Origin of the sequence: Fictibacillus sp. S7, from assembly GCF_004127935.1 — a bacterium.
Classification (GTDB): domain Bacteria; phylum Bacillota; class Bacilli; order Bacillales; family Fictibacillaceae; genus Fictibacillus_C; species Fictibacillus_C enclensis.
The window spans coordinates 3,792,567-3,907,909 of record NZ_QJKL01000001.1 but is presented as its reverse complement, the minus strand read 5'-3'; the positions used below and the strand labels follow the sequence as shown (position 1 = coordinate 3,907,909).

Here is a 115,343-nt window from a genome sequence, read left to right as displayed (position 1 = left end):
GCAACCGATCCAAGGTGCATTTTCATTACGATCTGGAGGAAGCCGCAGCAGCTTATTTTTCAAAACTTCTCGCAAAAAACCAGATTGCAGAAGCAGCGGAGTTTATTAAACGTCCCCTTATGCCGGAACATCTCGCTCAAAAACTGCAGATGCAAATGCAGAACAACTTTGGCCTTCAGGTGAAGCAAACCGTATCCAGTTCCGTGGATTTGCTTAAAATCCCGATGAGGCGGCCTCTCGCTGCCCTGGATCCTGCCTTTTCCTACACAGCAGCCGAAGCCCACTTTGTCCGTCAGATCTTTGATACACTGATCAACTACAATTCGGTCACCGAAACTTTCGAACCTCACCTTGCCCATCACTGGGAAGTAAATTCAGAATATACGGAGTGGACGTTCTTCTTGCGAAAAAGCGTGAGGTTTCACCATGGCAGAAACCTCAACTCACAGGATGTCAAATACTCACTGGAACGATTAAAGGACCCGGATGTTCAATCACCGTTTCGCCACCTTTTTTCCGAGCTTCAATCGATTGAAGCTTTTCATGAATACGGAATTAAGATGAGATTAAAACGGCCAAATGCGTTCTTTCTTCATTATCTCAGTTCCTTCAACGCGGCCATCCTTCCTCAAGACGTCCCTATCATGACAGGGAGAGAACTGATTGGAACAGGCCCATTTAATGTGACCGAATATAACGATCGCGTATTTGTACTTGAAGCCTTTGATAACCATTTTAATGGCCGGCCGCTCCTAGATCGTGTTGAGCTTTGGTTTGTGGAACTTAATCCTGACCGGATTATCGATTATGAACTGCCTGGAAGTGGAACAACCAAGAACCGGCATATGAAAGTAAACAATACGGGCTCTCGCTACCTCGTCTTTAACTTCCAAAGGGAAGGACCGCATCATGACCTTTATTTCCGCCAGGCAATTGCTGAGCTGATTGACCCCAACCAGCTCATTTCTGAACTCGGCGGACGACGGGGGTGTCCGGCCAGCAGCTTCTGGCCAGAACGCAGCGAGCGATCATCATTTCCCCCCTCCTCAATCACGCGCGCCCGTTCGCTATTGAAGAAAAGCTCATACAATGGAGAAGTGCTTACGTTTAAGTATTTGGATTACACGAGTGAAGGACTTCGAGAGGCGGAGTGGATTCAAAATCGGTTTCGCGAGGTTGGAATTTACCTTAATCTGTCCCCCTATTCGCTCTTGGATACCGAGCAGCATGATGGAGAAATGATCTCCAAGGGGGAAGTGCTCGAACGGGATGCCCAATATGGCTTTCTTTCCTTTTTGAAAGGGGAACGAAGCATGCGGTCCCTCTTAACTCAGCAGCAAATCGAGGTGCTTGATCGCTACTTGGGGGAGTTTTTACAAGAAGAGGACTATGAAAAACGGGAAGAGATCATCGACAGCATTGAAACGTATTTTTATGAACAAAAGATACTTCTTCACCTGTATCATATCGCAAAAGAATGGAACTATCCTGCTTTGCTGAAGGGTGTCCGGCTGAACGACTTCGGCTGGACCGATTTCAGAAAGCTGTGGGTGAAGCCTGAGATTAGCAAAACAAAATGAAAAAAAGACCAACCTCTCCTGGTTGGTCTTTTGTAATCCATTTAGTGTTCAGCCGAAACAGAAGAAACCGTCTTCTTCTGGCGTGGTTTAATGAAGGGATAAATGATAAAACCGGCAAGGAACAAGCCAAGGCCAAGGCCAAATGTTCTCAAGTCTGCGGTCCCGGTTTTGATGATCCAGATGGAATAGACAAGAGCAATAATGGCAATTAATCCATCCTTCCACCGGCTGACTTTCATGCCCTCCAATGCTTCCCCTTTGAGTGTAAGCTTGAGGAAGAACGCCGCTGAAACAAGATATGGAATCAAATAGGCGAGCGTAGCGGCAGTTGTTAAGAACGTATAGGCTTGACTGATGGTTCCTGAGATGGTTGAAAAAATTAATAGTTGTGACATGGCATTCGTTACAGTCAAGGAACGGACAGGGCTCCCTTTTCTATTAACTTTTGCAAAATAGGAAGGAAACACCCCTTTTCTCGCTGCCTGAAAGGGAACTTCAGAACTCATTAGGATCCATCCGATCGTTGCACCGAACAAGGAAACAAGCGCGAGCAGTGCCATGATGTTTGCACCTGCGCTTCCAATCAAGGCGGAAAGAGCATCAACGAACGGTTTGTCTGATGCCTTCAGCACATCTTGCGGCAAAATACCCATCATGAGAAGTGTGATCGCCATATAGATCACAAGAGCCACGATCAGCCCAAAGATTGTTGCACGGCTTACATCCCGCTGGGACTTGGCACGGCCGGACAAAACAACCGCCGATTCGATCCCGATAAACGCCCAGAGCGTGGAAATCGCGGCCATTTGGACCTGGCTGAACAATCCGTGTGAAGCACCGGCATTGTCAGTGACCGGCGTGTAAAACTGACCAAAATTTGAGGATTGAAACGCAAAAACAGCTGCGACAATAAAGAGCGCAAATCCGGCGACCTTGGATGCTGTCGCAATAAAGTTCAACTTTCCGGCCCCATTCATACTGCTTACTAAAATAAGGTGAATGCCCCAAAGTAAAACCGTACAAACCACAAATGTAATCAGATGTCCCAGAGAAATTTTCTGTGAACCGATGGAGAAAACCGTGTTCCCTGCTTTCATGATCGGCAAAAACGTGGAAAGGTAGCCGGCGAAGCTTGTTACCATTGCCACATTACTGATCCAGTTGGCAACCCAATAGCCCCATACCATGCTGAAGCTGGCTATGTTTCCAGCCTTTTCTGATTGAAACAAAGCTTTCGCGTAGCTTTGCGGACCCGCTGTTAAATCGGGACGACGGATCGACAGTTTGCTGAAGATTAGAGCGATCATCATGACGCAAAAGCCCGTAACAAGCCATGCAATCGTTACTCCCAGCGGACTTGCAGTCTGGGCCAGGGTGCTCGGCAGCATAAAAATCCCCGATCCTACCATATTTCCGATAACGAAGGCGGCCAACAGCCAAAATCCCCATTTTTTCGTTGTATCCATTAAACATTTCCTTCCGTATATATGAGAACGCAAAAAAACGCAAGGTTTTTCACCACCGCGCCTCTTGAGAAACCATTTTTGATAGTTTATTGCTTTACCATGGTAGAATATCAGATAACTAAAGATACGTCAATCATATTGAAGATAATACACGGTCTTCTTTCCTTTACCCGTACTCGGTAAATTCATTTATTGAAGCCAACTTTGTCGAATTTCCGGGCGACTTTCCCACTTTTCCGGGCAATTGCCCGCCTTTCATCCCCACACCACCACAAAAAAACAACCCGCCACATCCCTAGTGGCGGGTTTCAACAAACTGAAAGTTATTTCTTCGTCCTCCGATGGTGATGAATGAATGCGTCAGCATAGAGCCATCTGCTTTTTTACGAACACCGTTCAGCAGGATGCCATCTGTGATGCCTGTCGCGACAAAAAAACACCGGTCACTTCTCACCAGATCATCCATCCGTAAAATACAATCTGGATCGCTCAACCCCATTCCAACACAGCGATTGAACTCCTCCTCATTCTGGCAAACGAGCTGAGCCTGAAAATCTCCACCAAGACTTCGCAAAGCAGTTGCAGCGATGACACCCTCTGGCGCCCCGCCTGTACCTACAAGCAGATCGACACCAATGTCCTCAATTCCAGTGGCGATTGCCCCTGTAACGTCACCGTCCGAAAAGAGTTTTACCTTAGCTCCTGCCTCAAACACCTCTTGGATCAGGGATTGATGACGGCTCCGGTCTTGAATCATGACCGTAACCTCACTGACGTCTTTTCCAAGGGAACGAGCGACCGAGCGAATATTCTCCGTTAATGGTGCCTCAATATCTATCTTTCCTTTCGCTTTCGGACCAACTGCTATTTTTCTCATATACATATCCGGCGCATGGAGCAAATGCTCTTTTTCGGCAACGGCAATCACCGTCAAAGCATTATCCTGTCCTTTTGACATTAAGGTTGTTCCTTCCACCGGATCGACCGCGATGTCTACCTTAGGGCCACTGCCTGTTCCCACACGTTCACCGATGTACAGCATCGGTGCCTCGTCCAATTCTCCTTCGCCAATCACAACGGTCCCGTCCATCGCAATAGATCCCATTCTTGTACGCATGGCTTCAGTTCCCGCGCCGTCCGCTTCATTTTTCTTTCCTTTGCCGACCCAGGGATACGAGGCGATGGCAGCTTCCTGTGCAACCGCGAGAAAATCCATAGCCAATTGCTGAATATCCTCTTTATTATCCAATTTCATGCTCATGCTATCCTTCCCCACCTTTTTATGGACATAGAAAAAGAGGGCGGCCTCCTGACGGTTTTTCAGTTCAGCTGCCCTCATGCTTTTTACGTATTAAGCCGTCTGGACGGATGTCATTACCGATTCAAATGCTTTTAAAATAAGGTACGAAGAAGTGGCGCCAGGGTCCTGATTGCCGAGTGAACGCTCTCCCAAACGGCTGGACCTTCCTTTTTTCGATAAAAGATCTTTCGTCGATTCCATGCCTTCCTTTCCAGATGCTACCGCTTTTGAAAACGCCTCTGCAAAAATGCCGGAACGCGCATATTCCTGTTTTAGCGTATCCAGTGCAGGCTGCAGCGTGTCGATCATCGTTTTATCTCCCACTTCCGCCTGTCCTCTTTCCTTGATACCTTCTATAAAAGCGGTCCAGAAGTTGTTAAGATCTTCTCCGGTAAGTTCACTTTTCCCCTGGACTTCCTTTCCTCCACGCAGAAACCCTGTCGCATAAAGAGGACCTACCGTTGATCCGACCGCACTCAGGAAGGTACGGCCAGCGGAGATGCTGATTTTTCCGCAATCATTTTCATCTTTCCATTCATTATCCAATTTTTCCTGAACGGCCTGCCAGCCTATGGACATGGTCACACCATGGTCACCATCACCAAGCTTACGGTCGAGCTCGGACAAGTAGTCTTTATTTTCCTCAATCGTTTCAACCACACTCTGTAAAAAGGCTTTTAATTCTTTTGCTGAAAAAGACATGTGATCTCCTCCTTATCGTTGAACATACATCGGACAATCCGCCGCTGCATCTACAAATTCTGTTAGTTCATCATCAAGCTTAATCAAGGTAACGGAACATCCACCCATTTCAAGTGAAGTACTGTAATCACCCACAAAAGAACGATGTATGGTGATGCCCTTTTCGTTTAAGATTAGTTCAACTCTTCGGTAAACAATATAAAGTTCCATTTTGGTGGTCGATCCTAAGCCGTTTACAAGAACAGCGACTTTTTCTCCTTCGCCGATTGGCATATCAGCCAGAATATCCTGAACGAGGCGATCCGCCACCTGGTCTGCAGGCTGGAGATCTCCCTTTTCCACTCCTGGTTCGCCATGATGCCCCAGGCCGATTTCCATCTCGTTTTCTTCCAATTCAAAGCTCGGTTTTCCCGTTTGCGGAAGTGAACAAGGTGAAAGTCCGACTCCCATCGTACGGGTATGATCATTTGCCTTATTGGCTGCCCGAACCACTTCTTCCAGACTGTATCCCTTTTCAGAGGCGGCTCCTGCCACCTTTGTGACAAAAAATTCTCCGGCAATGCCGCGGCGCTTTTCCTTTTCTTCTTTCGGAGCTGAAGCAACGTCATCCGTTACAATGACTTTTCCGACCTGGATGTCCGCTTCAAGCTCAGCCAGTTCAGCCGCCATGCCAAAGTTCATGAGGTCTCCTGCATAATTTCCATATACGTAGATGACGCCCGCTCCTTTATCAATCGCCTTTGTCGCTTCAAGAATCGGATCCGGCGGTGGTGAAGCGAAAATATTTCCAACCGCAACACCGTCTGCCATCCCGGTACCGACATAGCCCATAAAAGCTGGTTCGTGTCCGGATCCACCCCCGATTAAAACACCGACCTTTCCTTCTTTTGTTTCCTTGGCGGTTACAATCGAGCGTCCGTTTTCCTCCAGTACCCGGACATGATGCGGGTGAGCTTTAGCATAGCCTTCAATCATTTCTTCAACGACTCGGTTTGGATTATTTATAAGTTTTTTCATGCGGTGCATTCTCCCCTTTTAAAAACTCTTGCTCCTTGTCTGTGATCTGCTGTACCTTTCTTCCAGAATTGCCCCCGGAGAAGTGAGATTCAAGATACACTTTCACCACCTGTTTGGCGACTTCGACACCGATGACTTTTGCTCCCATCGTTAAAATCTGGGCGTTGTTGCTTAACTGTGCCCGTTCTGCTGAATACGTATCATGGCAAAGGGCTGCCCGGATGCCGGGTACTTTTCCTGCAGCGATGGCTACACCAATCCCGGTGCCGCAGCATAAAATTCCACGGTCCAGCTTGTTCTTCATAATGTCCTGGCCGACTTCAAAAGCCACTTCCGGATAATCCACCTCAGAGCATGAATGGCAGCCATAATCAATGACTTCGTGCCCCAATTCTTTTATATAGCTTTTTACGCTTTCTTTCATATCAAAGGCATTATGGTCAGAACCCAATCCTATCCTCATTATGCAACTCCCTTTCTCTCTATTTTTGATGTATCAATACTACGCTTTTTGTACGTTTTGAAATTCCTCCTGGGAGACTCTTTCCGCTTCTTCTGCTTCTTTCTTGGAAAGGGTGACAAATTTCATCAGCACGGCACTGATCAAATAAAGGCCTGTGTAAATCCAGATCACACCCACTGTATCCACCAATCCGATAAAGGCCCCAACAATTGCAGGTCCTACAAAGGTACTCAATCCTGCACCAAGATTAAGGATGGACATCGCTGCGCCGCGGTTTTCCGGAGCAAGTGACGGAATGAGTGCGGATAATGGAACGAAGCCGGCAAGACAAGCGCCATAGCATGCGGCAACGGCGGTAGCTACAAAATAGTTCGGACCAGCCGCCAGCGGAACATAATAGAATGCTGCTGTGAAAACGGCGCATCCCACACCGCCAAACCACATGACCGTGTTTCTCCAGCCCAGCTTGTCACCTACAATACCGAATATCAGGTTAAAAATGATGTTGCTCGTCCACAGTGAACCATAGATCTGCAGCCATTCGGAACGCGTAAAGCCCAAGTCCATCATGAATGCAGGCATAAAGACCACAAATCCATAAGCTGCTGATGTGTTGATGGTTCGAACGATTCCGCCCATACCGATTTTCGGATTTTCAAAAGCAATGGTTACGCCTTTTAAAAGATACTTGATGGCTTCACTTTTATTTTCAAATTTCTTACTGTGGTTTTTGTCCTTGTTCAGGAAAATCGCAACAGTCGCACCAAGCAGAACGAAGATGAGTGCACTCCAAAGGGTTTTCATTTCTCCCAAAACCGGAAGCGCAAAGCTAGAATAGTAGGCTCCAAGGACGTTCAATCCGCCGCTGAATGCGAACCAGAACCAGCCCACCGCTGTTCCAAGCTTATCGGATGGTGCATAGTACGTTACCCATACGAGGAACGAATAGGCGAAAAGCGGATAGCCGAGCCCCCGTAATGCATAGGTTGGTAGAATGATGGCCAGGTTCATACTGGTGATTCCGAACGTAAGGAAAACCAGTGTTCCGGCTACAAACAGGGAAAGCCCAAGCATCATCGCTTTTCTCGGACCGAGCACTTCCGCAAGAACCCCGGAAAGCCAGGCCGCTACCGCTACCGCAAAGCCATATACACTAAAGACCAGCGCGGACTGCTGCACGGATAACCCATGATCTGTAAAGTAAGAAGATAGCCATCCCAGTTCAAGGCCGTCTCCCATCATAAAAATCAATACGCCGAAATAACCTAAAGCCATTTTCCGGTCCATGCCCAATTTACCTAATAGCCCGTCCATTTTGTTTCCTCCCCTGCTCATTTTTATAAAGAAGCGGCTGCCTCTTCTACAGCCGCCCGATGGTTACAGATTTGGGTTAAGCACAACTTTCAAAGATTTTGCTCCGTTTTTCACCAACTGGAATCCTTCCTCAAAATCCTCCAAAGGAAGCGTGTGGGTGACAACACCTTCTGTTGGTAAATCTCCATTGGAAATGCCTGTAATGACATGTTCATAGCAGTATGGTCCTAGGTGGGATCCAAGCACATCAAGCTCTTTCCGGTCGCTGATGATGCTCCAGTCTACCGTCACAGGCTCCTTGAATACGCTGAACTCCACAAAACGGCCGAGCTTGCGGATCATCGTTAACCCTTGTTCTACCGATTTTTGTGCTCCTGTGGCCTCAATATAAATGTCACAGCCATAGCCGTCGGTCAGTTCTTTTATAATTGCATTCACATCATCCTTAGCCGGATTGAGTACCATGTCCGCTCCAAACTTTTTAGCCAGCTCCAGCCTCTCTTCAAAAAGATCCAGAACAATCAATTTTCCTGGTCCTGACTTCTTGATTGCGCCAATCATACCAAGCCCGAGTGTACCGGCACCCGCCAGCACGACGACATCACCGAGCTGAATCTGTGCACGCTGTACAGCGTGGAAGGAACATGCATACGGTTCAATCAGAATGGCTTTTTCGATCGGAAGTTCATCAGGCACCTTGTAGTTAATCGCTTCCTTCGTGAATTTCATGTATTCCGCCATGGCACCGTTTACATTATTCTGAAAGCCGTATAAATCATGCTTCTCGCACATCCAGTATTGTCCTCGGTTACAGAAGCGGCAACCCCAGCAAGGAACGATTTGTTCTGAAATGACGCGTTCCCCTACTTCAAATTCGGTAACTCCTTCGCCAAGCTCCACCACATGGCCGATAAATTCATGACCCGGAATCATAGGCGCTTTAATATAAGCCGGCTGCTTTTCATCACCCCAGAAGCTTGGTGCCCCGTCAAATGCTTTCAAGTCTCCTGCGCAAATCCCGCAAGCTTCGACTTTTACCAGGATTTCACCTTCCCCAACCTCGGGAACCGGAACCGTTTCAAAGCGGTAATCCCCCGGTGAATAAGCGACTACAGCCTTCATGGTTTTAGGAATACTTGTATTCTTTGCTTCTTGATCCGCTACGGTTTTCATATTCATGACAATCTCTCCCTTAAATAGATTTTTAAAAGCCCCTTTATAGATAACGCTTTCATTTCTCTTAGAATAAATCCCTTTCCTCCTCTTTTTTGTTATTGTATTTTTTCTTTTTCTATCGTTTGTTTTCGATATTGCGGTGTATTGGGTCTATTATAATCACCATTTGTTTAAATAGTCAATTAATTTTTGATTATTTTATAATTTATTTTCGCTTTGTTTTGTTTTATTATTGATTTACAATGTTTATGAAAGATGGTGTAATAGAATAATAAAGGTAAAACGATTACAAAAATAAATTTTACTAATTGATTTGTAGGTGATCTTAGTGGGAAAAATGTTTGTACCTGAACGCCGGAGAGTCATTCTTAATAGATTGAATGAAAGCCAGCGAGTATCCATTAAAGAACTCGCTAAGGAAATTCAAGTATCGGAAGCGACCCTGCGTACCGATTTAACAAAAATGGAAGAAGAGGGATTGCTCAAGCGCACACATGGAGGTGCGGTGCTCGCCGATTCTTCCGATAATGAAACAAGCTTCTCCATCCGTGAAAAGAAAAACAAAATCGAAAAATCCGCCATCGCCAAGGAAGCAGCAGCCATGCTGGAAAACGGACAATGTATCATGCTTGATGCAAGTTCTACGGCTCTTGAGCTGGCCCGAATCCTGAAAGATAAGCCCATCCGCCTGATCGTTGTAACCAGTGGCATCAATACCGCTCTTGAACTGAACGAGCACCCGGACATCACTGTAATTTTACTCGGCGGCATTGTAAAACGAGGCTCTCACTCTTTAGAAGGAACCCTTGGCGTAAACATTTTGAACCAGATCAACATCGACCTTCTGTTTACGTCGGCCAACGGCTTTTCACTCGAGTCCGGGTTGACCGATTTTAGCGTATACGAAGTTGAACTGAAAAAAGCCATGGTGAAGGCAAGCAAAAAAGTTGTAGCTCTTCTCGACCACTCCAAATTTTTCAAAAACTCGATTGCGTCCTTTGCCTCTCTCGACGATATCGACATCATCATTACGGACAGCATTGAGGCAAACAGCCAAAAACCCGTTTTGGCGGAACATGGAGTGGAACTGATTACGATAGAAACGGAATAAAGAAAAGCAGCCGCACTAATGTGAACTGCACCCCTTTTGTTAGACACATCTAACAATAGGAGGTGCAGTTTTTTCATGACCAAGTATTCTTTGGAAACTAAATTAGCTGCTGTTCATGCTTATCTTCAGGGGGGAGATTCCTTTAAAGAAACCGCTTATAAACACAGTGTGACTTCATCAATGTTAAAAGAATGGGTGGCCAAGTTTCGAAAACACGGAGAAATGGCTTTTCAAGAATCATATACAAATCATTCTATCGAGTTTAAAATGGACGTACTTCACTATATAAACGAAACGGGAGTATCTATCTCAGAAGCTGCCGCCCATTTCAACGTGGCTTCTCCCAGCACCGTTTGGAATTGGTATCAACTTTTTGAAACGCAAGGGATTGAGGCTCTTCGATCAAAGATAAAGGGGCGTTCATCCATGAAAAAAGATTCAAAAAGAAAGCAGCCATCAGAAGGATCCGTCGAAGCTCTACGAGCTGAAAATGAGAGATTACGTATGGAGAATGCATACTTAAAAAAGTTACAAGCCTTAATTCAAGAAGAGGAAAAATCACAGAACAAGTCAAAGCGGAAGTGATTGATGAGTTAAGGCATGAATATAAAGTCATTGACCTCGTTGAGGTCGCAGGCATTCCACGAAGCACGTATTATTACTGGATGAAACAAAAGAATCGTGCAGATAAATATCATGAAGTGAAAGCTGTTATTCAACAGATTTTTAATGAGCACCAAGGTCGATATGGCTATCGTCGGATCCGATGGGAATTACAAAATCAAGGCTATTCACTTAATCATAAAACTGTCCGTCGCTTAATGAATAAAATGAAGATCAAGTCTCTGGTGAAGGTGAAGAAATATCGCTCCTATCGTGGAAATGTTGGAAAAATCGCTCCAAATGTTATAGCACGTAAATTCCAAGCAGCGAAACCGAATGAAAAGTGGGTAACCGATGTGACGGAAATTCAATTACATGGTGAAAAGCTATATTTATCGCCAGTTCTTGACCTATATAATGGAGAAATCGTTGCCTATCAGATGGAACACCGTCCGGTTTACTCTTTGGTTTCAAAGATGCTGGATAAGGCATTCAAACAATTGAAAGAGAACGATGCCCCCATCCTTCACTCTGATCAGGGATGGCATTATCAAATGAAACGGTACCAGCATGCATTGAAAGAAAAAAATATAACACAAAGCATGTCCCGTAAGGGCAACTGTCTTGATAACGCCGCCATGGAGAGTTTCTTTGGCTTATTGAAAAGTGAATTGCTTTATCTCAAAGAATTTGAAAGTATGGAACACTTTAAAAAAGAATTGGAACAGTATATCGATTACTACAATAAAAAACGGATAAAAGCAAAATTAAAAGGCATGAGCCCGGTTCAATACCGGACTCATGCCGAAGTAGCTGCTTAAAATTTCGTGTCTAACTTTTTGGGTTCAGATCAATGATTAGTGAGCTGCTTTTTTCGTTTTTTACCAGATGGTATATCCGCCATCCACAAGAAAGGTAGAACCGGTGGCAAATGTGGAAGCATCGGATGCCAGATAGATGGCCAATCCGCCGAGTTCATGAGGTTCACCGAGCCGTTTCATCGGCACCAAGTCCAGGACGTGTGCCAGTTCACCGCCAGGAGCAAAAATGGGTTTTGTCATTTCCGTTTTCATATATCCAGGGGCAATGGCATTAACCCTGATGTTATAAGGTGCCCATTCAGATGCCAGACACTTGGTCATCATGGCTGCAGCCGCTTTTGATGCATTGTACGCACATTGCGCTTCGGTGTTGGCAATGAAGCTTGACATGGAAGCCACATTAATGACAGAGCCGCCACCCTGATCCTTCATCACTTTTCCCACATATTTGGATAAAAGGAAAACCCCATTCACGTTTACATCCATCGTTTTCTTCCAATCTTCCAGACTCTGCTCTTCAACCGTGATCTTCTGACAAATGCCGGCGTTATTGACGAGAATATCAATCTTACCAAAACCGCTTACAATTTCATCAATACAGCCTTTTACTTCTTCCTCCTGCGTGACGTCCAATTGAAGTCCAAGTGTTTTCACCCCATGAGCGGTAAGCTCTTCAGCACTCTGCTTCGCCGTGTCACGATCCATATCCGCGATGACAACGTTGGAACCCGCCTGGGCCAGGGCATCGGCCATTGCTTTTCCAAGTCCTCGTCCTCCCCCAGTGACAAGAGCTGTCTTCCCCTTCAAGCTAAAAAGCTGCTGATAGTCCATACATATCCTCCTCAATTCAAAGTTATGTAGAATTCTATCATTTGTTTTCACTTTGTCAATTTTATTTTTGTATTATTTCGTTTAAAACAAAAAACATCCTGCGATAAAACAGGATGCCTACACTTACTTCTTCAATTTCTTTAACCCATGCATCAGCGACTTTTTTTCCTGTCCGAAAAAATTATGAACCTCCAGATAGTAACTGTATAATTCCTCGTAAATCTTCACATGTTCAGGAATCGGCTTGTATGTCTCTTCCTTCACGCGAGCCATATGTTGGGCCGCATCAAAAATGGAATCATAGCCCCCTGCCTTGCTTCCGGCCGCTACCGCCCCGTACATGGCAGCACCAAGTGCTGTCGTCTGGCTGGAGTCAGCGACCTTGATTTCGCGGTTGGTCACATCTGCATAAATTTGCATCAAAAGGCGGTTTCGTTCAGGCAGGCCCCCTACCGCAAAGATTTCATCCACCGCCACTCCGCCATGAACAAAGCTTTCAATAATCTTTTTGGTGCCAAAGGCGGTGGACTCGATCAACGCCCTGTAGATTTCTTCGGGTTTGGTGGCCAGGGTTAACCCGATGATTGCTCCTGATAACTGGGAGTCGACCAATACCGAGCGGTTTCCGTTCCACCAATCCAGCGCGATCAGCCCGGTCTGTCCCGGTTGATACGCAGCCGCTTTTCTTTCAAGCAGCTGATGCCCATTCAGTCCCGCTTCCTCCGCCTCTTTTTTTACATAACCGGGAACAGCCTGATCCACATACCACGCAAATGAATCACCGACGGCAACTTGTCCTGTCTCAAAGCTGATGTATCCGGGAATGATGCCATCCTCCACACTTCCGCAGACTCCTGTGATCGGTTGATCTTTGTCTGTGATCAACATGTGGCAGGTGGAGGTGCCCATTGCCATAACCATCTGTCCCGGCCGGACAGCGCCCGCTGCAGGAACACCTGCATGAGCATCTATAATCCCTACCGCTATAGCTATACCTGGTTTCAGTCCCAACACTTGAGCCATTTCTCCGGTCAGTTCGCCTGCTTTTTCACCAATGGAAAGCACGTCTCCGCGCATCTTCGTTTCCAAAATATCTTCAAGACGGGAGTCCACCGCAGTGAAAAATTCAGATGAAGGATAGCCTTCTTTTTTGTTCCAGAATGCTTTGTATCCGGTGGTGTTGCTGCTTCGGTGCAAACTCCCGGTCAGTCTGCTTGTCAGCCAGTCGCACGCTTCCATAAACAGATCCGCTTCCTCAAACACTTTAGGTGCCTCCCGCAGAATCTGCAATATCTTCGGAAACATCCACTCCGATGATATCTTCCCGCCATACCGTTTGAGAAAGGTTTCTCCTCTTTCTTCAGCCACTTCCGTAAAATCATCCGCTTCCGGCTGTGCCGCATGGTGCTTCCACAGCTTTACATAGCTGTGCGGTTCATTCTCCCATTTTTCCTGAAAACAAAGCGGCTCTCTTTTACGGTCGAGTGGCAGAATGGTAGATGCGGTAAAATCAATTCCTAAACCAATGACATCATCTGAAGACACATCTGCCTTTTCAAGAACGGCAGGCACGGACTCGGAGAGCACATCCAGATAATCTCCGGGATGCTGCAGCGCCCAGTCCGCATCAAGTGGTGTTCCTCCTGGCAAGGTTTCGTCCATCACACCATGTTTGTAAGCGGTCACATTTGTGGCTACTTCTTTTCCCGAACCGACTTCAACAAGTAATACACGGCCTGACTCGGTTCCATAGTCAACGCCAATCACGTATTTTTTACCCATAACAGCTTCCCCCTCTGATCCATTTTCTCTTTTGTAGAATACTACTATATTTTTTGATCAACGCAAAGAAACAACCTCAATTTGCTTTTATCGCTTTAAAAAATACCACCATAGCCTTTGTCCGAAACGCGGTATCCTGCGTGACCAGCGTGAAGGGGCGTCGTATGGGAAAACCTGGAATATAAAAGACCTTCAGCCTTACTAATTCCAGCTCCTTGCGGATTGCCGATGTCGAGAGAAAAGATATTCCGAGTCCTTCCTCAACGGATTCTTTAATGATCTGTGTGCTTCCAAACTCCATTATGGTTTCCGGAATGAGCTTATGGTCTGCAAACATTTGCTCCGTCGCCTCGCGGGTTCCAGATCCTTGTTCCCTTACAATCCATATTTCTTCATCAAGGTCAGAAAAAGAAACAGATTCCTTCCCCGCCAGATCATGTTCAGCTTGCCGTGAAAATTTGGTGAATTGAAACTTATTTTAAAGCAGCGTTCCCAGGACTTTTGCCCAGTGTAAATATGCCTTCAAATGTTCTTCACATTCTCGTGTAAACAATACGATTCGTCCTTTTTTACGTTTCCCATTTGGAATATGAATTTCTTTTTTCATCGCAGCAAATTCCCCCATACGGATTCCGGTGGAAAATAATACTTCGATTACCGCTCTTTCCTGAACATTGCCTTCAACTAGCTCCCTTAATTGGTGTAACTGATTAAGTTGCAAATAACGAGGAACGGTCTCCGCAACTGCTGCAGGCTCAACCAGTGCTCCCTGTTCATAGGAAAGACCCCTCGGGCATTTTATGGACCATGTTCTCATCAACCATTGTATACTCTGAGAAACCTCCGCCGCCCCCGGACAAACCATGAAAACTAATAAATCACAAAGGTTATATTTCCCTAGCTTACAGGCGTCACATTCTCCACATCTAAGTATCGGCTCCACTACTACTGGATCATCTACTTTTACTTTTGTAACACCATCACCGCAACGAACTTTGTCGATCTCACAAAACAAAAAAGCACCGCTGGTTTCTCAGCAGTGCTTTCATTTGCCCGGCAACGTCCTACTCTAACAGGGGGAAGCCCCCAACTACCATCGGCGCAAAAGAGCTTAACTTCCGTGTTCGGTATGGGAACGGGTGTGACCTCTTCGCTATTGCCACCAGACATCTGTCGGTTTGTGATCAACGGCGATTTTTTTCGTCAGCTTCACTCCTCCTCTTACTCATGTACGGTAAAGTACACTCCGGAGAGTCGTCGTTTTGCTTCCTCGAATCTCTTGTCGCTGACAAACCTTTTGTTTTTGAGGCATATTCCCTCAAAACTAGATAACTTCATCCAAACGTGCTGATAACGTCCAGCTTCATGAACCCTATCCTCGAGGTCGTTTCGCCCCTTCCGACGAACACCAAAACCGTGTTCTTGTCAGGGTCTCCAACGCTTGTCGGATATAAGCGGTTCATTCCGCTTTTGTTATTAAGGATAAGCCCTCGACCGATTAGTATCTGTCAGCTCCACGTGTCACCACGCTTCCACACCAGACCTATCAACCTCATCATCTCTAAGGGGTCTTACTCACTTGACGTGATGGGAAATCTCATCTTGAGGGGGGCTTCATGCTTAGATGCTTTCAGCACTTATCCCGTCCACACGTAGCTACCCAGCTATGCCCCTGGCGGAACAACTGGTACACCAGCGGTGTGTCCATCCCGGTCCTCTCGTACTAAGGACAGCTCCTCTCAAATTTCCTGCGCCCGCGACGGATAGGGACCGAACTGTCTCACGACGTTCTGAACCCAGCTCGCGTACCGCTTTAATGGGCGAACAGCCCAACCCTTGGGACCTACTTCAGCCCCAGGATGCGATGAGCCGACATCGAGGTGCCAAACCTCCCCGTCGATGTGGACTCTTGGGGGAGATAAGCCTGTTATCCCCAGGGTAGCTTTTATCCGTTGAGCGATGGCCCTTCCATGCGGAACCACCGGATCACTAAGCCCGACTTTCGTCCCTGCTCGACTTGTAGGTCTCGCAGTCAAGCTCCCTTGTGCCTTTACACTCTGCGAATGATTTCCAACCATTCTGAGGGAACCTTTGGGCGCCTCCGTTACGATTTAGGAGGCGACCGCCCCAGTCAAACTGCCCACCTGACACTGTCTCCGAACCGGATCACGGTTCCAGGTTAGAATTTCAATACAGTCAGGGTAGTATCCCACCGACGCCTCCATCGAAGCTGGCGCTCCGACTTCTCAGGCTCCTACCTATCCTGTACAAACTGTACCAAAATCCAATATCAAGCTGCAGTAAAGCTCCATGGGGTCTTTCCGTCCTGTCGCGGGTAACCTGCATCTTCACAGGTACTATAATTTCACCGGGTCTCTCGTTGAGACAGTATCCAAATCGTTACACCTTTCGTGCGGGTCGGAACTTACCCGACAAGGAATTTCGCTACCTTAGGACCGTTATAGTTACGGCCGCCGTTTACTGGGGCTTCAATTCAGAGCTTCTCCCCTAAGGGATAACCCCTCCTCTTAACCTTCCAGCACCGGGCAGGTGTCAGCCCCTATACTTCGCCTTGCGGCTTCGCAGAGACCTGTGTTTTTGCTAAACAGTCGCTTGGATCTATTCACTGCGGCTCTCTCGGGCGATAAACCCTACCAGAGCACCCCTTCTCCCGAAGTTACGGGGTCATTTTGCCGAGTTCCTTAACGAGAGTTCTCCCGATCATCTTAGGATTCTCTCCTCGCCTACCTGTGTCGGTTTGCGGTACGGGCACCTCTTTCCTCACTAGAGGCTTTTCTTGGCAGTGTAGGATCAGGGACTTCGGTACTGTAATTTCCCTCGCCGTCACAGCTCAGCCTTCACGATTGCGGGATTTGCCTCACAATCAGCCTAACTGCTTAGACGCGCATTTCCATTCGCGCGCTCTCCCTACCTTCCTGCGTCCCCCCGTCGTTCAAACGGAAAGGAGGTGGTACAGGAATTTCAACCTGTTGGCCATCGCCTACGCCTTTCGGCCTCGGCTTAGGTCCCGACTAACCCTGAGCGGACGAGCCTTCCTCAGGAAACCTTAGGCTTTCGATGGACAAGATTCTCACTTGTCTTTCGCTACTCATACCGGCATTCTCACTTCAAAGCGCTCCACCAGTCCTTCCGGTCTGACTTCACCGCACTTCGAACGCTCCCCTACCACTGTACCTGACGGTACAATCCATAGCTTCGGTGATACGTTTAGCCCCGGTACATTTTCGGCGCAGAGTCACTCGACCAGTGAGCTATTACGCACTCTTTAAATGGTGGCTGCTTCTAAGCCAACATCCTGGTTGTCTGGGCAACTCCACATCCTTTCCCACTTAACGTATACTTTGGGACCTTAGCTGATGGTCTGGGCTGTTTCCCTCTTGACTACGGATCTTATCACTCGCAGTCTGACTCCCGCGGATAAGTCTCTGGCATTCGGAGTTTGACTGAATTCGGTAACCCTGTGGGGGCCCCTAGTCCAATCAGTGCTCTACCTCCAGGACTCTAGCCGCGAGGCTAGCCCTAAAGCTATTTCGGGGAGAACCAGCTATCTCCGTGTTCGATTGGCATTTCACCCCTACCCACACCTCATCCCCGCACTTTTCAACGTGCGTGGGTTCGGGCCTCCATTCAGTGTTACCTGAACTTCACCCTGGACATGGGTAGATCACACGGTTTCGGGTCTACGACAACGTACTATGGCGCCCTATTCAGACTCGCTTTCGCTGCGGCTCCGCCTTCTCGGCTTAACCTTGCACGTTATCGTAACTCGCCGGTTCATTCTACAAAAGGCACGCTGTCACCCGTTAATGGGCTCCAACTACTTGTAGGCACACGGTTTCAGGATCTCTTTCACTCCCCTTCCGGGGTGCTTTTCACCTTTCCCTCACGGTACTGGTTCACTATCGGTCACTAGGGAGTATTTAGCCTTGGGAGATGGTCCTCCCGGATTCCGACGGGGTTTCACGTGTCCCGCCGTACTCAGGATCCACTCAGGAGGGAACGAAGTTTCAACTACAGGGCTGTTACCTTCTTTGGCCGGCCTTTCCAGACCGCTTCATCTACCCCGTTCCTTTGTAACTCCATGTAGAGTGTCCTACAACCCCAGAGGGCAAGCCCTCTGGTTTGGGCTGTTTCCGTTTCGCTCGCCGCTACTCAGGAAATCGCATTTGCTTTCTCTTCCTCCGGGTACTTAGATGTTTCAGTTCCCCGGGTCTGCCTTCTCATATCCTATGTATTCAGATATGGATACCATCCCATTATGGATGGTGGGTTCCCCCATTCGGAAATCCCCGGATCAACGCTTACTTACAGCTCCCCGAGGCATATCGGTGTTCGTCCCGTCCTTCTTCGGCTCCTAGTGCCAAGGCATCCACCGTGCGCCCTTTCTAGCTTAACCTTTAAACACGATCGTAAGATCGTAAAAAAATCACTAAATCAGCGCACAACTAATGAATTAGTTGGCTTGTTTGGATGTTTCGTTATCTAGTTTTCAAGGAACATGGCCACAACAAATGTGCAACCTTTATGAATTGAAAGAAACAATGTTCTTTCAAAACCAAACAAAAGCTCAGAGTAAGATTCATGAGGCACCTGAGTGCTCATGTCTCCATAGAAAGGAGGTGATCCAGCCGCACCTTCCGATACGGCTACCTTGTTACGACTTCACCCCAATCATCTGTCCCACCTTCGGCGGCTGGCTCCAAAAGGTTACCCCACCGACTTCGGGTGTTACAAACTCTCGTGGTGTGACGGGCGGTGTGTACAAGGCCCGGGAACGTATTCACCGCGACATGCTGATCCGCGATTACTAACAATTCCGGCTTCATGTAGGCGAGTTGCAGCCTACAATCCGAACTAAGAGTGGCCTTTTGGGATTGGCTCGGCCTCGCGGCTTCGCAACCCTTTGTACCACCCATTGTAGCACGTGTGTAGCCCAGGTCATAAGGGGCATGATGTTTTGACGTCATCCCCACCTTCCTCCGGTTTGTCACCGGCAGTCACCTTAGAGTGCCCAACTGAATGCTGGCAACTAAGGTCAAGGGTTGCGCTCGTTGCGGGACATAACCCAACATCTCACGACACGAGCTGACGACAACCATGCACCACCTGTCACTCTGTCCCCCGAAGGGGAAAGCTTGATCTCTCAAGTGATCAGAGGATGTCAAGACCTGGTAAGGTTCTTCGCGTTGCTTCGAATTAAACCACATGCTCCACTGCTTGTGCGGGCCCCCGTCAAAGCCTTTGAGTTTCAGCCTCGCGGCCGTACTCCCCAGGCGGAGTGCTGAATGTGTTAACGTCAGCACTGAGGGTGGAACCGCCCAACACCTAGCACTCATCGTTTACGGCGTGGACTACCAGGGTATCTACTCCTGTGTGCTCCCCACGCTTTCGCGCCTCAGCGTTAGTTACAGGCCAAAAAGCCGCCTTCGCCACCGGTGTTCCTCCACATCTCTACGCATTTCACCGCTACACGTGGAATTCCACTTTTCTCTCCTGCACTCAAGTCTCCCAGTTTCCAATGACCCTCCACGGTTGAGCCGTGGGCTTTCACATCAGACTTAAGAAACGGCCTGCGCGCGCTTTACGCCCAATAATTCCGGATAACGCTTGCCACCTACGTATGACCGCGGCTGCTGGCACGTAGTTAGCCGTGGCTTTCTGGTCAGGTACCGTCAAGGTACCGGCAGTTACTCCGGTACTTGTTCTTCTCTGACAACAGAGCTTTACGACCCGAAGGCCTTCATCGCTCACGCGGCGTTGCTCGGTCAGACTTTCGTCCATTGCCGAAGATTCCCTACTGCTGCCTCCCGTAGGAGTCTGGGCCGTGTCTCAGTCCCAGTGTGGCCGATCACCCTCTCAGGTCGGCTACGCATCGTCGCCTTGGTGAGCCGTTACCTCAGCAACTAGCTAATGCGCCGCGGGTCCATCTGTAAGCGTCAGCCGAAACCGACTGTCAAAAAAGAAGCAGGCGCTTCTCGTTATCATCCGGTATTAGCTCCGGTTTCCCGGAGTTATCCCCGTCTTACAGGCAGGTTACCCACGTGTTACTCACCCGTCCGCCGCTAAATCAGCGGAGCAAGCTCCTCGTCATTCGCTCGACTTGCATGTATTAGGCACGCCGCCAGCCTTCATCCTGAGCCAGGATCAAACTCTCCAATAAAGTGTTTGATATAGCTCTTAATGTTTAAAAATAAGAAATTGATGGGATTGTAAAATCCCTGACTTACTCTGGCTTTTGTTTGGTTTTCAAAGAACATTTGTTTGCGTCGTCGTTTTGGCGACTTTAATAGAATACCTCGTTATTACTGCCCCGTCAATAATTTTTTTAAAAAAATTCTATATACTTAATATTTCCAGCTAAAGAAGTAGCTCTACTGAAACAGTTCGGGCAACATTTCTTTTTGAATTACAACGATGACACACTTCTCGGCGTCGTCAGATGGATTTATTTTAACTAATACATAAAAGTATACAGAGTCAAAACAATTAAAGAAAGTAATCAATCAGGCTCGGTAATGGAGCGTTTCGATGACGTAGGTCCTCGTTTCTGTAATAAAGCTCACCTAAGTGAAAGGCATCAATCGCATCGGTTTTGACTTTTCTTAAACCCGGCATTGAATTTTCTGCAAAAAAACTGCTGCGATTTGCCATTATTTTATATGGATTAAAACTGAACATTGACGCTGTTTTTCATCAAGGACTGCCGCTCTTGCTCCGCGGTATTGGAACGGTTGCTTTCTCCATTCTTGTGAGGTATGTCCTCGCTAAATGGCTCAAAGCAGACGCCCCCATATCTCTTTTGCTTGGAATAGGCACAGGAGTTTGCGGTGCAGCCGCAATTGCTGCTGTTTCACCCATTCTTAAATCAAAGGAAGAAGATACAGCGATTAGTATTGGAATTATTGCTTTAATGGGGACACTATTCTCCATCCTTTATACCGTCATTCATCCGCTGCTTCCTCTTTCGGACAGTACGTACGGCGCATTGGCCGGACTTACATTGCATGAGATCGCTCATGTGGCATTGACTGCCGCGCCCGCGGGCCAGGACACTTTGGCGATGGCCTTGCTTGCCAAGCTGTGTCGTGTTTTCTTGCTTGTACCGCTTAGCTTTTTCTTCATGTTTTGGATGAAAAAACGCGCTCCGAGAAACCAAAAACACCAAACACAGATTGAATTTCCCTGGTTTCTTATTGGATTTATCATGACAAGCCTGTTGGGCAGTTATGTACTTGGAGACATCATTCCAGCGCGTGTTTCAGAAATCATCTCAAATTTCAATACCTTTATCCTTACGATGGCAATGGTTGGTCTCGGCTTGAACGTCAATTTAGGTGCCTTAAAAAACCGTGCATTGCGCCCTCTTATCGCCATGACCATCACCTCTACTCTTTTATCAGTGCTGACCTTTTTCACCTTGTAAACCTTTTTGAATCCCCCATTCAAGAAGGTTTCTTTATGCATTTAAACTACTTATTTGCTATATTTAACAATGTGAAATAATTAACATATTGATTTTAGTTAAGGAGATAACTGCTATGAAAAACAACTGGATTCGGCCGGTTACTGTTGTAGTGCTTGTGTGGATGACGTATATGTTTTCGTTTGTGGACAGACTGTCGTGGCCACCTGTCATCCCGCTCGCCTCCAAGGATATGGGCTTGTCAGCCGCAAATGCCGGCAGCTACATGACCGCTTTTTACATCGGGTATGTGATTACACAATTTCCGGGTGGTCTGTTGACTGACCGGTTCGGCTATCGAAAAGTTTTGCTGGGCTCATATTTAACAATGGGGGTTTTTACGCTGAGCATGTCTTTGGTCCATACGTTTGAACAAGGATTCGCTTTCCGGCTCTTGGCCGGCCTTGGCTCTGGTGCCATCTTCTCTGCCTCAATGGCCGCAATCTTTGACCATGTATCAGCGAAAAGAAGAGGCATTGCCATCGGTCTTTTCATGACAGCAACCTCACTTGGGGTCACCGTCGTTAACTTGTTTGTTCCCACTGTGGCACAAAACCATGGTTGGCGCTCCGCCTTTTTGATCGCAGGATTGCTGCCGATCGCCGGTATTATCCTGAACTTCTTTTTTCTGAAAGAAAGCAATACCTATCATGGAACAAAAACAAAAGGCGTCTCCGTAAAGGAGATGTTCGAGGTATTAAAGAATAAAAATCTGCTGCTGGCTGGAGCCGCCGGTTTTGGTGGTTTATGGGCGACATGGGGAACCGCCACCTGGGCCAATACCTATTTGAACCACAATCTTCATCTCTCATTGGTGGAAGCGGGGAAAATGATGGCGGTCTATGGTATGGCTGGCCTGTTGTGCAAGCCGCTCATCGGTTTTATTTCAGACTATTTTAACAAAAAAACCATTGCCTTTTGGGCACTGTTTTTATTTGCTCCCGTTTTGGTTTGGTTCGGTATCAACACGCATACAGGCATTCTTGTGCCATTGACCGCCATTCTCGGGATCACTGCGTTTATCTACAGCCCTGTCATGACCGCTATTATTGGCGAACTGGTGGATGAAAAGCAAATCGGAACCGCCATGGGGCTGGTGAATGCTATCTGGCAGCTCGGCTCTCTCATCTCTCCGCTCGTTGTAGGAGTAGTAGTAGATACTACTTCAAGCTTCCTGCTCGGTTTTATGGTTCTAGCCGCAGGCCCGCTACTCGGTGCTATCATGATGCTGTTTGTAAGACTTAAAGCGAAACAAGCAAGAAAATGGGATGCTGCTTAAACGGCGAAAGTGGTATCAAAAAATACCCCTATTTTCGGAACGGATAGACACTCCGTTTCTTGGAGGCGGGTTTACGGGTATATTAGATTCACGTGCCATTTTTAATTTTTACGAACAGGGAGGAACATCAATGAAATTGACTGGTAATACTATCCTGGTTACAGGCGGGGCCTCAGGCATCGGACTGGCTTTTGCCGAACGTTTTTTAAAAGAAGGCAACAAGGTAATCATCGTTGGACGACGTCAGGAAAAGCTGGACGAAGCAAAAGAGAAATTCCCGGAACTTCATACAAAAGTTTGTGATGTTTCAAATGAAGAGGAGCGCATCAGTCTCGTGGAATGGGCAACCAAGGAATTCCCGGATTTGAATGTTCTGGTAAATAATGCCGGCATTCAGCAGCGGGTCAACCTGTTAAATACTACAAAAGACTGGAAGTACTATCAAAATGAATTGGCTATTAATGTGGAAGGTCCGATGCATTTGACCATGCTTCTTATCCCTCATTTCGTTAAACAGGAGCGGGCCGCCATCATGAACGTTACCTCCGGTTTGGCCATTCAGCCAGGGGTATGGGTTCCAATCTACAGTGCAACAAAGGCAGCTATGCATTCCTTTACGGTGACCCTGCGCCACCAGCTCGCAGAAACCGGTGTCGAGGTTGTGGAAATCCTCCCTCCAGCCGTCAATACCGATCTGGGCGGTGTTGGACTTCATACCTTTGGTGCTCCACTTGATGATTTTGCGGATACCATTTTTAATGGACTGAGAGATGAAAAATTAGAAGTGGGCTATGGAGGAACCGAAGAACGCCTCCATGCGCCAAGGGAAGAAATTGAAGAAGGTGTCTTGAATGCCTGGCTTGGCTTTCAGAAGAACAATCCTGACTTTCGAAAATAAAAAATGACTCCCCTTTCATCAAGGAAAGGGGAGTTTTTTATTGCCGCTGATGTACCTCATCACTTGGCTTGGGCTGTGTAAAGAAAAAAATGAAGATAATAAGAGGAAGCGCAAGCAAAAATACTCCGGCCTTCGCCGGCCTGACAGTTGGAATATCGGTTAATGACAAAGCCAATCTTATCATTCCTTTTTGCTATAGATGTTGTTATCACTATATTTCAGGGACGTGTATCCTGTACCTATGGATGACAAAAAAATGTTTTGAAGTTGTCTTGCATTCCCGTTCCCGGCAGTGAGGAATAAGATACAACTGTGGGGGGAGGCAAATGGTGAAAGCAGCAGATCAGACAGAAAAAGAACTTCATATCATTGGAGCGATTCAGCGGGGACTTGATTTGGCCACGGCGGCTTTACTTCTCAGCGGACAAATAACCATAATAGGTGTCTTTGTGACTCCCCGGGGTTTTCGGGTTTCTTTGGGCGGCCCGCTGACAGGAGAAGACCGTCTGGAAGGAATTGGAGGAAACCAGGCGGCAACAACGCTTGTGGATGTAATTGATATTGGTCTGGCCATCCTTTTGATCAGCGACCAGATTCGTGTGACCGGTAGCTTCATTGCCCCAGGCCGGTTTACCATTAATGTCAGCGGACCGATTTTTGGCGTTCCCTTAACCGTTCCAAGCCTTCCCCAGTTGAAACGGGAATCTGCCTTTTTTCAAAAAATCGTCTCCAGGCATTTTGATGTGGATCCGCATTTTTTCAAACCAGATCAACAGTATTAAAATGCCTTATAAAGCATTCCAATAGTTTTTATTATTGATGTTTTCCACACACCATTGATAATGACCATCTGAGCAATCCCCGGAATAAAAATTCGCCGTAATGAAGCTATAGACCAGAACATAAAAATACAGTTCTTTTCTGACGCCCTCACCTAACGTTGAAAGTATGATATTCAGGTATCTTTCACGGATATTTGAATGAAATTCATCGTACATATCAAAACATACCCACCCGATGGCAATATCGAATAACGGATCGCCATACATGGTCATCAACCCAAAATCAATTAAACCCCTAACCTGGCTACTTGTATTTATTAATAAATTCCCAGGAAAAAAATCTCCGTGGATTAATGAATACTCCCCTTTGTACTCCTTGGATAAGATCTTCATCAGATCATTTAACTTTCTCTCATACTCCACAATATCTCTTTTAAAATAGCGCATTAATTCCGGTGTCTTCTGACGTATTTTTTCTTTCAATACATCATACCAGTTGTCGATTTTTATGGAGGATATGCCCGGTCCATCAAATAAAACAAACCCTTTGATCGTAGATTTTCCTTTAATCTGCTGCAGATCCAGATGCGCTTTCAGGTAGATTTTCATCATTTTGCTTTGTTCATTAAAGCTCATGTCTGAGAGCAGACTTCGCATATTGCTGCCCTCAATCCGTTTTTCGGTAGTAACTAAAATCCCATTTTCCAGAAACACATCATAAATATACGGAAGCTCATAGCCCAAACCATCAGAATTGATCCCGGCATAAAATTCTTTTAAGCTCCATTGTTTATTAAGATCAGACATGTGATTATAAACTTTCAGTACCTTATGGTCGGATAAAGCATACACCCCGGCTTCCATTCCCGAACCTAAAAAATTCGACTGTGTAATGTTAAATCTATCCAAAATGGCTGATTTAGCATGGTTATTCATCATTTCATCATTCCTGACACTTCTCTTCTTATAACTCCGTACGAAGATCCCACAGTTCCGGGAAAAACCGCTGTTCCAGCACTTTTTTCAAGTACCCAACCCCGGAAGAACCGCCCGTTCCCCGCTTGAAACCTATTACTCTCTCAACGGTTTTCATATGGCGGAAGCGCCATTGCTGGAGCCAGTCCTCAATATCCACCAATTTTTCTGCAAGCTCGTAGAGATCCCAGTATCGCTGCGGATTTTTATAGACCGTGATCCAGGCTTTGCGGACAGACTCGTTCTCCTGATACGTCCGCGTGACATCGCGGTTCAGGACCTCTTCATCAATTGAAATTCCCGCCTTATTCAGCGCCTGGATGGCCATGTCATAGAGTCCTGGTGCTTCATATGCCTGTCTCAGTTCTTTTAGTAGCTTTGGATCTTTTTCATAGATTTTCAGAACATGAGGTGTCTTGTAGCCAAGAGCGAACTCGATCATCCGGTATTGGTAAGACTGGAAGCCGGACGCCTGGCCGAGTGAATCCCGGAATTCCATGTATTCAGATGGTGTCATGGTGGACAGCACATCCCAAGCCTGGATGATTTGTGACTGTGTTTTTGACACACGTGCCAGTTTTTTGAACGCACTGGACAGGTCGTCTTTCTTAATGCAGTCGATGGCGGCATGCATCTCATGCAGTATCAGCTTCATCCACAGCTCGCTGACCTGGTGAATCACAATAAATAACACCTCGTCATGATGTCCGGATAATCTGCGCTGTGCCGATAAAATTTTGTCCAGCTGCAAATATTCCCCGTATGTCATATTATTTTTAAAATCCGTATGGATGCTGGTTTCTGAACTTGTGGCATTGACCTCCTGCCGGTTTTGGTTATCCTTCATGATAACATCCCCCTTTTTGATACCGCTTACAATCATTCCTATCATACCTTATTTTCACAGTACAATTAAATAGGTGTACGGTATAATGAAAAGAACGAGCAAAGATGAAAGGAGCCGCAAAATGAATGAATTTAGCGCACGCCATGCACAAGAACATATTGACAATGAGATGGTAATCATAGAAGTGAACCTGGATGACTGCAGCGGAGAAACGCTGTCGTACACGATGGACAGGCTCTTTGCGGCCGGTGCCAACGATGTGTACTACACTTCCATCTATATGAAAAAGAACCGTCCCGCCTATAAGCTATCCATACTTTCGGACAAAGCAAAGCAGCCATTGCTTGAAGAAATCATCTTTCGTGAAACCTCAAGCTTTGGTTTGCGATATTATCCCGTCTCCTGTCACCGCCTCGGCAGGGAGTTTTACAGGGCCGAGACTGCATACGGTGAAGTATCTGTGAAAATCGGAATCTATCAAGAGGCACCGATTAAATTTTCTCCGGAATATGAGGATTGTAAAAAAGCCGCGGAACAACACAATGTTCCCCTCCAAAACGTGTACGATGATGCAAAATTGGTGGCGATGAAGCATTATAAGGCTTGATTGCCCTCAACATGGGAGCTTGCCGAGGCTTATTGGGAGCTCAATCCGCTTCCATTATTTAACTTGCTCTCAAATTTGCCGTGTTTATTCTCAAAAAACTGGATTTATTCTCAAATCACGCCACTTTATTCTCAAAACCAATCATTTTATTCTCAAACGGTTTAAGCCATGTGAATTTCGACAAAAATTGACTCATCCATTTGCAATAACCGAGCAAGATAAAACCCTGTTTCATCAAGAGATGAACAGGGTTTTATACAAATAATAGACGCCAAAGCAGACGCTCAGCACGCCTGTAAAACGCGTCAGCAGAAGGTTGATTTTTTTATGGTCCGATGACCACGAATACGGCAGCCCGATCAGCAGGGTGGCGAGCACCATACTGATCAATGTTCCTGCACCAAAGACAAGCAGATAAATCACTCCTAAATATTTGTCTTGGATGGTGCTTAAAAACAAGTAAGCGACTCCCGTGCTCCCCGCCAGCCCATGCAGCAGGCCAACGATCAACGGTCTGAGCATCCACTTGCCGCTACTTCCTGAAACGGCATGTTCATGCTTGTGGGAAACACGCAAGGTATAAAAAGCTTTCACACCAAGATAGATGATCATGACGCCAACAACACCTTCCAGCAGCATTTCCACTGAATGGGAGACGAAAAGATTGAAGTAGATAATGGCGCTTCCCACAACCAGAATCGTGGTCATGTGGCCGACCCCCCACCAAGCACCGACCAGTGCGGAAAAACGGGCTTTTTTCTTTTCACTGACAATCGTGGTGACAGCCACAAGATGATCCGGATCGAGCGCATGCTTTAAGCCGAGCAGCATGGCCATCAATAAAATCGTGAGTAGTTCCATATGTAAGCTCCTGTTTTGTTTTTTCTCTATTTTCTCATAATTGTGGTCAGTTTTCCAAGCCCTTCTACCTCTACGGTTATTTCATCCCCATCTTTAAGCCAGTTTCTTTCTCCTTCCGGTTCTCCCATGATGACGCCTTCTGGTGTACCAGTCAAAATGAGATCCCCCGGTTGCAGCGTCATATGTTCTGATGCATAGCTGATAATTTCCTGACAGTTAAACACCAAATCTGCAGTATTCGAGTTTTGGCGAACATTTCCGTTGACCTCGGTCTTTAACGACAGAGCGTTTGGATCTTTCACTTCTTCCGCACTAACCAGATAAGGACCCACCGGGCAGAAGCCATCACACGTTTTTCCAAGCAGCCATTGTCCGGTTTTAAACTGCAGATCACGTGCCGACAAATCGTTTGCTGTGCAATAGCCGTATACATAATTGAGAGCATCTTCTTCACTGACCTTGCTGGCGGTTTTTCCGATCACAATGGCCAATTCCACTTCATAATCCACCTGCAATGAGCGCGCCGGCAATTTGACTTCCTGCTGGTGACCGGCCAGAGCATTATTGAACTTGCTGAAAAGGATAGGAGATTCAGGAAGCGGCATGTTTGATTCTTCGGCATGCTTTTTGTAGTTTAATCCAACACATATAATTTTCTGTGGTTCTGTAACACATGGACCAATCTTCAAAGAATCCTCGGTGTAAAGAAATTCTTCCCTGGCCGCCATCTCTGAATCTGCAAATTGCTGCAGAGCAGCCTTCCCCTGTTCTCCTTTCGCAATCAATTCAGAGACAGTTTGCGGTACCGCATCTGAACCAAGTGAGCGGGCAGCACCCCCAACATCCAAAATGCCGCGCTCCGTTTTTATTCCCAATACCCATTGTCCATCTTTTTCAAAGGTAACCGTAATCATGTTCATCTTCTCCTTTTCACATAAAATAGGAGGGTTAATCAGCGGAACCCTGTCCGCCGATCACCCTCATATAAGCCTTAATTGCCTTTGACAAATACCGTTTTGATGGATGTGTAAAATTCAATGGCAGCCTGCCCCTGTTCTCTTGAGTGGGAGCTCGATTGCTTCATGCCGCCAAATGGAGCCTGAAGCTCTACACCCGCTGTTTCGGCATTAATACGTACAAGCCCGGCGTCCATATCGTTAATAAAGGAAAGCATATGGCTGATGTTGGTCGTATAAATGGAGGCACTCAATCCAAACTCCACATCGTTGGCCATCTCAATCGCTTCCTCAATTGTTCCCACCTTGATTAACGCAAGAACCGGGCCGAAGATTTCCTCCTGCGAAATGGCCATGCCGCTTTCCACATTTTCAAAAACAGCCGGCTCGACATAAAAGCCATCCTTCGTTTCAGGTGCCTCGAGGCGCTGTCCGCCATAAAGAAGGGTTGCTCCCTCTTCTTGTCCCTTTTCAATATAGGAGAGAACCGTCTCCAGCTGTTTTTCACTGGAGCACGGCCCCATCCAAGTTTCACCATCAAGTCCAGGGCCAACCTTTAGCTCGCGGACTTTGGCAAGCAATTTTTCTTTGAACGCGTCATACACATCTTCATGAACGATCACACGGCTTGTTGCCGTACATTTTTGCCCGGTTGAGCGAAGACCGCCGCTGATGGTCCCGTCTACCGCAAGATCAAGATCAGCATCAGCCGCAATGATCACCGGGTTCTTTCCGCCCATTTCGAGCTGGTATTTTGCTCCGCGCGCCAATGCGGCCTGGCCTATCGCTTTTCCTGTCTGGTTGGAACCGGTAAACGTAATACCGTTGACTTGCGGATGATCGACGATGGCCTGTCCGACCTGTGAACCGGTACCTGTCACCATGTTCACTACTCCTGCTGGAATTCCTGCTTCGTCCAGACACTCGATCACTTTTACTGCTGTTACGGCCGCTTCCTGTGCCGGTTTAATGACGATGGTATTTCCGTAAATGAGACCAGGTGCCATTTTCCAAACCGGGATCGCCACTGGAAAGTTCCATGGAGAAATAACGCCAACAACGCCAAGCGGAACACGTGTTGTAAACATTAATGCCTCACTGTCGCTGGATGGAATGACATCGCCTGTCTTGCGCATGCCCTCTCCCGCATAATAGCGAAGAATGGCCACGCCTCTGAGCGTTTCACCCTTGGCTTCACCTAAAGTTTTTCCCATCTCTTTTGTCATTGTTTCAGCAATTTCATCGGCACGGCTTTCCAGGATATTGGCTGCCTTATAAAGGAATTCTCCTCTTGCTGCACCGGACAGCTTTTTCCATGAGGCGAGAGCGTTGTGTGCTGCAGCAACCGCCTGGTCCACATCTTCTTTTCCAGATTTTTGTACATTGCCCACCACATCGTGTTTGTTTGCCGGATTGATGCAGGAGATGGTTTCATTCGTTGAGGCTTCCACCCATTCTCCGTTTACGTAATTCAAATATGTTTTCACCTGTGTTTGTACTGCCATTGATCATCGCTCCCTTTCTTTTTTTAAAATGTAGGTCCAATTCTCCATATGCCAAAATCGTGCTGCTTCAGAATTTCCGACTTGGTCAGTTTGCCTGAAGAAACCTCTTTGATCTCTTCAAAAATCCGCTGTCCGACTTCCCCAATCGTTTCTTCTCCTTCAATAATCGTACCGGCATTCAAATCCATGTTATCGCTCATGTTTTCAAACATGGCGGTATTCGTTGAAATCTTGATCACCGGGGCAATCGGTGAGCCGGTTGGTGTTCCGCGTCCGCTTGTAAACAGAACCACTTGTGCACCGCCTGCGACCATTCCGGTCAGCTGTTCGATATCATGCCCCGGGGTGTCCATCCAGACCAGACCCTTTTGCGAGGGCGGCTCCGCATAATTGATCAATTCCTGAAGAGGCGTTGTTCCTGATTTGTTGGATGCACCGAGTGACTTTTCCTCCAGCGAGCTCAAGCCTCCTTCAATATTGCCCGGGCTCGGGTTGCCTGTACGAATATCCACACCCATCAGGATGGCGCGGTTTTCCATCTGTTCAATGACTTCATACACCCGTTTAGCCACTTGATCATTGACCGCCCGTTTGGCCAGCAGGTGCTCCGCTCCGATCAGTTCTGTCGTTTCAGCCAAAATCGCGGTACCGCCTGCCTCCACGACCAGGTCGCTCACCACGCCAACTGCCGGATTGGCAGAAAGGCCTGAGCAGGCATCGGATCCGCCGCACTCTGTTCCAACGATCAGCTCGCTGAAGTCAAAGGGCTCGCGGCGCTGTGCCGAGGCATCCTGCACCATTTTGGCTGCCACCTTTGCGCCCTGGGCAATCGTCATCAAGGTACCGCCGTTATCCTGTATGGAAACGACCTCGACGGGTTTTCCGCTTTTGGCGATTTCACCCGCCACACTGCGTGCCTGATGGGTTTCGCAACCCAATCCTAGAACAACCACACCATAAACATTGGGATTCAGTCCCATTCCGACATAGGTTCGAAACGTCTGGTCATAGTCCTCTCCCACCTGGGCGCATCCGTGCTGGTGAATGAAGCTGACGGTTCCCTGTACGAGCTCCGTGATCTGCTTGGCGGCCTGGGTGGCGCACGTAATCGTCGGCAGGATCAGCACGTGGTTGCGGACACCTACCTTCCCGTCAGGGCGCCGGTATCCGAGCAATTGATTACTGTACTCGAGATTCAACTTTATCTCCCCTTCCTCTGATGCCTTCGAGATTATGTACATGAACGTGTTCGCCCATGCTGATTTCAGAGGATGCCCGGCCAATGATTTCCCCGTATTTCAAAATCTCCGCTCCCGCTTCAATCGGCTTGACCGCGAATTTATGGCCAAAGCGGATATCCTGAACCAATTGCACTTCCTGTTGATGCCCTTCACAAACAACTGGAACAACAGCTCCCTTCGGCAGATCCATCAGCGCAATGGCCACGTTGTCCGAAGGCTTCATCATTACCGTTTTATACTGGACTCCCATGAAACGATCCTCCTCCCGAATAACTGTTTCAACATTCCCATCATACCTAATTTTCAGTCTTTTTGCTGGTTAGCGGGCCGCTGAAATTTTACTTTTTTGCGTTTTTACCGGATTGTTCAACGTGCCGATGGAAGAAATTTCGATCTCGATCCGGTCTCCGTCCTGCAGTGTGAATTCATTTGGAGGTACGATGCAGGTTCCCGTTAATAATACGGTTCCGTCAAAAAGATCATTGTCTTTTGCCAGGTAATCCACAAGTTCATCTAACCGTCTCTTTAATTGTTTCGTATTGGCCGTGCCTTCCACCACTTTTTCTTCCCCACGGTAAATGCGGCAGGCAAAATCAAAGTCATATGGATCTTCAACTGCATCTGCGAGTAAGATCACTGGACCGATCGCGCAGGAATTTTTCCATACTTTTGCCTGCGGCAGATACAACGGATTCTCTCCTTCAATGTCCCGGCAGCTCATGTCATTTCCAGCCGTGTATCCCAGTACCTTTCCGTTCTTGTCAAGTACCAGCCCAAGCTCCGGCTCAGGAATTTGCCAGTTGGAGTCACTTCGAAGGTAAACCGGCTGATCCGGTCCGACCGTGCGGGCCGCTGTGGATTTAAAAAAGATTTCGGGACGTTTTGCATCATACACTTTATCGTAAAATGTTTCGGCATCGAGCTTCCCGTCAGTCGCTTCATAGTTTCGTGCCTCTTTGCTCTTTTCATACGTTACACCCGCTGCCCAGACCTCAGGAGCCAAAATAGGAACCCCGAGCTCCAGCTCACCAAACGTTGCGTTTTGCGGCTCCTGCCCCGCAATCAATTCCTGGACATGTTTCAATGGGGTGGTTTCTGCTTTTTCTGCTTCTGAAACCAGTTCCAAAAAATCGGCATAAGGCAAATCATACACTCTTTCATCGTTTGCTAAAGCAGCCAGACTGAAATTACCTTCATTGTTTTTATATCGTAAAATGCGCATCTCGTATTCTCCTTTTGTTTGGTTTTATATTATAAAACTGCGTTCTCATTAAAGGATACACTCCTGGCATAAGGAGCGCTTGTTTTAAATGGACGAGGCTTTTACCCCAAATCCAAGTTCCCGTGAAATGTTTTCTGCTGTTTCCTTCAGCATCTCGGCAATCTCTTTGATCGCTTTTTTATTAATGCGGTGTACCGGCTGCGACATGCTGATGGCTGCAATCACATGTTCCGAGTGGTCTCTGATCGGAACCGAAATACATGAAACGCCAGGTTCGTTTTCTTGATTATCCATGGCGAAGCCTTCATTTCTTACATTGTCGAGTTCAGTCAAGAAATCCTTTTCATTGGTAATGGTTTTAGGCGTCTGGCTGATGTAATCATAATCCTTGAGAATGGCGGCCAGTTCTTCCTGGTCTTTAAAGGCCACAAGCGCCTTTCCTACCGCACTGCAGTGCACCGGTATTCTGCGCCCGATCCTGGAATAAAGGATGGTAGCTGCAGATCCTTCGACCTTGTCGATGTAAACGCCTTCCTTTCCATCCAAAATAACAAGATGGATGGTGTTCCCCGTTTTCATGGACAGCTCCATGAGATGTTTTTTCGCTACAGACCGGATATCCAGGTTATGGATCACAAAGTTCCCGCGCTCGAAAAGTTTCATTCCCAGCTTGTATTTTCCGTTTTCAGGATTTTGCTCAATATAGTTGTAATGCTGTAGTGTTTTAAGCAAAGAATGGACTGTACTTTTGTGTAAATTCATTCTTGAGCTGATGTCGGTTATTTTTAATTCCGATTCATATTCGTCAAAAAGGTCCAGAATACGAAGCGCCCGGTCTACGGATTGAATAATTGGCATGTCTCATTCACCCTTTGATAAAGTTTGATGGCTTGTCTTTTCCCTTATGGTACCACACCACAAGGGGGATACAACCGGATTTGCCTTGCAGGACATGCCAAAATCTGTAAGCGCTCTATAGCCTTGGATCAAGGCGCTGCTACTTTTCCGCCTGGCAAAGGAACGGCGATTCCCTCGGCCCCTTTTTCTGAAACCTTGAGATCCGGAGCATAACGCTTAATCATCTCGAGGCCAAGCTTTGCTCGTCTCACACGCTCTTTTGAGAGTGCAATTGAGGTCGGCTCAAGATGGGTTCCTGAAGGGTAAATGTTAGGAGCATTGCGCAAACCGAATTTAATATATACCGGCGCCGCTACCCGGATGATTTCTGGTATTTCATAATGGCGGATAAAGCCGCCGACATCATCAGGCACTTCCACATAAATATCGATCGGAACGTCAACCGCCTGGCGGATCGCTGCGAGCCTTGAAAGCGTAAGGTCGGTGGGCACGTTGTACGTTCCGGCACCAATCTGCTCCATCAGACGGATTGAAATTGGATTCGCCTGTGCCACCTGCACCGAAACTTTAACCACCAGGTCAGCAGGAAGTTCCCCCGTCTTTTTCAATTCATTAACGAGCCACAATAATCCTTCATCCGCCACTAAAATCCCCCGGATTCCGGCGTTGCAGGCGCGCTTGATATCCTCGATGGAATAGATGAGCTGATCCATTCCCTGTACACGAAGGCCGGCAATTTTTCCGGCACTTGCCCATTGCATGGCCGATACATCCCAGCTGCCACGCGGGCCAACAAACAAGCTGACTTCAAGGTTTTCTCTTCTGCCGATAGCTGCCATCTGCTCAAGCTCGTCGTCGGTCAAAAGCATAATTCCACTACCCTGTGAAATTCGGTGAATGCCAACGTCATATTGCTCGCAGGCCTCAATGACCGCTTCAAATGATGCCGGGCCTTCCACACTTGGGATTTCAACACGGTACTGCGCTCCATCAGGAAATGTTTTTTCCGAAGACGGGAGGTCATGACAATCTCCGGGAGGGAAACCCAATTTCTCAATAGCTCTTTTCGTTTCTTCCATTAGATATCTTCCTTTCGATTAATGTTGGGCAAGATTAAGTGAAACAACATCTTTTTGATAGTCCAAATCTGCTTCCTCAAACACTTGAAGCGGAACCACACCATGAGCTGCATCTGTATGGCTGGTCATCCTGTTGCTTGCAGCTACCTGGCGCTGGCGTTTGGAGATGGCCTTCATGCGGGAAGCTGCCAATTCTTTTCTTTGCTGGCGAATATGCTCAAATTTAAATACCTGTTGTCCACGCTGGAACGCCGTTTCGTCCATGAACTGAATGGTGCGCTCACGGAAATCAAGAAACAGTATATCCCCCGTTTGGAGATAAAGGATTCCGCCGTCTCCCTTGGCTTCTGGGGTCATATGGCCTACCGCGGCTCCGTAGGTAACGCCTGAATAGCGCCCGTCACTGATCAGGGTTGCCATCCTTTTCAGCTTACGGTTTGCGTTGATGTGCTGCATCGGCGTAAACATTTCCGGCATGCCGAATGCGACAGGTCCCTGGCCGGATACCACAACCGCGAGTTTCAGGATCCCCTCTTCCACCATGGCATCGAATAACACATCATAAGAATGGGTTTTCAAGACTTCATATCGGTCCGGCGCATTTTGGTTTACAGCAGCAAGAAGATTTTCATGGGTGAATGCTTTCGTATTTCTTAGCTTGTCAACCAGCTCGGCGTCAAGAAGTCCATGGTTGGCGTCCTCTTCGTTGTCATAATAAAGAACAAACGCCGCCTTTTTATCGAACTCATCAAGCTGCAGGGTCGTCATCCCGCTGATTTTAACCACAGCGCTTTCAAAAAAGTTACCGCTGAGTACGTCAACACCGCTGTATGGCCGTCTTGGCTTATCAAGAATGACCGGATTTTCAGCAATCTTTTCAATGGACACCTTATGTTCTTTTTCCAGCCGCTCGCGCCAGCTCGTGCCGGTTACGGTTGGAGCATCTACATCCATCGGCACCCCATTTTGAAGCAGTTCATAAAATAATGATTCCATGCCGCGGCTGTTTCCTGAGCAGCATTGCATCGCCAGTGCAAAAATGTCCCTGCCCTGGGTGAGACTGTAGTCAAACAAATCAGGCACCGGCACCTCGTGATGAATGCGGTCCATTTCATGCAGGCTGAACTTGAATCCGCCATAAAGCATCCCGGCCACGATGTGCATCATCAAATTGGTGGAACCGCCGGATGCGCTGTGGATGCGGACGGCATTTTTAATGTTAGAAGCCATAATATTGGAAGCCCCGAAGGCTTGCTGGTTAATCATGCCTGCCAACGGATCAAGCGCCGCATTGATCTGTTCCTGTGTCGGAGGATCGGTCAGCAGCTCCAGCTCAGGGTGAACAAGCCCCATACCGGCAACCAGGTGCCGCGAGCTGTTTCCGGTTCCGTTAAACGCACAAACCCCGCCAAGCCCGTCGCACGTATTGACCGCCAGACGCTTTTCGTAATCATCGTGTTCCGCCTGGGAGATGAATCCTTTTTCCTTTGCCCGCTGAAGAACACCCTGGAACGCGGTGTTGGATGAACATTGAAGAATGTAAGCCATCGCATCACGAAGATCATAAGCGATGTCATCCGCTCCGTTTTGCTCCGCTTTTTGGGCAACCGCTTCAAGCTCTTCAAAAAGGCCTTCTGGAATGGTTCCTCCCTGTAAAACATGGGCAGGAGCAAATGTGGCAAAGAACGGCGCTTCCCCGCGATAGTTCCGGATGCGGTCGAGATGGGCCATGGCACTTACCACTCCAAGCGGCTGTTTGTCACAGCCCTGGATCACAAAGGCGCCATGATAGCTGTGCGCCTCGATCTGGTTGACAACCATTTCCGCAACCGCATTTCTGCTTTGCAGGGAATAACTCATCCCCTGGTTGCTTTGCGCGGTTCCGTCACACATGACCGGTGTTGAAAAATAAAAAGGAACCCCTCCGTTTTGCCAGATGCGCAGCGCAGCCCTGGACGATGTCTGAAAGTCCATAATATGGGCTGGATGGTCGGGAGATCCCCCGATAATGGCAATACGCGGCGCATTTTCATGAAGCCGGTTATAAATTTCCTCCAGGGTCCAGTCCGGCGCATCGCCTTCATAGGTTGGCCCGAGAATCTGTTTTGCCCGGTCCAAAAGGCCGGCAACACAAATGGGTTCATTGGCCTTACCCTGAACATTGTCACGATATGGATTATAGGAATTTTCGATATATGGATACAACACAATAGTTCGCCACCTTTTAAACTAGTAAACTGTTACAGCATCAGAAGCGCAATCATTGTCCCCATACTGCTGTAGAGAAATGCAAACCCGATGTTCCAGAACGAAACACGGTATGGATTCTGATGCAGAAGACTGCCTGTTAAAGACACCGTAATGTTGTAAGGGCCGGCCATGACAGTGGACAGTCCAGATGAAATAAGAACAACGGCAAAGCTTAAGGGGTTGATCTCTCCCAAAAGAGGCTGTATGACCTCCCCCAGAATGCTGATGGTCACAAGCGGATGAAATCCGATCATCGCCAGACCGAGAAAAAGAACCTGAATCAGCAGAAAGAGCAACACGGGCCAATGCTCCACGGCTCCAAACGGCTGCTGCAGCCATTTTAAAAACGGTGAAACTTTAAGTGTACTAATTAAAAAACCTGCGGAGAGAAACAAAACCATAAAGTTTTGCTGGGACGATGCCCTGTTCTTCCAGACTCGCAAACTATAAACCAGATAGGATCTGATTCTTTTTACGAGAAGAGCCCAGAGAAATGAGTAGGGAACAATGACAAGCGTGACCGCCATTAGAAAATCAGTGTTGAGCACCCGCCTCGCTCCGATGACTGCTGCAATAAAAACACTTAAATAAAGAAGTAGCACCCCGGATTTTTTGAGGATCCTTCCGTCCAACGGTGCCGCTTCTGACGCTGCCGCCTGTTCCACCTGATATTTGCGGTATTTCAGGCCAATCAGCCAGTCTACTCCGAGCAACGTGACAGAGAACAAAAGAAGCCACGGAAGCAGATGAACATAATTCGAATGAGTGATGTCCACACTGATCGCCACCAGAATCTCCATCGGACTCCAGGCGAGACACAGGGCATATCCTCTCAGCATCGCACGGCTGATAAAAATATCCCTCAATTTGTCCTCTGCTTTTTGCAGATTGCGGCGGAGAACCGATTCAACCAGCGGGATCGTAGCGATATTTAAAAACGACCCCAGCAAAAAACTGACAAGCGAGCTTCGGTAATACAACTGCCCCAAATTTCCCACCCGCCGCTTTAGCAGCTGGTTCACACTTTTGTCGTACCGCCCCACAACGATGATGCTGTTGATGAAAGGCAGCACATAAAAGATGGCGAGCAGGACAATGGTTGACGTCATGTAATGCGGCAGCTCAAGCAGCGGCTTTTGCAAATAAAAGTAGAGAAGGCCACCCACCAGAATAAATACGGTTCCTGTCGCACGGTATAGCCCGTTTGCCTTCGGAAATGAAAGAACAAGTGCCAGTATGGCGAAAATCCCTGTCACCTCATCGAGCAGCGAGCTGTCAGCAAACAGGCTGATCGTATAAAAAACGACCATGAGGCTGTATATGGCAAGCAAGATCACCGGGCTTCGCCAGCTGTGTACATCTCTGCCGGTTCAGACAGGATTTCAATATCCGAATGGGCTTCCGCTTCCTCTCTCAGGCTCTCGGAAATCCATATATGCTGAAGATCCAGCGTGTTTGGAATACGTACCACCCTTGCTCTTGTAAGGTCACGGGCATTGCACGTTTTGATGGCCGCTTTTATAGCCATCTCTTCGTCCTCAAGAACCATCGGAACTTTAATCACCGATGTCACCGTACTGGTGAGCGAATTGGCGTAGCCCTTTTCCCAGGAGATGCTGTTAAACAGCTTCCTGGTGGTTGTATCCGCCAGTCCGATTCCGTTGGCATTGCCATGGGTTTTCTCCGTTAAACCGAGCACGACAATGCGTGAAACATCAGGTCCCCCGTAGGCATAAGGAGTGGCATAACGTCCGGTAATGTTCGGGTCCATCCCGTCCCCTGAAATGTCTTTGCCGATTTCTTCAACAATCAGCACATCCATCGGATCAAATAAAATTTTTGGCATCAGCACTTTCGCTTCAAGCAAAAGCCCCGGCTCTCTTTCTTCCATTTCCTCGGCAGGAACGGCAACAATTTTGGCTGGTCGGTCATAGGCGTTCTCAATGGATCCAAGTCCGAAAATAATCGGAATCTTGGCCATAACCATCTTGGCCATTTGGGGAACATGCTCTGCCATGTACTTAAAGCTGTAGGCATGCGCGGCCTCCGCCCCTTTTTGCTTTCCAAGGCCAATCGTGATCATCTTCATCAAACCACTTTCAACCGGGCCTCGGAAAGCCGTGTGCGGCTTTATCCGGTTAATAACGATCACCTTGTCTGCACTGGCGGCATTTTTATCGGTGTAAACAGGCAGGCCATTTTCAAGCGTGCCGGTTTGCACGACCTCCATGCTGGATACAATCGGTGCGCCGACCGATGCTTCGGTGACACCGAGCTGCTCGAGCACTTCACGCTGCCCTTCAGCCGTGGCACCGCCATGGCTGCCCATGGCAGGCACAATAAAAGGAGAACCCCCTGCTGATATGACAGCGTTGACCGTTTCCCTGACAAGTATGGGAAGGTCGGCCACACCGCGGCTACCCGCGGCGATGGCTACCCGGTCACCAGGCGATATCCTTGAGAGTACGCCTGTTTCTTTTAATGTCTGCTGAACGGCCTGTGCGGTGTCATCAAGTTCAGGAGCATGAAAGGATTGCTTCACTTTCATCATCTTTGGAAGGGCTATATCCTGCAGCAACTGTGATATGATCTCCATTCCTCTTCCTCCTTATCTGACTTTTCTCTTATTTTTTCCTCGCTTTTTCCACTTCTGACATCATTTCATCGACCAGGTCTTGTCCAAACTTTTTCGCGTACTTGTCGGTGACCGGCTTCACGATTTCTTTCATTTTTTCTTTTTCAGCGTCGGAGACCTCATTGACCTCCATGCCAGCTTTTTTCAAATCCTCGAGAGCTTTTTCGTTCTCTTTGCGGTTCAGATCACGCTGGTATTTTCCTGCTTCCTGCGCAGAATCTCTCATGATTTTTTGTTCTTCCTTTGAAAGCTTGTCCCAGAACTGCTTGCTCACAAGAAAAACAAATGGTGTGTACACGTGCTTGGTCATGCTTAAGTAGGGCTGAACTTCGTTATACTTGCTGGATTTAATGGTCGCGAGCGGATTTTCCTGCCCATCCACTGTTTTCCCCTCAAGCGCAGTAAACACCTCGGAAAACGCCATTGGCGACGGATTGGCACCCAGCTTTTTAAACGCATCCAGATGAACCTCGTTTTGCATGGTTCGGATCTTCAATCCTTTAAAATCCTCCGCGGTCTTCACTGGGTGTTTGCTGTTTGTCAGATTGCGGAATCCATTCTCCCAATACCCAAGGCCAATCAGCTTGTGTTCCGGCAGCTTTTTCAATAGCTCCTTCCCCACTTTTCCGTCAAGAACGGAGTACGCTTCTTCTTCGGTATTAAACACAAACGGAAAATCGAAAATCCCGTATTCCTTGATCATTCCAACAAGCGGCGAGGTGGAAGGAATGGTTACCTCCTGAAGTCCGCCCTGCAGCGCCTCGGTCATTTTCTGGTCATCGCCAAGCGTGGCGCTGTAAAAGTTTTGCACTTTCATTTTCCCGCCGCTTTTCTTCTCAACCAGCTCTTTGAACTTCTTCAAGCCTTGTCCTTCCGGATGATCTTCATTCAAGCCGATCCCAGCTTTAATGGTTCGTTCCTGTATCCCGCCTTTTTCGGATCCTCCAGTTTTCGTTGCTCCACAACCCCCAAGGATCAACATGCCCGGGAGGGCGACACCAATAGCCAGCTTTTTCACCCAATTCTTCATTCTATTTCCCCCTCTTCATCCAATTGGCTAACTCATTGCATAGCGGCTTTCGGGCTGATTGCTCTTCAGCACCGACCGCTCTTCAACCTGCTTGTTCACTAGATACTTTGGATACTCCTTGCAGATCAGAACGTCCACAACACCGAGCGCTGCTTTTGTTCTCATTTCTTTGGCAGCCTCCTCGGAATACCAGGCGACATGAGGCGTCAGGATCACGTTATCCATGGACAGGAAGGGATGATTTTCAGAAATCGGTTCTTCCTCTATCACATCCAGGGCCGCTCCCCCGATCTCTCCCGTTTCGAGCGCTTCTATTAATGCTTTTTCATCCACTACCGGCCCTCTAGACGTATTGATCAGAAGGGCATCATTTTTCATTTGGGAAAACAGGGAGGCGTTGATCATGCCTTTTGTTCCTTCTGTTAACGGTGCATGGACAGAGATGATGTCAGACACCCGGCATAATTCTTCCAGAGAAACCAGTTGTACCCCCTTCTTTTCTGCTTCTGCCGCAGGATAGTAGGGATCAAAAGCAACGACTTTTAACCCAAGGGGCTGCACCTTTTCAGCCAGGCTTTGCGGAATCTTTCCATACCCTACCAGTCCGAGCACCTGCCCGCGGAGCCGGTGAATCGGCTGGGTCACTTTAAAATCCCAATTTCCGCTTTTCACCTGCTCATTTGCTTTAACGATTTTTCTTCGTGCAGAAAGGAGCAACGACAGCGCATGGTCAGACACTTCGTCCATGCAATAGTCCGGAACATTAGCCACGCAAATCCCTTTTCCGGTGGCGGCTTCCAGGTCGATCGTATTCACGCCCACCCCGTAGCGCGTAATCACCCGGCATTTTTCAAGCTGTTCGATAACCGTGCTGCCAAGGGGAGCATATTGATTAATCAGCGCGTCCGCATCCCGGCAGGCCTCAATGACTTCTTCCTCTGTCCGGCATTGGGCACCGATCAATTCAACTTTTGAATATTTTTCAAATACAGCTTTCTCATATCGCAAATCATCGTATTCCCAATCTGTAACAACCACTTTCATCTTGGACATCACTTTCACTCCTTAAAAAATTAAGTAAACCATTTGAGAGGAACGGTAACCAATGACGGAAAGAGGATCAGCAAGATCAGGACTATTACCTCCACCATCAGAAACGGCCATATTCCCTTCATAATGTCTTCCATACTGATTTTACTGACTCCACAAACGACATTTAGCACTGTACCAACCGGAGGAGTCAGCAAACCGATGGCATTATTGATAATAAACAAAACACCGAAATATACAGGGTCGATACCCACCTGCTGAATAACCGGCATCAGCACGGGTGTCAGGATTAGGATGGTTGGTGTCATATCCATCGCTGTACCGATCAGGACAACCAAAAGATTAATCATTAAGAGTATGAGCAGCGGGTGCTCCATAAAAGGCTCCAACAGCCCGATGACTTGTGCCGGCAGATTGGCAACAGTAATCAGCCATGAGGATACAAGGGCTGCCGCGACCAGAAACATAACGACACTAGTCATTTTTGCTGCGCGTACCAGCAGCTGATACAAGTCCGCCAATTTTATTTGCCGGTAAATGACCATCCCCACGAACAAGGCATACACAGCGGCAACAACAGCGGCTTCAGTCGGAGTGAAAATTCCACCGCGCAATCCGCCAATAATGATGACGGGAAGCAAAAGCGCCCAAAAGCCTTGCCTGATGGAAATGAGAATTTCTTTTATGGATTTGCGGGGTGCCACTTGAACCTTGTCTTTATGGGCCACAATCGCCCATGTCACACAGAGGCCAACTGCAAGCATAACCCCAGGAACAATACCTGCCATGAACAGTTTAGTGATGGATACCCCACTGGTTACACCAAAGATGATGAACCCAATGCTTGGCGGAATGATCGGAGCTATAATTCCTCCTGATGCGATTAAACCGCTGGACCGGTTAATGTCATAACCGCTCTTGACCATCATGGGAATCAGAATTGCCCCGAGGGCAGCGGTATCCGCCACAGCAGAGCCGGAAAGACTGGCAAATAACACACTGGCAATAATGGCTACATAGCCAAGTCCGCCGCGGATATGCCCTACCATTGACATTGCCATCTGTACAATGCGCTGGGAAAGCCCCCCGGCGTTCATTGCCTCGCCCGCAAGCATAAAAAACGGGATGGCCATCAGTGGAAAATTGTCCGCACCATTAATTAAGTTTTGGGCAATAATCTGGCTGTCGAATATTCCTAAAAAGAACATTAAAGCGACACCGCTGAGCAGCAGGGCAAAGGCAATCGGCATTCCAAGCGCCATTGTGCCGAGAAGTGATCCAATAAATACACCAATCATGCTTGTTTTTCCTCCTTTCCAACACTGATTTCCTTGAAATCCACCAGTTCTTCCGATTCGCTGATGACAATCAAATCTTCATCGCGCACTTTATTAAACAAAATTTTATACACATTGTTGATCAAGATGAGTCCCATAGCCAGACTGACTACGATTCCTGTACCGTAAACAAAGGAAAGCGGAAGTCCGGTTGCAGGTGCTTTGCTGTCCATATTAATGACAGTCATCTTCCAGCTTCCTTCCAACACCAGGAAAAGAACAAAGAGCATGAGCAGATCACTGAAAACCAATACGACTTTTTTTGCTTTCACGGGCAAACGCCTGACCAGCATGTCGACACCGAGATGTTCCTTGGCTTTAAAGGCACCGATCGCTCCTAAAAATGTGAGCCAGATAAACAAATAGCGTGACATCTCTTCAGACCAAGTGATACCTGAATTAAAAAGGTATCTTAGAACCACATTGCCAAACACCAGTATGACCATCAGACCCAAAGCAACGGCCATAAAAATATTCAGAAGCGTTTCCAAGTACCGTGAGATCTTTTCCATCTTCTCCCCACCTCTTCATGCAATTGTCATTGCTTACTGCTCAGCCTTTATCTTCTTGACCAGCTCTTTTGCCCAGTCATACTTCTTATAAAAATCGTCATACATAGGTTTTGACGCTTCTTCCATTTTCTTCTCGAACGCTCCATCCGGTGTATGGAACTTCACGCCCTTTTTGGTCAAAAACTTCTTATCCGTTTCATAGCTTTTTTCCATCAGATCAAACTCGTAATCTGCCGCTTCCTTAGATGCCTTTTCAATTACACTTTGCTGTTTTTTGGAGAGACTGTTATAGAACTTGCTGTTTATGATATAAATATTGGGGCTGAACATATGGTTGGATTCCAAAACATCGCTTTGAACCTCATACCAGCCGGAAGCACGGAGAGTAGCAATCGGATTGTCCTGCCCGTCTACAACCTTCTGTTCCAATGCTGAGAATACTTCGGAGATCGGCATTGGTGTCACATTCATGCCAAGCAGCTTACCGAGTTGTATGTAATTTGGTATGTTGGGCATTCTCATTCGCAAGCCGTCGAAATCCTTCATGGTTTTTACAGGTTTGTTACTCGAGAACATCCGGAATCCATTCGCACTCCAGGCCAGCGGTTTAACACCATGCTTCTTTTCAAGATCCTCAGTAAGCTCTTTGCCTATGGGGCCGTTGAGCACTTTTTTGACATGTTCATAATCTTTGAAAAGGAACGGCCATTCCGGAACCGCCATTTTTTCAATATCGGACTGCATGATCAGTCCAGGGATACCCATTTCGATCGTACCGTTTCGGACGCCGTCGTAAAATTCCTTTTCGGCACCGAGTGTGCTGTTGTCATAAATCTGAACTTTCAGCGTGCCGCCGGATTCCTTTTCAACCATTGGCTTGAATTTTTCCCGCAGCGCCACATTCTGCGGATGATCCTTGGCAAAATAATTGGCGACCTTTATTGTCTTTGTTTTTTCTCCCGAAGAGGAAGTGGATTTACTGCCGCATCCCGACAGGATCAGGGACAGCATCAGCATGATGCCCATTACAACACCCAAACTTTTCTTCACCTTCACCATAACCACCCTTTCATCTGTTTTTTGCTTTTTTGAAAGCGTTACCACCATGCTGCAAAAAAATAGATCAGTAAAATAGCGGAGGACTGATAGTTTTACATTATAAAACTCTGTTCTGTTATATTTTTAAACAAAAGACACTGCCCTCCTTACAAAATGATGATTGTTTCTGGAAATGCAATGTCTTAATTGTTTTATAATATAAAACCGTGTTCTGTATAACTAATAACTGTGATAATCATAGTATATCTTGTCAAAGGATGTCAATCCGTTTTTTTATTTTTCTGAAAATAGTCTCATTTTACTATTTTTAATTTAAAAGCAATTAGTAAGTTTAATATTTTCAAAGTAAAATCACTGGGTGATTGTTAGGAGGATATGCCCCAGGCCGGTATATAACAGGTCAAACTAGTTGCGCGGACAGTAAATTTTCGATTTCGGCCAGTAACAACGACGGATACCCTTCACCTATCCACCGGCATCACTCACAAACTGGTAAAAAATCACACAAAAAAGCTCGGGAGATCGCAATACCCGCTCTCTCCCGGGCTTTTCTACTTCACTTTCTCCTCAAAAAGGATTGCTCTGAGAACGTTCGGATGCTCAAAGTCCTTTTGTCCTGCTCCATATCCGATTTTCTCGATGACAAGAGGTGGCATATACCCATAGTCATCGGCAAGCGCCTTTAAGAAGCCGGCTCCTGTTGGCGTGGTCAGTTCGCCTTTTACATGGAAAGCCTCAAGCGGCACTCCTTTAAGAATCTCGGCAGTCGCAGGGGCCGGAATGGGATAGAGTCCATGCGCCATCCTCACCTTGCCATAGCCCGTCGGGACGGGTGAGGCTACAATTCTATCAACCTGCAAATCTTCGAGCGCCAGGCATACTCCGATCACATCAATAATGGAATCCATGGCACCCACCTCATGAAAGTGAACCTCCTTTGGATCCATTCCGTGAATCTTACCCTCCGCTTCGGCGATGACTTCAAATACACGCCGGCTCCGTTCCTTTACCCGAACAGGAAGCTCACTTGTTACAATCATCTCCAAGATCGTTGATGCTTTCCGATGAACATGGTCATGGTGGTGATGATGTTCATGTTCATGCGAATGGCCGTGTTCATGCTCATGATCGTGATGATGGTCATGTTCGTGAGAATGGCTGTGGCCTGCTTCATGGACATGTGCGGCACCTACCAGTTCCGCTTCCTTAAACTGCAGGTCAAGCAGGTTCGCTGAGATTCCTCTCTTATCGACTTTCTTGGTGTCCATGTGAAACGAATCAATCGGAAGCTGCTTCAGCTGCTCTGTTACGTAGGAAGGATCAGCGCCAACGTCGAAAAGCGCAGCAAGTGTCATATCACCGGAAATGCCGTACTGGCAATCAAGATAAAGCTGTTTCATTGGCAATCCCCTCGTTTGCGAGTTTTAAAATAAGAGCCGCCTGATAGGCCGCACCAAATCCATTATCAATGTTCACCACACTCATTCCGGACGCACAGGAGGTGAGCATGGCGAGAAGCGGAGTAAGACCCTGCAAATGGGCACCATACCCCACAGAAGTCGGAACCGCAATAACCGGACGCTGAACCATGCCTCCGATCACACTCGGCAGAGCTCCTTCCATACCGGCCACAACGATCAGCACACTTGCTTTTGTGATATCTTCCCGATAGGCAAGCAGCCGGTCAATGCCAGCTACCCCAACATCATACAGGCGGTTGACTTTGCAGCCCATCCAATCGGCGGTAATGGCCGCTTCCTCTGCGACAGGAAGATCGGAGGTGCCTGCCGCAATAACCATCACATCCCCGCCGTATTTCTCACGCGGAGGTCCGTATAAAAGAATTCTGGAAACGTCGTGATAGTGAGCATCAGGATATACGGCCAAGAGAACCTCTGCCTTCTCTTTGGAAAGCCGGGTAACCATAGCCTTCCCGTGGGTCTCAATCAGGGTTTTCATGATTTTTTTAATCTGATCTGCTGTTTTTCCTTCTCCATAGATGACTTCAGGATAGCCTGTACGTTTCTCACGATCCAGGTCCACCTTACTGAAGCCGAGGTCTTCGAATTTTTTCATGAAATCTCCTTCTCTACGTTGTTTTGGTTTCTGCCAGCACTTTGTTCATACTGCCGCTTTTATAGCCGGTCAAATCCATCGTTACAAAGCTGTAGCCAAACTCCTGCAGCTGCTTTGTAATTTCTTCGTGATGTTCAAGAAGCCTGTTCATTTCCTGTGGCTCTACTTCAATTCTGGCAATGTCTCCATGCGTTCGGACCCGTACCTGACGGATGCCGATGGCGCGAATGGCCTGTTCGGAACGGTCCACTTTTCTCAGCTTCTCGATGGTAATTTCTTCTCCATAGGCAATTCTTGATGAAAGGCAGGCAAAGGAGGGCTTATCCCATGTAGGAAGCCCCATCTGCTGTGAAAGCTCACGTATTTCGCTTTTGAACAAACCGGCCTCCTGGATTGGTCCCCGTACATTGTATTCTCTTGCGGCTTTTGTTCCCGGCCGGTGTTCTCCCATGTCATCGGCTATGAGACCAAACGCGATATTTTCATAGTGATGTTCATGCATAATCGGAATCAGATGCTCAAACAAACTCTTCTTGCAAAAATAACAGCGGTTGGAGGTGTTTTCGGAATAGCCGGGAATGCTGAGTTCTGAGGTTTCTATCACTTCATGGCGTGCGCCGAGCATCGCTGCGTACCGTTTTGCCTCCTGCAGTTCCTCAAACGGATAGGTCTCGCTGTCTGCAGTGACCGCCAGCACGTTTTCTTTTCCAAGCGTATCAAGCGCGACTTTTAATAGAAAAGTGCTGTCCACCCCTCCGGAAAAAGCGACCACTACGGTTTTCATTTCTCGTAAAATATCCTGCAGTTTTTCATACTTATCCAACAACAGAACCCCTCCGTTCTTCCACATAAGGAATGGTTAGCGGCCCGAGTGGCAGTACTGCTATTGTCATCTCAGGTCCGTATTTCTCTTTTAACTCTTCCAGTGTCTTTTCAATGTCATGGGTCGGCATCAGGATGGCTCCTTTTACCTGCTCATCGGTCAGCTTGGAATAGACATAAACATCTGCCCATACCTGGGTGACCGCCTGCTTTTGAACCTGCCACTGATCGAACATTTTAAAGTTGGGATCATTGATCAGATCAAGCAGCTCCTGTGGTGTTTCAGCAAATTGAAAAATTTTCGAGTAATTCCCGTGGTCAGGCAGCCCGTCAGAGCATTCGGAAGCAACGATGATGGAGCCTCCCTCTTTCACAATCTTGTGAGCGGCACTCATTCCTTTAACTGCCTGATACAAATTTTGGTCAAGCGGATAGCCGGAGTTGGAGGTGATCACCACATCAAACCTCTCTTTGCAGCGGATCATGGCATGTTCCTTGGCAAACGCACATCCCTTATCGTGTGCTTCATACAGCTCCCCGGCGAACACATTGGTGATTTCCTTTTCCCGGTTCAGCGTCACGTTCAACATAAAATGCGGCTTGCACATCGCATTGATTTCGCGTGTCATTTCCTGAACCGGGTTATCCACCATGTTGCCCCAAGTGGAGCGTGGATCCCCGATCATTCGCGCATTATGAAAGGTCATAATGGTTTCTATACCGGCAATGCCAGGCATGATGCCTTTTGGACCGCCCGAAAATCCCGCAAAAAAGTGGGGCTCAATGAATCCCGTAACAATGCGGAAATCGGCTTCCACATAGTCTTTATTCAAATAGACGTCGCAGCCGAACTTGCTTCTTCCCACATTAACGAGTGAATCCAGATCATGACAGTGATTATTGACAATCTTGATATGATCGACGACCCACTGGCCGAGCATTTGCACAAACTCTTCCTCTGTCTGGTCGCGGTGAGTGCCTGTCCCGTTGATGATCACAAAGTTCTCAAGCGGCACATGATCCAGTTCCTCAATGAGCAGAGGAACAAGCACGTCATTTGGTGTCGGTCTTGTAATATCGCTGATTACAATGGCCACTTTGTCTGTCACCTTGACACTTTCCTTTAGTGACGGTGCACCGATCGGATTTCTCAACGCATCCAAAATCGCCTGCTCTTTGTTCTCAACTCCCGGAAGGTTATTCGGTTCCACAACAAACGTGTTTTCAGGGAGATTCAGTTTCAGCCCTTCTTTTCCGTATAACAAAGTTGTCTCCATATGTTGTTCTCTCCTTTTTAACTGTCATTATGCTGAAGTTGAAGGTACGCTTCTTTCTTTTTGGTCCCGTCCTTCCAATTCAAACTTCTCCAGCTTGCCGTCGATTCCTCTCGCCTTTTGCCATTTATCTACAAGAATCACCGCAATCGGACATAAAATGGCCGTTGTCAGTGTGGCGATCGAAATCTGCGCAGTAGCAACGTTTACAATATCCTGGTAGGATTGCGCCTCTGCCGCACTCATCATTCCCGACCCCGCTGCAACCGAAGCAGCGGCCGCAATCGCTGCCGGAGTACCTGCCGCATTTCCTGCCGTCGATGCTTCCGAAACCGGTGCAATGAAGCTTTTTTCTTTAAATAATTTAAATACAAGAATTCCCGTAGATGCCGTAAGAATCGTAGTCATGAGGCCAATGGTTAGACCTGCTGTAACGACTGACGGATTGAAAAAGCTGGCAAGATTCATTCCCGCTCCCAAAGCAAAGGCAAAGAACGGTACAGGCAGAATTTCTCCTGCTTTCAGGAAATCCCGGATATCTTCGTCCAGGTTTCCAAGAATCATTCCGATGGCAATCGGCAGCAGCACGGCAATAAAGGAAATGATCGGAAAGCTTGATCCCAGCAGTCCAAGTGACATGAGTGTAAAAAACGGTCCGTCGTTCAACGAAAGCACCGCCACCGCGCCTACATCGGAACGGTTTCCGTACTGGCCGGTAAGGGCCGCATACATTCCGCCGTTTCCGTTCGTCATGGCCGCAATAATCGCCAGTGTGGAAAGTCCAAACAACCCGTCCATCGGATCAAAGAAATAACCAAACAGCAAACCAACCGCCAATCCGGTGAGATACTTGGAAGTAGTAAGCAGGATTCCTTTTTTCAGTGCTGCTCCTCCAACCCGCAAGTTCATCTGGCTTCCTGCACAAAACAGGAAGAGTGCAATCAGAACGAGCGCACTGTCTTTAAACAGTTCCTGAGAGAAGCCTCCTATGCGCAAAAATTCGTAGTAGCCTTCTTCCGTTTTGGCAACACCGAGCGATTTTAAGAAATTCATCACCGGCTTCAAATGAAGCTGGTCAATAGTATTCAGTAACGCCCCGAACAACAGTGGAACGACCATGAGTCCTCCGGGTACTTTTTCAATCGTTTGTTTAAGTTTCATAGTGTAGAACCCCGCTTTCGCTTGTTGGTTTATTATGAATAAATGTTCGGACAACCTGTTCTGCACTATACTCCAGCAATTGAGATGATTGTTCCATTGCTTCTTGAAGGGTTAGTGGCTGCTGAATGATGCTCGTGATGCTGATGATGCCGTATTGATAGAGAACGTCCACGCCATCGCCGACCGAGCCGGCAAGGATAACGGTTGGAACGTCCTTTTCTTTTGCTTTCTGTGCTACGCCCATCGGCGTCTTACCGGAAGCCGTTTGAAAATCGACCCTGCCTTCTCCCGTTATGACAAGATCAGCTCCATCAAGAGCTTGGGGAAGACCGGCATACTCCGTCACGATATCAACGCCACGCTTCATCTGAGCGGAAAAAAACGCCTGAAAGGCTCCTCCAATCCCGCCCGCTGCCCCGGCTCCCGGCAGGTCATGCAATCTTGTTCCTGTCAGTTCTTCCACTTTATCCGCCCAATGGGAAAGGTTTTGATCCAGCACGTTTACCATTTCTGCTGTTGCTCCCTTTTGCGGGCCAAAAACGGCTGAAGCACCGGATTTCCCGACAAGCGGATTCTCGACATCCGACGCAATGAGGAAGGTACTCTCCTTAATTCTCCGATCAAATCCTGTGTCATCAATAACTTCCAGACAGCTTAGCTCTCCGCCTCCGGAACCGATCTCGGCTCCATTTTTGTCCACCAGCTTCATACCAAGCGCCTGGAGCATACCTGCACCGCCATCATTGGTGGCTGACCCACCGATAGCGAGAATAAAGGAGCGGAATCCATCATCCAGTGCCTGTTTGATCAGCTGTCCGGTCCCAAATGTGGTAGAAGCCAGCGGATTGAGTTCCTCTTGCATAAGCAGGCAAAGCCCTGAGGCTTCAGCCATTTCGATCACACACATGCTGGTATCACCCAATACGCCATAGGATGCGACAACCTCTTGTCCCAGCGGACCGGTTACCCTCACTTCTTTCTTCTTACCGGCAGTCGCGGCAACTAGTGTGTCCATGGTTCCTTCTCCGCCGTCAGCCACCGGCACAAGGACCGTTTCAATTGAAGGATCCGCCTTCTTTATCCCGCGTTCGATCGCTGCTGCAGCTTCCATTGCCGATAAACTTCCTTTATATGAGTCTGGCGCAATAACAATCTTCAACCCTGAACCCCCCTCTTAGAAAACGCTTTCAATATATGGTTGGTTATAGTATACTTGTCTGAAAATTATATATCTATAGATAAAACCTCTATAAATCGCTTTTATTTTTTATAATTTTTTGTAGAAAATAACCAAAGGAGAACGTCATGCTAACGACTGAAATCGCTGAAATGATCGTAAAAGAAACCTCAGCCCGGCTAAACCGCAATGTGAATATCATGAGCAATAAGGGCATCATCATCGCTTCCTGTGATTCATCGCGCCTCTATCATATTCATGAGGGTGCCCTGGAAGTGCTGCGAAGCGAACAGCCTTTTACCGTTCCTCTGGACCACGATGGTAAATGGAGAGGCGCCCAGCCAGGGATTAATCTACCTATCGTCTTCGACCAGCAAATTGTCGGGGTCATCGGGATCACCGGAAATCCCAAAGAAATAGAAGATGTGGCCGGATTGGTGAAAATGACGACAGAGCTCATGGTGAAACAGTCGTATATGGCCAGCCAGACGGAATGGCAGCAGCGAACAAAGGATATGATTATCGAGGACTTGCTGAGCGAACAGCCATCCATCGAGCATGTTCTTCGACGGCTTGGCCTTCTGAAGATTGAACTGCCCCCCACCCTCCAGACACTGGTTATTGAACTGGACGAAGGTCAATCCCTGTCTCGTTCGGTGCTTATCCAGCAGCTGGAAAAGGCTGCGGGATCGGATCATTGCCTGGCAGGATTTGTTCACACCAAACGATTGTGTATGGCCTTTTCTTATCAAAAAGAAGACGAAGGAAAAAGAAAGCAAGAGGCGGTCCTGCAGCTATTGAAATTCCACCATTTCAAGTTCCGAATAGCCTGCAGCACACCGTTCTCCACTCTGGAATTATTTCATCAATCGTACACAGACTGCATCCTTGCTCTTGAAATCGGTGATCCGCAGGAGGAGGTGCTTTCGTTCGCAAAGCTTGAAGCCCAGGCGCTGATCCATCAGTTGAACCCTGTTGCAGCTGCCAGGCTTTCACGCCGTGTACTGCTAAACTCTGTGCTTTCATTAACCGGCACACTGCAGTGTTTTTTGGATCACCATCTGAATTTGCAGCAAACCGCAGACAGCCTCCATATTCACCGGAATACACTCATTTACAGACTAAACAAAATAAAAGAAGAAACGGGTTATGATCCCAGGAAGTTCAAGGATGCCTTTGCCCTTCAAATGGCACTCTGGATTCTGGAAAAAAACTAAAAATGGAAAGAACACATCCACAGTTAGGACGCTCTTTCCTTGTTTCGGCCCGCCAGTATTTTGCAAAGGAGGAGAATAAGATGAAGTATGAAAAAGTGATGATTGCGCTTGACGGCTCAGAAGGAAGTCATCAAGCCCTGCAATATGGTGCAGAACTGGCAAAAAGCACAGGAAGCGAGTTGACGCTCGCCCATGTTTTGGCTGAACCGGCCTACCCGCTTTATGGGGAAGGGTTTACAATGGCAGCCTACAAGGGATCAGTCGAGCAGGAAGTAAGGGACGCCGCAGCTTCGGAAAAAGGACAGGGCGAAACGTTATTGGAGGAAGCAAGAAATACAGCATTACACTATACAGACCATGTGAAAACAGAAATTCTTGAAGGGGATGCAGCAAAGTCGATTTGTGACTATGCAAAAGTTCATGATATGGATCTGATCGTCATGGGAAGCCGGGGACTGAGCGGGCTGAAGCGTATGGTCCTGGGCAGTGTAAGCCAACAGGTGTTATCCGAAGCGGAATGTCCAGTGCTCGTAACTAAGTAAAGAGAAAGAAAAGCTTGCAGACTAGTAAACTAGCTGCAAGCTTTTTCGGGTGCATACAAAATCAGATTAGTCGTGCAGTACTTTATCCAGGAGAATTCGTGTTGGAGCATCAAAAATACCTGTATCCTTCAGCTCTGGATATTTCTTTTGAAACTTGAGGACTGCCGCTTTGGTTTTCGGGCCATAAATGCCGTCCACACTGAGAGAAGATCCAATTTCATTCAGTGCTTTTTGAAGAATTTTTACCGCATTCCCCTTGCTGCCTTCTTTCAACACGATTTCCGGAAAGCCGTAAGAGTTCACTTTTTCAGACAGAGCAGCATGCGTTTTTTTTCCATAGATCCCATCCGGAACCAATTTTGCACTCTTTTGAAAGGCAATGACGGCTTTCTTTGTATTTGGGCCAAAGATTCCGTCTGTTTTCAACCCTGCATTCATCACTTTATTTAATGCCCATTGAAGGATTTTCACGTTTTCTCCATGGTCACCGGATTTCAGAACTCCTGACTTTGGCAGTTGAAATATGGAGTAATCTGGGGCGGTCTGGGCACCGGCCACAGAAGGAACTCCCATAAGCAATGCAGAAGCAGTTAAAACAGAAGCAATCATTTTTTTCATTTTTTAAGACCCCTCTCTTTTTATCACCCTGATTATTTGGATTACACCTTATTAGTCGATCAAAGCCAATAAAAGTTACACTGAAAATTGGTAATTTCAAAAACAAAGGAAGTGAGAGTTTGACGATTATAAAAAACCAAAGAAAGCTTTACATTTTGGCTGCCGTGCTTCTCGTAAGTCTGGCCGGACTGGGATGGTATTACTTGTCAACAGCTTCTGTAACCGAGGAGGTCGAAGCCACAGAACCAGGAGGGGAAGTCCCCTATAGCACACTGATCGATTCCACCCATCAGTACTATAATAAAACGCTTTGCTATGACAAGGACGAAACGATCAACTGGGCGGATCAGCAAACTCACGCCATTGAACTGGTGAATGAAATCCGTTCTGTTACGGTAAAAAGTGAAACGGTAAAAAAAGATTTCCAAAATGCCAGAGAGCTGGCTGAAATAGTGTCCAAAGAGAAGGACAAAACAGCATTGCTTTACTTGCACAGAATCTTTCATGATCTGGACAAGGCCGTTAATCATTACAAACAAAAGGATGATTTCGGATACACCTACACCGGAACGGGCAAACGTCTATTTGGCGGCGGTGTTAACAAAGTCGAGCATTACCTTGCCGAAAATAAAAAATGAGGGTTTTACAGGAAGAGCTTGAAAAGAAATAGCCCAACGATGAGATCCCCCGCTAATGTTCTGCGGGGGATCTTTTAATTCAGGAAAAATTAGTAAATTAGACTGATGTAAAATTTTTGAAAATTAAAACAAATTACCCACTCCAATTCTATTAATATTTGCTATTATTGTTGTAAATTGTAAAACATTGTTGAAGGAAGGAGGTCAGGGGGGTCTGACATCTTGTAGCTTCAGCAGACTGAAAACTAAAAATATTTTTAAGGGGTGTCAATATGAAGAAAATGACAGGTGCTCTTGTTGGTATTGCATTAGCTGGCGCTTTATTGATTGGTGGCTATATCGCGGAACACTCAGCCGTACCGAATGCCGAACACGGGAAAACATTTTCTACAACGAATGGGTAACCAGAGCGTTGCCAGGTGCACACCCAGAACTTCACATAGCATTCAGGGAAGAGAGAGCGGTCTCCTTCCCTTTTTTAGTTGGACATAAAAAGTAGGAGAAAAGGAACGGATGAATTTTCTATTAATTGCGTCAATTGACTCAATCGTTAAAAAGCCCAATATGCTAAGATTGTGTTAAAATGTAAATTTATGCAAAAAGGTGGGGCGAATGTTATGGAAATAGAGTTGACGAGTACGGATCAGATGATTCAGCTGTTAAACAGCTGGTACCGTGAAATTCTTTCACAAAACCTCGTAGAATCCCGCAGACTCAAGCTGGAGATTGACGAAAAGATTGAAAACATGGAGATTGATCCTACCCAGACTCTTTTTATCTATTACTCTTTATTATGCTTCAGGTATCAACTGCTGATCGACGATTTATGGGAGGCCAGGTATACCCTGAACCATCTGAATGAAGGGCAGAAAAGAGAAACCGACGACTTTTTATCTTATTACTTTCACTTCTTCAAAGCCATTTATGCTACAGAAACCGGAAATTACCTGGAAGCGAAGCTTCACTACCAGCTTGCTGAAAAACGTTTAAATCAGTTTACCGATGACATTGAAAAAGCAGAGTTCAACTATAAAGTCGCCACCTTTTATTATCATATACGGCAGCCTCTGCTTGCCGTCCGCCATGCCCTTAAAGCCAAAGAGTATTTTGAGGACAAGTCCGGTTATGAAGTGAAGCTTGCCGGCAGCGAAAACGTCATCGGCCTGGCCTCCACTTCATTAAAACAGTTCAGGGAAGCTGAAGATCATTTTCTCTCTGCACTCGACATTCTTCGTTCCAGCACGCTGAAAAAAGAACCGTTTGAACTGAAAATCCGCTATAATCTGGGAATGCTGTATGCAGAACAAAATTACTCTGAGAAAGCGCTCGCTCACTTAAGCGAAGCATTTGAAGAAAAAAACACCGATTTTAAAACTGCCTATCTGATTGCCCGTGAACAAGTAAAGCTAAGAAATTTCGAACGGGCTAATGAGTGGATTACACTGGGCTTAAAAATCGCTCGGAATGCACAAAACGAAGAATATATTCATCACTTTTCCATTTTGAGCGACTGCAATCATTCAGCTACCGCAGAACAGCTTGAAAAAACAGCATCTGATGCCCTTTCCTATTTTGAATCCATGCAGTTGTGGGGTTATGTGCAGGATTATGCGGAAAAGCTTGCCTCCCAATTCTACAGTGTCTCAAATGACAAAAAAGCGAGCAAATACTTTCATATGGCCTATACGGCCAAACAAAAATTACTTAAGGAAGCAGGCAGCTGACATGTTCAGCTGCTCTCTTGCTTTCGGGAGCTTGTGGAGGTCGCTCGATGCGTTACTTGTGGGTTGAGCCGGTTTATTAGTTGCGGTTCAGCACAAAACAGTTACATATCACGTCATTTTCACCAAAACAGCAAACAAAAAGAGGCCGGCGCAAGCCCGGTCCTCTATACAAAACTAGTTTACCAGCTTTCCTTTATTCTCCCAGTAGGCCTTTCTGAGATGAACCTTCTGGATCTTGCCAGATGCAGTCTTTGGCAGTTCGTCGACAAACTTAATGATCGTCGGCGCCTTAAAATGGGCCATCCGGCTTCGCGCAAAGGTGATGAGTTCGTCTTCACTCGTCTCATAACCGTCCCTGAGTACAACTACGGCTTGGGGAGTTTCTCCCCACTTGTCGTGCGGCACGGCAATCACCGCTGTCTCAAGGACAGCCGGGTGATCATACAGCACCGCTTCCACTTCGATGGATGAAATGTTTTCGCCGCCCGAGATAATAATATCTTTTTTACGGTCGGCGATCTCGATGTTTCCTTCCTCATCAACGAACGCCATATCCCCTGTATGATAAAAACCATCGCGAATGGCTTTATGGGTCTCTTCCGGGTTATTCCAGTATCCTTCCATCACCGTGTTGCTGCGAACAATGATTTCACCAATCTCTTTTCCGTTCGGTGCCACTTCATCTCCGTTTTCATTGACCACTTTCACCTCGCTGCCAATAAACTCATAGCCGGCCTTGGCTTTAAGGCGATACTTTTCCTCTGGATCCAAATGTTGCTGGGTGTCCCGGATGATCGAGGTTGTGATCAGCGGAGCAGCTTCTGTCATGCCGTACACCTGAATGAACTCCCACTTCAGCTTTTCTACCACCGCTTTAACAAAAGCAGGAGGCGGCGCGGAACCGGCAATCACAATCCGGATATTTTGTTCTGTTTTGGCTTCCTCCGCCTGCTGATCGGCATACTGAAGCAGTCCGTTTAAAACCGTCGGCGCCATGTGCATTACCGTGACACTGTTCTCTTTCACCTTTTGAAAAATATGAGCTGGCACTACCTTTTTCAAGAACACTTGAGTAGCACCGTTTGCTGTGTAATAAAAAGGCGATCCCCAGCCATTCACATGAAACATCGGCAATACATGCAGAAGCACATCATGATCTGATACACGCAGGTGATGCTGCGTTGTAAGCGCATGCATAAAATTGCTGCGGTGAGACAGCATGACTCCTTTTGGCTTGCCTGTCGTTCCACTCGTGTAAAGCAGTGTGGCCAGATCATTTTCATCCATACCCGGCCGGTCAACGGGATCAGATTCAAAACTGCTGAGCCATTTTTCATACGACCGGCAGGCATCCTGATCCTCTTCCAAACCATGGACGAAAATCGCCTCTAGAGTAGTTAGATCATCAAGAACCGGTTTGATCAGCTGAAGGAGCTCATTATCGACAAATAAAACTCTTGTGCCACTGTGATTGAGGATATACAAATAATCCTCAGGCTTCAGGCGTGTGTTGAGCGGCACCATCACCGCACCCAGCTGCAGCACCCCATAGAACCCTTCATACATTTCGGATGTGTTCGGTGCCAGATAGGCCACGCGGTCACCCTTGTTAATCCCCGCTTCCTGCAACCCGCGTGACAGCTGATTAACCCGGTCGTTTATTTCTCTGTATGTATACGTTCGTTTTTCCCCTACGATTGCTGCTTTCTTTCCATAAACCTTGACGGCACGATCCAAAAACTGAGGCAACAGCATCGGTATATTCAAGAAGTTATCCCTCCATGTTCTAAATTTTCAAAATTTTTATTCATTATACCACAGAACTTAATAAAAAAGACCCGAAAGCCTTTTACAGCACCCGGGTCAGTCTTTTTATTCTTCATCGATTGGTTGACAGGAGTGAAAGGTGCGAGACTCCTACGGGAAAAGCGGGACAGATGAGGCGCTCGCGCCGTTACCGCAGGAGCTTGCGACGAGAACAGTAGGCGTTTACGCCGGTAAGGCTCAGCGACCGCCTGAGGAAAGCGAGCATCCTGGAACGGATATTAACTCCCACAAGTACAAACATGGTTACCTTTTCATAAAATCATACATAGATTGAACTTCCAAATTTTCCGGTGACCCAAAGACAAGCGCCCCATCTTTGCGCTCGAAAAATTGAATCCGCTTTGGCCTTCCCGGAATCAAATCAAAATAGTTATCCGAAAACACGCCCTCGGTATCCGTCGAAAGCCAAACCTGCTTGGCCAGCGTATTCGTTTCAATCATGTATTCACTGTCACTGACTCTTGTTATAGACAGCACCGGTATCTTTAGTTTTAGTTCTTTTCCGGACACAAAATAATGCTCCTTGCAATCTATGACTCTTTCATCTGCAACAAGCTCTGCCTGAAAGACAGTTCCTGCCGGATCCTGTCCATCCAGCAGCTCGGCCGTGGACAGGGACAATATTACGTTGCCTGTGTTCTTATCGAGATTCACAGCATCCTTGAATTCCCTGATGACCTCACCCTGGAAATTCAGCAGCCTCGAAATCAGTGTTCCTTCCACCGGATCCAACTGATCCGAAATCACATGAACATCCACTTTTTCGCTGTTCGTTCCGTCAATGGACACCATAACATCTTGGAAGCTTTTCTTCGCATAATAATGCAGTGCCTTCCAGCGTCCGTAGTAATCCATACTAGCCCATGAGGCTACTGGCCAGCAGTCATTCATTTGCCAGTACAAGGTTCCCATACAATAGGGCTTTTTCCTGCGGTGGGCCTCAATGGCAGACTTAATGCCCTCAGCCTGAAGCACGTGGCTCATGTAAAGGAACGACGGAAAATCCTTCGCTACCGGCAAGTACTTTTCCATGTATTCTTTAATCAGGGCGTTCCCGCGGCCGTTTTTCTGGTGGTGAAGCATCACTTCCGATTCAAGTTCCATATCCTCATCTTCCGCATACTGTTTTACACTTTTATATTCCGGAAACGATTGAAACCCGTATTCACTCATAAAGCGCCCAACATGACTGTTGTATTCCTCAAAGGGTTTAGAGCCGTGCCACACGTCCCAGTAGTGAATGTCACCGCTGCCGGATACATAGTTTGAATGCTGCTGCCGGTCATTGGACCAATCGGCCATCGGCGATGACGGCCAATACGCTATTTCAGGCGAGAGCCGTTGAACGGCTTCCGGCAGCAGGTGATGAAAAAGTGTATCATAGGCTTGCCAGATTTCATCCCTTTGCTCCTGTGAATACTGCTGCTTCCATCCCCATCCCGCTTCCTCATCATATTGGGCCCAGGCAACATCCATCTCATTGTTTCCGCACCATAATGCAATGCACGGATGGTTTCTTAGGCGTCTGATGTTATCCTCCGCCTCGGCCTTGACATTGTCCATAAAAGCCTGGTCGCCAGGATACATGCTGCAGGCAAACATAAAATCCTGCCAAACCAAGATCCCGTGCTGGTCACACAGTTCATAGAACTCGTCGTTTTCATAGATTCCGCCGCCCCACACCCGGAGCATGTTCATGTTCGCCAGTTCTGCACTGATGATTTCGTGTTTGTACCGCTCATAGGTCACTTCGGTAACAAAGCTGTCGTTTGGAATATGGTTGGCTCCCTTGGCGAAAACCGGTACTCCGTTTAATTCGAAGTAAAAGGAAGCGCCTTGTTCATCTTTTTCGCGAACCAGCGTGATTGAACGCAGCCCTGTGCGTACCGTTTTTTCCGTAATCATCTGCTCTTCCTGAACATACGATGCAGTAAAATCATACAAATGCGGTTCACCCAGGCCTCTGCTCCACCAGAGCTTCGGATTGGTGATTTTCAGTTCGATTTCTACCGTATTGGTTCCAACAGCCAATCGTACATCCTGTGATATACTGACTCCTTCTGCTTCTATATGGAGGATGCCTTCAGCCTCTTTTTCCGTTTCAATCTCCACGACAGCGGTCAGTTCGGCGGAAGAGGAAGTAACCTTTTTCTGCTGAATAAAAAGGTCGCTAATCTCTGCCGTTGACCAGCCTGCCAGTTCAACGCTTTTCCAGATTCCGCTCGTCACAAAACGAGGGCCCCAGTCCCAGCCATAATGATACGGCGCCTTTCTCGCGAACACACTTAACGTCTTGTCGCCTACTTCTCCGTCCTCCGAATGGTCATTGACCGCAGGCAGGTTATAACCGAGCTTCTCCTGTTTTACGAGATCTTTTTCAATGGGCGAGCAAAAGCGGATCCGAAGCACATTGTTTTGTTCTTTCAGGTGCTCCTTAACATCCTTTTTCCATACCCTGAACATATTGTCTGTCTTTAGAATTTGCGTATCATTCAGGTAAACATCACCGTACGTATCCAGCCCTTGAAACAGAAGCTCCAGCCGGTCGAGGGAAAGCATGGTATGAGGCACATCAAACGTGGTCTCGTACTCCCAATCTTTCTTATCGATCCATTGAAGCTGCAGCTCATTTTTACCGTAAAACGGATCAGAGATCAGCCTATTTTTTAGTAGATCGGTATGCACACATCCCGGTACTTCGGCAGAAAGCCAGTTCTGTTCATCACATGCCTTGAACTTCCAGTCTTTTAGCTGCAAAGTGCTTTTTGTGCTGGTTGCATTGAAGGACAATTCCTGTGTCATCACGTTCGCTCCTTTTCCTTAAAGTTGTATGGCTTCTGTTTCTGTTGCTTTCATTGAGTCCGCATTAATGGCAGAGACCCTCAGAGATTCTAAATTGAACTCATGCCCTTTTAAAGAATGTATCCGAATGTTTTTTTCCTCACCAGGCAGCAGATCAAAGAAGTTATCCGAGCAAAGCACCTCTTCCTGATCAACATCGATTTTTACAAAACGGGCGAGCTTGTCCGCCCTGACAGTGATGGTATTCTGCTCTCTGCTTTCTTCAATTTCCAGGTGTGCCTCCGGATAGTTCATCTCCTTGAAATCCCGCAAATAGTATCTATTTTCCGGAAACGCTCCATTTCTTGAAGAAAGGCAAACAATCACTTCACCCGCGTTTTTCCCCTGAAGGATTTCCTCCTCTGTAAATTTGAAAAGGGATAAAACACTGTTTCCTTCCGATTCAAAATCCAGTTTCCGCGAAAATACGGTTTCTCCATTAAAATCAAGAACTTCCAGCGTCACCGAGTCGTTCACCGGCTGCAGCTGATCATTGATCACCGTGAGTTCAATGTCGCTGCCGGGATCATGGTCAAGCGTAACAAGAACAGGGGCAAAGAACCTTTTGGCATAATAATAGGACGCTTTTGGCAGGAGTTCATAATCGACCATGGACCAGCTGGTGCCCGGCCAGCAATCGTTAAGCTGCCAGATGAGCGCACCGCTGGTGTACGGCTTGCGGCGCCTGTAGTGTTCAATTCCGTACTTCAGCCCTTCTGCCTGGGTCAGCATCGAATAGTTCATATACTCTTCAATGGTATCCGGCACTCCGGTGAACCCTTCCATAAGAAGAATCCCTTTTTCATGAAAATGATCTTTGTTCCGGTAGGACATCTCTGCACTTTTCCAATAAAACTCGCCTTCTGGAATGTATTTGGACAAGGTATGAGAGTTGGAAGACGCATGCATGCCAAACTCGCTCGAAAAGAGGGTATAATCCTTTTTGTACTGTTTAAAAGAAACCCCTTCAAGCGAAATGTCCTGAATGACCGGCTCTCCTTTTTTTCTTGGCTCGACATTTCCGTGCCAAACCACCCAGTTATGGCGGTCACCCACCGTTTCATCATCGAGGTCGCTTTCTCCCGAACTTCCAAAGGGGGAGCTTGGCCAATACAGCCTGCCAGGATCGAGCTCTGTGAGCAGCTCTGGAATCACTTCATGATATATGCGCTCTCCGTAAAATGGTGTGGTAATCTCGCCGTCCGAATGCTTGCGGTCATAAATCCAGTCGATCTCGTTATTGCCGCACCAGATCGCCAGACATGAGTAATTCCTCAGCCTTTTTATGACCTTCGTGATTTCGTCCTTCACATTGAGCATAAAATTCCGGTTGTAATCAGGATAAAGGGCGTTGGCAAACATGAAGTCCTGCCAAACAAGCAGTCCTAACCGGTCACATTCTTTGTAAAAGATATCCTTTTCATAGATGCCGCCGCCCCAGACACGCATCATATTCATATGAGCGTCCTTGGCCAGTTCCAGAAGCTTCGTATATCTGCTGTCTTCTGCACTGCCGATAAAGCTGTGAACAGGAATCCAGTTCGCCCCCTTGGCAAAAATCCTGACACCGTTCAAATTGAAAGCAAACAGGTTTTCTCCGTTTTCATGGGTTAGTTCCACCTTAATTTCGCGGATGCCAAAGCTCTGTTCATGAACATCAAGGACCGCTCCGCTTTCATCCTTCAGTTCTATTCTTAATTGATACAGGTATGGGTCGCCAAGGTCGTGCGTCCACCATAGCTTCGGCTGAGGCACCTCCATTGTGGTTCTGCCATTACGGTAGAGCACATCTGTTTCTGAGGTGACCACTTCTGTTCCGGACCGGAGTTCGACCGACAGGGACAGCGTTTCTTTGTTTTTAAACGACTGTTTAATGTCAGCTTCCACCTCGATCAGCGCCTTATCCTCTTCAACTTTCACCGTTTTTGCGTGTACTCCTTCAAGATGGGCTTTTGTGTATTTTTTTAAGGAAACATCCTTCCAAATTCCCGCAGTCACGAGGCGCGGACCCCAGTCCCATCCAAAATTCATTGCAGCCTTGCGTGTCCAGATACGTTCCTTTCCATAACTGCACCAATAATCCTTTTCCTTGTTTTTCATGTGGATGGCGATGGGATCGAATTTAACGGCGATCACATTTTTACCCTGTTGAACCTGCCGGGTAACCTCAAAGGTATGCTCCACCAGCATGTTTTCCGTGATTCCGATTTCTTTTCCGTTAAGAAAAATGGTCGCATACGTATCAAGTCCTTCGAAAATCAGATGCAGATATTCCTCATCCAGGCATTCATCCTCCCACAGAAATGTGGTGCGGTACCACCATTCCTTTTCTTCCACCCAGCTGCTGGCCAGGTCGTTGTGTCCTACAAATGGATCTTCAATGAGCCTTTTCTTCAAAAGCTCGGAGTGAACGTCTCCCGGGACAGACGCCCCCATCCAAAAATGATCGATATAGGATGGAGCTGCTATTTCCAGAGAAGGCACCTTCCCCGGCTCAAACCACTTCAGCTTCCATTCGCCTGATAGCTTCATTTCACATTCTCTCCCTTTCTTCATATGGATTTCTTTCGTGCCCGCCATGGGCGTGAGCCAGATTCCGGTATTGGGTTGGCGTAAGTGTCGTACTTTTCTTGAAGATATGAACGAAGTATTTGTATTCGCGGTATCCTACTCTCTCCGCAATTTCAAAAACGCGGCAAGAGGTTTCCTTTAACAATTTCTTCGCCTGTTCCAGCCGGACCTCGTGTAAAAAGTCATTAAAATGTTTTCCCGTTTCCTGCTTGATCAGCTGACTGAAGTGATTTGGCGAAACATGGATAATGCCCGCTACTTCACCTGCCTTCAGGTCCTCGGCATAATGCTTTTGAATATAAGAAACCGCTTTCTTAATCAGCCAGCGTGATCCTTTATGGGCTGCGCTCTGCTGAAACGAGAAATAAGATGACAGATCCTTTAAAAACAGGTTCTTCAGCTGATTGTAAGAGTTGTATACGGTCGGGTTCACTCCCATTAAAAACTCGAAGCGAACAGCCTTTGGACACCATTCCAAAAGGCTGTGTTCGACAGATGAAATGGCCATACAAATCGCGCCAGCCGTATACCGGCAGTCGGAGAACTTCAGAAAAAGCTGTTCTGCCGCTTCGGCCGTATCATCTGCTTCCAGCTGAAACACCTGCCTCACTTCTTCTTCACATGAAAAAGAACAGGAAGAATCCTTCACCTCCGATGACCAATAAACCGGTTCGGGCTGAAACGGATACCCATCCAGGCCGTGCAGTAATTCCTGATAGCCACTTTTCAGATCCTGACTTACCTCGACAGCAATCATGCACAAGAAGCAGCTGATCCCCGCCTTCTTTTCCAAACCCTTTTGCACCCGGAGGAAATGCTCCTTTTCCTTATCGTCATTTTCTGTAAGGCAAAGGGTAATCAGCCGATTTTGGTCACTGAAAAAAGAGGCACTGATCATATCCTGTGAGTTCAACTCGTTTTCCAGCGCTGCTTTCCACCTCTGTTTCAATTCTTGTTCCTGCTCTGGATTGAGGTTCTCTGTTTTTTCATGATACTGCTGCATCTCACTGCCCAGTAAAAGCAAATGCTTTCCTTCCAGACACGTAACACGGCGGTCTTCCCCATCCATTTCGTGATCGAGGACCGTGTCCGTCAGCAGCCGCTGCAGATGCTGTCTGCACTCTTTTTCAAGGTCATGCCGTCTTTCATTTGATATTTTTTGGACAAGAACCATTAATTCTTCAATGTCCACCGGTTTCAGCAAATAATCCTTTACACCGAGCCGGAGGGCCCGCTGAGCGTATTCAAACTCATCATAGCCGCTGACCATTACCGTCTCTATTCCAGGGGCATTCTTATATACCCATTCTCTCAGCTTCAATCCATCCATGACTGGCATCTTCACATCCGATAAAATAACATCCACTTCAGTTTCCTGCAGAATTTCAATCGCTTCTTCACCGTCATAAGCTTCTCCAACGACTTTTGCGTTGATTTGGCCCCATGGCACGGTTTCCTTCAGTCCCTGCACAATGATGGGTTCATCGTCCACAATCAACACTCTCAGCGTCATAGCCATCACCTTCACTTTTTTCGGCATCAAAAGGAAAAACAAGCCTGACCCATGCTCCCCCGGATTCTTTCTTCCGGATTTCCAGCGCTCCCCGTTCCCCATAAGCGCTAGTTAACCGGTCCAGAATATTTTGAAGGGCAAAGCCTCCTCTCATGGCGGATGCCGCCTCTTCAGGAGAAAATCCTTTGCCGTTATCCATCACATCAATGACCAGCCTGTTTTCTTCCTGAAAACAGCGGATATAGATTTTCCGGATTTTACGCATATTCTCAAATCCATGCTGAAGGCTGTTTTCAATAAGTGGCTGGATCAACTGTTTAAGCACCTGAGCTTCCATAATTCCGGCTTCGCAATACAGCGTGAACTCCAGCTTTTTTCCGAGTCTTCTTTTTTGCAGTGCCAAATAGCTCTGGCTGTAGGTCAGTTCGGCCTCAAGCGTTATCCAGGGCTTGCCCCGGTTCAGGCTGATTCGAAACATTTTGGAAAGCTGTTCGATCAGCTTGCTCGTGTCCATCGCATTCTCAAGCCTGGCTGTCCAGCGAATCATATCAAGTGTGTTGTACAGAAAGTGAGGATTAATCTGGCTTTGCAGAAGCTTGAGGTCCGCTTCCCTGCTGCGGATTTCCATCTTGTATTCTTTTTCAATCAAATGCTGAATCCTCTCCACCATCTTGTTAAATCGTAAGCCCAGCAATCCGATTTCATCCCGGGAATGGACCAGGACATTCGCAGAAAAGTCACCCTTTTCCACTTGCCGGGTCTGCTCCGTCAAACGAACGATCCGCTTAATATTAAAATGGTAAAAACCCGCCATGGCCAGGATTCCAAACAAGGTAAGGACCACCATCATCATGATGATCGAATCCATGATCTTCTTTAAGCCTTCCGCTACATTCGCCTTGTCGACAATGGCGACAAGAACCAAATCTGTTCCTTCAAGCGGCTGGGTGACCACATGGTATTGCTCTGATTCTTTTTCGTAAAGAAAGGATCCTCCCTGTTCTTTTTGCTGCAGCGTCTTATTCATAAACTTCTTATCGGGATACGTTCTGCCAATCAATGATGGATCATGGTGAAGGACAACTTTTTGATTATGGTCCAACACAAAGGTTTGCTGAAGACTTTTTGAATCGGTTTCAATGATCTGGTACAGCTTGGCGGCATCCAGCCGGATGGTCACCAGGCCGATCGGCCTGGTGACATTGTTGATATCATTGATTACCCTGAACAAGCTGACGACCTTTTTCTTTCGGCCCCAATCATCTGTAATCGTATAGGCCTCGCTCCAAAATACTTTGCCATAAAGCGCTTTCGCCTTTCTTTCCCAGACGCCCTCCTCATTCTTCTCCAGCGGAGTGCCGATATGAATCCGGCTGTTATGAAGGCCGGTAAGCGTGATGGAATCCAAATACGGTTTGGAATTCAAATGAAAAACCGCATAGCCGTTGATCCGTTCTTCCAGATGTTTCAGCCGGATCTGGTTCTCCGGGGTACTTGGTGTTGTTAAAAAGGTCCGGAAGTCATTACTGTAAATCATGTAGGAAGAAATATCTTCAATGCTGAGAATGGCAGCTGACATATTGTCTTCCACCTTCTCCAGATGGCTTTTCGTATTGTCGATCGCCTGCAGCTGGATGGCCTGGTTTGCCTGTGAATAAATGAATAAGCTGAAGGCAATCATCGGGATCATCACCAGTGCCAGGAAAATGAATAAGAACTTCCACCTCAGCTGCCAGTCGGGAAAATAGAGAAGCCGTTTCATCGCATCTACTCCTGTTATGCTTCGTATAACACTAGCTTAGCCTTTTACCGCACCGGCTGTCATCCCCTTCACAAGATGGTCCTCAAGCAATAAATAAATGATGATTACTGGGATAACGGCCATCGTAAGGCCTGCCATCTGGGCGCCATAATTGGTGGTGAACTGCCCGGCGAAGTTAGCCAGCCCAAGCGGAAGTGTTTTTAACGAATCATCATTAATCAGCACAAGCGCAAAGGAAAATTCGTTCCAGTTGTTAATGAAGTTCAGGATTATGACTGTAGCCAATGCCGGCCGGGTCATTGGAAGGATGATCGAAAAGAAAATCCGGAAAACACCGCACCCATCCATGATTGCCGATTCCTCAATGTCCCGTGGAAAGGACTTCATGAAGCTAACGAGGATAAAGATCGTGATGGGCAGGTTAAAAGCAATGTACGGTAATATTAATCCAAGATGTGTGTTTAAGAGGCCCAAAGACTTCATGAGCAGAAACATTGGAACGAGTGTGGCATGAATGGGGATCAGCATGCCGAATACAAAGAAGGCGTACACCATCTTTCCCCATTTGAAAGCAAACCGCGCCAGAAAGTAGGACGCGATGGCACCGGCAAAAATCGTTACCGCCACCGCTGCCACGGAAACAATGACGCTATTGAAAAAATAGGTGCCGAGCTTTGCTGTCTCCCAGGCGGTTTTATAGTTATCAAACAGCCATTGCACCGGCAAACCAAACGGGTTCTTCGCAAAATCGATATTGCTTTTAAACGAATTCAGAAACATCCAGAACATTGGATAGGCGTTCACCAGCCCATAGATCACTAGCAAAAGATAAATCAGCGCCTTTTTCGAAAAACGCCTGCCCTTGTTTGATTCTTTTCGAAGCTCGATGTTCTTCTGTTTTTCAGCCATTACATGAGCCATTTTAATCCCCCCTTTTTCTCAGAATAAGAGTAGACAGGTAGACAAGCGCGAGACTGAAGAAAAAGATAAAGAGCGACAGGGTGCTTCCATAGCCATATCTTGTGGAAGAAAACGTCTGGTCAAACATGTACATCGCCAGCACTTCCGTCGTATGGCCAGGCCCTCCCGTTGTCATCACATAAATGAGGTCGAAGGTCCGCAAGCTCCCGCTGATGCAAAGAATAACGGCCACCATGATGGTGTTTCTCATCATGGGCAGCGTAATGTATAAGGTCCGTTTAAGGCCGGACGCTCCATCAATTTTGGCCGCTTCATAAATTTCTTCCGGAATATTTTGGAGTGCTGCCAGAAAGATAATCAAATACAGCCCGATAAACTGCCAGATGATCGTCACACAAACGGAAAACATGGCCCATTTCGGATCTCCCAGCCAGTTCTGCGCCCAGTCGCCAAGACCGATTCCTTCAAGCAGCTGGTTGAAGAGTCCCCTTCTCGAGTTATACATCATCCCCCAGACAAGAGAGATAATGACGGTCGAGATGACAACCGGCATGAAGCCCAATGTTCTGAACACCTTGCCGAATTTCAGCTTGCGGTTGATCAGCAAAGCGAAAAACAAGGCGAGCGGAACCTGACCAAAGACGGACGCGGCCACGACCAGCAGGTTATTCTTCAAAGCTCCCCAGAATACGGGATCATCCAGTGCTTCCTTAAAGTTTGCCAGCCCCACAAACTTCATTTTCGTAAAACCGTCCCAATCCATGACTGAATAATAGAAGGAAAGAATGATAGGAACGATGGCAAATAACAGATAGATGACAAGTGCCGGCGCGATGCCAATTAGGGCCGGCCACTTATAGCGGTTTAACAGATGCATGGTATCCCTCCTTAAAAAGGAGGAAATCAAGCAAGTTTACTTGATTTCCAACTGATCCTTTTACTTTTCTTTATCCACCGCTGCCTGCAGTTTTTTGGCAAGCTGCTCCGGCGTCATCTGACCAAGCGTGACCTCCTGCAGCCCTGAATTGATCACATCGGTAACATCCACCGGAAGAGTGGCATCATAAACCGGTGCGATATGGTCGCCAGTCAGTTCAGATACCTGCTTCAAGGCCGGACTCACACCTTTAGGCGGATCAATATCAGCAGGAACCAAAATATCTGCTTTCATCAAGTCAGTATAGTAGTCTTTGCTGTAAAAGCTTTTCAAGAATTCCTTTGCGGCTTTCAGCTTCTCGCCTTTCAGCTTGCTGTTGAGGGCAATGCCTGTCCCGGTGACAGCAGAAACGGCCTCAGGGTTGCCTTTTCCTCCATCAATGGAAGGGAAAAGGGCAATTCCCAAGTTGCTGTCATCGTCCATCGCCTCAAGAACAGGGCCGAGTGACCATGCGCCATCGATCATCATCGCCGCATCACCCATGACGAACAAGTCTCTGTGCTGGATATTATCAATAGAATTAAAGTCATCGTTAAAGGCCTTCATATCCGCAAGTTCCTTAATTACCCCGACTGCTTTGACGAACTCCGGATCCGTAAACTTCTTTTTGCCATCTAATACATCAGGAAGGAAATCGCTTCCTGTCATGCGGTCACCAATCATAGAAATGTAGGAAGACTGCAGTACCCATTGCGCTTTATTACCAAGCGTGATTGGAATCACGTTTTGCTTTTTCAGATTTTTGATAAGCGTTTTGAAATCTTCATATGTTTTTGGAAATTCCTTATACCCTGCTTTGGCAAGCATCTTTTTGTTATAGTAAACAAGGCTCGTTGGCGTTACGTTCGCCGGCAGTGCATACTGCTTTCCGTCCACGTTGTAATCGGTGAGCTGGTTTTTCTTGATCAGGCCGTCCCAATGGCTCAATATGCTGTTGAGCGGCTGAATCAGCTTGCCGTTTACGAGCGGTGTCAGCTCAGCCCCCGGCCATACCTGCACCAGATCCGGCAGCTGCTGGCCAGCCGCTTGCGTTTTCACCTTGACCTTAAACTGGTCATGAGGAATGTTTTGCTGCTTGATCACAATATTTGGATGTTCCTTCTCAAACTTCTTAACGGCCTTTAGGCTCGCCTTATTTTGTGGGGAAGGATCCGTCCATATGTTCCAAAACGTCAGTTCAATCTTATCCCCGCTTCCTTTGCCCGAAGCCTTTTCGCCATTACCCGAACAGGCCGACATCAGAACCAGCATCAATGCTGAGACAACCAAAAGCGCTCTTGCTCTCAACCGTTTACTCATCTTTTACGCCCCCTCAATCAATTGTTTAAACGATAGTTTAATTGTAAACGGTTTCAAAACCCTTGATAATCCGAAAAAATTAAGATAGCATCCTAATTTTTCACTCGTTTTCTGTTATTTTTGATTTTTCCAAAAATAAAAGATGGACTTAAAGGCTATGATCACACCTTTAAATCCACCTTGCGTTTCTAGCTTTCCAAACTGATTTCCATTTCCAATAAATAAGAACTTAAGCTTTTTCCATGCCGGTCCAGTGAAAGGGACCGGGTTACCCCTCCTCCTAAGGCTTCCTGCATCACAAAATTCATCGCTCCAATTTTAGGAAGCTCATAACGAATTACTTCTCCTTTTACAATATCTTTGAAATGATCTTTTACCCTTTCTGCTGTAACGGCTTGCCTGAGACGCTCGTAATCTTCTGAATGATAGACAATTAAAGAAACGTTTGAAATATTTCCTTTATCCCCGGTGCGGGAGTGAGCCAGCTCTTTTAACTTCATCCTTACAACTCCTCATATACAACATCTACCCGTACATCCGCCTCTGGTATTAGAATGGAAGCTATTGAAATGACCTCTTCCACATGTACACGGACACCCCCGCCCCCCGCTGGGCCATTGGTATATAACGCCTCAACTTCTTGCCCGATTGCCATGGCCTCTTTTCTTTCTTCACACCTTGCAGCCACACGCAAACGAACCTCAGGGATGAGATTTATAGATGTCTTCTCTCCATATAAGGAGGAGTTTCCAATATAATCTATTTTTAAATCTTTATAAGGAAGGTTCGTGTATGCTATTCTTTTTCTAACGATTTCCTCCGCGAGCTTTGCACGGTTCATACATCCTGAACCGCCATAACTAATTTCTGCTTCCACAATGTACCCATCCTCATAGCCTACACTTGTTTTATAGTAGCCGCTCTTTCTTTTACCTGAAATTCCTTTTACGATTACGTTGTTTGCACTAATTTCTTCAACTGTTGCTTGGGAGAAATCTGCAACAACATCTGGTGTTAAATAACTTTCGGGATCATGAATTTCGTAAAGCAGTTGTTCTTTTACTGTAGCTGTTGAAATCAGCCCTCCTGCTTCATCAAGCTTGCTTACTGTAAAATCACCATTCTCATGGAATTCTGAAATTGGGAAACCTGCATTCCAAAGTTCAGGTACATCTTTATAGCCAGGTTCAGCAAAATAGCCTCCTGTGACTTGCGCTCCGCATTCAAGGAGATGACCGGCTGCCGTAGCTTGTCCCAAACGTTCATAGTCGGTCCATTCCCAGCCAAATTCATGGACCAGCGGGGCGACAGTCAATGAAGGATCGGATGCTCTCCCCGTAATAATAATATGGGCACCTTCCTTTAAAGCCCTGACGATCCCCTCTGCTCCTATATAAGCATTGGCAGAAATAATGTCAGGGTAACGTTCCCTTAATGGCATTCCTGTTTCCATTATGGTTGAATCCAGGTACTGCTCTATGTTTAAAAAAACATCATCTCCTGTAACCGCAGCTATTTTCAGATTCCGAAGACCCAGCTTCAAGGCCATTTCTTTGACTGCTCTGGCAGCACCAACCGGGTTTGCGGCTCCCATATTGGTGATGACTCTGCAATCCTTTGAAATATATAACGGAAGCACCTTTTCCATTCTATATTCCAAAAGCGGGTTGTACCCTTTGGAAGGATTTTTTTGTTTTTCTTTTTGGGCCAGTGCAATGGTCCGTTCAGCCAGGCATTCAAAAATGATATAGTCAAGATTCCCCTTTTCCATTAAATCCAGTGCAGGCTCAATGCGGTCGCCGGCATAGCCTGCACCCCCGCCTATCCGTATTGCTTTCATGCTTTTTTCTCCTCACCTGGCAACATGTTTAAGTTGACTATCTGGATTGAGTTTCAACTGCAGCCAGCATTTTTTTTGCTTTGTCCACAATGGGCAAGTCGACCATTTTACCATCCAGCTGCAGCACCCCCTCTCCCTTTGTAACAGAACTTTCAAACGCTTGAATCAACCGTTTGGCATGAGCAATTTCTGCTTCTGTCGGTGCATAGACTTGGCTGAGAAGCTCAATTTGGGAGGGATGTATTAGCAGCTTTCCTTGAAAACCCAAGTCTTTGCTGGCCCTGGTCTCAGTTATAAAGCCATCGGGATCTTTTATATCAGGAAAAACCGTATCAATCGGCGCCTTCACACCAGCTGCTCGTGATACAACAACCAGTTGTGAACGCGCATAAAGCAATTCCGTTCCTTCCTTGGATAAATGGGCACCAATATCCAATGCAAAATCCATGGAACCAAATGCAAGGCGCTCGATTCGCCGGCTGGCTGTAGCAATTTTAAATGCATTGTACAGACCGCAGCCGGTTTCAATGATAGGAACAATTTTGATTTTTCCAGTAGCAATCTTTCGTTCCTCTTCCAACTCACTGATCATTCTGTCCAGCCGTGCAATTTGTTTTATGTTTTCTGCTTTCGGCAGTACAATCCCGGTAAGGTTATTGTGTATCATATCAATAACATCTTCCTGAAAAAAAGCAGAATCAAAGCTGTTAATCCTTACATAATTCATTCGGTCGGCATGCTCAATCGTTCTTTTTACATGGGTTCGAGCCGCTGTTTTTTCATGTGGAGAGACAGCATCCTCCAAATCGTATATAAGAACATCTGCATCCAGCGAGATTGCCTTCATTAACTTCTTTTCATCCGATCCTGGAACAAACATCCATGAATAGGATCGTTCCATTTACTTCACCTCACCTTTTTCCCATTTCAACTGCCATACCAAATTCTCTTAAAATGGAATCTGTATGTTCCCCGACAGCTGGAATGGGACCCATAACTGGCTTCATATCAGCAAAAGTAACTGGCGGAATAAGAGCTTTCAGCGGTCCTGCTGGTGAACCTATCTCTTTCCAGCGGTCTCGAAAAGCTAATTGAGGGTGCTCAATAAATTGTTTAATGGTATTTAAATAAGCATTCGCTATTTCAGCTTTTTCCAGCCTCGTTACGATTTCTTCCGAAGTGAGCATGTGAAATACATCAGAGATCAGCTTTTGCAGCTCTGTTTTGTTCGACAGCCGTTTTGCATTGCTATGGAAGTTCTCGTTGTTTTTTAAATCCTGATCCTCCAGTACAAAATCACAAAACTTTGCCCATTCCCGTTCATTTTGAACCGCCAGGAAGATCAATTTTCCATCTCCTGTCTGAAAAGGCCCATAAGGAAAAATCGTGGCATGGCTTGCACCTGTTCGTTGAGGTTCACGTTCCCCATACTCTGAATAATAAAGAGGATACCCCATCCATTCCCCCAGTGCCTCGAGCATGGAAACCTCAAGTATGGTTCCCTTGCCAGTCCTGAAACGAGAGAGCAGGGCCGTTAATATTCCCGAGTAGGCGTACATACCGGCTGCAATGTCGGCAATGGATATCCCTGATTTGGAGGGTGTTTCGTCGGTACCGGTTATCGAAACGACACCTGTTTCACATTGAATTAAAAGATCATATGCTTTTTTATCTTTATAAGGTCCATCAGACCCATATCCGGAGATGCCGCAGATAATCAGATGAGGATATTTTTCCTTCAGCACACTGGCACTGAACCCCAGCCGGTCGACAGCTCCCGGCTTCAGGTTCTGAATAAAAACATCCGCCTCCGAGAGTAGTTTGTCCAGAATATCCCTGCCCTCTGAAGTTTGTAAATCTAAAGCAATCGATTCCTTTGACCGGTTAAGCCAGACAAAATGACTGGAAAGACCTTTTACCGTCCGGTCATACTGACGGGCAAAATCTCCGGTCCCCGGCCTTTCTACTTTAATCACCCTTGCCCCGAGATCAGCCAACTGCCTGGACGCAAAAGGTGCGGCAACCGCCTGTTCAAGAGAAACAACTGTAATTCCTTCCAGCGGCAGCATTTGTATTCCTCCTTTTCTTATTCTTTACAGAGAGATGGCACCGGTAATAAGCGCCACTGCAGTCATAACGATGGTGGTTCCAAATGCCCATAAGAAAATACTTTTTTGAAGATCACCCAGTTCCACCTTGCATAAACCGAGAAGTACAAAAATGGAGGGGTTCATTGGACTTAACGGGAAACCGGTTGTCGCGTTGCCTAAAAGGGCTGCCCTTCCTATTTCCAAAGGATCGATGCCGAAAGAAGCTGCCGATTTACTCACAATAGGAAGAACACCATAATAAAAGGCATCAGGAGAAAAAACCAAACTCAACGGCATACTGATCACAGCGATTAGTGCCGGCAAATGCGGGCCCATCCAATCCGGGATCAAAGATACAAAAGACACGGCCATTGAATCCAGCATTTTGGTTCCAGAAAGAACTCCTGTAAAGATCCCGGCTGCAAATATGGTAAAACAAACCATAACCATACTTTTAGCATGAGCTGCAATTTGCTCATTTTGTTTTTTGACATCCGGAAAATTAACGATTAAGGCAAGAGCGAATGCAAGGATAAACAACACGGGGACAGGCATAATGTCCATAATGAGTACAGTGACCAATACTGCTGTAAGAATGAAATTAAACCAGAACATTTTGGGAAGAACCGCTGACGGGGCTTCCAACGAAGCAGCTGTCTCTTCAGCTGCACCTCTCCCGGACCACTGTACAATGCCCAGCCGTTTGCGCTCTTTCTTTCCAAGAACATAAGAAACAAATACGACCCAGATCATGCCCGAAAGCATCGGAATGATGATGGGATTAAACAATTGTGATGACGAAGCATCAAGGGAAACCATGGCTCTAGCAAGAGGTCCACCCCATGGAATGATGTTCATCACTCCTGCCCCAAGTGCAACCGTACTGGCTAAAATTAGAGGGTTCATCCCAAGCTTCTTATAAATTGGAAGCAATGCAGTAATCGTGATCATAAATGTGGCAGAACCATCTCCATCCAGTGCCACAATTAAAGTGATAACCGCCGTGGCCATTACAATTTTGAGAGGATCTCCTTTGGTAAGTTTAATTAATTTTGCGATCATGGGGTCAAATAGCCCCCGGTCAATCATTAATCCAAAGTACAGGATAGAAAATCCAATCATAATTCCAGTAGGCGTTACTTTCTGAACGCCTTCGAGCATCATTTCTCCCATTTCAAGCCTGAAACCGCCAATCAAGCCAAATACAATGGGGACGAGGGCGAAGGCGATTAAAACAGACACCTTTTTGGTCATTACAAGGTAAAGAAACGTCGCAATCATTAAAAAGCCTAAAATAGCCATACCTAAACCTCCTTATTTTGAAAACAGAAAGCGATTACATTTTATTTTGACCGATTTATTAAACCGTCTGTTCATGTCCTTTATTTACGATCTGCTGTAAATGACCCGTCAATGAACGCTTTGTCATTGATTTGACCAATTTTACACAGTCCATCAATTTTTCAAAATGAACGCCTGTTTGGATTCCCATTTCATGAAGCATAAAGACAAAATCCTCCGTGGAATCATTGCCGGCAGCTCCAGGAGCAAATGGACATCCTCCCAACCCGCCAATAGCTGTATCAAACGAGGAGATGCCAGCATGAAGGGCTGCCAGGGAATTTGCCTTTGATAACCCGTATGTATCATGAAGATGACCGGTTATGGTTGCTGTAGGTCCTTGATCCAGGACCCTGGAAAAAAGTTCATAAACCTGCTTCGGATTTGCACGGCCAATCGTATCACACAAGACAATTTCATTAACTTGCATTTCTTCCAGTTCTTTTACCATGGCTAATACAGTTTCCTGTGACACAAGGCCCTCATATGGACAGTAAAAAGAGGTGGCAATACTAAAACGCACAAACATCCCCTCTTCCTTTGCTGTTTCAATAACAATCGAAAGCTGCCGCAAAGATTCTTTAACGGACATTCTGACGTTGTTCCTATTAAATGTCTCGCTCGCTCCAGCTACCAAAGCCACTTCCCTTACGCCAGCCTTTTTTGCCAGCTCAAAACCTCTTAGATTAGGAATAAGAGCCAAATATTGAATGTCATTTTTCTTCATCATGTTTTGATAGACCTCTGTGGCGTCTGCCATTTGAGGTACATGTTTAGGAGAGACAAAGGATGTTGCTTCTATTCTTTTAAGCCCGGTTTCAGACAAAGCATGAATAAGCTCCAGCTTCTTTGCTGTCGGAATAAATGTTTTTTCGTTTTGTATACCATCCCTCGGGCCTGATTCGAGTATGTCCACTGATTTAGGCAGGTTAATCACCTTTTATCTCCTCCGCTTCCGCAACTGAATTTACTTTGAATTCATTGGTTGTTTGGCAATCTCCAATTTTTTTAACACTTCTTCCGTGTGTTCTCCAAGTTTGGGCCCTGCCCAGTTAATTCGTCCTGGAGTTTTGCTCATTTTCGGAACAATACCCGGCACTTTCAGTTTTCCTAATCCTTCAACATCCATTTCACAAATCATCTCCCGCGCATTAAAATGGGGATCCTTGAACATATCTTCCACGTTATAAATCGAGCCTGCAGGGATGTGGTGTTCATCAAGAATCTTTAAGGCATCCTCTAACTCATGCTGAATGGTCCATCCTCCAATTACTTTATCCAAATAGTCAGCATGCTGCGCCCGGTCAAAATTCGTAGCATACTGTGGCTGATCACGCATATCTTCACGTCCAATGGCATCCATCAGCCTTTTGAAGATTCCATCACCGTTTGCACCGATCACAATATACTTACCGTCTTTGCACATATAGGTGTTAGACGGGGTAATGCCCGGTAGTGTGCTTCCCGTCCTTTCCCGGATGACGCCGTACTGATCATACTCTGGAATCGCGCTTTCCATCAGGCTGTAAACGGCTTCATAAAGCGCAACATCCACATACTGGCCTTCTCCTGTAATATTTCTGTGGTATACAGCCATCAATGCTCCTATTACAGCGTATAAAGCGCTTACAGAATCACCCAAACTGATTCCGACCCTTGTGGGCGGCCGGTCGGGATAGCCTGTCAGATATCGAATTCCTCCCATGGCTTCTCCTATGCTTCCGAAACCAGGCTTATTTCGGTACGGGCCGTCCTGTCCATAACCTGAAACACGAATCATGATGAGGCCAGGGTTCAACTCCTTCAAATCCTCGTAGCCAATATTCCATTTTTCCAGCGTGCCTGGCTTAAAATTTTCAATAATGATGTCCACTTCTTTTACCAAGCCTTTAATGATTTCCTGTCCATCTGTTGAGCGCAGGTCTAACGATACACTTTTCTTATTCCTTGATTGTACATACCACCATAGAGATGTATCTTCATGTAGCATTCTCCATTTTCTTATCGGATCGCCCTTTTCAGGCGGTTCCACTTTTATAACCTCTGCTCCAAAGTCGGCCAGTAATCTGCCGGCAAATGGACCGGCAATCAAACTTCCCAATTCCAGTACTTTAAGCCCCTTTAAGGGTCCCTCTTTAATCTCTGCCACTTCAACACCTCGTTTCAATTTAAAGTAACTTTAGTTGATTAAATTTTCTGAATAGTTATAATAATAGCTATTCAGCTTCATCTTGTCAACGGTCAACCGTTTACATTTTTTCTTACCGTAATTAGTAATTGTTTATCAACCGATCTAGTTATTGTAAACTGAAGTAGTAAATAGTGATTAACGGTTGAAATAGTAGTCTAGGAGGTCTTGAATTTGAGGGAAATTCAGAAAACAGAGCTGCTTCACAGCCAGGTTTATGCCATTTTAAAAACGATGATCATGGAACGTGACTTTGCTCCCGGGGAACGTTTAGTAGAAACAAAAGTTGCTGTACAGCTTGGAGTCAGCAGGGGAACTGTAAGGGAAGCCTTTCAAATGCTGCTAAAAGACGGGCTGTTAACACGAAACAACAACGTCATTTCAGTTTATAACCCAACGGTGCAGGATATTGTTGACGTATACGAATGCAGAAAAAGCCTTGAATCTTTAGCAGTTAAACTGGCCACTTCTCATATAACAGATGACCAATTAAGACGGCTCGGCATCGTCCTGAAAGAATCAATAAAAGCAGTGAATGAAAACAATACTCAGACTCTCACTAATTTAAACCAGGAATTTCACGATTTAATAGATATTGCTTCCCACAATCAACAGCTGATTCAGTTATGTGATGTCATCAAAACAAAGACACTCTATATTCGAAACAATGTCTTAAAAAACCATTTCAAAAACTTTTCTGATTTTGTTGATGATCACGAACGGATTTATCTTGCCATTAAAGACCATAATGCACAAAAAGCTGAAAATGAAATGAAGACACATATTGAAAAAAGCTTTAAAACCATTCAAAGTGCATTAGGTGCCATTTCCAACAGCTGACAATTGACAATGGGATAAAAAGGGTAACTGCAACGACTGCAGTTACCTTTTTTTGAAGAATTATTGTATGCTAAATGAACCAATACTTTAGAAAAGAGGCGGTTTTTTTGAGTTTAGCAGGTTACAACTCCTTTGACCGGTATGTCCTCCCTCATCTTCCCTTGTTCGCCATCTGTGCTGCGGCTGTATTGATCTATGCCGGCATTCTTTATTACCGGGCGAAAGCGACCGGTATGGGCTTTGGTTTTATTATTGTTGCTGTGATTCTTGTGATCGTGGCCAATATTTACCGGTAGTTCTAACATGAAGTTGGAACTCCCGCATACGTTTTAGTATGATGGACAAAAAGGAGGGTATCCATGAGGAGCGCCAATCCTAGTTTAAAAGATTCAACGTTTACGAATCTAAAAAATCAGGGACTTAACCGCCCGATGACACTGCAGGGAACGGTGAACAAAACATTCATCCTTCTTGTGCTCATTTGTGCGACAGCCTTTTATACCTGGAATCTGTATTACGACGGAAAGGAGATTCACGGGTTGCTTCTTGTTGGAGTGATCGGTTCTCTGATCGTATCCCTTTTTACGATATTCGTTCCCAGGGCGGCTCCCTTTTCGGCCCCGCTTTATGCTTTATTGGAAGGACTGGCCCTCGGCAGCATCAGTGCTATGTATGAAGACAAGTATTCAGGGATTGCCACGCAGGCGGTAGTGCTCACGTTCAGTGTGCTTTTTGCCCTTTTAATTGTCTACAAGCTGGGCTGGATCAAGGCCACCAGAAATTTCAGGATCGGTGTCCTTTCCGCCACACTCGGTATCTTCATTGTCTATCTGGTGGATCTGGTGCTCCGCTTCTTTGGTCTTCAGGTTCCCTATCTTCATGAAACGGGCTGGCTTGGTATTCTGATCAGCCTCGTGATCGTCGGTGTAGCAGCTCTTAATCTTGTCCTGGATTTTGATTTTATCGAACGCGGTGTGAACCGGAGAGCCCCCAAATATATGGAATGGTACGCAGGCTTTGGTTTAATGATTACCCTCGTCTGGCTCTATGTTGAAATTCTCCGGCTGCTGTCCAAAATACGAAGATAAAAAGCCAGTGCCCCAAAGGGTACTGGCTTTTCTGTTATGCATTTTTAGTTAACGGAACGGTATCCTGTGCAGCTTCAACACGCTGGCGCTTGGATTTTCTGAAGTGAAGCAGTTCATAGAAAACAGGAACGATAACAAGGGTGAGGACCGTTGCACCCGTCAGTCCGCCGATTACAACTACAGCGAGCGATTTGGATACGAGGCTGCCGTCTTCCGTGTGGGAGAAGAGGAGCGGAAGCATCGCAAAAATCGTGGCAACAGCTGTCATAACAACCGGGCGGAGACGCGTGCCGCACGCTTCGATGATGGCATCTCGGATGATCATCTTTTCCTCGTTCTGCTTCACGCGGTCGATCAGCACGATCGCATTCGTAATCACAATTCCAATCAGCATAAGTCCGCCAATCAGTGCGGTTGGATCTGCCGGAACACCCGAGACCAAGAGACCAAGAACCGCACCAATGGAGGCAAGTGGAAGAGTCATCAGGATCGCAAGCGGTGCCCGGAACGTTTTAAACGTGATAACCATGATCAGATAAACGATCAGGATAGACGCAAGCATTGTCGTTCCAAGGTCCGCAAAATCACTGGATTGCTGTTCTGCCGCACCACCTTTTTCAAGGTTCATGCCTTTTGGAAGATCTAGCTTTTTGACTTTCTTGTCGATGGCAGCAGCCACAGCAGAAAGGTTATCAGGCTTTACTTCCGCGGAAATGCGGATGTATGGCTTTCCATCCTTATGCAGCTCTGTGCTTGGCTTGTTTTCTATCGTAATCTCCGCCACTTTGGACAGCGGCTGAATGCCTTGTGCTGTCTGAACAGAAAGGTCATCAAGATCCGAAGCCTTCGACGGGTTGATTCCTGCATCCAGCAGAACCGGTGTGGTTTTATCATCGAGCGTGATGGTTCCAATTGGCATTGGCTGAATGAGGGAAGCAATCTGATGCGCGGCCTGCTCGGTGTTCATTTTTTCTGTATCAACTTTAACCGTATAAACAGGGGCGGTTTTATCCTGGTTGCTTGAAACCTTCTTGACCCCTTTCACATCCTTGATTCCATTCATCAGCTCTTTGGATGTGCTTTCCAGTTCATTTTTGTCATTCCCCTGGATGTCGTACGTAATTTCAGAGGTCCCCGTGCCGGAGCCAAACATGGTTCCCGGTGAGGCGGTAATTGTTACTCCGCTTTCCTCTTTTTTCGCTTTGTTCACTTCTTTGATGAAATCGTCCGCATTCGCGTCTTCCTTCATGATGGCCGTATATTTCACGACATCCGATGAACTCACGCTGCCATATTTCGCTTCGTCTTCACTGACTCCATATTGCGTCAGCAAATACTTGTAGCCTTTCAGGTCGGCAAGCTTGCTTTCAAAGGTTTTCATTCGATCCTTGATTTCATCTGTCGGGGTATTGGATGGAAACTCCATATTCACAGCTACCATACTGGCATCTTCAGCATTTACCTCACCCTTTGGCAGGGAGACATACATGCCGACTGCGCCGACCAGCACACCAACAGCTACAATAATCGGTACATACTTATGGTTCAATGACCATTTTAACAGGTTCAAATATCGCTTCGGCTCCCCGTGTGCCGGAAGCTTCATATTTTTCAGCATGCCCTGGCTCATCAGCGGAACGACTGTTAACGCTACTAAAAGGGACGCCAGCAAGGAATAGGTGACGGTCAATCCGAACGGTAATAAAAACGCCTTCAGTGAGCCGTTGACCAGACCCATCGGCAGGAACACGGCAACGGTGATCAATGTGGAAGACGTAATCGCACGCGTAACTTCTCCTGTCGCCGCCAGTACATTTTCTTTTGTAAAGGCTTTGCCCTGGCTTCGTCTGAAAATATTTTCTACCACAACGATACTGTCATCCACCAGGCGGCCAACGGCTACCGCCACACCGCCAAGCGTCAGGATGTTTAATGTAACGCCGGACAGCCAGAGAAGAAGCAGTGTAATCGCAAGCGATAGCGGAATGGATACAATCGTTACCAGAGTAGGCTTTACTCTTCTCAGGAACACAAGGATAACGATCGTGGCAAACAATGCCCCAAGCAGCACTTCCTTCATCATGCTGTTTACTGAGTTTTCCACCATTTCACCTGTTGTAAAAATGGTTTTCGCTTTTACCCCAGGGTACTCCTTATTGATTTTGCTGACCGTATCATTGACATCATTGCCCGCTGTTACGGCACTGGCGCTGTTTTCCTTAAATACCGTGATCGCCAGGCTTTCTTTCCTGTTAATGCGCAGTACGGTATCTTCCATTTTACTTTGCTTAACGGTTGCTACGTCCTTCAAACGGACCGGCGGTGCCTTCGGATCGGCAGCCTGAACCGGTATAATTAATTTTCCCAACGCACGTACGGAAGTCAGGTTATTCGTTACATTAATCGTGCTTTTTTTGCCGTCAATAGTGGCACCGCCTGCCGTTACAGAGGCATTCTGTCCTTGCAGGACGCTCATTACACTATTGACCGGGATGTTTTTTTCTTTCAGTTTCTTTGTGTCCAGCTTTACTTCCACACGGGAAGTATTTTCTCCAAAAATGCTGGCCTGTGAAATGCTTTTCTTGCTGTCGAAAAGCGGAAGCAGCTGATTTTTCGCTTTTTCCATATTTTCTTTGTTCAGGCCGTCAGCAAACGTAAAGGAGACTTGCCCTACAGGAATCATGGACGTATTCAGCTGTGATACCTGCGGTTTCCCGACGGTTTCAGGGAATTTTAACGAGCTGACCGCATCCTGCACTTCCCGCTTTGCTTCCTTCATATCGGTTTTTGAATCAAAATTAATGGTAATTTGCGAATATCCATCACCCGTTGTTGACAGAACGGATGACTTTCCTTTTACACCGGATACTGCCTGCTCTACCGGCTCGGTCACTTTTTCTGTCATCGATCCGGCATCATATCCGTGCCCGATCGTAACCACGCTCACTTGCGGATTATCTGCTTCAGGAAGAAATTCCATCGGCAAACGAAAATAACTTACCGCTCCAATGATAAGCGCAATGATCACAAACAACGTGACCGGAGCTTTATTGCGAAAAGCCCAATTTGTAATAGACTGCATACATTTCCCACTCCCCATCTTCATTTCACCGAGTGTATCTCTTGTTGAAAAGAAACGTCTTGTTTTTCAACTCCCCCTCCTATGTATGTGAGGCAAAGGTCAGCTGTTGAGTCCTTTATACCTAGCACCCAAAGCCTCACAACCCAGTATACTTACAATCTCAGAAATTATAAACCAGAATTTGTAAATATCTTTAAAATTTTCATATTCCTATCATACGGCCCGGAAGATTCTCCAGAAATGTACTGCGGCTGTATTTCAGCTACGCCTTGAGGCTTATTTTTGTTGGGGAGTGGTTGGTTAGGGAATTTGCGGGCCGGTTTACGGGGTTTTCGGGCAAGTTTCAGCATTTCCCGGGCAACTTTGCGAAATTTCCGGGCAGGTTTGTCGAATCGCTACCCCGTCCTCCCCTATCAAACGCAAAAAAAACCATCCGGATTCATTCCGGATGGTCCCTCTTTCTTTCTCCCTTATAACGCCCATTTTCGGATCGCTTGCGCTACGCCGTCTTCCACGTTGGTTCCTGTGATCCAGTCGGCTGCTTCTTTTACTGTATCCTGCGCATTGCCCATGGCTACACCAATGCCCGCCTCTGTGATCATGAGGATATCATTCAGACTATCGCCCATCGCCATCACATTATCCATCGTGATACCGAGTTCATTGCAAACACGGTTGAGCGCTTTTGCCTTTGTAACGCCGACCGCGTTGATCTCGATGTTGGTCAGGCTGGAGTTGCTGATCTCAAGCTCCTTATTAAGGGCCAGCTCCTCCAGTACCAGTTTGCGGACTTCATCATCGGCAATATTAAAACCAAATTTCAGCCATTCCATTTCGGCCGCATTTTCCGGAAAGTTCTCGCGCCAAACCTTATCGGTGGAAACCGCCCAAAACTTGGCCGAATGCTTCTTCGTCATCTCGATCAGTTTTGCAATTTCATCGTTATGAAGCGAATTCCGCTCAACCAGGTTTCCCTCTCCATCATAGATTTCACTGCCGTTTACCGTAATCAGATACGATTTTAGCTCAAGCGATTTTGCATAATCACGGCATGTAAGGAGTGATCGTCCCGTACTGAGCACCACATGTACACCTTTTTCCTGTGCCTCCCTGATCGCCAGCCGGTTTTTTGGTGAAATTTCCATTTCATCATTCAATAACGTTCCATCCATATCCAGGGCAATCAGCTTAATCTCTTTTTGTTCCAGTTCCACTCCCATCAAAACATTCCTTTCTTCAATTTACTCTACCATCAGATTAGCATAGTTTGTCCTCTTTTTCTTTTGCTAGACGCTTTACACTCTATGATGGGTTCTTGAAAAAAATGATTTTTGTGAAGTACTGGAAACCGAAATCCTCCTACTCCTTTTCAAGAGAAGCTGTGTTATCCTAATTAATAATCAGAATAATGTTTCAATAAATCAGGGAGTTGTAGCCATGGATGAACAACTAATACTGCTGGAGATGGAAATCGAGGGAATTATCAACGAATCCGGCGAAAACATCATCGTAACCGACAGCGAAGGCATCATTTTGCGGGCAGTCAAAAACAGCAAGGAGATGTACGGGATTTCATCCGAGAAGCTTGTTGGCGCGTCCGTTAAAGAGCTAGAGCAGAAGAAAATCTTCAGTCCTTCGGTTACGCTCAGTGTGCTTCAGCAGAAAGCACCAATTACATTTATGCAAAAAACGGGGACTGGGAAAGTCATCATGACACGCGGTATTCCCCTTTTTAATGAAGATAAGGAAATCATCCGGGTCATCAGCTTTTCGCATGATATGACGGAAATGGAAGACCTGAAGGAACAATATGAACAGCTGCAGCAGAAAATGATGCGCTACGAATCGGAAATTGAGCAGCTTCGTGTCAGGGGATCCGTACCGACGGATGTCATCATCAACAGCCGCCCGATGCAGACAGTTTGGGAGCTCGTCAATAAGGTGGCCCGAAGTGAAGCAACGGTGGTATTACAGGGTGAGTCGGGGGTTGGTAAAACCGTGTTTGCCAAAGCGCTTCACAGCGGAAGTGACCGTCGGGAGAAACCGATGATTGAAGTGAACTGTGGAGCCATTCCGCAAAGTCTTTTTGAGTCGGAAATGTTTGGCTACGAGCCGGGTGCTTTTACCGGTGCTAGTGCAAAAGGGAAAGTGGGATTGATTGAACTTGCGGATCAGGGAACGCTGTTTTTGGATGAAGTGGGTGAGCTTCCTCTTTCCATCCAGGTGAAGCTTCTTAAAGTTCTTCAGGAGAAGAAAATTACACGAATGGGCAGCACGAAAACCCGTACCGTTAATTTCCGCCTCGTGGCTGCGACCAACCGAAACCTTGAGGAAATGGTAAAAGCCGGCACCTTTCGTGATGATCTCTACTACCGGCTGAATGTCGTCCCAATCAGCCTTCCCCCTCTCAGGGAAAGAAAAGAAGACATTCATCAGCTGACCGAAACCTTTTTAAGGGTATTTAACGAAAAGTATGGCAGTGATAAGACCATCCATCCTTCAACACTGAAGGCGTTTTGGCAGCATGACTGGCCCGGTAATGTACGAGAGCTCGAGAATCTAATGGAACGTCTTGTCGTTACCCTTGAACAAAAAATGATTCTGCCGGAATATCTTCCTTTTGTGCAAAAAAAGAAAATAGAGCATGTTCCGGAAGTTGATACTCCACCATCCTCCCTCCAGGAAGCACTGGAAGCTGTGGAAAAAAGCTGGCTCCTTCGGGCAAGCCGAAACTGCAAGTCTACGTATGAAATGGCAGAATATTTGGGGTTAAGCCAGCCGACTGTGTTCAGGCGGCTAAAAAAATATGGCATTAATTCAATATTGAATCGATAATTCATAAGTGAATCGACATTTCATCGTGTTTAATTCATTTATGAATCAAACCATAGGAGGATGCCCGTCAAACCGTTTGGCACAGAACTTGCATTAGTAATAATGAAAGCGTTATTAAGTCAGAAAACTATAATTATTCAGCAAAGGGTGGTTATGATGGAAAATCAAAAATCCTATGAACAATTGGCAGAACTCGATAAAAAGCATTTCTTGCATCCGACGACCGCAATCAAACAGCAGCAAGCGAACGGTCCGGAATTTATTTTAACCAAGGGAGAGGGGGTCCGCCTTTACGACCTCAAGGGCAGAAGCTCAATTGACGGCCTCTCCTCTCTCTGGAACGTGAATATCGGCCACGGGCGGGAAGAGATTGCTCAGGTTGCATACGAACAGATGAAAACACTGGGCTACAGCTCCTGTTTCGCCACCTTCTCAAACGAACCGGCGATCAAGCTCGCGGCCAAGCTTGCAGAAATTGCACCAGGGAACCTCACCGCCACATTTTTCACCTCAGGCGGTTCGGAATCCAATGATACTGCCTATAAGCTTGCCCGCCATTACTGGATTTTAAAAGGGCAGCCGGAGCGCAAAAAAATCATTTCCCGTTCACAGTCCTACCACGGGGTGGCGATGGGAGCCACAAGTGCAACTGGCCTGAAACCGTTTCGTGATTTCACTAACTCACTGGCACCTGATTTTTGCTATGTGGACCATTTCTCGCCGCAGGCATTACGAGACAAAATAAAAGAGGAAGGCCCTGAAACCGTCGCTGCTTATATCGCAGAGCCCGTTCAGGGAGCAGGCGGCGTGCACATCGCACCCGAAGGCTATTTTAAAGAAATCCGAAGCATATGCGACGAATTTGGCATTCTTTTTATTACAGATGAAGTCATCACAGCATTCGGCCGTACCGGCAAGTATTTCGGAATCGATCATTATGATGTCGCTCCTGACATGATGTGTTTTGCTAAAGGGATCACAAGCGGCTATGCTCAGCTCGGCGGCGTCATGATCTCCGAAACGATGCACAACGACTTCATCGAACTGTCCGAAGGAACGCTGCTTCACGGCTACACGTACAGCGGACATCCGATGGCCTGTGCGGTTGCACTTAAAAATCTTGAAATCCTCGAGCGCGAAAACCTGATCGACAATGCCCGTGTGATGGGTGAAGAGTTGCTGAAAGGCTTTAAGAAAATTCAATCCGAACGTTCCGTCGTCGGAGATGTAAGGACTCTCGGCCTGATTGGTGCGGTTGAGTTCGTTAAAAATAAAGAAACAAACGAACGCTTCCCTGAACCATTGGCGCCTAAGGTGTTGGCAGAAGCCGCAAAACGCGGACTGATCGTGCGTTCCGTCGTGTTCGACAATCAGGATACCCTTGTCTTCGCACCACCATTGATTATCAATCAGCAGGAAATCAACGAGCTAATCCAAATTTTAAATGAATCCATTGAGGCGGTCGAGCGTACAGCCGTTTCTGCATCCAACTAACAGCATTGAGGAGTGATACACATGCAATCTTTCATTGAAGTAACGAACCCGGCAAACAACACAGTCGTCGCTACCGTACCAAACGGAGGATTTGATGAAGCACGAGCCGCTGCAGATGCTGCTCATGATGCCTTCAAAAGCTGGTCCAGGCGTACGGCTGAAGACCGAGGCGCCCTGCTCATGAAGTGGCACCAGCTGATCGAAGAAAACAAACAAGAACTCGGGGAATTGATGACCCGGGAACAAGGCAAACCATTGAAGGAAGCGATTGGTGAGGTAACATACGCAAACAGTTTTATCTCCTGGTACGCAGAAGAAGGGAAACGGATTTACGGTCAAACCATTCCCGCTTCCCATACCAATAAGCGGCTGCTTGTCCAAAAGCAGCCGGTCGGTGTAATTGCAGCCATCACGCCGTGGAATTTCCCGGCCGCAATGATCACAAGAAAGGTGGCGCCTGCCCTTGCAGCTGGCTGCACAGCGGTCGTCAAGCCGGCTGAACAAACGCCGCTTACTGCCATCCGGCTGGCAGAGCTGGCTATTGAAGCGGGCATTCCAAAAGGCGTGCTGCAAGTGGTTACCGGTGACGCAGCCGCCATTTCCGATGCCTGGATGGAGGACACCCGCGTCCGGAAAATATCATTTACCGGCTCTACTGAAGTTGGCAAGCTACTCATGCGAAAAGCAGTAGATACTGTAAAAAAGATCTCTCTTGAGCTCGGCGGCCATGCTCCTTTTATCGTGATGGAGGACGCCAATATTGAAAAAGCCGTACAGGGACTGCTGGCTTCGAAGTACCGCAATGCCGGCCAGACGTGCGTCTGCACCAACCGTGCCTATGTACAGGAATCCATCGCAGAAGAGTTTACCGAAGCGTTTATCCAAGCGGTTTCCGCCTTGAAAGTGGGAGACGGTCTGGAAGAAGGAACCGACATAGGCCCTCTGATCGATGAAAATGCAGTCAAAAAAGTCCAAAACCATGTGCAGGATGCCATCGAAAAAGGCGGAAGCCTGGCTTGCGGAGGATCCGCCAAGGGGGATTCTCTGTTCATGGAGCCAACGGTTATTGCCAATGCCACGGATGACATGCTGTGCATGAACGAGGAAACCTTCGGACCGCTTGCTCCGATCACCACGTTTAAAACAGCAGAAGAAGCCATTGAACGGGCAAACAATACGCCATACGGCCTTGCGGCTTATCTTTATACGGAAAATTTGACTCAGGCGCTTACCCTTTCCGAAGAACTGGATTACGGCATTGTCGGTCTGAACGATGCGCTGCCGTCCGTTGCCCAGGCACCATTTGGCGGCACGAAACAGAGCGGATTGGGACGTGAAGGCGGCCACTTTGGAATTGAAGAATATTTGGAAGTGAAATATGTTTCCATTGGCTTGTAATCGCTGAGCTTCCATTCCACACAAAAAAGTCAAGGAGGCGAAAATCAATGAAAAATAAAGAAGGACTTCAGAAACAACTGAAAACAAGGCACATTACGATGATTTCCTTAGGTGGGATTATCGGAGCAGGGCTGTTCGTGGGCGCCGGTTCTGTCATCCGTTCAACAGGGCCAAGTGCTGTTCTCTCCTATGCCTTTGCCGGCTTGCTCGTCGTATTTCTGATGAGAATGCTTGGTGAAATGGCGGCACGAAATCCTGACAGCGGTTCGTTTGCCACTTATGCCCGTGAAGCCATCGGGCCTTGGGCGGGATATACCATCGGATGGCTCTACTGGTTCTTCTGGGTCATTGTTATCGCCATCGAGGCTGTGGCCGGCGGAGCGATCGTCCACGGATGGATTCCCTCCATTCCCATCTGGACGTGGAGTCTGGTCCTAACCGTTTTATTGACCTTAACAAACATCTTCTCTGTAAAATCATTTGGAGAATTTGAATACTGGTTTGCATTGATTAAAATTGTGGCCATCACCCTTTTTATGGGTCTAGGCCTGGCGATTATTTTTCACCTGTTCCCAGGCATCAAAACACCAGGTACGGAAAACCTCTTCGGCCGCGGCGGATTCTCACCAAATGGCGTAAGTTCCGTTTTCCTTGGTGTGGCTACTGTTATCTTTGCCTATTTTGGAGCCGAAATTGCCGCTATCGCTGCAGGTGAATCAGAAGATCCAAAGCAAACAATCCGCGTTGCCATCAAAAGCGTCGTGTGGCGGATTCTCATTTTCTACATTGGTTCCGTTGCCATTCTCGTTACCTTGCTGCCATGGAACTCTACGACAGCCCTTGAGAGCCCGTATGTTACCATGCTGAAGATGATCAATATCCCGGGTGCAGGATTGATCATGAACATCGTCGTATTAATTTCGGTTCTCTCTTGTTTAAACTCGGCGCTTTATACCAATTCACGGATGATCTACTCGCTTGCCCGCCGTGGAGATGCGCCAAAAGCATTTCTTAAATTAAGTAAACAGGGCGTTCCCGTCCGGGCCGTATGGGCAGGAACAGTGGTCGCCTTTATCGCAGCCATCTTTAACTTCGTTTCACCGGACAAGCTATTTCAGTTTTTGATTAACGCCTCTGGTGCCATCGCGTTAATTGTCTATCTGGCCATTGCCATTTCACACATCGTTATCCGGCGCCGGGCCGAGGCGGCTGGCGAAGATCTTGAGTTGAAAATGTGGCTCTTCCCTGCTTTATCGTATTTTGTGATTGTCAGCATCACCGTGATTCTAATATCGATGGCCTTCATTGGGTCGATGCGTTCGCAGCTTTTCCTCACCTTACTCGTTACAGCTGTAGTAATTGGCTCCTTCTTCCTTTTGAAAAAGAGAAACGCAGCAAGAGCATCATATGAAGATCAGTCAGCGAATACCCTTGCGGATTAGAAGAAATCCCGCCCATAAAGTTGGGCGGGGTTTTTCTTTTTTTTTATAATATTTGAAAAGTCAGTTTATAAAAGTTTAAATCTGGTAATCTATCCTCTATAATTAATAAAAGTCTCCCGCTTGTTCAGTATGATAGAACACGGTTTATATAAAACTAATAGAGAAGAAAGGCGATAACATTGACTGAAATAACAAAAAGAAAACGAATGCAGCTTGCACTTCTTTTAGGTTCTCTTGCCCTTTTAGGCCCGTTCACCATTGATACCTACCTGCCCTCCTTTCCTACGATTGCAAAGGAATTTAACACGACCGCGTCTTTGGTGCAAATCAGTTTAACCACCTGTTTGCTTGGCCTTGGCGTGGGGCAGCTGATTATCGGCCCCATGAGTGATGTTCAGGGCCGGCGCAAACCCTTGCTTATTTTTCTGATTTTATATTTGGTGGCTTCCCTTACCTGTGCCTTTGCCCCGAATATTTATTTCTTTATCGCCAGCCGGTTTATCCAGGGCTTCTCGGCAGCAGGCGGGCTGGTCGTCTCCCGGGCCGTCGTTCGCGACCTGTACAGCGGCAAGGAACTTACCAAGTTTTTTGCTTTGTTGATGCTGGTCAACAACCTAGGGCCCATCCTTGCCCCGGTAACCGGCGGCACCATTTTAGCGTTCACCGACTGGACTGGTGTGTTTATTGTTTTGGCCTGTATCGGCTTGATCTTGTTTTTGATTGTTTCTGCCAAATTGGAAGAAACGCTGCCGAGTGAGAAGCGCACACCAAGCGATCCGCTTCAGGTTATCCGAAATTTCGGCTCGTTATTGAAAAACCGGCAGTTTCTTGGCTACGCGTTTACACAAGGCTTTATTATCGCGGGAATCTTCGCCTATGTATCCGGCACCCCGTTTGTTTATCAAAATATATACGGTGTATCTCCCCAGGTTTTCAGTATTTTATTTGGCATCAACGGATTTGCCTTAATGCTCGGGAGCCAGCTCGTCGGCCGGTTAACAGATATCATCCCGGAGACGACGTTTTTAAAAATCGGCTTACTCGTTTCCAACCTGGCAGGAGCTGTACTGCTCATTTCGGTACTGTTAAAAGCACCATTGGCCGCCGTCGTTATCCCGATTTTCTTTTTTGTCAGTTCACTTGGGATCATCGCCACGACTTCTTTTTCACTCGCGATGGATGCCCAGGGGCATATTGCCGGGAGCGCGTCCGCCTTGCTCGGTTTATTGCCGTTTATCCTCGGTTCGCTCGCCGCACCGCTTGTCGGGGTGGCCGGCGAAAATTCAGCGGTTCCGATGGGAATGGTCATTTTTTCTGCAAGTTTTCTTGCCTTCCTTTCCTATTTCGGACTGGTCAGAAAACCTTCACAGCGGATTCAGGTTCCTAAGAGTAGAGGAATTTGATTCACCCTCATTGAATTTCTTTTTGAGAAAGGAAGGGTGTTGAAATGAACTTTACACTGAACGAAGCGATCGAAGTGCTGGAGCGTACACCCCGGACAATGCAGCATTTTTTATCGGGATTATCGCCAGGCTGGCTTCACTGCCATGAAGGGGAAGGGACATGGAATGCCGTTGAAGTGGTCGACCACCTCATTGAAGGTGAGAACACCAACTGGATTCCCCGGCTGGAATGGATTCTTCAAGAGGGAGAAGGCCGGCCGTTTCCTCCGTTTGACCGGTACGCCCATATGAATGAACAAAAGGATAGCACAATCGAAAAAAAGCTGACGGACTTTACCCAGATTCGTGAAAAAAATGTTGCGAGGCTGAGAGTTTTAATGAATGATGAGGGTGATGCGCTCGAACGCACGGGTACCCATCCCGCTTTTGGCACCGTTAAAGCGAGAGAACTGATCTCCACATGGACGTTGCACGATTTGACTCATATTGCCCAGATCGTCCGGGTCATGGCTGAACGTTATCGTGCCGATGTAGGCCCGTGGGTTGAATATTTGGGGATTTTGAAGAAGTAACTAGATTTGTATGTGGTTTTGGGCCGGAAGCGCAGTCGGCAGCAAAAAAGCCTCTTTTTCGGAGGCCTTTTTCCTTATAATCTCTCATTTTCACCCCAAAATCAGGTGGCGATCATCACCCAAATGGATAATGATGCATCACTCCCAGGATTTACATACCGGTGCGGCGTCGTACTGGAAAAGTGGATGCTGTCACCTTCCTGAAGGTGAATTTCCTGATCACCCAGTATGACGATCAGCTCACCCTGAAGCACAATGCCGCACTCCTCACCAGAATGTGCAACCAGTTCGGCCTCCTTCATCTCGCCGGCCTGAATTTCCACCATAAGAAAATCCAGCTTTCCGCTGCGGTTGGGGGTCAGCTGATGGTACCTTACCTTTTCGTCCGACAGCTGAATCTTCCGGCGCTGGTTCTTCCTTACAACCAACCGATCCTCATCCACCCCTTCAAAAAGATAGGTTAGAGGAACGTTGAGGCAAGTGCATATTTTCCAAAACGTGCTCACTGTCGGGTCCACCAGTCCCCGCTCGATTTGAGACAGCAGGCTTGAGCTTAAGCCAGTTTGTGCCGCTAACGCCTGAAGTGTAAAATTACGCTGCTTTCGCAGTTCCCTAAGCCGCTCCCCCTGAATCAATGTGATTCCTCCTCCCTATCCTTCACGATGGCACGCTACACCATGCTCTTCGGTGATGGCTTCGAATGCAGGGGCTTTTAAGCAAGCTTCCATCCGGAAGGGACAGCGGTCAAAAAATCCGCACGCCTCCTCCCCCGTTTCCATTTCAGAAGGAGGAGCAAAGCTTAACACCGGCCCTTTCTCCCCAAAAATACTCGGGAGTGAGGATAAGAGAATCTTTGTGTACGGATGGCGTGGAGATTCAAACAGCTCACGGGCCGGGCCGGATTCCACAATTCGTCCCTTATACATGACTGCGATCACATCACACATGTACCGGATGACCGACATGTTGTGGGAAATGAACAGGTATGTTAAATTTCGCTCGTTTTTCAGTTCCTTCAGCAGGTTAAGCACCTGTGCCTGAACCGAAACATCAAGGGCGGAAGTCGGTTCATCGAGAACGATAAAAGATGGGTCGGTAATGAGTGCCCTGGCAATGGCAATCCGCTGCCGTTGTCCGCCGCTAAACTCATGGGGATAGCGGTCAAGATGTTCAGCCTTCAGACCCACCCGCTTCATTAGCGAAGTGAGCCGTTCCCGTCCGCCTTTTTCCTTTCGCTCTCTGCTGCTAAGCGCCAAAAGCGGTTCAAGAATGATTTCTTTGACACGCATCCGCGGGTCAAGAGAAGATTGCGGATCCTGAAAAACGGTCTGAATATCACCGGGACGGGGACGCATGAATTTCTTCTTTTTCCAAAGCGGTGTGTCCTCAAAATGAATGCTGCCCTCAGACGGCATCTCCAAACCAATCAGCATCTTACCAAGCGTACTTTTACCGGATCCCGATTCGCCCACAAGACCGACAACGCTGCCTTTTTTTACGGTAAGATTGGCATCAACGACCGCCCTCACCGATTGTTTTCCTTTATGAAACGATTTATCTACAGACTGAAAATCGATGAGTGTGTTCAATGGGTATCCCTCCTTAACCAACAGGCAGCTGAGCGGTTAGTTGATACAGGTTCCAGGGCCGGAGCGGAAACGCCGCAAATGTCCATCGCTTTCGGACATCTCGACGCAAAGGCACAGCCGGCAGGACGGTTTTGTAAATCAGGAACTTCACCCGGAATGGCCTTAAGCGGCTCTCCGGGGTCCGCGAGATCAGGCAGAGCATGGAGCAATGCCTCGGTATATGGGTGCGAAGGAGCATTCAGCACCTCTTCCGTTATCCCTTCTTCCACTACTTCTCCCGCGTACATCACCATCACCCGGTCACACACATTTGACACCACGCCCAGATCATGGGTGATTAGCAGCACGGATGTGCCCCGCCTGTCATTCAGCTCTTTTATCAACTGTAAAATTTCCTTTTGAATCGTCACATCAAGTGCGGTTGTCGGCTCATCCGCGATCAAAAGGTCAGGCGGTGCGGACATCGCCAGGGCGATCACAATCCGCTGCCGCATACCGCCGCTCAGTTCAAATGGATACTTTTTGGCCACAAGTTCGGGGTCATGGATGTGAACTTCTTTTAACGCTTCGACTGCAAGCTTGCAGGCTTGCCTTTTCGATACACTCCGGTGCCGTTTGATTACTTCAGCCAGCTGATTGCCGACCTTCATTGTCGGATGCAGGGCCGTCATTGGCTCCTGAAACACCATGCCGATTTTCTTGCCCCGCAGGCTCTGCATTTGTTTTGGACCAAGCGTTAAAAGATTTTGCCCCGAATAAGAGATTTCACCGTTTGAAATGTTGGCATTCGAGCCAAGCAGTCCAAGGATGGATAGTGCGGTGACCGATTTTCCCGATCCCGATTCACCAACAACGCCAAGCACCTCCCCTTTTTCAATCGAAAGGCTGACATTGTTCAGTGCTCTGACTTTTCCTCTCATGCCGGTAAAATCCACGCACAGATCTTTCAGTTCGAGTACCATGATGTCCCTCCTAGCGTCCGGCTTTCGGATCCAAAATATCACGGATTCCGTCACCAATTAGATTGAGCGATCCTGCAGATAAGAAAAGGAACAGGCCTGGAAAGGTCGGATACCACCAATAGTCCAGCAGGTACTTCCAGCCAATGCTGATCATGGCTCCCCATTCCGGTGTTGGCGGCTGGGCCCCGAGACCAAGGAAGCCAAGCGTCGCAATCATGAGAATCGCATCACCGACATCAAGCGTAGCCTGAATAATGACAGGAGAAACCGAGTTAGGCACAATGTGCTTGCCGATAATGCGCCATGGATTGATTCCAAACGACTGTGCGGACTTCACAAACAATTTTTCACGGAGCACAAGCGACTCCCCTCGGGCCAGGCGGACATAGACCGGGATTTTTACAATGGCAATGGCGAGCATGGCGTTTTGCAGGCTCGGCCCTAATGCTGCCGCCAAGGCCATGGCCAGAATCAGCGTCGGAAAGGCCATGACCATATCCATGATCCGCATGATGATCACATCAATCACACCGCCAAAGTAGCCGGAAACGGTGCCAATCAGGATTCCTATTACACTTGCCATGATAATGACCGTAATGCCGACTCCCAGAGAAATTCGTGCACCATACAAAATTCTTGTTAAAATGTCCCGGCCGACTTCATCGGTTCCAAACCAATGATGAAGAGAAGGACCCAGAAACTTTTGCGAGATATCGACCTGAGTGGGGTTATAAGGTGTGAGAATGGGAGCGATCAGCGAGCACAGAACGATCACACCCAAAATCCCCAATCCTGCCCAGGTCATCTGATTTTGTTTCAGCTTGTACCAAAACGGCCGGACCGAGGTAATCGGCTTCGGCTGGCTCGTTTCCGTTTGCAGTGGTGTTTCCATAACCGACCTCCTATCCCTTGATTTGCGGATCAAGAACATAATAGGTGAGATCCACAATCAGGTTAATGATCACATAGCCGACCGCAATCAACAGTGTAAAGCCCATCATCGCAGGAAAATCAAGATAGGCGATTGAGTCGACCACATATTTTCCCATGCCTGGCCAGCCGAAAATGGTTTCTGTCACGACCGCTCCTCCCAAAAGGGATCCAAAGGAAATGCCGACAACCGTTATAGTGGGGATGAGCGCATTCCTGAGCGCGTACCGGAAAAAGAGAAACGGTCCGTGGATTCCGTTGGCAATCGCCGTACGAATGTATTCCTGTTCCATGATTTCCAGCATGCTCGCACGCACCTGGCGGGTAATCACGGCCAGTTGTGCGTAAGAAAGCACGATGGCCGGCAGCAAAATATGATGGAGACTGCTTTTTAACGCCACCATGTCCCCACTGAGCAAGCTGTCAACGATATACAGACCGGTTATGTGTGTCGGAGGATGAATGTTCATATCCAATCGCCCGTTTGCAGGAAACCAATTTAAATAGCCATAAAAAATAAGGATGATCACAAGCCCGCTCCAAAACACGGGAGTAGAAACCCCGCCGATGGAGAAAATCCGGCTGGCATGGTCCCAGAAGCTGTTCTTTTTAACCGCCGCTAGAACACCAAGGGGGATGCCGATCGCCAAAGCAAAGATAAAGGCAATGATGGCCAGTTCCATGGTCGCCGGGAAAAAGGCTTCCAGGTCATCGATCACCGGCTTTTGCGTACGGATCGAAGTGCCAAGATCTCCGCTTAAAATGCCTTTCATGTACGTTTCATACTGAATGAAAAGAGGCTGGTCCAGCCCGAGCTGCTGCCGTACCTGCTGCAGTGTTTCCTCATTCGCACGCTGCCCCACCATCATCCGGGCAGGATCGCCCGGAATGACATGCGACAGCAAAAAGGAGATAAGGGTGACACCAAACACCACAAAAATCAGGAGTCCCAGCCGGTTAATAATCATTTTCTTCATGGTTAACACTCCGCTTTTTGGTTATTTGGACATATCTGCAAGGTTGTACATGCTCTCAAGCATCGGATTATACACAAACCCTTTCACATCTTTGCTCATAGGCATCAAGAAGTCCTTTTGGTACAGAAGAATATAAGGAGCATCATCAATCACGGTGTCCTGTGCTTCCTGATACAGCTTCTCGCGCTGTTTGGCATCATTTAAGGTAGCCGCTTTTCTCAGCTTCTGATCGACGGCATCATTTTTATAAAACGCGCGGTTTCCGGCCAGTCCGAAGTTTTTGGAATCGTACCAGTAGTTCATGAATGCATACGGATCACCAAAGTCAGGGCTCCACATGCCAAGCGCCAGATCAAACTCGCCTTTGTCCATCATTTCCCGCGAGGTCGCATACGCTACTTTTTTCAGGTTGACTTTAACGCCGATGTCCTTTAGATTGGACTGAATGGTCAGTGCTTCTGTTTCCCACCATGTTTTGTTGTCCGAATACAAAAGGTCGAGGCTGAGATTGGAAACTCCCGCTTCTTTCAGCAATGCTTTAGCTTTATCCTTGTCATACGTATACTGCTTGGCCTGGTCGTCATGGCCCCAGAGTCCTTTTGGAATCGGTCCGCGCATCTGAGTTCCGTAACCCTGCTGCACCGCATCAATCAGTTTGTCGTAATCAACGGCATAACTGAGCGCCTGGCGGACTTTTTTATTTTTCAGCGCCTCATTGCCCTTGGTCGAATTCACGTAAACATATTCAACAAGCAAGCTCGGTTCCTGAAGCAGCTTCGCGTTTTCAATCTTTTTCACCGCGTTGATCTGATCGACCGGAATACCCTCGGCGATATCAATTTCTCCTTTTTCCAGCTGAAGACGCTGTGCGGAAGGATCAGCTACGATTTTAAAATAGACTTTTTTGAAGGAAGGCTTCTTGGAGGCATATTTGTTTTGATCCAGCCTTACATACTCACCCTTTTTCCATTTGGCCAGCTTGTACGGACCGCTTCCCATCGTGGCGGTGGCCAGATAGTTTTGGCCCATGTCGCCGTTTTCTTCATGGTCCATCACTTTCGGATTGACGATGCTTCCATAGTTGGCTGCCAGTGTCGAGATAAAAGGCGGGAAATTTTCTTTGAGTGTGAAGACCACCGTCGTTGGATTCTCTGCTTTAATGTTTGAAATCACACTAAATACTTCTGATGGACCTTTGCCGATTTTTTTGAGGCGTTCAAAGCTCTTTTTGACAGCATCCGCATCAACCGCTGTCCCGTCGGCAAACTTATGTCCCTCGTTTAAATTGAACGTCCAGGTTTTCCCGTCCTTGCTCACTTTCCATTCTTTGGCCAGTCCGGGTTTGACCTTCGTGCTTCCTCCGTCATATTCCACAAGACGTTCGTAGGCCGGATATGTAAGTTTCCATGCGGAATTATCCATCGTTACAGCCGGATCGATCGTCCCCTGTTCTGCTGTTGTCGCAATGGTTAAAACATCCTTGCCGCTTGCCGCTTCTGAATGGGAGTCGGAGCCTTCGCCGCCCGACGGCTTGGCGTTTGAATTCTTTACACAGGCCGATAACAACGTAACAATCATCACGGCAATCATCAGTATACTCATTTTCTTTTTCATTGTTTTCCTCCATAACCCTTATTTTTATTACCTAAAAACGGTTATGCCGATTCTCGCTGTCTACCTTTCAATTCCGTAATACAAAATGGAGCCGCCTGTCGCGTTCGCCCACCTCCTGTTGCCATAATCGTAATGCCACCACTCTTCTGAATTGGACACAAAGCCCGCGTTTTCCATCACCTGTCGCAACAAGCGGCGGTTGTCACGGATGGTTTTTTCCTGCGGGCTGAGACTCGCCTTTCGTTCATACCATTCCAATTGCGCTTTTTCGGTAAAATCGTCAAAGCCGGTTCCCATATCGATCCAGCCCTGCTCGTTGGCGAGCGTAAGGTCAACGGCTCCGCCGGTTAGATGGGGCGAGGGCTTCATCAAGTCCCGGGTGGGAATGGCTACATATTTGGAAATTTCAATCTGCATTTCTTCTGGGGTGAGTTGTTGATCTTCGAGGTCTTTTTTAATGGTTTCATAGATGGCAAGCTGCGTTTCATAGGACCGCCAGCCGTCAAGGACGACCAGCTTCAGGCCAGGCGGCAGCTGTTCCGCCGCGTTGATGAGTTTTTCCACTGTTCCGTTTCGCAGAAAACAATCATTCTCCGAGCCGGGCAGATGGTTGTGGTAATAGAATGGATACACTTCAACCCTGGGGGACACACCCGTTAAGGAGATCAGGGGCTCTTGCTGTGGTGCAGAGGGCGTGTTTGAATCTAAGTTGTGCATTTCCGACAAATACTTCCACCCCTTTTCAATAAATTGAATATTCTTACAATATATTAAATATAATGATACTGTTTATGACAAAATATTGCAATGTGTTAAATAGAAAAAGAAGGGGAGATTATCTGACAAGCAGGGGAGGGGGGCGAAGTGTGCCGACAGTTTACATAATATGGTTTTGGCGGGTAATCATTGATTTCGGCTTGTAACCTCCACCGCTCCAAAAAGCAAAAAGGCCTCCCAAAAAGGAGGCTATTTCACTTAAAATCTATTAAATTACAGCCCAAATTCTTCTTTTATCCTTCTGGCTGTCTCTTCTGCACTCAACTTCGTATTATTCATCCGCAAATAGGGCTTTCTTTTGATCTCGCCCTCGTGGGAATTCAGCCGGTATTTGTCCATAGATGAAATCAGTTCCCCATCTGACCACTCCAAGTCCCGTTTCGTAGGCTTTTGTGCCAGACGAAATTCGCTTTTGTTCCGCTGCAGCCGTTCATCCAAATCTGCCTCAAGCTCGACAAAGTAAATATCGGCTCCTTGATTCTCAAAAATCCCGCAAACGCTATCCACATAGTCCCAGTCTTCCTGCTCATTAAAGGCCCATACATAGGTAAAAATCATGCCGCTCTGATTACTCCTGGCGACTTCTTCAAAGATCTGCTCGCGAAAGGAATGTACAAGGCGCTCTCCTTCTTTTGTACCGTAATCAAAAAAGTGATGAACCAGATCTATCGTCATGTGATTATGAAACAATTTCAGATCCGTCATCTTTGCTAGCTCATACCCCACCGTCATCTTCCCGACAGCCTGCGGGCCAAACAACAACACAAATTTCATAGCGGCTTTCCTCCTGATGTTTTTCTTACCTCGCATTCTTTTTTCAACTGATAAGATTTATTTTAAGGAGAAGTTTACAGCTTCCAATGCATGTATGTTCGTCGTATCAAACAGAGGAACGGACGAATCCTCGGGCTTGATCAATAGGCCAATTTCTGTACAGCCTAAAATAATTCCTTGAGCACCTGATTCGATTAATCCTTGGATCACTTTTTTATATTCATCCTTTGCATCTTGACGAATGTTCCCCAAACATAATTCTTCGTAAATCACCCTGTTTACCATTTCTCTTTCCGTTTCTTTTGGCACAATTACCTGTATACCTTTACTCTCCAAACGTGATTTATAAAAATCCTGCTCCATTGTGTACCTGGTGCCAAGTAAGCCAACTGAATGTAAGCCGTTCTCTATGATTCGGTCCGCTGTTGCATCTGCGATATGTAAAAGAGGAATGTTAACTGATGCTTGAATGGCATCTATTACTTTGTGCATGGTATTCGTGCAAATGACAATAAAGTCAGCTCCGCCTTTTTCTAAAGAACGTGCAGCATTACTCAACACTTCACCCGCCTTTTGCCATGCTCCTTCTGACTGAAAACGTTCAATTTCTTGAAAGTCAACGCTATATAAAATGCACTTGGCCGAATGTAAGCCTCCTAACCTTCGCTTGATTTCCTCATTCATCATCCGATAATATTCAGCGGAAGATTCCCAGCTCATTCCACCAATAAGACCAATCACTTTCATTTTATCCTCTCCATAACCCGCTTCATTTTTTCCAAATATCTTCAGTACACAAAAAATCCACTCAACTACTTTCTTTTCTACTCAGATAAATCCTTTTTTACACAAATAAAAAAACCGGACTCCATTCCAACGAGTCCGGTTTTAGAATTTCATTAAATTAATAAGTCACTGTATCCTTTATGTCCACCTCAGATTTCTTCACAATAATCGGTCGGACGAAGCGAATAACCGCAAGAGATGCAAATATGGCAAGGCCGCCGGCGAGCAGGAATGCCCCTGAGAAGGTTCCTGTCTTATCCACGATAAAACCGGTTAATGCAGGCCCGATAATACCCGCTGTATTGGCCAAAAAGTGCATGAAACCGCCAACGGAACCGACATTCTGCTGATCAACCACATCCTGAACGATTGCCCAGTAGATGGCACCCGTCAAGTACAGGAAGAATACGGAAAGTGCTACTAAAGTTACTGCACTTACTGTTGTGGTAACCAATCCTGCAAATCCGATACATACCGCTGAAGCAAACAAGCAAGAAACAAGAACGACTTTACGTGAGAACAGAACGCCTTTTCCAGCGACTTTCTTGAACACATAATCGGATACAAATCCGCCGGCTGCAAGGCCGATAAATCCTAAGATCCATGGAATAACTGTGATCACACTCATCGATTTTACACTTAAGCCACGCTCTTCCACCAGATAGCTTGGGAACCAGGTAAGGAAGAAGAAAAGAATGTAATTGTAAGCAAAGAAAGCAAATGCAGTAAAGAGTACTGTTTTTTGTTTGAGGTAAAACGTCAACGGAATTTTCTCTTTAGGAGCAACTTCTGTTTTCATTGCAGGAGCATCGCCCATACGCTTTGCCGGCTTGTCTTTTACAAACTTGAACCAGCAGATCGCCCAAATTAATCCGATGATCATAATCAGCACAAAGGAAACTTTCCAGCTGAAGGAAATTGCGATCATACCGACGATCGGTCCCGAAATTGCCCCGCCAAGCGGGGTACCGCTGTTCGTCAATCCGATAGCAGAAGCCCGCTGGGTCGGAGGGAACCAGTTATTGACCATCTTGTTGATGGTGGCCGAAAGAGGTCCTTCCCCCATTCCGAACAGGATGCGGATAATCATCAGGCTGACGAATCCGAAAGCAAGCGCAACCGCGCCACTAAACAGGGACCAAACCACCATGGCCACAAACAGGGTCAACTTCGCGCCATAGCGGTCAGACGCCATTCCGCCCAAAAAGTTAAAAATCGCATAACCTACCGAGAAACTACTGAAGATCAAACCCATTTGTGTGGCAGAAAGTGTCAGATCATCCTGAATAAATGGTGCTGCTATGGATAATGCTGAACGGTCCAAATAATTTATGACTCCGGCTAAAAATAATAAGATAATAACTGGAAGCCTTTCTTTTGTAAACATCTAAAAAACCCTCCCCTATACTGTGTGAATCTTCTGACTGTTGAAAGCGAACCGGGGTAAACCGGTTTATTTTTACAGGAAAAGTTATCCCTTTTTATCCTGAATGTCTTGAAATAAGAGTCGGCTCATAACGGTACATCCATTGCTCTGCCTGCTCACTGTTTTTAATCTGCTTAAAAAGAATAGTTCCGGCCTGTTTTGCCATTTCCACAGCCGGCTGAGCAATTGTCGTTACCGGCGGGGTAAAGAAGCTGGCAAAGGAAACGTCGTCTATTCCGATAACGGATGTATCCCCAGGTATCGCAATATCTTTTTCCTTCATGAACTTCAATACCTCAACGAGAACGATATCGTTGCCTGCCAAAATCGCTTGCGGCGGCTCGGGCAAAGAATACAGTTCCGAAAGCACTTCTGAGATTTGGCCAACATCCGCTGTTTTAATGTACTCCTCCCGAATAGGAAGACCGCGATTTTCCATCGCTCTTTTGTATCCTTCAATCCGTTCCACCCTCGGGCTGATGTTGCGGATAATGGACGTTGTTACGATGGCAATCCTGTCCAGCCCATGTTCAGCAAAACGGTCTACAGCCAGTTTGGCCGCGGCATGGTTATCGAGCATCACTGTTGATATTTCAAGGTCCTCAATCGTCCGGTCCATAAACACGATCGGAAAACGATCCTGCTTCATCTTTTCATATAAAGCCTGGTTTTCACCTGTAGGAAAAATGATGATACCGTCTACCTGTTTGGCACGAAGCATTTCAATGTACTTCTTTTCCTTTGCCGGCTCATCATCTGCATTGCAGACAATAATATGAAAGCCCTGTTCATGAAAATAGTCTTCGATGGCCCGGATCACCTGCGTGGAAAAGGTATGCAGGATGTTGGCGACCACCACACCCACTGTAAAGGTTGACTTCTGCTTCAGGCTGCGGGCGACGAAGTTCGGCTGGTAATTCAACTCCTGAATGGTTGCTTCGATTTTTCGTTTTGTTTTTTCACTCATATAATCGAAGCGCTGGTTTAAAAATTGTGAAACCGTGCTTTTGGAAACATTGGCATGCCTGGCTACGTCTGCAATCGTAATGGTTTTCATTGTGTCATCCCCGTCTAATTCGTCATATTTCACTAGTATAAGCGACCTGTAAGCGCTTTACAATCAGCCGGAGAAAACAGCATATCCGGTCAGACGCCGGAATATGCCATAAATCCTCCATCAACAGGGACGGTAATGCCTGTGACGAATCCAGAATACGACTCATCTGCAAGCCAAAGCAGCGTGCCGAGCAGATCTTCCGGCTTTCCAAACCTCTTCATCGGTGTGCCTGTGATGATTTTGTTCGAGCGATCCGTATAACTGCCATCTTCCTTAAGAAGCAGGTTTCGGTTCTGTTTAGTTAAAAAGAACCCTGGTGCAATCGCATTGACCCGGAGGCCCGTTTCCGCAAAATGAACCGCCATCCACATCGTAAAGTTGTTAATGGACGCTTTTGCTGCGCTATAGGCCGGAACCTTGGTCATCGGAGAATAGGCGCTCATGGACGAAATGTTGATGATGGCAGGTGATTCTGATTTCAGCAGGTCTTTTCCGAAGACCTGGGAGGCAAGGAATGAGCCTGTAAAATTTGTTGCAAACACTCTTGAAAACCCGTTCTCATCCATATCGAAAAAGGATTTTCCTTGCCCTTCCTCTTCATAGGTTTCCACGTCCGTAATCGCGTCAGGATGATTTCCTCCTGCCCCATTGATCAGCAGATCGACAGAGCCGAACTGGCTCAGGACTTCCTCTTTTGCTTTCTCCAGAGACTCACGGTTCAGTACATCAGCAGAAACCGAAAGAGCCGTTCCGCCTGCCTTAGCAATTTCATCCACCACATCTTTACCTTTTTCCGCAGTGCGGTTCAGTACAGCCACCTTAACACCATGACGGGCAAGCTCTCGGGCCATCTCGGAACACAGCACTCCGCTTCCGCCGGTAATTACGGCTGTTTTGCCATTGAGATTTTCGTGAACTGGAATCATACTTCCACCTCTTTTTTCGCTGCCGCGACATAGGCGTCCCACAGGCCGTTCAAGTACATGATCCCGAGAGCCCGGTCGTACAGGCCATAGCCAGGACGGCATTGCTCACCCCAGATATGGCGTCCGTGATCGGGACGCACATATCCGTTGTAGCCTTGCTTGTGCAGTTCTTCGACCACACCCTGAACATTGATGGAGCCGTCCGTCGTCAGGTGGGACGTTTCCACGAAATCTCCGTTATCAAAAATCTTCACATTTCGGATATGTGAAAACGGAGCGATATTTGCATACTTCCTGGCAATATCGACCATGTCATTGGCAGGATTGGCACCCATGGAACCTGTACACATTGTGATGCCGTTGGCCGGAGAATCGGAGATCGCCCGCAAGCGTTCATAGCTTTCTGCTCCTGTAATGATGCGCGGCAATCCGAAGATGGACCATGGCGGATCATCCGGATGGATGGCCATTTGAATGCCGTGTGCTTCGGCTACCGGCAAAATTTCGTCCAGGAAGATCTTCAGGTTATCCCAAAGCTTTTCTTCATCAATTTCTTTATAAGCTTCAAAAAGCTCTTTAATCTTTGCCATCTTTTCAGGCTCCCAGCCCGGAAGCGTTAGGTCTGAGGCTTCTGCCACCGTACGGATCAGCTCTTCCGGATCGAGATTTTCAACTTTTGCTTTTTCAAAAAACAAAGCCGTGGAACCATCCTCAAGTGGGCGGTACATGTCAGTCCGTGTCCAGTCGAAGACCGGCATAAAGTTGTAGCAGATGACCTTTACGCCAAATTCGGAGAGATTGCGGATCGTCTGTTTGTAATTTTCAATGTACCGATCGCGTTCACTGTTTCCGAGTTTAATGGATTCATGGACGTTCACACTTTCCACGACATCGGTATGAAAGCCATGGCTCTGAATGTACTCTACTTCTTCTTTAATCTCTTCCTTTTCCCATACTTCACCTACAGGCTTTTGGTGCAGGGCCCAAACAATTCCCTTCACGTTAGGAATCTGCTTGATATGCTCCATTGTTACGGTATCATTGTCCCGCCCGTACCATCGAAACGTAATATTCATATTACACCTCCGAATGTTGATTCATTTTCGCGATATACTCTCTGCTTAACGATACCGCTTCATCGTACCCGCCCTTCTGGAAGGCTTTTGTTAAATCACTGCCTACCCCGACAGCCACTGCACCGGCACTCAGCCAGTCGTTCATATTCTTCAATGAAATTCCGCCTGTTGGCATGATACGGACATTAGGCAGCGGGCCGTTTACGGATTTAATAAATGACGGATCAAACGTATTGGCAGGGAAAAGCTTCAGCACATCGCATCCTGCTTCAAGGGCAAGCGCCATGTCGGAAATGTTCATGCACCCTGGCAGATACGGAACACTGTAGCGGTTACAAAGTGTTGCGATCTCTTTTACAAAATGGGAGCTTACGATAAATCTCGCTCCGGATAAAATGGCATGTCTTGCCGTTTCAGGATCCATTACAGAACCTGCACCCAAAAGCACATTCATGTGGCGCAGTTCTTTAAACACTTCCTCCACTTCCGGAGTGGTATAGGTCAGTTCAATCGCGGTAATTCCGCCTTCAATGGCTGCTTTTGATACCTGAATGGCTTCGTGGCTGTTTTGTCCGCGGACAACCGCAACCACTTTTGCTTCCATCAACACCTGATAAACGGAATACTTTGGCAGCATGCTTTCTCCTCCTTTAATCAAACGTAATAATCGCCTTGCGCACCTGTTCCGGATGCTCTTCAACAAACCGGAAGGCGTCTTGAACCTCATTTACCGAAAATGTATGGGTCACAAGCCCGTCATGCGTAAGCTTTCCATTATTCAATAATTCTACGACTCTCGGAAACTGGTTGGTCTGGAGTCTGGAACCGGTAATCGTTACTTCCTTTTTCGTAATCGGAAGCTGTGAGATTCCCGCTTCCTTTTCATCAAAGCCTAGAACGACCACATTTCCTGCCGGGCAAACTGCATCAACGGATAATTTAAACGTCGATGGAAGGCAAACCGCATCGATCACGACATTAACTCCCTCATTGTCAGTCCATTCCTGAACCCGCGCCAGCACATCCTCCTGCTGAACATTGACCGTTACATCTGCACCGTTTTCTTTTGCAAACGCCAGCCGCTCTCCATTCAGGTCGGTCACCATGACAGACGCGCCCTGCAGCTTTGCCATTTTCAAAATACAAATTCCAATCGGCCCTGCTCCCTGAATAAGAACTGTGTCGCCGTCTTCCACCTGGCCTCTCCAAACGGCCTGCGCGCCAATGGTATAAGGCTCAGCCATCACCGTTTCTTCCCAAGGCAGTTCCGCTGAAACGGCATGCAGCTGTTTTTCCGGCAGCACCAGATATTCCCTCATGCCTCCATCCTCATGAACACCGAAAACAGAAAGGGACAAGCAAACATTCGGCCGTCCTTTGCGGCATGCATAGCATGTTCCGCAATACGAAATTGGCTCAACCACCACGTGGTCTCCAGGCTGAAGGTGCTTAACTGACGCGCCCACTTCTTCCACCTGGCCGGTCACTTCGTGGCCAATCACACGCGGAAGCGTAGCGAGAGGGTTTGTGCCATGATAAATATGCATGTCCGATCCGCAGATACCCACCCGCTTTACTTTGACCAGAACGTCATTATCGTTTACGATGACTGGCTTTTCGATTTCCTCTGTGACAAGGTCATGCGCTTTTCGTACTTGAACCGCTTTCATTTTCTTCACCTGCTTTTCAAGAATTCATACACTGGCTCTGCAATCGTAATCCCGTTCTTTAAGTTTCTCTCCTCGTGAAGCTGTTCTATCTCTCCTGGTACATATACTCGGTCAAAGCCTGGTGCAGGCGGAACCTGCCGCAGTTCCTCCATCATTGCATCCATTTGTTCTAGAAATGCGTCTCTGTCTGTAAAAAATGATGGATTGATGGCACAGAAATAATGTCCAAGTTTTCTTTTTTGATCTAAATTTTCATACATCCGGCTGATATGCGGGCCGAACGCGGCACCTGCCAAAAGCCCTGAGAATACATCGACAATTACAGAAAGTCCGTAGCCTTTCGGGCCGCCGAAGGTTGAAAGAGAAGCGACTTGATGCGGATCAGTAGCAGGCACACCATGTTCGTCCACTCCCCATCCCTCAGGAATTTCTTTTCCTTCTTCACGCGCCTGAAGGATTTTTCCGAATGCCACGTTCGAGGTAGCCATATCCAAAATAAATGGTTTCTTCTCCTTAGCCGGTACACCATAGGCGATTGGGTTCGTTCCAAGAAAAGAGGATTTTCCTCCAAACGGAACCACAATGCTGTCAGTGTGTGTCATGGCAATGCCGATCAGTTTCTCTTCGGCTGCTTTTTGCACGAAATAACTGAGTGCTCCGCAATGGCTGCTGTTCATGGCGGTTACCATGCCCACACCATTTCTTTTCGCCATATCCATCGCATGATCCATGGCGATATCAGCAATCACATGACCGAATCCGTCGTCACCGTCCAGTACCCCGGTCACCGGTCCTGTTTCGTTAAACACAGGCTTCGCTTCCGGATTGATGCTTCCCATCTTCAGACGGTTCACATAATGCTCTGTCCGCAGCACCCCGTGTGAATTCACATTTCTGAGATCTGCATGAACAAGAACGTCCGCCACTGTTTCGGCATCCTTTTCATTCAGCCTGGCATCCACCAGCTTTTGTTTTACCAGTTCCTTTGCTTCCTGCGCTGACAATGTTGTTGTTGCCATAATTCTTCCTCCCTATCGTTTATGTTCTATCGTTCTATCGTTCTACAACGGCTTCTTGGTTTACAAAAGACAACACTTCTTCAAGGAGCGGCAGTCCCTCATTATCGCCGGATACGGTCGTAACCAGTGCACCAACCGCATTGGCGAACTCGAGCCGCTTTTCCGGCCCAAACCCATGAAGGAAGCTGTACAGGTACCCTGCATCAAAGCCGTCTCCTGCGCCTACTGTATCTACTGGTATAATGGAAAAGGCTTCTTTCCTTACCCATTGTCCATCGATGTATAGCGCCGAACCTTCTCCTCCGTCTTTGATGACCAGTTGGCTGATGGAATAGCGCTGGGCGAAATCTGCCAGTTCTTTGTCATCGTCTGTACCGATGATGCTTTTGATTTCATCGCGGCCGGTTAAAAGAATATCTACATAAGGGAACACATCATGATAGGCCGCCCTGGCGTCCTCAATGCTCCACAGCTTCAGGCGAATATTCGGATCGAAGGAAACAAGGATACCTTTTTCTTTGGCAATGGACAGTACGCGGTGTACGATATCCAGGTTCTTGCGGTCAATCGCCATGAACACACCGGTGAGATGAACAATGTGAATATCCTTGAACATCTCTCCTGTGATGTCTTCCGGTTCCATCGTCAGCACCGGTGAGTTGTAACGATAGTAAAACGTTTTGCCGGATCCGTCTTCACGGATTTCTTTTATGTTAAGTGAAGTGGGATGGCCTTCAACATAAGCCACATCGCTCATGTCCACGCCTTCTCCCTTGGCAAAATTGTAAATAACACGTCCGAATTCATCTTTTCCGAGGCGGCTGATCCATTTGGAGCGAAGGTCAAGCCTTGCACAGCCGATCGCGAAATTGAGTTCCGCTCCTCCTACTTTTCGTTCAAAATTGGCAACAAAGCGCAACGGCCCTGTTGTTGCAGGGTTCAGCGTGATCATCGCATCACCCATGGTTAAAATCCCGAACTGTTCTGGCACAATTCCTACCCCTTTCTTTTCTTTGGGCTTTTTCTCTATTCTTAGTCGTCCATGGAAGCGGTTGATTTTCGTTACAAGATGCTTGCTTTCCTAGGGCGGGCGCTGAGCCTTACCGGCGTAAACGCCTACTTTCTCGGCGCAAGCTCCTTCGGTAACGGCTCGAGCGCCTCCATGGTCTCATCTGTCCCGCTTTTCCCTAAGGAGTCTCGCACCTTGCACTACGATCAACTTGTCATTGAAGATTTCCCATTGCAACCAACTGTTAGAAAATTTAAATACTGCAAAATGTAAGGGCTGTTTCATAGACAACTGAACTAAATCGGTTTGGTAAATCGGTTTGGTAAACCGGTTTGGTAAACCGGTTTAGTAACATCGTAAATGAAAACCCTTACAAAAGCAAGACAAAAAATTATAAAATTTTAAAAAATCTGTTTAAAATTCGACAATGGCTTTAATGACTTTGGATTCCGGCTTGAGCCAGCCATCAAAATCTGAGATCATTTCATCCAGGCTTGAGCGGTGGGTAATGTATGGCTTTAGATCAACTTCCCCGCTTTTTACTGTATTCAGCACCTTATCAAAATCTTCCCGTGTGGCATTCCGGCTGCCCATCAGGGTCAGTTCCTTTTTATGAAAATCAGGATCTGAGAACGTTAGGTCACTCTTAACTAACCCTACATATACAAGGGTTCCGCCATGCGCCGCATAATCAAACGCACCCATCATGGAACGTGCGTTGCCTGTTGCATCGAGAACAACGGTCGGAAGTTCGCCGTTTGTCAACTCCATCAGTTTTTCGATCGGCTGATCTGCTGCATTTACAATCCCATCAACATCCGCCCACTTTTGGCAAAAGTTTAACCGCTCGGCATCTAGATCCATGGCAAAAACCCGGGCACCTTCCGCTTTGGCAAACGCCATAACGCCAAGACCGATTGGCCCTGCCCCGATTACGAGTACATTCTCACCTTCTCTCAACCGGGAGCGTCTTACCGCATGCGCGCCAATGCTTAAAGGCTCGATCATGGCTGCCTCATCCAAGCTTAGGCCCTCCGTTTTGATCAGATGATCGACTGGAACAGCCATCCATTCTCTCATTCCGCCATCCGCATGGACACCAAGCACCTTCATATCTGTGCAGCAGTTGGTTTTTCCGTTTCTGCAGGCCACACATGTTCCGCATTCCAGATAAGGAATAATGCTTACCTGATCGCCCTCCTTATAGCCAAATGGATTGGCGCCTATGGATTCAATGACACCGGATAGCTCATGTCCAAGAATGCGGGGATAGGTAAAATACGGCTGGTTCCCGCTGAATGCGTGCAGATCCGTGCCGCAGATGCCAACCCGGCGAATCCTTATCAATGCCTCTCCTTCCATGGGCACAGGTTTTTCCACCTCAATTTGTTTAAATGCATTTGGTTCTTCGCAAATGATTCCCTTCATATCTAACCCACTCCTTTCTTTTGCTTACAGTGTTACACCTGACTTAAAGATGGAAATTTCTCTGAAGTCATTTTTTTCGTTATTTACTTGTTCACCGCTTGCCACTTTGATGACATAGTGAAGAAAATCCTTTGTCACTTCTTCGCTCGAAACATCGTCGTCAAGCAGCGTTCCGGCGTTGTAATCAATCCAGTGAGGCTTTGTTTCAAACAATTGAGTATTGGTTGAAATCTTCATGGTTGGGACAAATGTCCCAAACGGCGTTCCACGACCTGTGGTGAAAAGAACCATATGACATCCCGCGGCAGCCAAAGCGGTCGAAGCAATCAGGTCATTGCCCGGTGCACTCAGCAAGTTTAATCCATTGCTCTTTAATACTTCTCCATATTTCAGCACATCTACAACGGTAGAAGTACCCGCTTTTTGGGTGCATCCAAGCGACTTGTCCTCCAATGTCGTGATGCCGCCTGCCTTATTGCCTGGAGATGGATTCTCGTAGACCGGCTGATCATGCTGAAGAAAATAGTTTTTAAAATCATTTACCAGATGCTCGATTTTGTGGAAGACTTCTTCGTTTTGCGCCCGTTCCATCAAAAGTTTTTCTGCACCAAACATTTCCGGCACCTCGGTTAAAACGGTCGTACCTCCCTGAGAAACCAGATAGTCTGAAAACCTCCCAAGAAGCGGATTGGCTGTAATGCCGGAAAAGCCGTCCGATCCACCGCACTTCAAGCCGATCTTCAATTCTGAAACCGGAACCTCTTCGCGCCGGTCTCCCTCTGCTGCCGCATGGATTTTTTTGACTAGGTCCACCCCAGCTTCAATTTCATCGGAAACTTCCTGTGACACCAAAAATTTGATGCGGTTTTCGTTGATTGGTCCAAGTGCTTCTTTAAAGGCGGGCAGTTCATTGTTTTCGCAGCCAAGGCCAAGCACAAGGATTCCGCCGGCATTTGGATGGTTCACCGCGTCAATTAGAATCTGCCTTGTATTTTCATGGTCATCCCCAAGCTGGGAGCAGCCGTAGCTGTGCTTCAATACAAGCACGTTATCAAAAGGCGCGATGTCCCCGACTTCCTTTTCAAACCGTTTGATGATTTTTTCCGCAATGCCGTTGACGCATCCTACGGTCGGAACAATCCAAAGCTCATTCCGGATACCCACTTTGCCATTTTCCCGGCGGTATCCTTCAAACGTCAGATTTTCTTCTGTATAAGCGAGCACCGCTTTCTTCGGATGGTACTCATACTCCTCGGTACCCGACAGGTTGGTTTTCGTGTTGTGGGTATGCACCCACTCTCCCGCTTTCACAGACTCGGTCACATGGCCGATAGGATAACCATATTTGACCACATCGCTGTTAGCAGGAAGATCGGTAATCGCCACCTTATGGCCCCTGCCCACATCGCTCTTTAACACCACTTCTTGTCCTCCTGCAGAGAGCACCTCTCCCTCTTTCAAATCGCGGAGAGCCAAAATGACATTATCGTTTTCATGGATTTGCAAATAGTCCTTCATGATACCGCTCCTTTATTTGGTGAAGGCAGCATTGACTTCGAGAACTGCAGCCTTAATCCCTTTATCTTCAAAGACTTTCAAATGCTCGGCGACCGCTGTGGTCAGCCCGGAAATGGACGAAAGATCTCTTCCCCACCACTGCTCTTTGGAAAGGATGTCCTGAACGAAAGCAGTCAGCTGCAATTCTTTGCTGTCGACTTTCTGCCAAAGCTCCTTAAACTCTTCTATAATTTCAGGACTGTCATCCAGCGGAATGTCTTCCTCTCCTCTTTTTCCTTTATAGAAGTACAGGAGAGCGCTGAGCGAGAAAGTGAGGCGTTGGGGAAGCTTCTGTTTCTTTTCCACGTAATCCACCAGGGTAGGAACATTCCGCGCATTGAATTTCGAAATGGCATTAAGTGCAAGTGAGCTTAAAAAGTGGTGAATGTACAGATTTCTAAAGCGCTCCAGAACATCCTGGGCATAAGCTTTCATCTCTTCCTCGCTGTACTTCATCGCCGGGATCATTTCTTCTGCAATCATCTCTTTAATGAATGCTCCGGTCACTTCATCATTCACCGACTGGGACACCGTATCCAATCCGTACAAATAGCACACAGGAAGCATGGCTGTATGGGCACCGTTTAAAATTCGCACCTTGCGTTCACGGTAGGCCGTAAGGTCATCCACGATAAAGCTGTTCAAGCCTGCTTTTTCAAATGGAAGCTCATTCTTCAGCCACTCTGGCCCCTCAATCACAAAAAGATAATATTGCTCTGCTACCACCATCAGTTCATCACGGTATCCCAGTTCTGCTTCTTTTTCATCGCCTGAGTCCTTTGGATAACCCGGTACAATCCGGTCTACAAGGCTCGAACAAAAGGTGTTGGCCTCGTGGAGCCATTCCACAAACCCTTGTTCCAGGTTCCAATGCTCGGCATACTGCAGTACGACTTTTTTCAGCTCCGGTCCATTGTTCTCGATCAATTCGCACGGAATCATTACACAGCCCTTGGAAGAATCCCCGCTGAACGCCTGAAACCGGTGATAAAGAAAAGCGGTCAATTTCGCCGGAAAACCCTCCTGAGGACGATCTTCTAATCTAGCATTCTCGTTAAACCGGATGCCGGCTTCCGTTGTGTTGGAGATAACAAACCGCAGCTCTTCGCTTTCAGCCAGCTGCAGATATTGATCATAATCTTGATCCAGGTTGATGCCGCGGCTGATGGAATCTACTACGAGGTGTTCATTGACTTCCTGTCCGTCTTTAATTCCTTGAAGATAAAGGGTAAAAAGGCCGTCCTGATGATTCAGGCGCTCAATTTTCCCTGAACCTCTCGGCTGGACAACAACAACGCTGCCATTAAAACCTGCTTTTTCGTTCATCTCCTGAATCTGCCAATCTGCAAACGCTCTCAAAAAGTTGCCTTCTCCAAATTGCAGCACCTTTTCGGGATAACGGTTTGTAACCCCGGCAATGGTTCGATTTAATGTTTCCAATCCAACCCCTCCTATTGTCTTTTTGCACACGTGAACAATGCGTTTTAAAAAAAGGCCCGTTTTGGTTTAAACGGGTTCTAAATAGTTGTTACTCGAGAAAAACTTCTGTAAAGAATCTTGATTGATACGTTGATTGTAGTGCAAGGTGCGAGACTCCTCGAAAATAAATATGACATTTTCTTCGTGCGATGTATCGCTTTCGAAGCGTTCCTTGTCCTGCAGGAAATACGGGACAGGTGAGACTACAGGCTCACCGCCCGCCCTGCGGAAAGCGAGCATCCTGGAACGGAAATCAACCTCTTCCAGAAACTTTTATCCCCTTGCATCCTCTTTCAGATCCTTTACAGAGTCCCTGACGATCAGTGATGTGTTTTCGAACAGCTTGACACCTTGCCCAGGGACCTGGCTGATCGCGGCCAATAGACGCTTTGCCCCTTCAATGCTGATTTTTTCAACCGGGCGTTTTACGGTAGTCAGCCTTGGTGTTGTGTATTGGGCGAAGCCGATATCATCGAAGCCGACGATGGACATATCATCGGGAACCTTCAGGCCTCTGGCAAATACCGCATTCATCGCCCCAATGGCCATGTCATCATTGGAACAGAACACTGCCGTTGGAGGTCGGTCCAGGTTCAGCAATTGATTCATCGCGGTGTACCCGCTCTGCATATCGTAATGGCCCTCCACCTGATACTCCTTATGAATCAAAAGCTCATTTTCAATGAGGGCGGCCATATACCCTTCCTTGCGCGCCTGTGCCGATTTGAACCCTCTTTTCCCTTCAATTAGAGCAATGTCTTTGTGTCCATTGGTAATTAAATGTTCAACTGCCTGCCGGGCTCCCACCTGGTCATTGGAGAGCAAGTTGATCAGGCCTTGTTCCTGTATCTCCCGGTTCAAGACAATAAGAGGAATCCTTTTCTGCATAACATGATAGATGAAGGTGTTGTCGGCCTCACTCTGGCTCATTAAAATGATGCCGTCAAACCTCATATTATTAATGGAAGAAAAGTCATCGTAATCATCAATTCCCCGCACGAACAGATTGAATTCCTGCCCGATCACACTGTTTACCCCTTTGATGGTATCCGCCAGGAAGATCGGTGATGTTCCGTTTGTGATGCTTGTGAAAAAAAGGCCGATTGTATGCGACTTCTGCATCACAAGGTTCTTGGCATTGTAGTTGGGTGTATAGTTGAGCTGGGAAGCGATTTCAAGAATCCTCCGCTTGGTTGGTTCCTTAATGTAAGGACTATTATTAAGCGCTCTTGACACCGTTGTATGAGAAACATTCGCCAGTTTAGCAATATCTTTTATCGTTACCATACTTGTTTCATCCTTTTGCCATAGTCCTTAATCTGCAATCTTTGTTTATAGTTTAACACGCAGGCACCCTCAGCTAAACCTGCATGTACCCCGTTTTCAAAAAACTTTAACTTCTTTGGTGAAGTTCACTTAGTATATTGTTGGCCCTCTATGCTGAGCAGGGAATCTTTTTTTGCTTATACGTTTACTTCACTCGCTTGAAACTGAAAATAGTCCTTCGCGTTGTTGTAGGAAATGCCCTGGACGATGCTGCCGAGCAATTCGATATCCTCCGGCACTTCCCCGTCTTCCACCCATTCACCGATCAGATTACAGACAATTCTTCTGAAGTATTCATGGCGTGTATACGATAGAAAACTTCTGGAATCAGTAAGCATTCCTATAAATCGGCTAAACAAGCCCACGTTGGACAGCGCTTTCATCTGTGCAAGCATTCCGTCCTTCGTATCATTGAACCACCACGCGGTTCCATGCTGAATCTTCCCTGGTGTTACACCATCCTGGAAACTATTAATCATGCTTGCGATCACATAGTTATCTTTCGGATTTAAGGAATAAAGAATCGTTTTTGGCAGCTTGTTGTTCGCATCAAGCGAGTCAAGCAGCTGAACAAGTGGCTTTGCGATTCCTTCATCGTTCATTGAATCATAACCGGTATCCGGTCCAATGGTTTTAAACATTCTGGAGTTATTATTACGCAAGGCGTTAATATGGAATTGCATGGCCCAGTCCAGCTCTGCATACAATTCTCCCAAAAAGCGGAGCGTATACGATTTATATTTGGTTTCGTCCTGACGGGATACAGTACCTCCAGAAAGACGGTTTGCAAAAATCTGCGCGACTACCTCTTTGCTTGCTTTTTCAAAGCCCATGGAATCGATGGCGTGATCTGAAACACGTCCGCCTAAAGAGTGGAAGAAACGGACTCTGGATTCAAGGGCTTCAAGAAAATCATCGAAATTCTCAATGCTGCGTTCAGCAGCTTCTGCAAGCTTTTCCACCCATGGAAGATACGTATCTCTATTCATCTCTAAGCCTTTGTCCGGACGGAACCCTGGCAGGACACTTACTGGAAAGTCGGCTTCATCTTTCAAAAGTGCGTGATACTCAAGTGAATCTGTCGGGTCATCGGTTGTGCAAATTACTTTTACATTGGATTTCACGATCAAGTCTCTTGCTCCAAATGATCGGCTGCTCAGCAGCTCATTTGTTTTCTCCCAAATTTGCGGCGCACTTTTTTCATTTAGAATGTCATAGATTCCAAAAAAGCGCTGAAGCTCAAGGTGTGTCCAGTTGTAAAGCGGGTTTCCGATCGCCATTGGAACGGTTTTGGACCAAGCCAGAAATTTCTCGTAATCTGGTGCATCTCCGGTTACGTATTCTTCCGAGATGCCGTTTTCTCTCATGACGCGCCACTTGTAATGGTCACCTGAGAGCCAGGCTTCGGTGATATTTTTAAAGGTTTTGTTTTCATAGATTTCCTTCGGACTTAAATGACAGTGATAGTCGATAATTGGCATTTCACGTGCATAATCGTGGTACAAAGTAACTGCGATATCATTCTTGAGCAAAAAATTCTCATCCATAAACTTTGCCATTCTTCCACCGACTTTCTTAATTTTCTAAAATGTTGACGCTAACAATACAGAGTTCTGAAAAACGGCTTTCCCGATGAGAATTCATCACAAAAAAGCCGCTTTCAAAAATGTTCCTATGTTCACGTTAACAATTTTTCTTGTTGTTAATTGTACAACTTCACTTTTCCAAACACAATACCTTTTTAGAATTTTATGACGCCTTGCCTTTAACCAGCGCCGAGCAAGTTTGCCTGAAAA

98 protein-coding genes, 3 rRNA genes and 1 pseudogene (2 of these 102 cut by a window edge) are annotated in these 115,343 nt (G+C 46.9%); 22 read left to right on the top strand and 80 right to left on the bottom strand.

The window, feature by feature from the left end:
• Positions 1–1,580: the 3' portion of an ABC transporter substrate-binding protein gene (locus tag DMO16_RS19950; protein ID WP_129479689.1), read on the top strand. 187 nt of this gene lie to the left of the window's left edge; 1,580 of the gene's 1,767 nt are visible here — the last part of the coding sequence; its start codon lies off the left edge, out of view; the stop codon is at positions 1,578–1,580.
• A 41-nt stretch (positions 1,581–1,621) separates the two neighbouring features.
• Here the strand turns inward: DMO16_RS19950 and DMO16_RS19945 are convergent, their stop codons facing one another.
• The 7 genes from DMO16_RS19945 to DMO16_RS19915 all read right to left on the bottom strand — a co-directional run bounded on the left by DMO16_RS19945 (position 1,622) and on the right by DMO16_RS19915 (position 9,021).
• Complete coding sequence (locus DMO16_RS19945) at positions 1,622–3,046, bottom strand: amino acid permease (protein WP_129479687.1); 1,425 nt, start codon at positions 3,044–3,046, stop codon at positions 1,622–1,624.
• A 295-nt stretch (positions 3,047–3,341) separates the two neighbouring features.
• Positions 3,342–4,307: a class II fructose-bisphosphatase gene (glpX, locus tag DMO16_RS19940; RefSeq protein ID WP_061971739.1), complete on the bottom strand. Its 966-nt coding sequence runs from the start codon at positions 4,305–4,307 to the stop codon at positions 3,342–3,344.
• Positions 4,308–4,397: 90 nt separating this feature from the next.
• Positions 4,398–5,048: a dihydroxyacetone kinase subunit DhaL gene (gene dhaL / locus DMO16_RS19935; protein WP_061971737.1), complete on the bottom strand. Its 651-nt coding sequence runs from the start codon at positions 5,046–5,048 to the stop codon at positions 4,398–4,400.
• A 12-nt stretch (positions 5,049–5,060) separates the two neighbouring features.
• The gene (locus DMO16_RS19930) at positions 5,061–6,065 is read right to left on the bottom strand and encodes a dihydroxyacetone kinase subunit DhaK (RefSeq protein WP_061971735.1); all 1,005 of its coding nucleotides are present in this window, start codon (positions 6,063–6,065) and stop codon (positions 5,061–5,063) included.
• Positions 6,046–6,528: a ribose 5-phosphate isomerase B gene (gene rpiB, locus DMO16_RS19925; RefSeq protein ID WP_129479685.1), complete on the bottom strand. Its 483-nt coding sequence runs from the start codon at positions 6,526–6,528 to the stop codon at positions 6,046–6,048. The genes DMO16_RS19930 and rpiB overlap by 20 nt, the downstream gene beginning before the upstream one ends.
• 39 nt (positions 6,529–6,567) lie before the next feature.
• Positions 6,568–7,842, bottom strand: a complete 1,275-nt coding sequence (locus DMO16_RS19920) for an MFS transporter (protein ID WP_240482314.1) — start codon at positions 7,840–7,842, stop codon at positions 6,568–6,570.
• 63 nt (positions 7,843–7,905) lie between these two features.
• Positions 7,906–9,021 (bottom strand): MDR/zinc-dependent alcohol dehydrogenase-like family protein, encoded by a 1,116-nt coding sequence (locus DMO16_RS19915; RefSeq protein ID WP_206738142.1) that lies wholly within the window; start codon positions 9,019–9,021, stop codon positions 7,906–7,908.
• A 334-nt stretch (positions 9,022–9,355) separates the two neighbouring features.
• Between DMO16_RS19915 and DMO16_RS19910 the strand changes: the two genes are divergently transcribed.
• Both DMO16_RS19910 and DMO16_RS19905 read left to right on the top strand, forming a co-directional pair.
• Positions 9,356–10,129, top strand: coding sequence for a DeoR/GlpR family DNA-binding transcription regulator (locus DMO16_RS19910; RefSeq protein ID WP_061972874.1), 774 nt, complete (start codon positions 9,356–9,358; stop codon positions 10,127–10,129).
• A gap of 75 nt (positions 10,130–10,204) precedes the next feature.
• Positions 10,205–11,553, top strand: a protein-coding gene (locus DMO16_RS19905) for an IS3 family transposase (RefSeq protein WP_129474832.1) whose coding sequence is annotated in 2 segments (ribosomal slippage) — positions 10,205–10,664 and positions 10,664–11,553 — 1,350 coding nt in all. Because the reading frame shifts where the segments join, the coding sequence is not laid out codon by codon here.
• A gap of 60 nt (positions 11,554–11,613) precedes the next feature.
• Here the strand turns inward: DMO16_RS19905 and DMO16_RS19900 are convergent.
• The 8 genes and pseudogenes from DMO16_RS19900 to DMO16_RS19870 all read right to left on the bottom strand — a co-directional run bounded on the left by DMO16_RS19900 (position 11,614) and on the right by DMO16_RS19870 (position 20,347).
• A complete protein-coding gene (locus tag DMO16_RS19900) occupies positions 11,614–12,384 on the bottom strand; it encodes an SDR family NAD(P)-dependent oxidoreductase (RefSeq protein ID WP_129479683.1) in 771 nt (256 codons plus the stop codon).
• 123 nt (positions 12,385–12,507) lie between these two features.
• A complete protein-coding gene (locus tag DMO16_RS19895) occupies positions 12,508–14,166 on the bottom strand; it encodes a ribulokinase (protein ID WP_129479681.1) in 1,659 nt (552 codons plus the stop codon).
• A gap of 76 nt (positions 14,167–14,242) precedes the next feature.
• Positions 14,243–14,599 (bottom strand): LysR substrate-binding domain-containing protein, encoded by a 357-nt coding sequence (locus tag DMO16_RS19890; protein ID WP_129479679.1) that lies wholly within the window; start codon positions 14,597–14,599, stop codon positions 14,243–14,245.
• A 306-nt stretch (positions 14,600–14,905) separates the two neighbouring features.
• Positions 14,906–15,160 (bottom strand): annotated as a pseudogene (locus DMO16_RS19885) (alcohol dehydrogenase catalytic domain-containing protein); the annotation flags it as partial.
• Positions 15,161–15,217: 57 nt separating this feature from the next.
• Positions 15,218–15,333: ribosomal RNA gene (rrf, locus tag DMO16_RS19880) — 5S ribosomal RNA — on the bottom strand.
• A 167-nt stretch (positions 15,334–15,500) separates the two neighbouring features.
• Positions 15,501–15,629, bottom strand: coding sequence for a hypothetical protein (locus tag DMO16_RS25245; RefSeq protein ID WP_277873757.1), 129 nt, complete (start codon positions 15,627–15,629; stop codon positions 15,501–15,503).
• 15 nt (positions 15,630–15,644) lie between these two features.
• A 23S ribosomal RNA gene (locus DMO16_RS19875) occupies positions 15,645–18,583 on the bottom strand.
• 216 nt (positions 18,584–18,799) lie between these two features.
• A 16S ribosomal RNA gene (locus DMO16_RS19870) occupies positions 18,800–20,347 on the bottom strand.
• Together the 16S, 23S and 5S rRNA genes form the textbook arrangement of a ribosomal RNA operon.
• A gap of 432 nt (positions 20,348–20,779) precedes the next feature.
• Here DMO16_RS19870 and DMO16_RS19865 point away from each other — a divergent pair.
• The 4 genes from DMO16_RS19865 to DMO16_RS19850 all read left to right on the top strand — a co-directional run bounded on the left by DMO16_RS19865 (position 20,780) and on the right by DMO16_RS19850 (position 24,608).
• Positions 20,780–21,610, top strand: coding sequence for a YeiH family protein (locus tag DMO16_RS19865; RefSeq protein ID WP_241840607.1), 831 nt, complete (start codon positions 20,780–20,782; stop codon positions 21,608–21,610).
• 115 nt (positions 21,611–21,725) lie between these two features.
• Entirely contained in the window at positions 21,726–22,928 is a 1,203-nt protein-coding gene (locus DMO16_RS19860; RefSeq protein WP_129479675.1) for an MFS transporter, read from the top strand.
• Between the two features lie 130 nt (positions 22,929–23,058).
• Positions 23,059–23,826 (top strand): SDR family oxidoreductase, encoded by a 768-nt coding sequence (locus DMO16_RS19855; protein WP_129479673.1) that lies wholly within the window; start codon positions 23,059–23,061, stop codon positions 23,824–23,826.
• A 326-nt stretch (positions 23,827–24,152) separates the two neighbouring features.
• On the top strand, positions 24,153–24,608 hold the full coding sequence (locus DMO16_RS19850; RefSeq protein WP_129479671.1) for a hypothetical protein: 456 nt from the start codon (positions 24,153–24,155) through the stop codon (positions 24,606–24,608).
• 6 nt (positions 24,609–24,614) lie between these two features.
• Here DMO16_RS19850 and DMO16_RS19845 read toward each other — a convergent pair whose 3' ends face one another.
• Positions 24,615–25,544: a phosphotransferase gene (locus DMO16_RS19845; RefSeq protein WP_206738141.1), complete on the bottom strand. Its 930-nt coding sequence runs from the start codon at positions 25,542–25,544 to the stop codon at positions 24,615–24,617.
• A gap of 28 nt (positions 25,545–25,572) precedes the next feature.
• Positions 25,573–26,430 carry a tryptophan 2,3-dioxygenase gene (gene kynA / locus DMO16_RS19840; protein ID WP_129479667.1) on the bottom strand — a complete coding sequence of 286 codons (858 nt, stop codon included), beginning with the start codon at positions 26,428–26,430 and terminating at the stop codon, positions 25,573–25,575.
• A gap of 121 nt (positions 26,431–26,551) precedes the next feature.
• Here kynA and larC point away from each other — a divergent pair, with 121 nt between their 5' ends.
• Positions 26,552–27,037, top strand: a complete 486-nt coding sequence (gene larC, locus DMO16_RS19835; protein ID WP_061975383.1) for a nickel insertion protein — start codon at positions 26,552–26,554, stop codon at positions 27,035–27,037.
• Between the two features lie 234 nt (positions 27,038–27,271).
• Here the strand turns inward: larC and DMO16_RS19830 are convergent, their stop codons facing one another.
• From DMO16_RS19830 to DMO16_RS19725, 22 genes are all read right to left on the bottom strand, one after another.
• The gene (locus tag DMO16_RS19830; protein ID WP_129479665.1) at positions 27,272–27,898 is read right to left on the bottom strand and encodes a cytochrome c biogenesis protein CcdA; all 627 of its coding nucleotides are present in this window, start codon (positions 27,896–27,898) and stop codon (positions 27,272–27,274) included.
• Between the two features lie 26 nt (positions 27,899–27,924).
• The gene (locus DMO16_RS19825) at positions 27,925–28,812 is read right to left on the bottom strand and encodes a fumarylacetoacetate hydrolase family protein (protein WP_129479663.1); all 888 of its coding nucleotides are present in this window, start codon (positions 28,810–28,812) and stop codon (positions 27,925–27,927) included.
• 77 nt (positions 28,813–28,889) lie between these two features.
• Entirely contained in the window at positions 28,890–30,359 is a 1,470-nt protein-coding gene (gene gucD / locus DMO16_RS19820; RefSeq protein WP_129479661.1) for an alpha-ketoglutaric semialdehyde dehydrogenase GucD, read from the bottom strand.
• Between the two features lie 23 nt (positions 30,360–30,382).
• Entirely contained in the window at positions 30,383–31,558 is a 1,176-nt protein-coding gene (locus DMO16_RS19815) for a UxaA family hydrolase (RefSeq protein WP_240482433.1), read from the bottom strand.
• Positions 31,539–31,850 carry a UxaA family hydrolase gene (locus DMO16_RS19810; protein ID WP_061975099.1) on the bottom strand — a complete coding sequence of 104 codons (312 nt, stop codon included), beginning with the start codon at positions 31,848–31,850 and terminating at the stop codon, positions 31,539–31,541. Before DMO16_RS19810 ends, DMO16_RS19815 begins: the two co-directional genes overlap by 20 nt.
• A 69-nt stretch (positions 31,851–31,919) precedes the next feature.
• Complete coding sequence (locus DMO16_RS19805; RefSeq protein ID WP_129479659.1) at positions 31,920–32,822, bottom strand: fumarylacetoacetate hydrolase family protein; 903 nt, start codon at positions 32,820–32,822, stop codon at positions 31,920–31,922.
• Between the two features lie 84 nt (positions 32,823–32,906).
• Entirely contained in the window at positions 32,907–33,680 is a 774-nt protein-coding gene (locus DMO16_RS19800) for an IclR family transcriptional regulator (protein ID WP_061975103.1), read from the bottom strand.
• A gap of 128 nt (positions 33,681–33,808) precedes the next feature.
• On the bottom strand, positions 33,809–34,759 hold the full coding sequence (locus tag DMO16_RS19795; protein ID WP_061975105.1) for a U32 family peptidase: 951 nt from the start codon (positions 34,757–34,759) through the stop codon (positions 33,809–33,811).
• Positions 34,760–34,777: 18 nt separating this feature from the next.
• Entirely contained in the window at positions 34,778–36,970 is a 2,193-nt protein-coding gene (locus DMO16_RS19790; protein WP_129479657.1) for a dihydroxy-acid dehydratase, read from the bottom strand.
• A gap of 29 nt (positions 36,971–36,999) precedes the next feature.
• Complete coding sequence (locus tag DMO16_RS19785) at positions 37,000–38,340, bottom strand: hypothetical protein (RefSeq protein WP_206738140.1); 1,341 nt, start codon at positions 38,338–38,340, stop codon at positions 37,000–37,002.
• A gap of 2 nt (positions 38,341–38,342) precedes the next feature.
• Entirely contained in the window at positions 38,343–39,605 is a 1,263-nt protein-coding gene (locus DMO16_RS19780; protein WP_061975110.1) for a lactate racemase domain-containing protein, read from the bottom strand.
• Positions 39,606–39,633: 28 nt separating this feature from the next.
• On the bottom strand, positions 39,634–40,674 hold the full coding sequence (locus tag DMO16_RS19775) for a TRAP transporter substrate-binding protein (protein WP_129479653.1): 1,041 nt from the start codon (positions 40,672–40,674) through the stop codon (positions 39,634–39,636).
• Between the two features lie 27 nt (positions 40,675–40,701).
• Positions 40,702–41,727, bottom strand: coding sequence for a C-terminal binding protein (locus DMO16_RS19770; protein ID WP_129479651.1), 1,026 nt, complete (start codon positions 41,725–41,727; stop codon positions 40,702–40,704).
• Positions 41,728–41,747: 20 nt separating this feature from the next.
• Complete coding sequence (locus DMO16_RS19765) at positions 41,748–43,022, bottom strand: TRAP transporter large permease subunit (RefSeq protein ID WP_129479649.1); 1,275 nt, start codon at positions 43,020–43,022, stop codon at positions 41,748–41,750.
• Entirely contained in the window at positions 43,019–43,573 is a 555-nt protein-coding gene (locus tag DMO16_RS19760) for a TRAP transporter small permease (RefSeq protein ID WP_061975118.1), read from the bottom strand. Before DMO16_RS19760 ends, DMO16_RS19765 begins: the two co-directional genes overlap by 4 nt.
• 33 nt (positions 43,574–43,606) lie before the next feature.
• Positions 43,607–44,632, bottom strand: a complete 1,026-nt coding sequence (locus tag DMO16_RS19755) for a TRAP transporter substrate-binding protein (protein ID WP_129479647.1) — start codon at positions 44,630–44,632, stop codon at positions 43,607–43,609.
• Between the two features lie 551 nt (positions 44,633–45,183).
• Complete coding sequence (locus DMO16_RS19750; RefSeq protein WP_129479645.1) at positions 45,184–46,032, bottom strand: LarC family nickel insertion protein; 849 nt, start codon at positions 46,030–46,032, stop codon at positions 45,184–45,186.
• Entirely contained in the window at positions 46,013–46,708 is a 696-nt protein-coding gene (gene larB, locus DMO16_RS19745; RefSeq protein WP_061975123.1) for a nickel pincer cofactor biosynthesis protein LarB, read from the bottom strand. The genes DMO16_RS19750 and larB overlap by 20 nt, the downstream gene beginning before the upstream one ends.
• A 13-nt stretch (positions 46,709–46,721) precedes the next feature.
• Positions 46,722–47,558 carry an ATP-dependent sacrificial sulfur transferase LarE gene (gene larE, locus DMO16_RS19740; protein ID WP_082635916.1) on the bottom strand — a complete coding sequence of 279 codons (837 nt, stop codon included), beginning with the start codon at positions 47,556–47,558 and terminating at the stop codon, positions 46,722–46,724.
• A complete protein-coding gene (gene larA / locus DMO16_RS19735) occupies positions 47,524–48,807 on the bottom strand; it encodes a nickel-dependent lactate racemase (protein ID WP_129479643.1) in 1,284 nt (427 codons plus the stop codon). The genes larE and larA overlap by 35 nt, the downstream gene beginning before the upstream one ends.
• A gap of 27 nt (positions 48,808–48,834) precedes the next feature.
• The gene (locus DMO16_RS19730; protein WP_061975127.1) at positions 48,835–49,965 is read right to left on the bottom strand and encodes a 2-keto-3-deoxygluconate permease; all 1,131 of its coding nucleotides are present in this window, start codon (positions 49,963–49,965) and stop codon (positions 48,835–48,837) included.
• Positions 49,955–51,124 carry a glycerate kinase gene (locus DMO16_RS19725; RefSeq protein WP_129479641.1) on the bottom strand — a complete coding sequence of 390 codons (1,170 nt, stop codon included), beginning with the start codon at positions 51,122–51,124 and terminating at the stop codon, positions 49,955–49,957. Before DMO16_RS19725 ends, DMO16_RS19730 begins: the two co-directional genes overlap by 11 nt.
• A 146-nt stretch (positions 51,125–51,270) precedes the next feature.
• Here DMO16_RS19725 and DMO16_RS19720 point away from each other — a divergent pair, with 146 nt between their 5' ends.
• Both DMO16_RS19720 and DMO16_RS19715 read left to right on the top strand, forming a co-directional pair.
• Positions 51,271–52,359 carry a CdaR family transcriptional regulator gene (locus DMO16_RS19720; protein WP_129479639.1) on the top strand — a complete coding sequence of 363 codons (1,089 nt, stop codon included), beginning with the start codon at positions 51,271–51,273 and terminating at the stop codon, positions 52,357–52,359.
• A gap of 80 nt (positions 52,360–52,439) precedes the next feature.
• Positions 52,440–52,901 carry a universal stress protein gene (locus DMO16_RS19715; protein WP_061975132.1) on the top strand — a complete coding sequence of 154 codons (462 nt, stop codon included), beginning with the start codon at positions 52,440–52,442 and terminating at the stop codon, positions 52,899–52,901.
• 66 nt (positions 52,902–52,967) lie between these two features.
• On the opposite strand, the gene DMO16_RS19710 is transcribed toward DMO16_RS19715, so the two are convergent.
• A complete protein-coding gene (locus tag DMO16_RS19710) occupies positions 52,968–53,519 on the bottom strand; it encodes a peptidoglycan-binding domain-containing protein (RefSeq protein WP_061975134.1) in 552 nt (183 codons plus the stop codon).
• A gap of 119 nt (positions 53,520–53,638) precedes the next feature.
• On the opposite strand from DMO16_RS19710, the gene DMO16_RS19705 reads away from it, so the two are divergent.
• The 3 genes from DMO16_RS19705 (at position 53,639) to DMO16_RS19700 (ending at position 55,881) form a co-directional block, all read left to right on the top strand.
• Complete coding sequence (locus DMO16_RS19705; RefSeq protein ID WP_061975136.1) at positions 53,639–54,157, top strand: hypothetical protein; 519 nt, start codon at positions 53,639–53,641, stop codon at positions 54,155–54,157.
• 272 nt (positions 54,158–54,429) lie between these two features.
• A complete protein-coding gene (locus tag DMO16_RS25240) occupies positions 54,430–54,561 on the top strand; it encodes a hypothetical protein (RefSeq protein WP_276203874.1) in 132 nt (43 codons plus the stop codon).
• 213 nt (positions 54,562–54,774) lie between these two features.
• Entirely contained in the window at positions 54,775–55,881 is a 1,107-nt protein-coding gene (locus tag DMO16_RS19700) for a tetratricopeptide repeat protein (protein WP_129479635.1), read from the top strand.
• Between the two features lie 174 nt (positions 55,882–56,055).
• Here the strand turns inward: DMO16_RS19700 and DMO16_RS19695 are convergent, their stop codons facing one another.
• From DMO16_RS19695 to DMO16_RS19625, 15 genes are all read right to left on the bottom strand, one after another.
• Positions 56,056–57,648, bottom strand: a complete 1,593-nt coding sequence (locus tag DMO16_RS19695) for a long-chain-fatty-acid--CoA ligase (protein WP_129479633.1) — start codon at positions 57,646–57,648, stop codon at positions 56,056–56,058.
• Positions 57,649–57,951: 303 nt separating this feature from the next.
• Positions 57,952–60,510, bottom strand: a complete 2,559-nt coding sequence (locus DMO16_RS19690) for a beta-mannosidase (RefSeq protein WP_129479630.1) — start codon at positions 60,508–60,510, stop codon at positions 57,952–57,954.
• Positions 60,511–60,528: 18 nt separating this feature from the next.
• The gene (locus DMO16_RS19685) at positions 60,529–63,081 is read right to left on the bottom strand and encodes a beta-mannosidase (RefSeq protein WP_129479628.1); all 2,553 of its coding nucleotides are present in this window, start codon (positions 63,079–63,081) and stop codon (positions 60,529–60,531) included.
• A gap of 1 nt (position 63,082) precedes the next feature.
• The gene (locus tag DMO16_RS19680) at positions 63,083–64,660 is read right to left on the bottom strand and encodes a response regulator transcription factor (RefSeq protein WP_206738139.1); all 1,578 of its coding nucleotides are present in this window, start codon (positions 64,658–64,660) and stop codon (positions 63,083–63,085) included.
• Entirely contained in the window at positions 64,602–66,395 is a 1,794-nt protein-coding gene (locus tag DMO16_RS19675) for a cache domain-containing sensor histidine kinase (protein WP_061975148.1), read from the bottom strand. Before DMO16_RS19675 ends, DMO16_RS19680 begins: the two co-directional genes overlap by 59 nt.
• 36 nt (positions 66,396–66,431) lie before the next feature.
• A complete protein-coding gene (locus tag DMO16_RS19670; protein ID WP_241840606.1) occupies positions 66,432–67,316 on the bottom strand; it encodes a carbohydrate ABC transporter permease in 885 nt (294 codons plus the stop codon).
• A 1-nt stretch (position 67,317) separates the two neighbouring features.
• The gene (locus DMO16_RS19665) at positions 67,318–68,193 is read right to left on the bottom strand and encodes a carbohydrate ABC transporter permease (protein ID WP_061975152.1); all 876 of its coding nucleotides are present in this window, start codon (positions 68,191–68,193) and stop codon (positions 67,318–67,320) included.
• Between the two features lie 60 nt (positions 68,194–68,253).
• A complete protein-coding gene (locus DMO16_RS19660; protein ID WP_129479624.1) occupies positions 68,254–69,552 on the bottom strand; it encodes an extracellular solute-binding protein in 1,299 nt (432 codons plus the stop codon).
• A gap of 188 nt (positions 69,553–69,740) precedes the next feature.
• Entirely contained in the window at positions 69,741–70,052 is a 312-nt protein-coding gene (locus DMO16_RS19655; protein WP_061975156.1) for an AtuA-related protein, read from the bottom strand.
• A 2-nt stretch (positions 70,053–70,054) separates the two neighbouring features.
• On the bottom strand, positions 70,055–71,392 hold the full coding sequence (locus DMO16_RS19650; RefSeq protein WP_129479622.1) for an acyclic terpene utilization AtuA family protein: 1,338 nt from the start codon (positions 71,390–71,392) through the stop codon (positions 70,055–70,057).
• Between the two features lie 37 nt (positions 71,393–71,429).
• Complete coding sequence (locus DMO16_RS19645; RefSeq protein WP_129479620.1) at positions 71,430–72,293, bottom strand: HpcH/HpaI aldolase/citrate lyase family protein; 864 nt, start codon at positions 72,291–72,293, stop codon at positions 71,430–71,432.
• Positions 72,294–72,303: 10 nt separating this feature from the next.
• Positions 72,304–73,461 carry a CaiB/BaiF CoA transferase family protein gene (locus DMO16_RS19640; protein ID WP_129479618.1) on the bottom strand — a complete coding sequence of 386 codons (1,158 nt, stop codon included), beginning with the start codon at positions 73,459–73,461 and terminating at the stop codon, positions 72,304–72,306.
• A 24-nt stretch (positions 73,462–73,485) separates the two neighbouring features.
• Positions 73,486–74,784, bottom strand: coding sequence for a CitMHS family transporter (locus tag DMO16_RS19635; protein ID WP_061975163.1), 1,299 nt, complete (start codon positions 74,782–74,784; stop codon positions 73,486–73,488).
• Positions 74,785–74,842: 58 nt separating this feature from the next.
• Positions 74,843–75,760 carry a hydroxymethylglutaryl-CoA lyase gene (locus DMO16_RS19630; protein WP_061975164.1) on the bottom strand — a complete coding sequence of 306 codons (918 nt, stop codon included), beginning with the start codon at positions 75,758–75,760 and terminating at the stop codon, positions 74,843–74,845.
• A 30-nt stretch (positions 75,761–75,790) separates the two neighbouring features.
• Positions 75,791–76,990 carry a CaiB/BaiF CoA transferase family protein gene (locus DMO16_RS19625; protein WP_241840605.1) on the bottom strand — a complete coding sequence of 400 codons (1,200 nt, stop codon included), beginning with the start codon at positions 76,988–76,990 and terminating at the stop codon, positions 75,791–75,793.
• A 195-nt stretch (positions 76,991–77,185) separates the two neighbouring features.
• Between DMO16_RS19625 and DMO16_RS19620 the strand changes: the two genes are divergently transcribed.
• The 3 genes from DMO16_RS19620 to DMO16_RS19610 all read left to right on the top strand — a co-directional run bounded on the left by DMO16_RS19620 (position 77,186) and on the right by DMO16_RS19610 (position 78,939).
• The gene (locus DMO16_RS19620; RefSeq protein ID WP_129479614.1) at positions 77,186–77,851 is read left to right on the top strand and encodes a GntR family transcriptional regulator; all 666 of its coding nucleotides are present in this window, start codon (positions 77,186–77,188) and stop codon (positions 77,849–77,851) included.
• Positions 77,852–77,958: 107 nt separating this feature from the next.
• On the top strand, positions 77,959–78,147 hold the full coding sequence (locus DMO16_RS19615; RefSeq protein WP_061975169.1) for a hypothetical protein: 189 nt from the start codon (positions 77,959–77,961) through the stop codon (positions 78,145–78,147).
• A 63-nt stretch (positions 78,148–78,210) separates the two neighbouring features.
• Entirely contained in the window at positions 78,211–78,939 is a 729-nt protein-coding gene (locus tag DMO16_RS19610) for a Bax inhibitor-1/YccA family protein (protein ID WP_129479612.1), read from the top strand.
• A gap of 34 nt (positions 78,940–78,973) precedes the next feature.
• On the opposite strand, the gene DMO16_RS19605 is transcribed toward DMO16_RS19610, so the two are convergent.
• Together DMO16_RS19605 and DMO16_RS19600 are read right to left on the bottom strand one after the other, a co-directional pair.
• A complete protein-coding gene (locus DMO16_RS19605) occupies positions 78,974–82,021 on the bottom strand; it encodes an efflux RND transporter permease subunit (protein WP_129479610.1) in 3,048 nt (1,015 codons plus the stop codon).
• Between the two features lie 470 nt (positions 82,022–82,491).
• Positions 82,492–83,241, bottom strand: coding sequence for a Cof-type HAD-IIB family hydrolase (locus tag DMO16_RS19600; RefSeq protein ID WP_129479608.1), 750 nt, complete (start codon positions 83,239–83,241; stop codon positions 82,492–82,494).
• A gap of 217 nt (positions 83,242–83,458) precedes the next feature.
• Between DMO16_RS19600 and DMO16_RS19595 the strand changes: the two genes are divergently transcribed.
• From DMO16_RS19595 to DMO16_RS19570, 6 genes are all read left to right on the top strand, one after another.
• Positions 83,459–84,856 carry a sigma-54 interaction domain-containing protein gene (locus DMO16_RS19595; RefSeq protein WP_129479606.1) on the top strand — a complete coding sequence of 466 codons (1,398 nt, stop codon included), beginning with the start codon at positions 83,459–83,461 and terminating at the stop codon, positions 84,854–84,856.
• A gap of 153 nt (positions 84,857–85,009) precedes the next feature.
• On the top strand, positions 85,010–86,350 hold the full coding sequence (locus DMO16_RS19590) for an aspartate aminotransferase family protein (protein WP_164988969.1): 1,341 nt from the start codon (positions 85,010–85,012) through the stop codon (positions 86,348–86,350).
• Between the two features lie 21 nt (positions 86,351–86,371).
• Positions 86,372–87,748 carry an NAD-dependent succinate-semialdehyde dehydrogenase gene (locus tag DMO16_RS19585; RefSeq protein ID WP_129479602.1) on the top strand — a complete coding sequence of 459 codons (1,377 nt, stop codon included), beginning with the start codon at positions 86,372–86,374 and terminating at the stop codon, positions 87,746–87,748.
• A 47-nt stretch (positions 87,749–87,795) separates the two neighbouring features.
• Positions 87,796–89,190, top strand: coding sequence for an amino acid permease (locus DMO16_RS19580; RefSeq protein WP_129479599.1), 1,395 nt, complete (start codon positions 87,796–87,798; stop codon positions 89,188–89,190).
• 179 nt (positions 89,191–89,369) lie between these two features.
• Complete coding sequence (locus tag DMO16_RS19575; RefSeq protein ID WP_241840604.1) at positions 89,370–90,593, top strand: Bcr/CflA family multidrug efflux MFS transporter; 1,224 nt, start codon at positions 89,370–89,372, stop codon at positions 90,591–90,593.
• A 44-nt stretch (positions 90,594–90,637) separates the two neighbouring features.
• The gene (locus DMO16_RS19570; protein WP_061975183.1) at positions 90,638–91,165 is read left to right on the top strand and encodes a DinB family protein; all 528 of its coding nucleotides are present in this window, start codon (positions 90,638–90,640) and stop codon (positions 91,163–91,165) included.
• Positions 91,166–91,266: 101 nt separating this feature from the next.
• Here the strand turns inward: DMO16_RS19570 and DMO16_RS19565 are convergent, their stop codons facing one another.
• From DMO16_RS19565 to DMO16_RS19455, 23 genes are all read right to left on the bottom strand, one after another.
• Positions 91,267–91,800: a cupin domain-containing protein gene (locus DMO16_RS19565; protein WP_061975184.1), complete on the bottom strand. Its 534-nt coding sequence runs from the start codon at positions 91,798–91,800 to the stop codon at positions 91,267–91,269.
• Positions 91,801–91,815: 15 nt separating this feature from the next.
• Entirely contained in the window at positions 91,816–92,754 is a 939-nt protein-coding gene (locus tag DMO16_RS19560) for an oligopeptide/dipeptide ABC transporter ATP-binding protein (RefSeq protein WP_129479597.1), read from the bottom strand.
• A complete protein-coding gene (locus DMO16_RS19555) occupies positions 92,751–93,716 on the bottom strand; it encodes an ABC transporter ATP-binding protein (RefSeq protein WP_129479595.1) in 966 nt (321 codons plus the stop codon). Before DMO16_RS19555 ends, DMO16_RS19560 begins: the two co-directional genes overlap by 4 nt.
• A 10-nt stretch (positions 93,717–93,726) precedes the next feature.
• Positions 93,727–94,608, bottom strand: coding sequence for an ABC transporter permease (locus DMO16_RS19550; protein ID WP_129479593.1), 882 nt, complete (start codon positions 94,606–94,608; stop codon positions 93,727–93,729).
• Positions 94,609–94,618: 10 nt separating this feature from the next.
• The gene (locus tag DMO16_RS19545) at positions 94,619–95,623 is read right to left on the bottom strand and encodes an ABC transporter permease (protein WP_061975190.1); all 1,005 of its coding nucleotides are present in this window, start codon (positions 95,621–95,623) and stop codon (positions 94,619–94,621) included.
• A 21-nt stretch (positions 95,624–95,644) separates the two neighbouring features.
• Positions 95,645–97,237 (bottom strand): ABC transporter substrate-binding protein, encoded by a 1,593-nt coding sequence (locus DMO16_RS19540; protein ID WP_129479591.1) that lies wholly within the window; start codon positions 97,235–97,237, stop codon positions 95,645–95,647.
• A 60-nt stretch (positions 97,238–97,297) separates the two neighbouring features.
• Positions 97,298–97,954: a M15 family metallopeptidase gene (locus tag DMO16_RS19535; protein WP_129480437.1), complete on the bottom strand. Its 657-nt coding sequence runs from the start codon at positions 97,952–97,954 to the stop codon at positions 97,298–97,300.
• Positions 97,955–98,227: 273 nt separating this feature from the next.
• The gene (locus tag DMO16_RS19530) at positions 98,228–98,788 is read right to left on the bottom strand and encodes an AAA family ATPase (RefSeq protein ID WP_129479589.1); all 561 of its coding nucleotides are present in this window, start codon (positions 98,786–98,788) and stop codon (positions 98,228–98,230) included.
• Positions 98,789–98,845: 57 nt separating this feature from the next.
• A complete protein-coding gene (locus DMO16_RS19525) occupies positions 98,846–99,535 on the bottom strand; it encodes an aspartate/glutamate racemase family protein (protein WP_129479587.1) in 690 nt (229 codons plus the stop codon).
• A gap of 157 nt (positions 99,536–99,692) precedes the next feature.
• The gene (locus DMO16_RS19520; RefSeq protein ID WP_129479585.1) at positions 99,693–100,961 is read right to left on the bottom strand and encodes an MFS transporter; all 1,269 of its coding nucleotides are present in this window, start codon (positions 100,959–100,961) and stop codon (positions 99,693–99,695) included.
• Between the two features lie 94 nt (positions 100,962–101,055).
• Positions 101,056–102,057 carry a substrate-binding domain-containing protein gene (locus tag DMO16_RS19515; protein WP_129479583.1) on the bottom strand — a complete coding sequence of 334 codons (1,002 nt, stop codon included), beginning with the start codon at positions 102,055–102,057 and terminating at the stop codon, positions 101,056–101,058.
• An 89-nt stretch (positions 102,058–102,146) separates the two neighbouring features.
• Positions 102,147–102,983, bottom strand: a complete 837-nt coding sequence (locus DMO16_RS19510; RefSeq protein ID WP_129479580.1) for an SDR family oxidoreductase — start codon at positions 102,981–102,983, stop codon at positions 102,147–102,149.
• A complete protein-coding gene (gene uxuA / locus DMO16_RS19505) occupies positions 102,980–104,059 on the bottom strand; it encodes a mannonate dehydratase (protein WP_129479578.1) in 1,080 nt (359 codons plus the stop codon). The genes DMO16_RS19510 and uxuA overlap by 4 nt, the downstream gene beginning before the upstream one ends.
• A gap of 1 nt (position 104,060) precedes the next feature.
• On the bottom strand, positions 104,061–104,696 hold the full coding sequence (locus DMO16_RS19500) for a bifunctional 2-keto-4-hydroxyglutarate aldolase/2-keto-3-deoxy-6-phosphogluconate aldolase (RefSeq protein WP_129479576.1): 636 nt from the start codon (positions 104,694–104,696) through the stop codon (positions 104,061–104,063).
• Positions 104,697–104,709: 13 nt separating this feature from the next.
• Complete coding sequence (locus DMO16_RS19495; RefSeq protein WP_061975209.1) at positions 104,710–105,729, bottom strand: zinc-binding alcohol dehydrogenase family protein; 1,020 nt, start codon at positions 105,727–105,729, stop codon at positions 104,710–104,712.
• Positions 105,730–105,734: 5 nt separating this feature from the next.
• A complete protein-coding gene (gene allD, locus DMO16_RS19490; RefSeq protein WP_129479574.1) occupies positions 105,735–106,748 on the bottom strand; it encodes an ureidoglycolate dehydrogenase in 1,014 nt (337 codons plus the stop codon).
• 34 nt (positions 106,749–106,782) lie between these two features.
• Positions 106,783–107,712, bottom strand: a complete 930-nt coding sequence (locus DMO16_RS19485) for a sugar kinase (protein ID WP_425590079.1) — start codon at positions 107,710–107,712, stop codon at positions 106,783–106,785.
• A 459-nt stretch (positions 107,713–108,171) separates the two neighbouring features.
• Positions 108,172–109,185 carry a zinc-binding alcohol dehydrogenase family protein gene (locus DMO16_RS19480; RefSeq protein ID WP_061975213.1) on the bottom strand — a complete coding sequence of 338 codons (1,014 nt, stop codon included), beginning with the start codon at positions 109,183–109,185 and terminating at the stop codon, positions 108,172–108,174.
• Between the two features lie 24 nt (positions 109,186–109,209).
• The gene (locus DMO16_RS19475) at positions 109,210–110,703 is read right to left on the bottom strand and encodes a UxaA family hydrolase (RefSeq protein WP_129479570.1); all 1,494 of its coding nucleotides are present in this window, start codon (positions 110,701–110,703) and stop codon (positions 109,210–109,212) included.
• Positions 110,704–110,715: 12 nt separating this feature from the next.
• Entirely contained in the window at positions 110,716–112,182 is a 1,467-nt protein-coding gene (locus tag DMO16_RS19470) for a tagaturonate reductase (protein WP_129479568.1), read from the bottom strand.
• A 312-nt stretch (positions 112,183–112,494) separates the two neighbouring features.
• Positions 112,495–113,508: a LacI family DNA-binding transcriptional regulator gene (locus DMO16_RS19465; RefSeq protein WP_129479566.1), complete on the bottom strand. Its 1,014-nt coding sequence runs from the start codon at positions 113,506–113,508 to the stop codon at positions 112,495–112,497.
• Between the two features lie 176 nt (positions 113,509–113,684).
• Positions 113,685–115,106: a glucuronate isomerase gene (uxaC, locus tag DMO16_RS19460; protein WP_129479564.1), complete on the bottom strand. Its 1,422-nt coding sequence runs from the start codon at positions 115,104–115,106 to the stop codon at positions 113,685–113,687.
• Positions 115,107–115,296: 190 nt separating this feature from the next.
• Positions 115,297–115,343, bottom strand: the end of a protein-coding gene (locus DMO16_RS19455; RefSeq protein WP_129479562.1) for a hypothetical protein. Its footprint extends 199 nt past the window's final position; 47 of the gene's 246 nt are visible here — the last part of the coding sequence; the start codon falls outside the window, past its right edge; the stop codon is at positions 115,297–115,299.

Coding starts and splice junctions, on each gene's coding strand:
- DMO16_RS19945 (WP_129479687.1), bottom strand. CDS start 3,046: ATGGATACAACGAAAAAATGGGGATTTTGGCTGTTGGCCGCCTTCGTT.
- glpX (WP_061971739.1), bottom strand. CDS start 4,307: ATGAGCATGAAATTGGATAATAAAGAGGATATTCAGCAATTGGCTATG.
- dhaL (WP_061971737.1), bottom strand. CDS start 5,048: ATGTCTTTTTCAGCAAAAGAATTAAAAGCCTTTTTACAGAGTGTGGTT.
- DMO16_RS19930 (WP_061971735.1), bottom strand. CDS start 6,065: ATGAAAAAACTTATAAATAATCCAAACCGAGTCGTTGAAGAAATGATT.
- rpiB (WP_129479685.1), bottom strand. CDS start 6,528: ATGAGGATAGGATTGGGTTCTGACCATAATGCCTTTGATATGAAAGAA.
- DMO16_RS19920 (WP_240482314.1), bottom strand. CDS start 7,842: ATGGACGGGCTATTAGGTAAATTGGGCATGGACCGGAAAATGGCTTTA.
- DMO16_RS19915 (WP_206738142.1), bottom strand. CDS start 9,021: ATGAATATGAAAACCGTAGCGGATCAAGAAGCAAAGAATACAAGTATT.
- DMO16_RS19910 (WP_061972874.1), top strand. CDS start 9,356: ATGTTTGTACCTGAACGCCGGAGAGTCATTCTTAATAGATTGAATGAA.
- DMO16_RS19900 (WP_129479683.1), bottom strand. CDS start 12,384: ATGGACTATCAGCAGCTTTTTAGCTTGAAGGGGAAGACAGCTCTTGTC.
- DMO16_RS19895 (WP_129479681.1), bottom strand. CDS start 14,166: ATGGGTAAAAAATACGTGATTGGCGTTGACTATGGAACCGAGTCAGGC.
- DMO16_RS25245 (WP_277873757.1), bottom strand. CDS start 15,629: ATGAACCGCTTATATCCGACAAGCGTTGGAGACCCTGACAAGAACACG.
- DMO16_RS19860 (WP_129479675.1), top strand. CDS start 21,726: ATGAAAAACAACTGGATTCGGCCGGTTACTGTTGTAGTGCTTGTGTGG.
- DMO16_RS19855 (WP_129479673.1), top strand. CDS start 23,059: ATGAAATTGACTGGTAATACTATCCTGGTTACAGGCGGGGCCTCAGGC.
- DMO16_RS19850 (WP_129479671.1), top strand. CDS start 24,153: ATGGTGAAAGCAGCAGATCAGACAGAAAAAGAACTTCATATCATTGGA.
- DMO16_RS19845 (WP_206738141.1), bottom strand. CDS start 25,544: ATGAATAACCATGCTAAATCAGCCATTTTGGATAGATTTAACATTACA.
- kynA (WP_129479667.1), bottom strand. CDS start 26,430: ATGAAGGATAACCAAAACCGGCAGGAGGTCAATGCCACAAGTTCAGAA.
- larC (WP_061975383.1), top strand. CDS start 26,552: ATGAATGAATTTAGCGCACGCCATGCACAAGAACATATTGACAATGAG.
- DMO16_RS19830 (WP_129479665.1), bottom strand. CDS start 27,898: ATGGAACTACTCACGATTTTATTGATGGCCATGCTGCTCGGCTTAAAG.
- DMO16_RS19825 (WP_129479663.1), bottom strand. CDS start 28,812: ATGATTACGGTTACCTTTGAAAAAGATGGACAATGGGTATTGGGAATA.
- gucD (WP_129479661.1), bottom strand. CDS start 30,359: ATGGCAGTACAAACACAGGTGAAAACATATTTGAATTACGTAAACGGA.
- DMO16_RS19810 (WP_061975099.1), bottom strand. CDS start 31,850: ATGGGAGTCCAGTATAAAACGGTAATGATGAAGCCTTCGGACAACGTG.
- DMO16_RS19805 (WP_129479659.1), bottom strand. CDS start 32,822: ATGCGCATTTTACGATATAAAAACAATGAAGGTAATTTCAGTCTGGCT.
- DMO16_RS19800 (WP_061975103.1), bottom strand. CDS start 33,680: ATGCCAATTATTCAATCCGTAGACCGGGCGCTTCGTATTCTGGACCTT.
- DMO16_RS19795 (WP_061975105.1), bottom strand. CDS start 34,759: ATGGAAGAAACGAAAAGAGCTATTGAGAAATTGGGTTTCCCTCCCGGA.
- DMO16_RS19780 (WP_061975110.1), bottom strand. CDS start 39,605: ATGGAGATCATATCACAGTTGCTGCAGGATATAGCCCTTCCAAAGATG.
- DMO16_RS19775 (WP_129479653.1), bottom strand. CDS start 40,674: ATGAAGAATTGGGTGAAAAAGCTGGCTATTGGTGTCGCCCTCCCGGGC.
- DMO16_RS19770 (WP_129479651.1), bottom strand. CDS start 41,727: ATGTCCAAGATGAAAGTGGTTGTTACAGATTGGGAATACGATGATTTG.
- DMO16_RS19765 (WP_129479649.1), bottom strand. CDS start 43,022: ATGATTGGTGTATTTATTGGATCACTTCTCGGCACAATGGCGCTTGGA.
- DMO16_RS19760 (WP_061975118.1), bottom strand. CDS start 43,573: ATGGAAAAGATCTCACGGTACTTGGAAACGCTTCTGAATATTTTTATG.
- DMO16_RS19755 (WP_129479647.1), bottom strand. CDS start 44,632: ATGGTGAAGGTGAAGAAAAGTTTGGGTGTTGTAATGGGCATCATGCTG.
- DMO16_RS19750 (WP_129479645.1), bottom strand. CDS start 46,032: ATGAAACAGCTTTATCTTGATTGCCAGTACGGCATTTCCGGTGATATG.
- larB (WP_061975123.1), bottom strand. CDS start 46,708: ATGAAAAAATTCGAAGACCTCGGCTTCAGTAAGGTGGACCTGGATCGT.
- larE (WP_082635916.1), bottom strand. CDS start 47,558: ATGTGGAAGAACGGAGGGGTTCTGTTGTTGGATAAGTATGAAAAACTG.
- larA (WP_129479643.1), bottom strand. CDS start 48,807: ATGGAGACAACTTTGTTATACGGAAAAGAAGGGCTGAAACTGAATCTC.
- DMO16_RS19730 (WP_061975127.1), bottom strand. CDS start 49,965: ATGAAACTTAAACAAACGATTGAAAAAGTACCCGGAGGACTCATGGTC.
- DMO16_RS19720 (WP_129479639.1), top strand. CDS start 51,271: ATGCTAACGACTGAAATCGCTGAAATGATCGTAAAAGAAACCTCAGCC.
- DMO16_RS19715 (WP_061975132.1), top strand. CDS start 52,440: ATGAAGTATGAAAAAGTGATGATTGCGCTTGACGGCTCAGAAGGAAGT.
- DMO16_RS19710 (WP_061975134.1), bottom strand. CDS start 53,519: ATGAAAAAAATGATTGCTTCTGTTTTAACTGCTTCTGCATTGCTTATG.
- DMO16_RS25240 (WP_276203874.1), top strand. CDS start 54,430: ATGAAGAAAATGACAGGTGCTCTTGTTGGTATTGCATTAGCTGGCGCT.
- DMO16_RS19700 (WP_129479635.1), top strand. CDS start 54,775: ATGGAAATAGAGTTGACGAGTACGGATCAGATGATTCAGCTGTTAAAC.
- DMO16_RS19690 (WP_129479630.1), bottom strand. CDS start 60,510: ATGACACAGGAATTGTCCTTCAATGCAACCAGCACAAAAAGCACTTTG.
- DMO16_RS19685 (WP_129479628.1), bottom strand. CDS start 63,081: ATGAAGCTATCAGGCGAATGGAAGCTGAAGTGGTTTGAGCCGGGGAAG.
- DMO16_RS19680 (WP_206738139.1), bottom strand. CDS start 64,660: ATGCCGAAAAAAGTGAAGGTGATGGCTATGACGCTGAGAGTGTTGATT.
- DMO16_RS19675 (WP_061975148.1), bottom strand. CDS start 66,395: ATGAAACGGCTTCTCTATTTTCCCGACTGGCAGCTGAGGTGGAAGTTC.
- DMO16_RS19670 (WP_241840606.1), bottom strand. CDS start 67,316: ATGGCTCATGTAATGGCTGAAAAACAGAAGAACATCGAGCTTCGAAAA.
- DMO16_RS19665 (WP_061975152.1), bottom strand. CDS start 68,193: ATGCATCTGTTAAACCGCTATAAGTGGCCGGCCCTAATTGGCATCGCG.
- DMO16_RS19660 (WP_129479624.1), bottom strand. CDS start 69,552: ATGAGTAAACGGTTGAGAGCAAGAGCGCTTTTGGTTGTCTCAGCATTG.
- DMO16_RS19655 (WP_061975156.1), bottom strand. CDS start 70,052: ATGAAGTTAAAAGAGCTGGCTCACTCCCGCACCGGGGATAAAGGAAAT.
- DMO16_RS19650 (WP_129479622.1), bottom strand. CDS start 71,392: ATGAAAGCAATACGGATAGGCGGGGGTGCAGGCTATGCCGGCGACCGC.
- DMO16_RS19645 (WP_129479620.1), bottom strand. CDS start 72,293: ATGGAACGATCCTATTCATGGATGTTTGTTCCAGGATCGGATGAAAAG.
- DMO16_RS19640 (WP_129479618.1), bottom strand. CDS start 73,461: ATGCTGCCGCTGGAAGGAATTACAGTTGTTTCTCTTGAACAGGCGGTT.
- DMO16_RS19635 (WP_061975163.1), bottom strand. CDS start 74,784: ATGGCTATTTTAGGCTTTTTAATGATTGCGACGTTTCTTTACCTTGTA.
- DMO16_RS19610 (WP_129479612.1), top strand. CDS start 78,211: ATGAGGAGCGCCAATCCTAGTTTAAAAGATTCAACGTTTACGAATCTA.
- DMO16_RS19605 (WP_129479610.1), bottom strand. CDS start 82,021: ATGCAGTCTATTACAAATTGGGCTTTTCGCAATAAAGCTCCGGTCACG.
- DMO16_RS19600 (WP_129479608.1), bottom strand. CDS start 83,241: ATGGGAGTGGAACTGGAACAAAAAGAGATTAAGCTGATTGCCCTGGAT.
- DMO16_RS19595 (WP_129479606.1), top strand. CDS start 83,459: ATGGATGAACAACTAATACTGCTGGAGATGGAAATCGAGGGAATTATC.
- DMO16_RS19590 (WP_164988969.1), top strand. CDS start 85,010: ATGATGGAAAATCAAAAATCCTATGAACAATTGGCAGAACTCGATAAA.
- DMO16_RS19585 (WP_129479602.1), top strand. CDS start 86,372: ATGCAATCTTTCATTGAAGTAACGAACCCGGCAAACAACACAGTCGTC.
- DMO16_RS19580 (WP_129479599.1), top strand. CDS start 87,796: ATGAAAAATAAAGAAGGACTTCAGAAACAACTGAAAACAAGGCACATT.
- DMO16_RS19570 (WP_061975183.1), top strand. CDS start 90,638: ATGAACTTTACACTGAACGAAGCGATCGAAGTGCTGGAGCGTACACCC.
- DMO16_RS19555 (WP_129479595.1), bottom strand. CDS start 93,716: ATGGTACTCGAACTGAAAGATCTGTGCGTGGATTTTACCGGCATGAGA.
- DMO16_RS19550 (WP_129479593.1), bottom strand. CDS start 94,608: ATGGAAACACCACTGCAAACGGAAACGAGCCAGCCGAAGCCGATTACC.
- DMO16_RS19545 (WP_061975190.1), bottom strand. CDS start 95,623: ATGAAGAAAATGATTATTAACCGGCTGGGACTCCTGATTTTTGTGGTG.
- DMO16_RS19540 (WP_129479591.1), bottom strand. CDS start 97,237: ATGAAAAAGAAAATGAGTATACTGATGATTGCCGTGATGATTGTTACG.
- DMO16_RS19535 (WP_129480437.1), bottom strand. CDS start 97,954: ATGCACAACTTAGATTCAAACACGCCCTCTGCACCACAGCAAGAGCCC.
- DMO16_RS19530 (WP_129479589.1), bottom strand. CDS start 98,788: ATGAAATTTGTGTTGTTGTTTGGCCCGCAGGCTGTCGGGAAGATGACG.
- DMO16_RS19525 (WP_129479587.1), bottom strand. CDS start 99,535: ATGAAAGTGATTGGTCTTATTGGTGGAATGAGCTGGGAATCTTCCGCT.
- DMO16_RS19520 (WP_129479585.1), bottom strand. CDS start 100,961: ATGTTTACAAAAGAAAGGCTTCCAGTTATTATCTTATTATTTTTAGCC.
- DMO16_RS19515 (WP_129479583.1), bottom strand. CDS start 102,057: ATGAAAACCATTACGATTGCAGACGTAGCCAGGCATGCCAATGTTTCC.
- DMO16_RS19510 (WP_129479580.1), bottom strand. CDS start 102,983: ATGATTCCAGTTCACGAAAATCTCAATGGCAAAACAGCCGTAATTACC.
- uxuA (WP_129479578.1), bottom strand. CDS start 104,059: ATGAATATTACGTTTCGATGGTACGGGCGGGACAATGATACCGTAACA.
- DMO16_RS19500 (WP_129479576.1), bottom strand. CDS start 104,696: ATGCTGCCAAAGTATTCCGTTTATCAGGTGTTGATGGAAGCAAAAGTG.
- DMO16_RS19495 (WP_061975209.1), bottom strand. CDS start 105,729: ATGAAAGCGGTTCAAGTACGAAAAGCGCATGACCTTGTCACAGAGGAA.
- allD (WP_129479574.1), bottom strand. CDS start 106,748: ATGGCAACAACAACATTGTCAGCGCAGGAAGCAAAGGAACTGGTAAAA.
- DMO16_RS19485 (WP_425590079.1), bottom strand. CDS start 107,712: ATGGGTGATGCGATGATCACGCTGAACCCTGCAACAACAGGGCCGTTG.
- DMO16_RS19480 (WP_061975213.1), bottom strand. CDS start 109,185: ATGAAGGGAATCATTTGCGAAGAACCAAATGCATTTAAACAAATTGAG.
- DMO16_RS19475 (WP_129479570.1), bottom strand. CDS start 110,703: ATGAAGGACTATTTGCAAATCCATGAAAACGATAATGTCATTTTGGCT.
- DMO16_RS19465 (WP_129479566.1), bottom strand. CDS start 113,508: ATGGTAACGATAAAAGATATTGCTAAACTGGCGAATGTTTCTCATACA.
- uxaC (WP_129479564.1), bottom strand. CDS start 115,106: ATGGCAAAGTTTATGGATGAGAATTTTTTGCTCAAGAATGATATCGCA.